Source organism: Vibrio sp. TRT 21S02, assembly GCF_050113675.1.
In the GTDB taxonomy this organism is placed as follows: Bacteria; Pseudomonadota; Gammaproteobacteria; order Enterobacterales; family Vibrionaceae; genus Vibrio.
Genome location: NZ_JBNJOI010000011.1, coordinates 1 through 115,343, shown reverse-complemented (window position 1 = coordinate 115,343; position 115,343 = coordinate 1). Strand labels below are relative to the sequence as shown.

Genomic DNA, 115,343 nt, shown 5'->3' with positions numbered 1-115,343 from the left:
TAGTGCGTTGTGGTGCGTGATGAATGGACGTGCACTCGCACCGCCAGGGATAACGTGCATCATTGGCGTTTCAACTTCCATGAACTGTTTAGTGATCATGAAGTTACGGATTGCAGACATTACTTTAGAACGTACTACGAACGCTTGACGAGAATTTTCGTTAACGATTAGGTCAACGTAACGTTGACGGTAACGCATCTCTTGGTCAGTTAGACCGTGGAACTTCTCTGGTAGTGGACGAAGTGCTTTGGTTAGCAATTCGAACTCTTCCATGTTCACGTATAGGTCGCCTTTACCAGACTTGTGCAGCGCACCTTTCACACCGATGATGTCACCGATATCTAGACCTTGGTATTTTTCTTTAAGTACTTTTTGCACCGCTTTGTCAGCGTAAGCTTGGATACGGCCAGAAGTCTCTTGAATTACTAGGAATGGACCACGCTTAGCCATGATGCGACCAGCGATTGCAACAACGTGGTTAAGCTCTTCTAGCTCTTCCTTACTCTTTTCACCGAACTCTTTTTGAAGGTCGCCCGCGAGTGCGTCACGACGGAAGTCGTTTGGGTGGCCGTTTGCTTTGCAGCTCTTTCGGATTTCATCCAGTTTAGCGCGGCGCTCAGCAATCAGCTTATTCTCTTCTGGTGTAGAGACTTCTTGTACAGTTTCGTTTTGAACAGCATCAGTCATTTTCGATGTATCCTGTCGTTGGTCGGTGAAAAGCTTATAAACCTGATTTCAGGCTAGCTTCAATGAATTTATCCAGATCGCCATCAAGTACCGCTTGGGTATTGCGGTTTTCAACGCCGGTCCGTAGATCTTTAATGCGAGAGTCATCCAATACATAAGAACGGATCTGGCTACCCCAGCCGATGTCAGACTTAGCATCCTCATTGGCTTGCTTTTCTGCATTCTGCTTTTGTAGCTCAAGCTCAAATAGCTTCGCGCGAAGCTGTTTCATTGCTTGATCTTTGTTTTTATGTTGTGAACGATCATTTTGACACTGAACTACAGTGTTGGTTGGAAGGTGGGTAATACGTACCGCAGATTCCGTAGTATTAACGTGCTGACCACCCGCGCCTGATGCACGGTATACGTCGATGCGTAGATCAGCAGGGTTAATGTCGATATCAATGTTTTCATCAACCTCAGGGTAGATAAACGCAGAAGCAAATGAAGTATGACGACGACCACCGGAATCAAATGGCGATTTACGCACCAAGCGGTGAACACCTGTTTCGGTACGTAACCAACCATAAGCGTATTCGCCAGAGATGCGGACTGTTGCTGACTTAAGGCCAGCCACTTCACCTTCAGAAACTTCGATCACCTCAGCTTTAAAGCCTTTCGCTTCAGCCCAGCGTAAATACATACGCAGCAACATTGAAGTCCAATCTTGTGCTTCAGTACCGCCGGAGCCTGCTTGCAAATCGATATAACAATCCGATGCATCATGATCACCAGAGAACATACGGCGGAACTCCAGCTTCTCGAGCTTTTCTTCAAGTTCAACCAATTCTGGTTCGATTTCATCAAATGTTTCTTGATCTTCTTCTTCAACAGCAAGCTCTAAAAGACCGTCAACGTCTTCAACGCCTTGCTCAAGTTGATCAATAGTTTCAACAACCGCTTCCAAAGATGCACGCTCTTTACCAAGCGCTTGGGCACGCTCAGGTTCATTCCACACATCAGGTTGTTCGAGTTCTGCGTTGACTTCTTCTAGACGCTCTTTCTTGGCGTCATAGTCAAAGGTACCCCCTCAGGACATTTGTGCGCTCAGACACGTCCTGAAGACGGTTTTTAATAGGATTGATTTCAAACATGTTTGCTCAACATTTTAGAATAGAATTTAACCGAGAAATTCTACTCAAAAATGTGACGAAGATACAGGAAAAATTGGATTGAAAAATGGAAACAAAAAAGCCAGTGATGACCACTGGCTTTTCTATCTTGCGGAAGGTTCGTCTTTTACAACTATGCTGTTTCTTCGACAACAGGTTGCTCTATAGATTTTCCGACAAAAAACATACAGATAATTGCAGCCGTAGTTGGCAACAACCACCCCATTCCCACCTCAAACAAAGGCAGCATGTTGAATGCCGAAACATCAATACCAGCAACTTTCGCTGCATCGATCAATGCGAACAATAGCGATACTAAAATGACAACACGGTAAGCAACACGAGGGTTTGGCAATTTCTTACGTACAAAAGTCAGTGCAACTAACGCAATCGCAACCGGATACAACGCGAATAGCACAGGAACAGATAGAGAAATAAGCTGAGACAAGCCCACATTTGCAACAAATGCACACGCCACACCATTGATGATCACCCAAGTTTTGTATGACAACGGTGTTAATGAACTAAAGTAATCTGAACACGCCGATACCAAACCAATTGCTGTGGTCAAGCACGCCAGTAATACGATAATAGAAAGAACAATTTGACCATAAGAGCCAAATAGCGCCTGTACGTAATGGCTTAGAATAACACCACCATTATCGGCCCCAGCGGCAACCGTCGAACTCGTTGCGCCTAGATAGAATAATGAAATGTACACAAACGCTAGACCTGCCGCTGCAATGCATGCAGCACTAATAAGGTATTTGGTGGTTGCAGCACGCTCGGTAATGCCCTTACTGCGCAGCGCATCAACCATCAGCACACCAAACATCAGAGATGCGAACGTATCCATGGTGTTGTAGCCTTCTAGGAAGCCTTTTTGCAACGGATGCGTTAAATATTCACCCTGAGCAGCTGCAATATCACCTTGCGGATTCAGAAATACTGCCAGAGCAAGAACAATCAAACCAACGAACAAAAGAGGCGTCAGCACTTTGCCAATCACATCAATAAGTTTGCCTTGGAACCAAGCAAACATCATTGCAACGACAAAGAATAAAATCGAGAACATCGTCAGATGAATTTGTTCCGCATGAGCGAAAAATGGCTTCACTGCCATTTCGTACGCAACTAACCCAGTACGAGGAGCCGCGAATGCTGGACCAATAATAATGAAGATAAGCACGGCCATGGTCACTGCCGCACGTTTAGGTAGATCTTTGGTCATGTGTTCCCAACTGCCACCAGCCAGTGCAATGGCAATAATGGTGATAAGTGGAAGACCGACAGCGGTCAATAGAAAACCTGACATCGCCGGAAGCAAGCTTTCACCCGCAAGTTGTCCTGCTGATGGTGGGAAAATGATGTTACCGGCTCCCAAGAAAAACGCAAAAAGCATAAAGCCTACTGCGATGATATCTGTTAGTTTTAGCGTCTGTTTCACAGCTAACCCTTTTCTTATACTGATTGATGTTGTGTATGCTTGGATAGACGTAAAACGCCTTCCAATCTATAAAATTTAGGGGCGAATAATGACGAAATACTTATCCATGCGCAACTACCCCTTCAAAAACACTATATTAATTTACAAATACAACGAAATTGCAGTTCATTATGCTACCTCACAAACAAACACCAGCTAATTGAACCATTCATTTAATAAAACAATTTAATCACAAGTAGAGCATTTAACTATACAAAACACTAACATTAGTTAAAGAACCTACAAAACTATCACCAAACAAAATAAACATGAAAAGTAGCACGCAAAAAACCAAAAGCTTTAGTTTCAAACAATTTAAAATTGATGGCGGTTGTTCAGGTATGCCAGTCAGTACCGATGGCGTGTTACTAGGCGCTTGGGTTGATATAAAACAGAGCCAGAATTTATTGGATATTGGGACAGGGACAGGGTTGTTGGCTTTAATGTGCGCGCAACGAAACCCAGAATTGCAGATTGAAGCGATTGATATTGAAGAAAATGCTTACCATGCCGCTGCAAATAACTTCAGAGCCAGTCCTTGGCATGAGCGTTTAACACTACATTTTGGGGACATACTTGATACTCATTTCCCCCACCAGTTTGATCGCATCGTCTGCAATCCACCTTACTTTAACTCCGGAGAACAAGCACAGTCTGTACAACGAGCGATAGCTAGACACACTGACCAGCTCCCCCACCATGATTTACTCACTCGTTGCCAAAGCCTACTGACGCCAACCGGAACCGCCAGCTTTGTGCTTCCTGTGACAGAAGGAGAGCTCTTTTACCGGCACGCATTTAGCTCTGGGTGGTCTCTTAAGCGTTTGTTATCTATCAAACCAACCGAAAAAAAGCCCATTAACCGACTGTTGATCGAGCTGAGCCTAGCGCCATGTCAGCCAAGCCAACGTCAATTACTCATCAGAGAAAACGGCCAATACAGCGCAGAGTTTATTCATCTGACGCAAGCCTTTTACCTTAAGATGTAAAATAAGGTGTGATCCGAATCACCGAACCCTCTATACTATGGCCCCTTATTTTTTGTCGTCTACTTACCCAGACTTGCCTTTCGGCTTGTGGAGATATCACAGTGATCAAAAATTTTGCTGAATTAGAATTAGATCCAAACTTGCTTCTCGCCATTGAAGAGATGGACTTCTCGCGTCCAACTCAAATCCAAGCGGAAGCCATTCCACAAGCACTGGATGGACGCGACATTTTAGCATCAGCACCAACAGGCACAGGGAAAACCGCCGCATTCGTACTGCCAGCATTGCAGTTTCTGCAAGACTTTCCTCGTCGCAAACCGGGGCCTGCACGCGTTCTGATCTTAACACCGACTCGTGAGTTGGCGATGCAGGTTGCCGACCAAGCTCGTGCCCTCGCAAAGCATACCAAGCTCAACATTTTCACCATTACGGGTGGTGTACAGTATCAAGAGCACGCTGACATTCTCGCAACCACTCAAGACATTGTGGTCGCTACACCAGGGCGATTAATGGAATACATTGAAGCCGAACGTTTTGATTGTCGTGCAATTGAGTGGCTGATCTTAGATGAGGCAGATCGTATGTTAGACATGGGCTTTGGCCCAACGGTCGATCGTCTTTCATCAGAATGTCGTTGGCGCAAACAAACCCTACTCTTCTCGGCCACGCTCGAAGGAAAAGGGGTTGAAGGTTTCACAGCAGATCTCCTTAAAGAGCCTGCTGAAATCGATGCTGAGCCTTCTCGCCGTGAACGTAAGAAAATCACCCAGTGGTACCACCGTGCAGACAGCATGGAGCACAAGCTGGCACTACTTAAAACAATCCTTACCGAACAAGCGGAACGCTCTATTATTTTCCTAAAAACTCGCGAGCGTTTAGCAGAACTGCGAGTCGAATTAGAGAGAGCACAAATCCCATGTTCGTGGATCCAAGGAGAAATGCCTCAGGATCGTCGTAATAATGCGATTAGCCGCTTCCGTGATGGTACCGTGAATGTCTTATTAGCGACCGATGTCGCTGCTCGTGGTATCGATTTACCTGATGTGAGCCACGTGATTAACTACGACATGCCACGCAGTGCGGATGTGTATCTTCACCGTATTGGCCGAACCGCTCGCGCCGGTAAAAAAGGCAATGCCGTATCAATCGTTGAAGCACATGATCAGCCGATGATGGATCGCGTCGCTCGCTACGTCAAAGAAGAGATCAAAGAGCGATTCATCAAAGAGCTGCGCCCTCAGCATAAAAAACCAGTGTTTAAGAAGAAAAAGAAAAAAGACGACAAGAAAAAAACAACGGTAAAAGCGAAAGGCAAAAAAAAAGTAGCTAAGAAAAAATAACGTTTAAATAAACAAAAAAATGCCGCTTCAATCGAAGCGGCATTTTTTATATCCGTTCTTTCTCGTTATCAGCATCTACTGATAACGAGAAAGCATTTTACTTTATATGGCTTGGTGTGAATTCGCCTTATACAAAGTCTTCTTCACACCAAAGGCTGAGACGCAATCAGTGCTCGCGAGTAGCACGGAACTCAACATCAGGGAAACGCTCTTGTGCCAAGTTCAGGTTCACCATGGTTGGCGCGATGTAAGTTAAGTTATCACCACCATCCAATGCTAAATTAGTCTGGTTCTTACGTTGGAACTCATCCAATTTCTTCGCATCACCACACTCAACCCAACGGGCAGTAGCAACATTGACGCTTTCGTAGATCGCTTCTACGTTGTATTCCGCTTTAAGACGAGCCACAACCACATCAAACTGCAGCACACCAACAGCACCAACGATCAAATCATTGTTCTGCACCGGACGGAAAACCTGTACCGCCCCTTCTTCAGAAAGCTGAACTAAGCCTTTCAACAATTGTTTTTGCTTCAATGGATCTTTCAGACGGATACGACGGAACAATTCAGGCGCAAAGTTCGGGATACCCGCAAACTTAAGCGATTCACCTTGAGTAAAAGTATCGCCAATTTGAATGGTACCGTGGTTATGCAGACCAATAATGTCACCCGCATACGCATTTTCAGCACGAGAACGGTCACCAGCCATAAAGGTTACAGCATCAGAAATGCTCACCTGTTTACCCAAACGAACATGATTCATTTTCATACCTTGGGTATAAGTGCCCGACACAATACGCATAAAGGCGATACGGTCACGGTGTTTAGGATCCATATTCGCTTGGATTTTGAAAACGAAGCCAGAGAATTTCTCTTCATTCGCTTCCACTTCACGTTCGTTCGCTTGACGAGCCATTGGCGCCGGCGCCCACTCAGTCAAACCATCCAACATATGATCAACACCAAAGTTACCCAGTGCAGTACCAAAGTAAACTGGCGTCAATTCACCAGCGAGGAACAACTCTTGCTCAAACTCAGGGCATGCACCAATCACCAACTCAAGCTCTTCACGTAGCTGCTCAGCCAGTTCTGTACCCACCGCTTCATCCAATTCTGGATTGTCTAAACCTTTAACAATACGCTGATCTTGAATCGTATGGCCTTGGCCTGTGGTGTAGAGAATGGTTTCATCACGGTGAATGTGATACACACCTTTAAACTCTTTACCACAACCAATTGGCCAAGTAATCGGAGCACAAGAGATATTTAGCTCACTTTCGACTTCATCCAATAATTCCATTGGGTCACGAATATCTCGGTCCAATTTGTTCATGAATGTTACGATTGGTGTGTCACGTAGACGAGTCACTTCCATCAGCTTACGTGTACGATCCTCAACACCTTTAGCGGCATCGATCACCATCAGACATGAGTCAACAGCCGTCAGCGTACGGTAAGTATCTTCTGAGAAATCTTCGTGTCCTGGGGTATCTAATAAGTTGACAAGGCACTCATTATAAGGAAACTGCATCACAGAAGTCGTTACCGAAATACCACGCTCTTTTTCCATTTCCATCCAGTCAGATTTGGCATGTTGGCTTGAGCCACGGCCCTTTACTGTACCGGCAGTCTGGATTGCGCGTCCGAATAACAGAACCTTTTCAGTAATGGTGGTTTTACCCGCATCCGGGTGAGAAATGATAGCGAAAGTACGACGTTTGCCGACTTCACCTAAAAACGCTGTATTTGACATGAAACTCGTCTTCTTTAGTCAGATAGGCAGGTTATTCTGCTCATGCAGCTGAGCACCCCGTGCCATTCGATTCAAATTTGCGCGGTATTCTCGCTTATATTCCTCATGGGAGCAACTTTAGACCTGGCATTACAATGTTTTTTGCCGCTAACTGGCTAGAAATTAAAATCTCAATAAATATGAGCTATAACTAAAGGAGTAGATGGAAGCGAACCTAGCTATGCCAGAGACCAAGCAAATAAATTCACTCGCATTTAGACAAGCAAAAACCGTATTCCTAGTATCGGTGATACTCGGGCTGTGCTTTAGTTTGTATCACATTCTGGTCGACTTGCATCAAGAACAGCGCCGGATTGAAGAGCATTACCAGTTCAAACTATTACAAAATTACTCCAATGCCAGCCAAGCTGCCTATCACCTTAATCAATTGCTTGCCGAACAAGTTGCGTCAACTTTGATGATGGATCAGGCCATCTATAACGTACGTATCATCGATGATTTTGGCGATATTTTAACTGAGCGAGAGCGCAGTATCTCGTTACAAAGTGGATTCACCCACATACTTTCAGGTTACCTCACCCCATCCGCTCCAACCTATACAACCGAGCTGCATCAACCCAACTCGAATGTCGTGGTTGGTACACTGAGTTTTTCGGTGAATGGAGCCAATATTGCGAAAGCGTTTATTTCCAAAACCAGTCAAATTCTCTTGTTTGACTTATTGAGAAATATATTACTGACCACTATTTTGCTGATTTTTTTCTATTACAAACTATCAAAGCCACTCGTTACTCTGATTGATTGGGTTCGTTCATTACAAAACCGTAAAGAAAACCTTCCACCACCGACACAAAATCAAGACGATGAAATCGGCCACCTAGCGACCACGTTTCATACATTATGGAAAGACAGAGAAGCGGCTGAGGCGAAACTCAACCAGCTTGCTTATTACGACTCTTTAACTGGCCTAGCAAACCGAAGCTTGCTACTGCAATCACTAGGAAAATCCATTGATTGCGCTAACAAAGACAACACCGTCGGCGCACTGTTTTATCTTGATCTAGACCGCTTTAAAACCATTAATGATTCATTAGGCCATACCATTGGTGACCATCTCATTAGAGCCATCGCGATGCGAATTGAAGCATGGTTAAAAGATGAATATATCGCAGCGCGCATTGGGGGGGACGAGTTTGCCATTCTGCTTCCTAACCTGCCACATGATAGCGTTAAAGAGGTTGCTCAGCAGTTACTTGCCCTTATCTCTAATCCTTATTCAATTGATGATCACCAACTCTATTGCACCGTCAGTGTCGGAATTTCTACCTTTCCATTTGTGGGTTGCAACAACATCGATGTGCTGCGACAAGCCGATACAGCGCTTTACCGCGCTAAAGTCGCAGGCCGCAATAAATACATGTTTTATGAACCGGAAATGCAGGCACAAGTTGATTCTTTCCTAGAAATAGAAAAAGGTCTGCATGAAGCCATCAGTAGAGATCAATTAGAGCTTTATTACCAACCGCAAGTTAATGAGAAACATCAGATCATTGGGGTCGAAGCCTTGATCCGCTGGAATCATCCTGAGAAAGGTTTATTACCACCGGGAGTATTTATGCCCATCGCCGAAGAAACGGGACAAATCCTGCAGATTGGCGACTGGATCATTGAACAAGCCTTTTACCAATACGCACAATGGAAAAATAAAGGAGTACTCCCTGATAGCTTCCGCCGTTTAGCCGTCAATATCAGCCCACTACAGTTTTCACAAAACGCTTTTGTCGACCAAATCCGTCAAGCACTCACCCAGTCAGGGATAGACGGAGAACATATTGAATTAGAGATCACCGAGAACCTTCTTTTAGAAAATGTGGAAGGGGCGATACAGAAGATGAAGCAGCTGAAAAATCACCAGCTCACAATCTCTATTGATGATTTTGGTACAGGCTACTCATCGCTGCGCTACCTGAAACACATGGATGCCGATGTTCTTAAAATTGATCGCTCTTTCGTTACCCAACTCCATATGGATGAAAGCGATCAAGCTATTGTCGACACCATCATCATGACTGCACGTCGTCTCAATATGGAAGTCATCGCAGAAGGGGTAGAAGATGAATACGAGCTACAAGCTCTAAAAAATCTGGGGTGTGACCAGTTCCAAGGTTATTTGTTTGATAAACCTCTACCTGCAGAGGAGATTGAAAAACGCTTCAAGAATAACTATTACGTTATTACCCCAGTCGATGCACTACAAATTGGTCAGAAATAACAAGTCGACATGAAACCACTAGAAAAATAGATAACTCATGATGATCGCATCTTCTTTGCCTGATGCTGTTGGGTAGTAGTTGATGCGGCGGTCGACTTCATTAAAACCGTGCGATTCATAAAGATGATATGCGCCAACATTACTTTCTCGAACCTCTAACCATGCACTCTCAGCCTTCACGTTTTCACACAGGGTTAAAAACGCATCCATAAGATATTTACCATGCCCTTTACCTTGCTCACTTGGTGCAACGGCAATATTCAGTAAAGTTACCTCACCGACAATATTCTGCGCATAGAAATAACCGACCAAAACACCTTGATACAGCAAGACATGATGACAGGCGCCTCGGCTATTGATGTCATTGATCATCGTTTGTGACCAAGGGTGGCTATGTGCTTGGGTTTCTATATGAAAAACGGCTTCAGTATGTTCCGCCGCTAAAGGAAGTAATTGATAAGTCATAATGGATTATTGATACGCACAAATTTGCTGCCACAATGCCCGGCGCTGTTGATTATCGCCGTCAATTTTAGCCAGCTCAGGAGAAACTAATTTATTCGCTTGGATCTGGTCTGAGGCATCACAACCTGCATACCAAACCCACTGCAAGTGATGCTCACCTAACTGTTCAATCTGTTCAGGAAAAATATGCAGTGCGTCGCTTAGGGTCAGTCGAATGCTTTTTAAAACCCGTTCAAACAACAATGCTGTCTCATTTTCAGGATAAAAAGGAGACACCAATAAAAGTTTACAGGAGGCTTGCAAAGCAAACTTTTCGGCTTGGTAGCCTAGCAACCTTTCTGGGTGAGCGAGCTGATAACTCTGAATCCCCATTTCTTGCAAATATTGTAGCTCGTGCTGTGACATAGACGTGTCTTGACCAAAAAAAACCCAGCCATGCTACCAAATAAATGATTTAAAGTCAGAGGCATTATGAAACATTTGAAAAACCTATTACTGGGCATGGTTTTGGCCACACTCAGCAGCGCAAGCGTGGCAGCGAAACAAGATGGTGACTGGACGTTAATCGCAGAAAAATTGGTAAATTACAAATCAGAAACCGATGTGGTTCGCCCTATTCCATTTTTAAAAGCGCGTAACTTTGGCCAAATTAAGCTCACTTGTACTCAAGGTACCGTGAGTTTACACAAGATTGTTGTGACCATGAGCGATGGTTCAACCAAGGAGCTCTCTTCAATGGGGACATTGAGTAAAGGGATGTCAACTCGCACATGGATTTTGCCTGGCAATGAAGACGCAAAGCTAAGAAAGCTGGAAATGACATACGATAGCTGGGGAAGCCAAACACTGAATGCCTTCGGTGTAGGTAAGAAAGCAAAAATCGAAGTCTGGGGCAAAAAACGCGAAAACGAATGATAAAAAGGGGTGTTTCACCCCTTTTTTTAATCTTGTTACAGCTCGCTAAATTCTGGGCTGAACTCAATCAGGCCTTGGCGGCCGTCCAACTCACCATCACCTAAAGCGACGATCTGAAAAGCACCTTGAGGCACTTCCCACTGACAACGGATTTGATGTTGCTGTGCGTCTTCAAAACCGAACCGACCATAATAAGCAGGATCGCCTAAAACAACACAGGCCGGATAACCAAACTCTTTTAGCGTTATCAAACCTTCTTTAATCAAATCAGCACCAATCCCTTGATTTCGCGCAGATGCCTTAACAGCTAAAGGGGCAAGCCCCTGCCAATTTAAATCTTCACTTTCAAGTATCACAGGGCTAAACATGACATGCCCAATGACTTCACCTTCATCACTGCATGCGACCAATGACAGCGTACGGTGGCCATTTTCGCGCAACTTCATCACTAGCTGAGCTTCCGCTTCTGTTGGGAAGGCATCTTTTAGCAAGCGATCGACGGCCAGAATATCAGCTGGCGCTTCAGTTCGTATAAGCATTTACAACCTCGTTTTGTGTTACTGGTGATTGTAACCCTTTATGAACGAAGTCTGCTAATTCATTTAAAAGAACCTGTAAAGGTTTCGGCAATAGATCAAGATCGACACTGTCCATCAAGTTTTTGACTTCAAGACCAAGCTCTGTATCTCCCTCAATAGACAAGCGTCGTTGGAAGAACAAGGTGTCAGGGTCTTCTTTGCGGCCAGCGATCAACACTAAATCATTCAAATTCCCAGCAAAGCATACGTCTTCTTGCATTGGAGTATCTGCAACAACTAACTTTTCACCTTCGTAGCTGATATACCAACATAACTGCATATCTTTAACTTCAACCTTAAGCCATTTTCCTTCAAGGAATTCAAAATCCCCATCCTCTAAAGCTTCTTTGAAAATGCTTTTAAGTCCTTCTAATAAGGCTTTTTTTTGTACAGATTGCGGTAATAAGTGGACTGGAGATCGCAAAATTGATGCCGCATTTTGAACTAATTGAGTGCGAATCTTGTTAATCACGCGTGTTATCCGTTACTTTGTAAAAAGAATGGCCCATCATAAAGGATGTATGTGCTGCAATTCCTGTTATGCATCAATAAAACCGTCTGATGCCCGATATCCTTTTCTAACTTGGCAATCACAGTTATAGTAGTTCTCTACTATCAGCCCTATGAATGTATGAGCTCTTTGGAGACCCGGTAAAATATTAATGCCTTCGCAACAGTTACAGCATTGGTTTGCAAAATTAACGGCTAACAGCCCGTTTTTTTTCGCTGTTTTAGATAACCAGCACAACTATGCAATGGTGAACGAACGCTATTGTGATATCGCGGGACTTTCCTCTAAAGAACTTATCGGGATGAATGACGTCCAGATATTCGGCCAGCATTTTTATACTCATCTGAAACCGTATTATGAGCGTGCCTTTAAAGGTGAACAGCTCGAAGCAGAAATCACATTAAGTGAGCTCGATCTTGAAACCAGTTTGCACTTCTGTCTCGCGCCAATCGAAAGCGAACACGGTATTAAACAAGTCATTTTTCACGCCATCGATACATCAGAAAAACAACTTTTAGTTCGTTCTCTTGATGAAGCGGAAAGCAAGTTTTCTACCCTTACCTCTCTATTACCAGACGGCTTATTACTAGTCGAAGACGACTGCATTATTTCTGCAAACCAATCTGCATCACGTTTGCTTGGGTTGGAAAGTGTTTCAGACCTTTTAAGTGAAGAACTCAGTACGCTTTTTATTGACGAAAAATCCAAAACGAGTTTTAACGCGAAGTTAAGTTTATTGCTGGCAGAGGCACCGTTAGTCTGTTTAACCGGGCCACGATGCGGCTTTGAGCGCAGAGTTCAGCTGAGTGCTGATGCAACCATTATTCTGGGTAATACTTCTCAGATCGTGCTGATCCAAGACGCGGAAGATACACCAAAGCAGTTATCAGGATACAAACAGGATGACAGCCATTTAGACTCACTAACAGGGTTATACAACCGTTTTGGTTTCACCAAACGACTGGAGCAATTGATCCACAACGAAACGCCGTTGATCATGCTTTACCTAGACATTGATAACTTCAAAAACATCAATGACTCACTCGGTCACCACATTGGCGACAAAGTCATTAAAGAAGTTTCATCTCGCTTAAAGCGCCTTCTGCCACAGCAAGCCGTACTTGGTCATTTAGGAGGAGATGAATTCGGCCTCATTTTGCCAGAGCCAGACAATAACCGCATGGCAGAAATGATGGCAGATCGAATCATTTCTCTTATCAATCAACCTTTTGATCTTCACCACTTTAGTAAACGCTTGGCTTGTTCCATTGGTAGTGTGGCTTATCCGGGAGATGGTAACGATGCACGTATTTTGCTACAAAATGCAGATACTGCCATGTATGAGGCCAAAGATCGTGGGCGTAACCGCCTGATCAAATTTAACGACCAAATGAATAAAGAAGCGCGCATGCGTTTATGGTTGGAGATCGAACTACAAAAAGCGTTGCAGCAAAATGGATTGGAAGTCTGGTACCAACCTAAGGTCAACGCTCGTGATTTCAGTATTAACGGAGCGGAAGCTCTGATCCGCTGGAAACATCCAGTGGAAGGTTACATCAGTCCGGGCGCATTTATCCCGGTTGCTGAACGTGCAGGTTTAATTGAGCATTTAGGTCGCGTTGTCATGCGCGAAGTATTTTCTACCGTCAAACGCTGGAAGCTACAAGGGATCTTACCTGGTCGCGTCGCCATCAATTTATCTCCGGAACAATTTGGTAATCCTAAGCTTATTGATTACATGGAGAAGTTACTGCGCAGTACCGAACTTGACCCTGCCTGCATTACATTTGAACTGACTGAAAGCGCCGTAATGAGTGACAGTGAGCATACGCTACAAATGCTTAACGCGATTAAGAAACTTGGCTTCTCTCTTTCCATCGATGACTTTGGTACCGGTTATTCCTCGTTGTCTTATCTAGCTCGTTTCCCTATCGATGAGCTCAAAATAGATCGCGCCTTCATTACCGATATCGATACACTGCCTAAACAGGTGACCGTCATCGAAAACATCATCAACTTAGGTAAATCTTTAAACCTAACCGTGGTTGCTGAAGGGGTTGAAACACCTCAACAGGCCACGCTGCTTTCAAACCTTCAATGTCATTCTATTCAAGGTTTTCATTTCTATCGCCCTCAACCAAAACAAGAAGTGGAAGAATTATTCATTCAAAACCGACGCCACAAAAACTAACCCCTTAAGGGTAATTTCGAGTTAACTCACACAAACCTGCCTTACATCAATTCTGCCATTCATATTTCTTCATAAAATACGGAACAATTTTCTAAGCAAACACCTGCAATTCAAATAAGCAGTGCCAGCTTGTACGTACTGTCCTTACTTGAACTAACAGCAATAATAATTGGTAATGAGCGATGGAACTCCTATGCCCAGCAGGTAACCTACCTGCGCTAAAGACTGCAATCGACTGTGGTGCCGATGCGGTTTATATCGGCTTTAAAGATGACACCAATGCACGTCATTTTGCTGGTCTAAACTTCACTGGCAAGAAGCTAGATAAGGCAGTGCAATATGTTCATGATAAACATAAAAAAATTCATGTAGCCCTCAACACTTTTGCCCATCCAAACGGGTTCAATCGCTGGACTGAAGCGGTTGATCGCGCTGCCGACATTGGTGTGGATGCCCTGATTATCGCGGACATTGCAGTATTAGATTATGCTGCCAATAAATACCCTGATCTTGAGCTGCACCTTTCCGTACAAGCTTCCGCGACCAATGTGGCTGCCATCGACTTCTACCAACAGAACTTCAATGTAAAGCGCGTTGTATTGCCTCGGGTTTTATCAATCCATCAAGTCAAACAGCTGTCGCGTAACATCACCAGTGCTGTTGAGCTGGAGGTGTTTGCTTTTGGTAGTTTGTGTATTATGTCGGAAGGTCGTTGCTATCTTTCATCATATATGACTGGCGAGTCACCCAATACTGTTGGCGCTTGTTCCCCTGCAAAATATGTACGCTGGCAAGAAACGGCTGATGGCTTAGAATCACGTTTGAATAACATTTTAATTGACCGTTACAGTGCTGGTGAAAACGCGGGCTACCCAACGTTATGCAAAGGCCGTTTCGAAGCCGAAATTGAAGGTGAGAAAAAACGCTACCATGCGCTGGAGGAACCAACCAGCTTAAACACCCTTTCGATGTTACCAGAACTGTTTGCAGCAAACGTCGCTTCAGTAAAAATCGAAGGTCGCCAGCGCAGTCCGGCATACGTAGAGCAAGTCACGCGTACATGGCGCGCAGCGATAGATCGCTATCAAGCAAATCCAGAAGCTTACCAAGTGGAAGCAGCTTGGGACGCCGCATTAGCAAACGTATCTGAAGGCACGCAAACCACACTTGGTGCTTACCATCGTAAATGGCAGTAGAGGTTAAGATGGATAATTCAATGAAATACGCACTTGGCCCACTACTTTACTTTTGGCCAAAACAAGATGTAGAGGCATTTTACGAACAAGCAAAATCGAGCTCAGCAGACATCATCTATCTCGGTGAGACTGTGTGTTCAAAGCGTCGTGAGATGAAGCCTGCGCACTGGTTTGAAATTGCAAAAGAACTGTCCGCGTCTGGCAAACAGGTCGTGCTATCGACCATGGCTTTATTAGAAGCCCCCAGCGAAGTGAACGTCATGAAGAAATACATCGACAACGGTGACTTTGCCATCGAAGCAAACGATGTATCAGCCGTTCAATTAGCTTCTGAACATAAAGTCCCATTCGTTGTTGGTCCTGCGGTAAATACCTATAACGCACACACCTTGAACTTATTTCTTAAACAAGGGATGGTTCGCTGGTGCATGCCTGTAGAACTGTCACGTGAATGGTTAAACAACGTTTTAACTCAATGCGATGAACTGGGGATCCGCAATAAGTTTGAAGTTGAAGTATTCAGCCATGGTTATCTACCACTCGCCTATTCTGCCCGATGTTTTACTGCTCGCGCTGAAAACCGAGCGAAAGACGATTGCGAAACCTGTTGTATTAAATACCAAACCGGTATTCAGGTCAGCAGTCAAGAAGGTCAGGAAGTCTTTAACCTCAATGGCATTCAGACCCAGTCGGGTTACTGCTATAACCTCATTAATGATCTTCCAAGCATGGAAGGATTGGTTGATGTGGTTCGTTTAAGCCCATTGGGCATCAGCACCTTCTCTGAGCTGGATCATTTCCGTTCAAATGAGAAAGGGACTAACCCAGGAAAGATCCAAGATCGCCAATGTAACGGCTATTGGCACCAACTTGCCGGTCTAGAAGTGAAAAACATCTAAGCACTTCTCACTGATTTCAAAGTAAAAAAGCGAGGCATTAGCCTCGCTTTTTGTTTCTATTTATCAATTAAGACGCTTGAATGCTTGGCTCAGCAGAGCTTTCATCGTGTAACTTCTTAATATCACGCCACAGCATACTCATTACGACTAAGCTCAACGCAATATTTGATAGCGGGAACGCAATCCAAATCCCCGTAATACCCCATAGCTTCGGCAGAATAAATAAGAATGGTAGCTGAATGACCATATTCCCAATCGTCACAAACATTGCTTTACTGCCCTTGTTTATCGATTGGTAATACGCCGCCGCAACAACTAGAAATCCATCGAGGAATAAAGCAAACATGTGCAGGCGAATCCCCACGACTGTACTTTCAATCAGCTGCTGATCTGAATGGTTGAATACTGATACAAACTGATACGGAAAAGCGTTCATCAAAAGTACAAACGCAACCCCACCTAATACCGCGGTCCCCATTGCAATATTCAGTAGTTTACGAATATTTTCTCGGTTACGAGCACCATGGTTATAGCTCACCAAAGGCTGCATGCCATTCGCAATGCCTTCTGCGATAAGGTAATAAACTGTAACGATGTAGCCCAAAATGGCATAGGCACCAATTAGCAATACACTGCCATATTGCGCAAATAAGCTGTTGTGTAGTGCGACCATCATTGAGCCATAGGCATACATAAAGAAGCTCGATGTACCAATCATCATAATTTTAGGCACAACATTGAACTGCATCTTTAAATCATATCTTGATAAGCGCATCTTGGCTTTAGCGCTAAAGAAATAGCCCACACCAAGGACAGTCACCACCATCTGTGCTAATGCCGTTGCGATCGCCGCTCCAGTAAGTTCCCAATCAAGCCAAGCGATAAAGAGGTAATCCAGCACGATGTTAATCACCGCACCAACGACCATCAGCAAGGTTGCCAAGTTTGGGCTGTCATCATTACGCAACAAAAAAGGGACAGCAATCGAACCTAATGAGAATACACATGCCACAATAAGAATATGCAGATACTGCAAACCTAACTCATACACACGACCTTCTGCGCCCTGCCAACGGATAAAGTCATCCGCAAAGAAAAACAAGGTCGTCGCGACTAATGGCATCAAGGCGACTAACAAAAGTAGTCCCGTCGAGAGGATACGTTTTGCCCCTTCGGTATCTTGTTCACCCTGTTTTATCGACGCCAAGGCACCAGTACCGACACCCACCATCATACCGATGCCGAGAATTGAGCCGATGATCGGCCACGCCACGTTGATCCCCGCTAATCCATCAGCACCAACATAACGACCAATAAAAATGCCATCTACGACTTGGTATAAGCCGTTCACCAGCATGGCTGCAACGGTCGGAATTGTGTATTTCCAAAACTGTTTGTAAATAGAGTTTTGCATGACTGTCACCAATAGTTAGCAAGGCTAACTAAATAGATAAATGAATAAGTAATATATTTAGTTTCCGAGCGCTTTATCCAGTAGCGCTTTCAACTGTTGGGCTTCTTGTTGATCAAGCTTACGCATTAGCTGCTGAGAAATGTCTTTGTAGACCACTTGTTCCAGCGACATTTCTTCTATGACTTCTTTAGTCAGTAGTACACGCTTTGAACGAGCATCTTCACTACAAGCAATGCGCTTCACCAAGCCTTTTTTCTCTAAACGAACCACCATATTTGAAGCCGAAGGTTTCGTCACTTGAAGCTCCTCAGCCAAATCGGTAATTCGAACGCCTTCAGGGAATTGCTGGATCACTCGTAAGTAGTCAAACTCATTAAAGCTCAAGCTTGAAAGCGGGTCTTCCTTTGCATAAACACGCCATGCCTTGGCACAGAAGCGTTCCAAATCAATCAGGCTTTTTTCCAATGCCATTGTGTTTTGCTCATTTAGTTAGCAAGGCTAACTATTTTAATATTCCCTGATAAAAAGGCAATAAAAAAACCGCTTATTCAAAGCGGTTTTTTATCATTAACTTATTTGGGCTGTTCTTCTTTTCGCTTAGCTTTTGCTAATCGCTCAGCCTTAACTTGATTGTAAATGCGGCTCAATTCTAAAAACGAATAACGATGTTCTACATAATCAAAAACGTTAAACGAAATAGCTAATTTGTATAACGAAACAGCACCTGCATAGTCGCCCTGTTTTTGATAACGTTTAGCCAAATAAAAGTAAGCTTCTGTCAGACGTTGCGCTAACAAGGTATTGTCTCGAGTACCTTGCAAAATGGCTTTAAAAGCTTTGTCTTCGCTCACTTCACCTAACGTTAAAGCCACAAGAACCCAACCCCATTGTTCGTCACGTGCTTGATAACTGGTCAAGAGCTCATGGCGTGCAACTTCTACATCTTGTTCCGATTTGATGATGTACATCCAAAGTGCCCGAAACGGATCACTTGGGTCTTCATCATAATGACGTTGGATATCTTCCAGCGCCAATTCAATACGGTCACCATAATACAGTGCAATGGCTCGATTTCGTGCTGCGTAAGAGTTACTAGGATCCAATTCTAATGTCGAATCAAACGCCTCATAAGCAGCATCAAACTCCCCGACTTGAGTGAAGTAAACACCAAGCAAGTTAAACAGATCAGGTTGTGCTGGGTTGAGCGACAGTGACTGATTGTAATCCAGTCTCGCTAAATCACGTAAACCAACGCTGTCGTAATAATTACCACGCTCATAAAGCATCTTCGCACGAATATCATTCGGAAGATCAGCACGACGCAATAGCTGACTTAAACGCGCAATCTGCACTTCTTGTTGCACACTTGCCTGTAAAGGCACTGCCATTGGAGGATACAGCCATTGTTCTTCTTTATCGAAAGTGGATGCACAGCCTGCAGTGATGAGTAGAGAAAGTGTCAACGTAGCGGTTTGAAACCATTTCACAAATAAAAACTCCTGTTAGCCACAATGATGACTATTAATCCGCATTAAAAAAGGGAGCGTATTGCTCCCTTTATAGCATGCTTTTAGCTTAATAGGCGAATAAAGCCTAAAAGCTATAGCTTGTGCGATTATTCTGCGGCAGGTGCTGCATCATCTTGAGCTGGTTCAGCAGGTTTTTCTACTGCTTCTTTCATGCTCAGACGTACACGACCTTGACGGTCGATCTCAAGAACTTTAACTTGAACTTCTTGGCCTTCAGTTAGGTAATCTGACACTTTCTCAACCCGCTTGTCAGCAATTTGAGAGATATGTACTAGACCATCCTTGCCAGGAAGAACCGTTACGAATGCACCAAAGTCCGCTAGACGTGCAACTTTACCAGTGTAGATACGGCCCACTTCAACTTCAGCAGTGATCTCTTCGATGCGGCGGATAGCTTCTTTCGCTGCAGCGCCTTCAGTTGCTGCAATCTTGATAGTACCGTCGTCTTCGATTTCGATAGTTGTACCCGTCTCTTCCGTTAGAGCACGGATAACTGCGCCACCTTTACCGATAACGTCTTTGATCTTCTCCGCGCTGATCTTCATTGTGTGAATGCGAGGAGCGAATTCAGAGATGTCTTCACGAGCACCAGAGATAGCTTCATCCATTACAGATAGGATGTGCTTACGTGCACCTTGAGCTTGGTTAAGCGCAATTTGCATGATCTCTTTAGTGATACCTTCGATCTTGATGTCCATTTGAAGTGCAGTGATACCCGTGTTAGTACCCGCTACTTTAAAGTCCATATCACCTAGGTGGTCTTCATCACCAAGGATGTCAGAAAGAACAACGAAATCGTCGCCTTCTTTAACAAGACCCATTGCGATACCCGCAACAGAAGACTTGATTGGCACGCCTGCATCCATAAGAGCAAGAGAAGTACCACATACAGAAGCCATTGAAGATGAACCGTTAGATTCAGTGATTTCCGATACAACACGTACTGTGTATGGGAACTCATCAACAGAAGGCATTACTGCTGCGATACCACGTTTAGCCAGTTTACCGTGACCGATTTCGCGACGCTTAGGAGAACCTACAAAACCCGTTTCACCTACACAGTATGGAGGGAAGTTGTAGTGTAGTAGGAAGTGATCTTTACGCTCACCCGTTAGTTCGTCGATGATTTGAGCGTCACGCTGCGTACCTAGAGTCGCAGTTACTAGCGCCTGAGTTTCACCACGAGTAAACAGTGAAGAACCGTGAGTACGTGGAAGAACGCCAGTACGTACATCAAGCGCACGAACCATGTCTTTTTCACGACCATCGATACGTGGGTTACCCGCGATGATGCTGCGACGTACAACTGTCTTCTCTAGATCGTGGAAGATAGTGTGGATTTCTTTTGTGTTTGCTTCTGGATCTTCAGCAAGCAGCACTTCGTTAACTTCCGCAGCGATCTCATGAATACGGTCGTAACGAGCCATCTTCTCAGTGATTTGGTAAGCTTCTACAAGCTTAGCTTCTGCAAGTTCAGCGATCTTAGTGTTAAGTGCTGTGTTCTCTTCAGGAGCTACCCAATCCCAAGCTGGAGTAGCAACTTCAGCTTTGAATTCGTTGATTGCTTTGATAACAACTTGTTGTTGGTCGTGACCGTAAACAACTGCTGATAGCATCTCTTCTTCAGTTAGGTTGTCAGCTTCTGACTCAACCATTAGTACTGCAGATTCAGTACCAGCAACCACTAGGTCTAGTTTAGACGTTTCCAGTTCAGTGTTGCTTGGGTTAAGAACAAGTTGACCGTCGATGTGACCAACACGCGCAGCACCGATAGGACCGTTGAACGGAATACCAGAGATAGCTAGCGCTGCTGAAGTACCGATCATAGTTACGATATCAGGTTGAACGTCTGGGTTCACAGATACTACCGTTGCGATAACTTGTACTTCATTTTTGAATGCATCTGGGAATAGCGGACGGATTGGACGGTCGATTAGACGAGCAGTCAGTGTTTCACCTTCAGAAGGGCGACCTTCACGCTTGAAGAAGCCACCAGGAATTTTACCTGCAGCGTAAGTACGCTCTTGGTAGTTAACCGTTAGAGGGAAGAAGTCTTGACCTTCAACCGCTTCTTTTTTACCAACTACAGAAACGAATACTGCTGTATCGTCCATAGTAACCATAACTGCAGCCGTAGCTTGACGTGCGATAACGCCAGTTTCTAGAGTAACTGTGTGGTTACCGTACTGGAACGTTTTAACAACTGGTTTTTCGAACATTGTTATTCCTTGTTTCCGAGCGCATCAAAAGATTTGCTCAGAGAGTATTAATTGATACTCAAGGCATTACAAATCGCGACTAGTAAAAATGAACTGGGATTATATGGAGTTCATTTTGAATAGTCGCGACCTTTTGGTCGACGTGGTTGACTGTAATGCACTGAGTCATTATGTAGAAAATCCCTAGTAGGGATTTTTTCCGTGCGTAGTATAACGGTATAAAAGTGATTTGGCTAAGCTATAGCAATCAAAATAAGTAACAGGCAACAAAAAAGGGGCATAAAGCCCCTTTTCTGACAAACTGCTATGCAGTCGCTAATTAGCGACGTAGACCTAGACGTTTGATTAGGTCTTGGTAACGAGAAAGGTTTTTACCTTTCAAGTAGTCAAGAAGCTTACGACGGCGAGAAACCATACGTAGCAGACCACGACGGCTGTGGTGATCGCCTTTGTGTGCTTTAAAGTGACCTTGTAGGTGGTTGATAGAAGCTGTAAGTAGAGCTACTTGAACTTCTGGTGAACCAGTATCGCCTTCACCTTGAGCGTATTCTGCAACGATTGCTGCTTTAGTTTCTGCATTCAGAGACATAATTCTCTCCTAATAAGAGTAGGTTTAACATTGTGCCAGCCAATCTCTGATTCAGCCGACACGAGGAGCGCGAATTATAGGGGATGTATAAAGGTTAGGCAATAGCTATTTTGGCAAGCAACCATTCCGTTGTTGCCCTTTTCTGATACACTTAGCCACATCAAACCTACCTATTTGAATAAACAGGATTCTCTATGAAAATCGGCATCATTGGTGCAATGGAGCAAGAAGTTTCCATTCTTAAACAAGCAATTGAAAACCGTAAAGAAGTTAGCAAAGCGGGTTGTACTTACTTCTCAGGTCAGATCAACGGTGTTGAGATTGTGTTACTTCAATCAGGTATTGGTAAAGTCGCAGCCGCAGTAGGTACAACCATTTTGTTGGATGAGTACCAACCTGACGTCGTGATCAACACCGGTTCAGCAGGCGGCTTTGATGCTAGCCTAAACGTGGGTGATGTTGTCATCTCAACCGAAGTTCGCCACCACGATGCTGATGTCACTGCATTTGGCTATGAAATTGGTCAAATGGCGCAGCAACCAGCCGCATTCGTCGCAGATGAAAAGCTGATGGATGTTGCAGAAAAAGCACTGGCACAAATGGAAGATACGCACGCAGTACGTGGCCTAATTTGTACGGGTGATGCGTTCATTGCGAGTGCAGAACGCCAAGCGTTCATTCGTAAAAACTTCCCTTCTGTCGTTGCAGTCGAGATGGAAGCATCAGCGATTGCTCAGACTTGTCACCAATTCAAAGTCCCATTTGTTGTGGTACGTGCTATCTCTGACGTAGCTGATAAAGAAGCCGGTATGAGCTTCGATGAATTCTTACCATTAGCCGCGAAGAGTTCATCTGAGATGGTCATTAAAATGGTTGAACTGCTTAAGTAATCAAAAACACGCAGAATCATGGAAGAACTATTAAATCAACTCTACGCCAATGGCGCGCTCCTCGTCTTATGGGGCGCGTTGTTCATTCATTTAATTCTCCCTTTCCCACGGGAAGCGCACCCAGCCATCCTATGGCATAAGTTTGCAGAGCAGTTAGCAAACAAAGTTAATACCAATCATCATTACTCACAGAGTATGATTTCCGGCACTTTAGCTTGGTTATTAATGATCATCCCGATGTGGATAGTACTCATTGCTCTCAAGCCCTTAGTTTGGGAACCACATTTATTTGAATTAGCGTTATTGCTTTTGGCTATCGATTGGCGCAATACCGACAAATTCACCAACCAGTTTATTCAAGCGCTTGCAAAAGAAGATAAGCAACATGCGAAGCAGCTTATCACGCCACTGATAAACCGCTCGACACAGCCACTGTCTCTGCTTGGTTTGGGCAAAGCTGGTGCTGAAACACTGATTATGTCTTATGGCCGCAATGTAATATGCGTATTGTTTTGGTATGGCATTGCCGGTGGAATTGGGGCGTTTCTCTACCGCATGAATGTTGAGTTGGCTCGCGCTTGGTCTCCATCACGAAAAGCGTTCCTTCCATTCGGCCTTCCTGTCGTAAGAGCTGTTGCCATACTGGATTTTATTCCACTTCGATTATTTGCTCTGATGATCGCAATTGGCCAACGTACCAAAGAAGTATTTCAGCTCTTAAAACAGCAAGCCGCTACGTGGCCTCTGCCAGGCCCTTCATGGTTATTGATTTCCGTGGGAGCCAAGCTCGAATTGTCCCTTGGCGGTCCGGCAATGTACGATGGGTATAAAGCCGTACGAGCCAAACTTGGGGGGAGGATTGCGCCTGCTGCGTTGCATATTGCGCAGGTTCAAAAGCTATTAGCGTGGCGCATGTTTGCATGGATAGTTCTTCAAAGCTTAATCATGGGCTTTATTTATCAAGGAATTTAGATGTTTCGCATTATCCCTCTGTGTTGCCTATTATTGGCGACTTCCGCTTTTGCCAAACCCGCCCAACGAGTAATAAGCCTTGCACCCCACGCGACTGAGCTCGCATATGCGGCAGGATTAGGTGATAAATTAATCGCCGTCAGTGAGCACAGTGATTACCCCGAGCAAGCAAAACACCTTGAAAAAGTGGCTAACTATCAAGGTATAAAAATTGAGCGAATTATTGCGCTGCAACCAGATCTAGTCATAGCTTGGCCTGCGGGGAATCCAGAAAAAGAACTCTCAAAACTAAAACAATTCGGACTCAACATCTATTACTCGCAGACAGGCTCGCTAGAAGGCATAGCTCGCAGCATTGAGCAACTTGGCCAATACGCTGAGCAGCCAGAAGTTGCTAAACAAAAAGCCTTTGAGTTTCGCCAGCAACTTAATCAGATGTCCCAACAATACAGGACCACAGAGCCAGTTCGCTATTTCTATCAATTGAGTGAAAGTCCCATAATTACGCTAGCTCAAGGCAAATGGCCGAGTGAGGTGTTTTCATTTTGTGGCGGTGTGAACGTCTTTGAATCTAGCGCAATTCCCTACCCACAAGTTGGACAAGAGCAAGTCTTATTAGCAAACCCCGAGGTCATTTTCACTTCTGAGCACGCAATCAGAAATGGCAATATGTGGCAAAAATGGGATAAACAACTCGACGCAATAAAAAATCAGCATATTTGGAGTCTCAATTCTGACTGGCTAAACCGCCCAACGCCCCGAACATTAAAGGCCATCAAAGAGGTTTGTGAGCATTTTGAAAGCATTCGCCAAAAACGGTAACGTTTTCGTTTGAGATACCGTACAATCCGGCATCAGTGGTTAGTTAACAAGTCAATCAAGAGAAATCAGTAACATGGATTCCATGCTGCTTTATATTATCGATTTATTCGGTACGGCCGTTTTTGCTGTCTCCGGCGTTTTACTCGCAGGTCGTTTAAAAATGGACCCATTCGGTGTCGCAGTATTGGGGAGCGTTACCGCAATAGGAGGCGGAACCATTCGTGATATGTCACTTGGTGCCACTCCTGTATTCTGGATTAAAGATACAAACTATCTCTGGGTCATTTTGATCACCTGCTTACTCACTATGTTAATTGTTCGACGCCCAAAACGACTTGCTTGGTGGATATTGCCCGTTTGCGATGCCATTGGATTAGCCGTATTCGTCGGTATTGGGGTCGAGAAAGCAATGCGTTACCAAGATTCAGCTTTGGTTGCCATCATCATGGGTGTTATCACTGGATGTGGTGGCGGGATCATTCGTGATGTGCTCGCTCGCGAAGTGCCGATGGTATTGAGAAGTGAAGTCTACGCAACAGCATGTATTATTGGCGGTATTTTTCATACAACAGCGCTTGCAATGGGCTACCACAGTCAAAATGCATTCTTAGCTGGCGTTCTTTCGACATTGCTGATCCGTTTAGGGGCAATTCGCTGGCACTTATCATTACCGACGTTTGCATTGAATAAATAGTCCCCAAAAAACAAAAAGGTCACCTAGGTGACCTTTTTTAATCTTCAATCTTTATAGATTATTTCTGTACTCGACGAAGCACTTCTTTTAGTGAGTCGAAATCATTAGCGAGGTCTTCAGACAGCAGTTCCATCGCTGCATGTTTCGCTAACGGCGCAGGAAGCTCGATGTCTGATTCCAAGATTTCATCCACCACTTCTTTGAACTTCGCAGGGTGCGCAGTACATAGGAACAGACCAGTTTCGCCTTCTTGAAGCTGCTCTTCCAGTACACGGTAAGCAATGGCACCATGCGGCTCGCATAAGTAACCGAGTGAGTATAGGTCTTTCACTGATTGTGCACTTTGCTCATCAGAAACCGCACCTTTACCTAGCGTCTCTAAGCCCCACTCTTTGACACGGCATAGCTCTTCAATACGAGGCCAGTTATTTGGCTGGCTCACATCCATTGCATTCGATGTTGTTGCAACCGTTGGTTTTGGCTCCCACTTACCTGTTTCGAGGTAGCGTGGCACAGTATCATTAGCGTTAGTCGCAGCAATGAAGCGCTTGATAGGTAGACCGAGCGATTTTGCCAACAGACCTGCAGTTAGGTTACCAAAGTTACCGCTTGGTACTGACACCACTAGGTTTTCACGCTCTTGCTTGCTCATTTGCGCAGCAGCTTCAAAGTAGTAACAGATTTGTGCCATCAAACGGCTAATGTTAATTGAGTTTGCAGAATTAAGACCGATCTCTTCGCGCAGTGCAGCATCATCAAAGGCTTGCTTAACAAGTGCCTGACAAGCATCGAAGTCGCCATCGATCGCTACTGTGTGAATGTTCTTACCAAGCGTACAGAATAGCTTCTCTTGCAGTGGGCTGATCTTACCTTTCGGATAAAGGATCACCACATTAATGTCTTCCATACCGTAGAAAGCGTGCGCAACGGCTGCGCCAGTATCGCCAGAAGTCGCAGTCAGAATAGTGATCTTGCCACCGTTAGAAACAGCAGCAAGAGATTGCGCCATGAAGCGGCCGCCAAAGTCTTTAAACGCAAGGGTTGGACCATGGAAAAGCTCTAGTGCGTAAACGCCATCTTTGACTTGGTTGATTGGTGCTGGGAATTGGAATGCAGCATCAACCATTGCGTTGACTTGCTCTTCCGCCAGTTCATCACCAATCAGTGCTGATAGGATCTTGGTGCTACGAGAGACAAAATCTTCTGCCAGTAGCGCATCAACGTCTTCAAATTTTGGTAATTCCGATGGGAAAAATAGACCTTGATTACGGCCTAGCCCTTGGCGTACAGCTTGGCCAAAGGAAACTTGTTCATCATTTTCTTTTATATTGTAAAGCTTCATAGCTCACTTCCTGTCATTTTCGAACCTTGTTTATCTAAACGACAAACATGGACGAATCCTTCTTCATTTTGTACATAATTTTGTTCTAACCAGCGCGCGACACGCTCGGCGACATCTTTCTCTTTGCAAATACTGAACAGTGTCGGACCACTGCCAGAAATACCGGTTGCTAATGCTCCAGCAGATGCTGCGTATTGACGTGCATTGGCAAAACCAGGAAGCAGTTTCTCACGATATGGTTCTGCGATCACGTCTTTGATCATTTTGGCCGCCAACTCTGGCTGACCAGAATGGCACGCATGAATAAAGCCAGCCAAATGACGACCATGAGCAATCACATCTTGGCGTCGATATTGAGAGGGTAGTATCGAACGGGCTTCTGCCGTTGACACTTTAATTCCCGGATACGCCATAACCCAATACCATTCATCGAAACAAGGTACTTCTTGGCTGATGATCCCCAGCTCTTCCAGCATTAACTGCAAACCGCCAAGGTAACAAGGGGCAACATTATCATAGTGAATCCCCCCTGAAATTTGCCCTTCCATTTCCCCCATAAGCGCCAACAACTCCATTTCAGAGAGTGGTTCATTATGGAAACGGTTAAGTGCATCTAAGGCAGCAACAATGGAGCACGCACTAGAACCAAGGCCTGAGCCAATCGGCATATTCTTCTCAAGTGTTAATTCAACAGGCTTGAGCTCAACGCCTTTTTTATCTAGCTCGCGAGCAAACACTCGCCAGCAATCGTACACAATATTCTCTTTAGGGTTTTGTGGCAGTTTATCGACAAAGCTACCTGCCGTTTTAAGAGAAAATGGTTCCGCCCCAGAGCGGACCATAACGCGATCACCCAATAAGGTGCCGTCAATTGGGGACACCGCCGCCCCCAACACATCAAAACCTACGCTAACATTACCAATTGAAGCTGGAGCGTAAACGACAACATTCATCCCACTGTCCATCAAATTAAACTCCCAACTTCCAACCGAGTGTACGCATGACATCCGCAAATACACCTGCAGCCGTTACTTCTGTACCAGCACCGTAACCACGTAATACCAAAGGAATAGGCTGATAGTAACGACTGTAGAATGCCAGCGCATTTTCACCATCTTTGATCTTGTACATTGGGTCATTTTCATCAACTGCAGCGATGCGTACTTTGCACTTACCATCTAAAATTTCACCAACGTAGCGTAGAACTTTGCCTTGTTTCGCCGCTTCTTCAACTTGCTGTTTAAAGTAAGCATCCGCTTCTGGTAGGCGAGTCATAAATTCTTCAATGCTACCTGAGTCATCAAAACCTGGCGGCAATGCCTGATCCACTTCAACGTCTTCAAGCTCTAAGTTCATGCCAGCTTCACGGGCAAGGATCAGCAGCTTACGCGCAACATCCATACCGGACAGATCATCACGTGGATCAGGTTCGGTAAAGCCATTTTCTTTGGCGATATTCGTCGCTTCACTCAAAGTCATACCTTCATCTAACTTGCCAAAGATATAAGAAAGCGAGCCAGACAAAATACCGTTGAATTTCTCTAACTCATCTCCAGCAGAGATAAGGTTTTGCAGGTTTTCAATCACGGGAAGGCCAGCACCAACCGTAGTTTCATACATCAATTTACGACGTGAGCTACGCGCAACATCGCGAAGCTGATGGTAATAAGACATGCTTGCTGTATTGGCTTTCTTGTTAGGCGTAACAACATGGAAACCAGCCGCTAAGAAATCTGCATATTGGTTGGCAATCCCTTCACTAGAAGTACAGTCCACCAGCACAGGGTTAATAATGTGATTACGCTGAACCAGAGAGATGAGACGAGATAAGCTGAACTCTTCTGTCGCATCATTCATACGATCACGCCAGTGCTCAAGCGGAAGCCCTGCACTATCCAATAGCAAGCCTTTACTGTTTGCTAAACCGCATACGCGTAAGATGATGCCTTTCTCAGCCAATTTCGTTTGTTGACGTTGAATTTGATCCACCAACTCACCACCAACACCACCAACACCGACAACAAATACGTCAAGGAAATGCTTCGAGTTAAACAGGTTTTCATGACACGCTTTGATCGCTTCAGAAATTTTATCTTCTGGAATAACCGCAGAGATAGCACGCTCAGATGACCCTTGAGCAATAGCAACAATATTGACATTCACTTCTGCTAGAGAAGAGAAAAATTGTGACGCGACGCCGCGAGAAGTTCGCATACCATCACCAACCAGCGTCACGATAGCCACATCATCCGTGAAATCCACAGGTTCAAGTAAGCCATCTTTCAGTTCCAGCTCAAATGCATCCGATAACGCTTGCTCAGCGAGAGCTTTATCTTGCGATTCAATACAGAAGCTGATGCTGTACTCAGAAGAAGATTGCGTGATCAGTACAATTGACACCCCAGCAGATGACATCGCACCAAACACTCGGCTCGCCATCCCAACCATGCCTTTCATACCTGGGCCTGAAACGTTGACCATAGTCAGGTCGCTGAGTGTCGTAATGCCTTTGATCGCAAGGTTATCTTCACCAGTATCTTGACCGATTAATGTACCGGCACCTTGAGGATTAAAGCTGTTTTTGATCAGACATGGAATATGGAACTGGGCGATTGGAGCAATGGTTTTAGGGTGAAGCACTGAAGCTCCGAAGTAAGACAACTCCATCGCTTCTTGATAACTGAGAGACTTCAACAGACGCGCATCATCAACTAAACGAGGATCACAGTTGTATACACCATCAACATCCGTCCAAATTTCACAGCAATCTGCTCTTAAACAAGCAGCCAAGACTGCTGCCGAGTAATCAGAGCCGTTACGGCCAAGCGTTACTAACTGACCATTTTCATCACCAGCAGTAAAACCAGGCATAATATTCACGTGGCCTTGTGGGAGTGGTTTGTGACGGAAATTCTGTGTAGAAACTTCGACATCAACCATGGCTTCAAGAGGCTCGCCACGGGCAAATAGGTACTCAACTGGGTCGATCAAGCTTGCTGGCTGGCCTTTCGCCTCTAGCACCGCTTTCATTAATTGAATCGATACGCGCTCACCTTTACTGATGATGCGCGCATTGACGTTGTCTGGACACATCCCCAATAGGTTAATGCCATGAACAAACTGGCGCAGTTGAGAAAGAGAGGTTTTGACTTGATTGTCATAGGCTGCACCATCAATGGTAGGTACTGCCGCTTTAATATCTTGGAATAAGTCGCGAAATGAGTCTTCCAACTCTGCAATTTGTAATTCTGCTTCACCATTTTTTAGTGCTGATTCAATGACAGCAACCAATTTATTGGTCGTTTTCCCTGGTGCCGACAATACAACAGCGACTTCTTCTTGTTGTGCATTGTTGGCGATAATGTCCGCTGCTCTTAACAAGCGATCTGCATCCGCTAACGAGGAGCCTCCAAATTTTAAAACTCGCATCCCTTCCTCCAGATAGTATTAATTTGGCATAAAAAAAGGCCTGTATCTTGTTGGATACAGGCCTTTTTTTGAATTTCTTTCGCTTAGCAGCCTGCCCCAACGCATGTCATGTCGGTAATAATAATGGTTGTGGTCGTTACTGTTAGGCTGCTTGAAAACATCAATTTATGCGTACATTTGTGTGTTTGCTTACCAATACGTGTACCTTATTTCCGGACACAGAGTCAATGAAAACTTTGCTTTTTTTACCCTCGCTCAGTGCATTTCTCATTCGTATGCAAAATTCCGCCCTTCAATATTGCAGTCACAAATGAAACCATTAGCACATATCATAATAACGAATTACTATATAAAACTTACTTCTAGTCTGTAAGTTTTATGCTTTAATTAGTCTTGCAGTGGAGAGAATCAAAATAACAAGGAGTGCATATGAAAATAATACTTGGCTTCGTAGCAGCACTCTTAGCTAATTCTGTTTTGGCGACAGAATTACCCACCTTACCGGCTCACAAGCTGAAATCACCACATCAACTGTTTCTATCCAGCGAGCAAGATCATCACGGCTTCGACAGTTGGTCGATTGATGGCGGTTACTCATACAATATTTTTAATAAAATTGATTTGTATGTCGGGGCCCGCGTTAACAATACTGAAAGTATGAATAACGGGTTGATCAGTGGCGTGAGCTATCAAGTCTCACCCAAAATTTCCGTGAAAAGCACTTTGCATACCTACGCAGACACAAGCCTTGAAGAACAAAAAGAGACATCCATTTCTGCGGAGCTCTCTAGTAGGATGCAACTGACTGACAATTTAGATTTGCATGCCACGCTTGATTATCAAACGTGGCAGCAAGGGGTTGAGGTTGGTTTAGGCTTTCGCTTTTAGCTCCAATCCAATAACTCTTTGGACATAAGCACACCATTCCAATCCGCGTAGATGTAGTCACCAGGTTGGATCATTTCATTGTGAATGGTCAAAGTAACATTGATATCACCGGCACCACGCTTTTCAGTTTTAAACGGACTTGTTCCTAATGCTTTTATGCCTAAATCCATCTGTGACATTGCGGCAACATCTCTCACAACACCGTATACGATGATTCCTTCCCAATGATTATCAATCGCTAGAATAGCTAACTGATCACCGAGCAGTGCTTTTTGGCAGGAGCCATGCCCGTCGATAACCAGCACTTTTCCTTTGCCTTCTTGGCTAAGCACTTCTCGCACTTTCGAGTTGTCGTGATAACAACGAACGGTAACGATTTCTCCCCAAAAAGCACTTCGCTGACCAAAACTTTGTAACGGCAGATCAACGAGTGTCACTTCATCTTCAAACTTATCGCAAATATCTGGTGTTATATCGTTCATTTTTCCTCCGTGATAACTCAAGTTCCTTATCTCAAACGCTGCTTCCAGCTTCCAAGCTCTAATTCAGTGCGGTCCGATAAACAAGACAGCAACCATAGCGCTTCTCTTTGAACATAATAAATTGCATTTTGCTGGTATCGTCTTGCTAAACAAATGGCCTCAGAACGGCTCATTTCCACAGCAAAACTGGCTTCAGACCAAGAGAACTGTTCATCTCCAACCACTACCTCGATATATTGATTATGGTTGATATCTTGAAGTAACAGCCGATTATTTAAACAATTTTCTTTTTCTGACCGCCATTTACTGTTTGGGTTCCAAGCGGTGATAATCGCAAATTCGGCAAACTTAACCGACCTCTCAAACCGGAAGTAAGGGTCACAGTATGCCTGCCATAATTGTGCGTCTATCATCCTATAATCCGTTGTTTTATATTTACCCAATACTATTATTATTTGTTACATATGAACTCTTGATATAAATCAACAAAGTGCATGGAATTAACATTTCAGCGTTGTTAGCATGCTGTTAACATTATAGAATCCGCTTCAAAGCCTAGTAGAGTAAGTTAGGGAAAGGAGTTCAACCTAAATAGAAGGCGCATACCACGGAAGGCGGGCGATCAAAGACAGTGTATTTTTATAGGCTTTGGTTTATTATCAACATCACATTACCTGTATGTTATGTTTTTGCCTAGAATTTATTCTATTAGCACAATTTTTTCACAAGTTTAGGTACCGCCAATGCAAACCCCGCACATTCTTATCGTAGAAGATGAGCAAGTAACTCGTAACACTCTTAAGAGTATTTTTGAAGCAGAGGGATACGCTGTTTTTGAGGCCAGTGACGGTGAAGAGATGCACCACGTGCTGTCTGAAAACCAAGTTAATTTGGTGATTATGGACATCAACCTACCGGGTAAAAATGGTCTACTGCTTGCTCGCGAACTACGTGAACAAGCGAATGTTGCTTTAATGTTCTTAACTGGTCGCGACAACGAAGTCGATAAAATTCTGGGCCTAGAAATCGGCGCAGATGACTACATTACTAAGCCATTTAACCCACGTGAATTGACGATTCGTGCACGTAACCTGCTAAGTCGTTCAATGAACGCGAACGCAACTCAAGAAGAGAAGCGCTCGGTAGAAAAATACGAATTCAACGGTTGGGTATTAGATATCAACAGCCGTTCATTGGTTAGCCCTGCTGGCGACAGCTACAAGCTACCACGCTCTGAGTTTCGTGCATTGCTGCACTTCTGTGAAAACCCAGGCAAAATTCAAACTCGCGCCGATCTTCTAAAGAAAATGACTGGCCGTGAACTTAAACCACATGACCGTACGGTAGACGTAACAATTCGTCGCATCCGTAAACACTTTGAATCGGTTTCTGGCACTCCAGAAATCATTGCAACGATTCATGGTGAAGGTTACCGTTTCTGTGGTGATCTAGAAGAGTAATTTACTCTATCTAAAAAAATGGAGCCAAATGGCTCCATTTTTTATATCTAACATTTGTGTTAAACAAAAATGCTCGTCATCTGACGAGCATTTCAATTTGAGCTTAAATAAAGTTAGCCTCGGCCACCTTTAATTGCGTCAATGATTTCTGTCGTAGAACAGCCATCTTCAAAGTTAAGAACTTTTACTTCGCCGCCATTAGCGATGACTTCTTGACCACCAGCAATCTCTTCAGGTTTATAATCACCGCCTTTCACAAGCATGTCAGGCAGGACTTCAGAAATGAGGCGTTGTGGCGTATCTTCTCCAAATGGCACAACCCAATCCACGGCACCCAATCCTGCTAATACCGCCATACGACGATCCGTAGGATTAACCGGACGACCAGGACCTTTCAGGCGCTTCACAGATTCATCAGTGTTAACTGCAACGATCAGTCGATCACCTAGCTCTGCAGCATGGTTTAGGTACGAAACATGACCAGCATGCAAAATGTCAAAGCAGCCATTGGTCATGACTACTTTCTCACCACGTGCTTGTGCTTTTCTAACCGCTTCAATTAGTGCAGTTTCAGTGATAACACCAAAATCGGTATCTTGGCTACCATGAACCGCTTCAGCCAATTCGATAGTCGATACCGTTGACGTACCGAGTTTACCAACAACCACGCCCGCAGCCGCATTAGCCAGAGCACAAGCTTCGTCTAACGGTTTACCGGCAGCTACAGAAGCGGCTAACACAGAGATCACGGTGTCACCGGCGCCCGTCACATCGTAAACTTCTTTTGCTAATGTCGGTAAATGGAAAGGCTCTTCACCGCGGCGAAGCAAAGTCATACCATGTTCACTGCGGGTCACAAGTAGCGCTTCGAAATCAAACTCTTCAATCAGCGCTAAACCCTTTTCTACCAATTCTTGCTCATTTTTGACTTTACCAACGACGAGTTCGAACTCTGCCATATTTGGTGTCAACAATGTTGCACCGCGATAACGCTCAAAATCAGCCCCTTTCGGATCGATAAACACAGGTACGTTGGCTGCACGTGCTTTCTGGATATACTGCTGAACGTGCTCAAGAGCGCCCTTAGCATAATCAGACAGAACAACAGACCTCACAGTTGGCAGTGCTTGCGTCATGCGGTTAAGAATGAGTTCAGCATCAGTATTTTCAAATTTGTCTTCAAAGTCCAAACGGATCAATTGCTGCCCACGGCTCAATACTCGCAATTTGGTAATAGTTGGGTAATTGGGTAGCGATACAAAGTCACATTTAATTTTCAAAGCAGAAAGTGTTTCATTAAGCACTTTCGCAGGTTCATCAATCCCTGTTAAACCAACAATGTGAGCATGTCCACCTAATGAAGCGATATTCATGGCCACGTTTGCAGCTCCACCTGGACGCTCTTCATTGTTCTCTACTTTCACTACAGGGACTGGAGCTTCTGGTGATATACGGCCAGTCGGGCCATACCAGTAACGATCCAGCATTACGTCACCAATAATTAATACGCCTGAATCACTGTAGTCAGGTAGGATTGGTTTCATTGTATGTCTCCAATTTCTATTTCTGGCGAGAGTTTAACACAGCCCTTTTCGTCTCTGTACTCTTGTCTGTGACTAATCCAGCCATTGCTTCCAAACCTTGATGACGAGATCTCGTTCGGTCTGAAGCTTATCTTCCGCCACATCAGCTTCTAAATTGAGTAGATTACGGTGATGTATTTGATCTCGCATGGTTGTATAGGCATGCGTGATCGCCATTGCTTGGTCTTCCTCCATCACATCTTGAGCGATTAAGGACTCAAATATGCGTACGTTGTCTGACCAACGTGTTAGCTTGGGCTTTGTGTGACTGTAATTCAGAACCAAATACTGGGCGAGGAATTCAATGTCGGTGATCCCACCAGGATCTTGTTTCAACATAAAACGCCCTGCTTTTTTTCCACCAAGATGATCGCGCATTTTCTCGCGCATATCGACCACACTCTTTTTCAACTCTTGATGATCACGCTCAAGCGTTAAAATGTTATGACGAGTTTGATGGAAAGCCTCGAACAATGGGGCATCACCGTAGATCATTCTTGCTCTAACTAAAGCTTGATGCTCCCATGTCCATGCATCTTGGCGTTGATACTCATCAAACGCGTCCGTTGGGCTAACCAATAATCCAGATGCACCAGATGGCCTTAACCGCGTGTCGACCTCATACAGAATTCCCGAAGCTGTTCGCGTAGAGAAAATATGGATGATCCGTTGAGCAAGACGTAAATAAAACTGACGGCCGTCAATTTCCTTCTTGCCATTGGTATAAACATTGACGGGGCAATCGTGCATAAACACGATGTCGAGATCGGAGTTATAGCCTAACTCCCAGCCTCCAACTTTTCCGTAGCCAATGACAGCAAACCCATTGCCTTCGCGATCCATTACGTGGGTTGGCTCTCCATATTTTTCTGTCATCTGTTGCCATGCTTGGCCAACAACAGCTTCAACAATAGCTTCCGCAAGATAAGTTAAGTGATCACTCACTTTCATCACAGGTAGAACGCCGGCAATATCAGCGGCAGCAATACGCAAAATGCAGATTTGCTTAAACTGACGCAGCGCTTCCATTTGCTGCTCCATATCATCTTCCGGAATTCGAGCAAGATAATCACGTAACTCGACTCGATACGAATCTAATGGTACAGGGTTATACAGCTGCTGCGGATCAATCAGCTCATCAAGAAGAATAGGATAGCGCCCTAGCTGCTCTGAAATCATCGGGCTTGCAGTACATAGACGTACTAACTGCGTCAGTGCAGCATTGTGCTCATCAAGCAGCTCCAAGTAAGTGGTCCGTGTGACGATACGATGCAATAGATGCAGAACACGTGATAACCCAAACTGCGCATCCTTATGAGCAAAAATGGCCGAGAACACTTTTGGCATCAAACGATTTAATACCTCTCGCCCGCGCGGACCTAAGGTTTTCTTCGCTAAGTCTTGTTTGAACTGAATGATGGTGTCGGCTTTTTGTGTCACAGCTTCTACGCTAAGATCATGCTGTAAAATATGTTCAATCACATCGCGCTTATGTGCCATATCCCATAATTCGTGGAAGTGCTTGGCAACCTCGGTGACTTCCTCTTCATCATCGCCAATCAAATGAGTGAATACCCGATGAACATTGCCCATGTGCGCCTGCACATGCTCAATCAGTTGTGCCCATTCGCTATAACCCATGGCCGTGGCCAGCTGTAATTGCTCCAATTCACTCTCGGGTAAGGTTTGGGTTTGTTTGTCAGCCATCGCTTGCAATAAGTTTTCTAGTCGACGTAAAAACACATAGGCAGCATGCAACTGATCAACTTCTTGGGGGGTTAACTGTTCTAGCTCTTTTATGGCCGATAGTGTTACTAATAAACCACGTTGCCTCAGGCTAGGTTCTCGTCCTCCTCGGATCAATTGGAATACTTGCGCAATAAACTCAACTTCCCGAATGCCACCAGCCCCAAGTTTGATGTTATTACTCAAACCACGACGACGTACTTCACTGCTGATCATTGACTTCATACGGCGCAATGATTCGATGGCGCTGAAATCGATATAACGACGAAATACAAAAGGACGCAGCATCTGACGTAACTCTTGATACTGGCTATACATCTCACGCCCCATAACGCGCGCTTTAATCATGGCGTAACGTTCCCAGTCTCGCCCTTGTTCCTGATAGTAATCCTCTAGAGCGGCATAACTCATGACCAACGGGCCACTTTCTCCAAATGGGCGCAAACGCATGTCAACTCGATAACAGAAACCATCAAAGGTTTGCAGATCCAACGCTTTAATAATACGTTGACCAAGACGAGTAAAAAACTGGGCATTGGCAATGCTACGACGAGCCCCTTGGGTTTCTCCGTTTTCTGGATACGTGAAGATCAGATCAATATCCGAAGAAAAATTGAGCTCTCCACCGCCAAGCTTACCCATACCAATGATCAACATCGGCTGCGCCTCACCTTCCTCGTTACAAGGTGTTCCCCATAACTCACAACATTCTTGATACTGCCATTGGTAGGTTTCGAAGATCATTGCTTCAGCCAGCTCAGACAAATGCTCCAAGCTCTCTTCTAAAGACCAGCTTGCCGTGAAATCTCGCCAAGCAATGTACGTCATTTCTCGATTGCGGAACTGGCGTAAAATGCGGTGTCCTTGCATTTCATCATGACACTCAGCCAGCAGTGCCGATAGTCGACTTCGATACTGCTCACAACGCCTGTTTTCATCCAACATATCTGGCAAATGTTGTTGTAGATGTTCATCTTTAAGCAAGTTTTCAGAGACAAACTTACTTATGCCAACAACGTAATTGAGCTCTGCCAAACGAACGGGTGACCAGCGTTCGACATGCGGTGATTGTGAGAAAGAATCGAGTACAGATTGAGAAATACTAACGAGGCTGGCAGGCAGTTGCATGTATCTTCCTTGTATCAATAAGCCTTTGAAAGGGAATCCCTTAGTTATACCAGAGTTAAGCCAATAAAAAACGCCCACAGTTGAGCTGTGGGCGTTTATTCATACTTAATGGCAGACTAGATTTTGAAAGAGGTGATCTTTTTATCCAACTCTTCGGCGTTCTGCTGCATGATTTCAGAGGTTTCCAATAACTCACTGACTACCGTTACCGAAGCCTCAACTAACTCACGGACATTTGTCAGGTTTTGATTCATCTCACCAGCAACACTACTTTGCTGCCCTGCTGCAGTGGCAATCTGGAAGTTCATGTCATTGATTTGATTCACTTGCCCAACAATGCCATCAAGCTCGTTACCGGCATTGGTCACCAATTCAACGCCTTCCGCCGCTTCCACGACACTTTTTTCCATCAGCTCAACAGCCGTATTCGCGTTCGACTGTAACTGAGTGATCATCTCTTGAATTTCAACGGTTGCTTCTTGAGTGCGCTGAGCTAAGTTACGAACTTCATCCGCTACCACGGCAAAACCGCGGCCCGCTTCACCTGCACGTGCAGCTTCGATTGCAGCGTTCAGCGCAAGTAGATTGGTTTGTTCAGAGATCCCTTGAATAGTACCAATAACGCTGCCTATGGATTCAACGCTATCCTCCACTTGATTCACCGCTTGAGCTGAAGCAGAAATGTCTTGTGATAGCTCAGTAATTTTCGCAACGGTGCCATTGACAAAACTTTGCCCTGTTTGCGCTTGATTCGAGGCACTTTCGGTAAGTGACGAGGCACTTTGCGCGTGATCGGCAACGGTTTGCACGGTTGAGCTCATCTCACTCATCGCTGTAGCTAACTGATCAATTTCATGAAACTCTTCTTGAGCTGATTCCTTTGTTTCCGACATGCTCAATGTCATCACTTCGGTTAAGGTCGCCAGCTCTTGAGAAGAATCCACTTGAAGTTTGATCATCTCTTGTAGCTGAAGGCGTGTTTTCTCAAGCTCGCGCGCGACATCACCATATTCATCTTTGCAGTCCATTCCGATCGGATTAGAAAGATCACGACTGGCCATTTGTTTGATCGAATCATTCAGATATTGGGTTTGGCGCAACATGATGCGCGCAGCAAAAAGAAGGAGCACAACGAAAGCAATGATCAACAGTGCCGTTTGCCAAACAACATTGACCAAGTAAGCCTCATAATGTTGCTGCGCTACCACCTCATCCTGTGTTGCTACCAGCAATGCATTATAAAAAGTACTCGCATCCCAAAGCTGTTTGGCAATGATCAGCACGGTACTGAACACCATCAATATCACCATTTTTGGAACCAGCCGAATATCCGTAATCAACCGCTCCCATGGCTTAAATGCCATCGTTGTCATTGTCAGTTCTCCATTAAGTCTTATATAGTGGACTGTAGCTACCTACTAACCCTCAATTTCTTGGGTTATGATTTATTTCGAGCCTCGTATGAATAAAAATACTACCAAAGTTGAGACCAAGCCGATGAGCTTGCTGTCACTAATCTTGTCTTTTGTGGCACTATTTGTGGTATCTACGTTACTTTTCGCACCATTACAGCCGCAAACGCGACAAGTTCTTATCGGCTTAGACTTTATTATCTGTAGTATTTTTCTCCTACAATTGAGCGTAGATTTGATCCGCTCAACAGATCGCGTGCAATTCCTTAGACGCCATTGGATTGATTTTCTCGCCAGCCTGCCAATGATCGAGCCGCTTCGCTTTGCTCGCCTATTTCATATCCTGCGGGTGATCTTAGTACTCCGCTCCGGTCACTATGTGATTCACCAGCTACTTGATAACCGCCGAGAAACCACACTCGCTTCGATTTTATTGCTTTTAGTTGTACTTCTGACTGTGGGCTCTAGCATGATGTTGATGATCGAGGGCAAAGCGGCAAACGCCAATATTCAAAGTGGTGGTGATGCGTTGTGGTGGGCATTAGTCACGATTTCAACCGTCGGTTATGGTGACCATTATCCGGTGACGAATGGGGGGAAAATCTTAGCTTCCGCTTTGATCATTTGTGGCGTCGGGATCTTCGGTATGATTTCGGGTCTTATCACGTCTTTTATTACCTCTCCAACGCGTCGTCAGGCTCGTCGCTCAGAAAATAAAGAACGTCTGCTGCATGAACTGGTTCAACAGCAACAAGAGATATTACAGAGATTAGAGCGTATTGAGCATAACCAAGAGAGCAATAAAAAAAGCGGGAGCTAAACTCCCGCTTTTATTTCTATTCTTGCCAATATGGCTGAGCTTCGATGCTAATTATGCGCGTTTGCTCCATGGCATGTAAGATTGAAACTTCTTGGCGCGAAATCCAGCGTTCTAATTGCTCACGCTCTTCTCCATTGAGTTTTTCAACCAACCGTTGCAACGGTCTCAACATCAGCAAATCATCAATCCCTTGCATCAAGTCAGCCCAAGGCAGGCGAAAACTCTGCCTTTCTTCTGCATCATACAGGCTAGCAAACCCTACTCCTGTGTACAGATTACGCATCAAACGGTATTGCTGATCGATGTATTCCTGACTGGATAAGATTTTCTCTGGTGGGAAAGCCTCGATCAGTTCTGCCCATGTTCGATCCAGCTGTCTTACTGAAAAATGCTCAATATTTAATGCCATTTTCTGACGTGCCTTGTCGTCTAAAAATGGCTGCCAACCTCTGGTTAAAATCCAGCGACTGAGATCGAGTAGAAGCCCGGTATAACGTGCAGAGTTTAATAAGATAAGTATCTCTTCACGTGTAGGCAACTGCTGTTGAATTTCTGTCAGCTCAGCAACGAGGAACTTACGCGCATCCAGCTTACGCAGTGCATGGCCTTTATCTTCGAGCAAGTCTTCAAGGTAGTCGTACTCTTTTAGCCATTCCAGCTCCTGCTCCAACCATTTCAACTCTTGGCGTAAGATCGCACTCGCACGACGAGGGACGATGCCGCCATAAATAGTTAGCGTTTGGCGAATAAAACTGATGGCATTTTTGATTTCATGCAGCGCTTCAATTGAATCACGCTCTGAGTAAATTTGTTCATGGTAGTGCCAATGAGACAACGCATGCTCAAGTGAGTTAATCAAACAATACTCAACCGTGTCATGCTTGCCCGTATCCACTAAGGGTAACTCTCTGACTTCATCACCCTCGTAACCCAGAGCAAGGCGATAACCTTTCGCCGCTTTACTTTGGTTACCAAGCCTCATTCCTCCGTCTTCACAAAGGAGGCGAGCCAAGGTAAATAACGCATCCGTTTGGCCCGATTTCAGCTCAAGTTCAACTTCACATATAGGGTCACGAAGCTCACCGGCTTCTACTGCACCTTGGTCGAAAGCCACTTCAACCTGACTACCATCGGGCATACCAATGAGCCATTGTTCTCTGGTAAAGTTCGTAGAAAAAAGCGGAACCAACTGAGACTGAAGTGAATTGATATCTCGACCAGATGGCCAGATGTCACCTGGGTGTAATGACAAATCCGGCTCATTGCTGGAATGTTCCGCATTATATTCAGGGCGTTGATGCAATCCCGCAACCACACGTCCAGCAGTTTTTACTGTTTGGACATAAACGTCATCATAACGGCGAATACGTAAGCCAGTATCGTGTTGACGTAACCAATTATCCGGCGTATCGAAGTATGTGTTACCTAACTCGCGACAACTGTGCTGAAGCACTTTCGTTTCCGCGATTTTTTTCAGCAAAGTCTCTGAAAAATCAGGAGAAACAAAAAACTTCAGTTCTATCTCGGTTTCCATAGTTTTACCTTTCAAAGCAGATAGAAACAGGATATTGCCTAATTTCTCACTCGGCAAGAGAGAAATATCGCGCCAATGATGATCTAAAACAGTTTTAATGAGCGATTTAATGCGTTACCATGCGCGCCTTTATAGCCATCGTTCAACATTTCACCACGAATAGTGTATGTTATTTTTAGGTTATATTAATTAGGTTGAATGACCATGCCAGTAAATACAATCATGGGGTTATTTGCAAAGTCCCCTATTAAGCCTTTGCAGCGTCACGTTGTATGTGTGAATGAATGTTGCTCACACCTCATCAACTTCTTTGAAGTCAGTTCAAAGGGTGATTGGGAAAAAGCATCTGAAATTCGTGCTCAAATTTCTCACCTAGAGAAAGAAGCAGACGTACTCAAACGTGAAATCCGCCTTAAGCTTCCTCGCGGTTTGTTTATGCCAGTTGATCGCAGCGACATGCTGGAACTTCTGACACAACAAGACAAACTAGCCAACCTAGCAAAAGACATTGCTGGCCGCGTCTACGGCCGTCAATTAGTCATCCCTGAGCCACTTCAAGAAAACTTTATTGCGTATGTGAAGCGTTGTCTTGACGCAGCCAATCAAGCGCAAAAAGTCATCAATGAGCTCGACGAGTTATTGGAAACTGGATTTAAAGGTCGTGAGGTAACACTCGTGGCTGAAATGATCCATCAACTGGATGTAATCGAAGATGACACCGATGCGATGCAGATCGAACTTCGCCAACAATTAATGGCGATCGAAAACGATATGAATCCTATCGATGTAATGTTCCTTTATAAAATTTTAGAATGGGTAGGTGGCATTGCTGATCAAGCGCAACGTGTAGGCGCGCGTCTTGAGCTAATGTTGTCTCGCTCATAAATAATAAGTTAACCAAATAACGAAGAGCATTTTTTAGCACTCCCCCGAATAGGCGATAAATACTGACGCGCCGAAGGGGTTTTGTCGTGCCTAATTTGCTCCGCTTGTTATCAACAACTAGGTATTACGATGGATATCCTTGCGAACTACGGCACTGTCCTGATCATTGTTGCAGCATTTTTTGGCTTCCTAATGGCTATCGGTATTGGCGCGAATGACGTTGCCAATGCGATGGGCACATCAGTAGGTTCTAAAGCGCTAACCGTAAAACAAGCCATCATCATTGCGATGATTTTTGAATTTGCGGGTGCATACTTGGCAGGTGGTGAAGTAACCGACACTATCCGTAAAGGTGTAATCGAAACATCTCTGTTTGCTAGCCAACCAGACATTCTTGTCTACGGTATGATGTCAGCATTGCTGGCGGCTGGTACTTGGCTACTGCTTGCTTCATACATGGGCTGGCCAGTATCTACAACTCACTCAATCATCGGTGCAATCATCGGTTTTGCGTGTGTGTCTGTAGGTACAGAAGCGGTCGATTGGGGCTCAGTACAAGGTATTGTAGGGAGTTGGATTGTTACACCGGTTATCTCTGGTTTCTTTGCATACGTTATCTTTGTTAGTGCACAGCGCCTGATCTTTGATACAGAAAAACCACTTATCAACGCAAAACGCTTTGTGCCTGTGTACATGTTCATCACTACCATGGTGATTGCACTGGTTACAATTAAGAAAGGCTTGAAACACGTTGGGCTTCACTTGAGTGGCTCCGAAGCGTGGATGTGGGCGGCGATTGTATCGGGTATTGTGATGGTTGGTGGTTACTTATACATCCAGAAGAAATTCGCTAGCCGTGAAGAAGACCATGGTTTTGCTGGCGTAGAAAGCATCTTCAGCGTATTGATGGTTATCACTGCATGTGCAATGGCATTTGCGCACGGTTCAAACGATGTAGCAAACGCGATTGGTCCTCTTTCGGCAGTTGTATCGACTGTAGAACATATGGGTGAGATCACAGCGAAAAGCACCATTGCATGGTGGATTCTACCACTCGGTGGTTTTGGTATCGTGGTTGGTCTTGCAACCCTAGGTCATAAAGTTATGGCGACGGTAGGTACAGGTATCACTGAACTGACTCCTAGTCGTGGTTTTGCAGCGCAGCTAGCAACAGCATCAACAGTGGTATTGGCTTCAGGCACTGGCCTGCCAATCTCAACCACACAAACTCTCGTTGGTGCGGTTCTTGGTGTAGGTTTTGCGCGTGGTATTGCCGCACTTAACCTAGGTGTTGTACGTAACATCGTTGCTTCTTGGATTGTCACACTGCCAGCGGGTGCGCTGCTAGCCGTCGTATTCTTTTACGCAATTCAAGCTTCTTTCGCTTAAGTTATTCAGTCAATAATCTGTAAGCGAACTGTCATTATTGACTCAAATGCACAGAAAGGGAGGCTTTGCCTCCCTTCTTTGTTGCACAGACGTCTGAAACTTCTTACTATTTGCTTCACGCATTAGCATTCAAATTACTCAAAGATTGTTAAAGGATTTATCGTGAAAAAACTGTTATGCATGGTTTTAGTTTCAATGTTGGCTGCCCCTGCCGCATTGGCGCAAAATCGCTATATTGCAGATCAACTCTTTACCTACATGCACACTGGCCCAAGTAACCAATATCGTATTGTTGGCAGCATCAATGCTGGTGAAAAGGTTCAGCTTGTCTCTTCAAATAAAGAAACAGGTTACAGCCAAGTTATTGATGGAAAAGGTCGTAAAGGTTGGGTTGAAAGCCGCTTTATTACACGCCAAGAAAGTATGGCACTTCGCCTGCCGCGCCTAGAAAAAGAATTGGCAGAAGTGAAAGGAAAACTGGCGAATGCACAATCCAATGCTGATAACGAAAAAGCAGGATTGGTTGACTCTCTAGATATTCGTAATAAGCAAATCTCTGAGCTTGAACAGAATTACAGTGATATCAGCAAACAGTTAACGGCATCACAAGAAGAAGTTCGTAACTTACGCGCGAAGCTTGATACGCAAAAAGATGATCTACTACTGAAATACTTTATGTATGGCGGCGGCGTTGCTGGTGGCGGCTTGCTATTTGGCTTACTTTTGCCACATATCATTCCACGTAGAAAACGCTCTCCATCAGGCTGGGCTTAAAAAGAAAAAGGTCACGTTCATCGTGACCTTTTTCTTTTTTATCCTTTCCAATCATATAGGGCTGGCACACGAAGTCGCTGCTCTCCAAGCTGAATAACACATGATTGCTGCTCGATCGCCACTAACTGAATGTCTCCGATCCAATCACCCTGACTGTACTCAGTACCATTAATTTTAACCCAACGTTTTTTCTCATTGCTTGAGTAAACATGGGTCTGAAAATTTAACGCTGGCAGCTTTCCATGCCATTTATCCGCCTGCTGAGCTAATTCAATAATGGAATCTTGACGTCGTGTCGCCGACGAGGAGCGTGACGTGTTAGTGTCTCCCAGCGCATTTTCAACTCGCAATGCAAGCTCTGGAGGCAGTGCACTTAAATCTAACCCAGCTAAAGCATTGTCTCCCTTCACTTCGATTGGCGCAGCTGCTTCTTCGACATGAGCAGGTGTAACTTGAGTCAATACCTCTTCCGCTCGTTGCGGGCTTAGCTCAACACGTGGCATCGGTTGATAATGATTCAATGCTAAACGACCAAACTCTGGGTAATCTTGAACGCTATATGACGCTTCCACTTCAACCGTAACTGGCTTTGGTTGGCTATGCTCTTGCCATTGCGCCAATTTACTTTGATAGATTTGATAAACACTAACTCCAGTCGCTATAGCCACTGGTACTAGCAGACAAGCAAGATAAATTACTGGCGACGTTTTTGTCGCCGCAGTTTCACTTTGCGCCAAGGGAGTACGTGATACAAAAGAGGTTCGGCTATGCTGCTGTTCTGAAGACTCTAACGCTTGTAATACTCGACTCATGAGCGTGACTCCTCTTCAAGGCTTAATGATGGTGCATTTTGTTGTGTCATCAGCTCAAGCTTCTCCAAAGTGCGTTTTCCAGCGATACCATCGGTTTCTAAGCCTTGCCATTTCTGAAATAACTCAACTTTACGCTTCAACCCAATACCAAATTCATCCGTCTCCGTTTCCGACTCACCTAGCAATTGCGATAAACGCTGATCGAGTAACCGAACTGACTCACCTTTCATGCCACTTTTTAACATCTGATCCCAGCTTCTTTGCCAAATGAAATGGTATTCACCATTCCATATCTTTCTGAGCCAGCGACTCTCCAACTCAACCCGTTGTCCATCTGCAAGAAGCTGCATTTTATCACCATCAAACTTGTATAAAACGGCATAACTTCGGTTGTTATCAACACTCAATGTTAATACAACGGGCAAGCCTAAATTCTGAATATCTTGGATGGCACCATGACGAGCCTCACAGCGAAATAAGCTACTTTCACTCTCACTACAGGTACTGTCAAATGGAGAGGCTTGATATCCCCACACCTTATAAAGTTCACGAATTTCCGCATCTAACACACCTGAACGCGCTAAAAGGACATTAACAACATCAGGAAACACTTCTTTGCGATGCTCTACCGATTCCACTTGTGGGTACTTACTGGCTAACTGGGCATCAATGTACGGCTCTGCAATCGCAGGTGCCATAACATAGGCTCCCCAAGCAAGTCCCAAACCAATTAATAACGATACAGGTAATGCTAGATTGACTGTTGGAAAACGAACGTTTTGTCTAGTAGCAGGTTGGTATACCGCCCCTTGAAATGACATCACCTCTGAACAAGCATATTGAACCGTTGCGTAGGAAGGTTTCTTCTCCCCATTTTGGTATGCGCCACGTAATGCCGCATCGCATGCTAAATTGATTAAACGTGGAATACCGTGTGTATGCGCAGCAATACATTTTAAACTTTTAGCATCAAACAGATGAACATCGCCACCCGCCGTATCAAGACGAAATTGAATATACTTCGCCGATTCTTCTAGTGTTAGCGGTAACAAGTGATATCGGCCTGTAATACGCTGTGCGAGCTGACGTAGCTGCGGCATCTGCAATTTTTGTTGCAGCTCAGGCTGACCAATCAACAACACCTTTAATAGTTTGCGGCTGTCAGTTTCTAAATTGGTCAGTAAACGAAGTTGCTCTAGAACGTCAGCCGCAAGGTGCTGAGCTTCATCAATGACTAAGAGTGTCTGCATTCCGTTGGCATGGTTAGCCAACAGAAATTGATAGATGGCTTGGCTCAGCTGTTTTAAGGTCGCTGATTCAACGTATTCGATCTCAAATTCATCACAGATCGCTTGCAGCAATTCTAGCGAGGAAAACGTTGGATTAAGAATGAAGCCCGCTTGTGTCTGAGCATCCAGTGACTTCAACATCGCCCGGGCAACCGTCGTTTTGCCAGTGCCTACTTCACCAGACAGCATGGCAAAACCACCACCTTCACCTAAGCCGCTATTTAAATGGTTAATAGCTTCTTGGTGTCTTTGGCTTAAATACAAATAGCGAGAGCTAGGAACAATCGAAAAAGGTTGTTCCACAAAGCCAAAAAATTCCTTATACATACTCTCGTCTCTATAATTTTATTATCAGGAAAAGTACCATTGGCTTAAGACAACGCCAATGGCGAATAATTCGTTTCGAGGTAGAAAGGTGCAAGTATACCTAGTTGGTGGCGCAGTGCGCGACCTGTTACTTAATATTGCTGTCTATGACAAAGATTGGGTGGTGGTTGGCAGCTCACCAAAGCAGATGTTGGAAGCTGGCTTTACACCTGTGGGTAAAGATTTTCCAGTATTCCTCCACCCAACAACCAAAGAAGAGCACGCGCTAGCTCGAACAGAACGCAAGACCGGCTCGGGCTATACGGGGTTTGAGTGCCACTTTGCTGCCGATGTCACCCTAGAAGAAGACTTGCTGCGACGGGATTTAACCATCAATGCCATAGCTCAAGATAAAAATGGTGACTTAATTGACCCATATGGTGGTAAAGCCGATCTCCAGAATCGTATCTTACGCCATGTTTCTGATGCTTTCACTGAAGACCCACTCCGAGTACTACGCGTAGCTCGCTTCGCAGCAAAGCTCTCTCATTTGGGCTTTACTATCGCTCCAGAAACAATAGCGCTAATGAAGCAAATCGCACAAAGTGGTGAACTCCAATTTCTTACCCCTGAGCGTGTGTGGCAAGAGTGGTATAAATCGCTTTCGACTCAGGATCCGCAAGTGTTTTTGTCTGTACTGAGAGAATGCGGGGCGCTAAAAATTGTATTGCCTGAGCTCGATCGTTTATTTAGTGTGCCTCAACCAGAGCAATGGCACCCTGAGATTGATACTGGAGTCCACACATTAATGGTGGCAAAGCAAGCGGCACAACTCTCAACCTCGCTTCCTGTCCGATTTGCTTCGCAAGTACACGATTTAGGCAAAGGGGTCACACCGGAAAATGAATGGCCAAGCCATAAGCGCCATTGCTACACGGGCATCAAACTTATTCAAGAATTATGTCAGCGAGTCAAAGTTCCTAACGAGTTTCGCGATCTCGCTTTAATGGTTTGTGAACAGCACTCAAACATACATCGTGCAGCGGAACTAAAGCCAGCCACAAAGTTGAAAGTTCTCAACTCATTCGATGTCTGGCGCAAACCAGACCGGCTCGAAAATATCTTACTCTGCTGTCAGGCTGATCACGCCGGAAGACTTGGTTGTGAATCCAATCCATATCCGCAAAAAGAAATTTTTAAACAATCTTACCAAGCGGCATTGAGCGTTGAAGTCAAAGATATCATCAAAGATGGATTTAAAGGTGCAGCAATTCGTGAAGAGATGGAAAAACGTAGGATTCAAGCGATAAAGAACCTAACTCAATAACGTCCCTCCTCTTAAGCCGTTGCTCTTGTTTCTTTAGGCATAAAAAAACGCCCCACCAAAGTGGGGCGTTTTCAGAAAGCTATATAGCTAAACTCATTCAGTTAAGAATTAAGCTTGACCTTTAACTTCTTTAAGACCGTTGAAAGGAGCGCGCTCACCTAGAGCTTCCTCGATACGGATAAGTTGGTTGTACTTAGCAACACGGTCAGAACGGCTCATAGAACCAGTCTTGATTTGACCTGCAGCTGTACCTACCGCTAGATCAGCGATAGTTGCATCTTCAGTTTCGCCAGAACGGTGAGAGATTACAGCTGTGTAACCTGCGTCTTTAGCCATCTTGATTGCAGCTAGAGTCTCAGTTAGAGAACCGATTTGGTTGAACTTGATAAGGATAGAGTTAGCTACGCCTTTCTCGATACCTTCAGCAAGGATCTTAGTGTTAGTAACGAATAGATCGTCACCTACTAGTTGAAGCTTGTCACCTAGTAGTTCAGTTTGGTGCTTGAAGCCATCCCAATCAGACTCGTCTAGACCGTCTTCGATAGAAACGATTGGGAATTGGTTAGCTAGCTCAGCTAGGTAGTGGTTGAACTCTTCAGAAGAGAAAGTTTTACCTTCGCCTTTCATGTTGTAGATGCCAGCTTCTTTGTCGAAGAACTCAGATGCTGCACAGTCCATAGCTAGAGTAACGTCTTTACCTAGTTCGTAACCAGCAGCTGCAACAGCTTCTGCGATAACTTCTAGAGCTTCAGCGTTAGATTTAAGGTTAGGAGCGAAACCACCTTCGTCACCAACTGCAGTGCTGTAGCCTTTAGACTTAAGAACTTTAGCTAGGTTGTGGAATACTTCTGCACCGATACGTAGACCTTCTTTAAGAGTCTTAGCACCAACTGGTTGGATCATGAACTCTTGGATGTCAACGTTGTTGTCTGCGTGCTCACCACCGTTGATGATGTTCATCATTGGTAGAGGCATAGAGAACTGACCAGCTGTACCGTTTAGCTCAGCAATGTGCTCGTATAGAGGCATGCCTTTAGCTGCTGCTGCAGCTTTAGCGTTTGCTAGAGAAACAGCTAGGATAGCGTTCGCACCAAAGTTAGATTTGTTTTCAGTACCGTCTAGGTCAATCATTACTGCGTCGATTGCAGCTTGGTCTTTAGCGTCTTTACCAACTAGAGCTTCAGCGATTGCGCCGTTTACAGCTTCAACAGCTTTAAGAACACCTTTACCTAGGAAACGTGCTTTGTCACCGTCACGTAGCTCAAGAGCTTCGCGAGAACCAGTAGATGCGCCAGATGGAGCTGCCGCCATACCTACGAAACCGCCTTCTAGGTGTACTTCAGCTTCTACAGTTGGGTTACCACGTGAGTCGATGATTTCACGACCTAGAACTTTAACGATCTTAGACATTAATGTTTCCTCTCGTTCAAATATAAATGTCAATTTTAAAGGGCAGCAGCACAACCTTCGCCGCTGCCCGTATCCTTTTACTTCTCGAATTCGCCGCGAGCATTTTGACCCGCTGCTTTAACGAAACCTGCGAATAGTGGGTGACCATCGCGAGGCGTCGAGGTGAATTCTGGGTGGAACTGAGCCGCTACAAACCATGGGTGAGCTGGGTTCTCAATCATTTCCACTAGTTTCTTATCTGCAGATAAACCTGATACTTTCAGACCTGCTTTTTCAATTTTCGGACGAAGTACATTGTTTACTTCGTAACGGTGACGGTGACGTTCATGAACTGTCGCGCTACCGTATAGTTCACGAGCTTTAGTACCTTTCTCTAGGTGACATAGCTGTGAACCAAGACGCATCGTACCACCTAGGTCAGACGTTTCAGTACGTTCTTCAACTTTACCTTCGCCGTCTACCCATTCCGTGATCAAACCTACCACAGGGTACTTAGTCTCTTTGTTAAATTCTGTTGAATGTGCACCTTCCATACCCGCTACGTTACGCGCGTATTCGATCAGTGCTACTTGCATGCCTAGACAGATACCTAGATAAGGTACTTTGTTTTCACGAGCGTATTGTGCAGCGCGAATCTTACCTTCGATACCACGGTCACCGAAGCCGCCAGGTACTAGGATTGCGTCCAGACCTTCAAGTACTTCTACGCCTTTCGTCTCAACATCTTGAGAGTCTACGTATTTAATTGTGACGTTTAGACGGTTTTTCAAGCCTGCATGTTTAAGTGCTTCGTTTACTGACTTGTAAGCATCTGGTAGTTCGATGTATTTACCGACCATACCGATAGTTACTTCGCCAGTTGGGTTCGCTTCTTCGTAGATAACCTGTTCCCATTCAGACAGATCAGCTTCTGGTGCATTGATACCAAAGCGAGCACAAACTAGGTCATCTAGACCTTGAGACTTAACAAGTTGAGGGATCTTGTAGATTGAATCTACATCCTTCATTGAGATTACCGCTTTCTCAGGAACGTTACAGAATAGCGCAATTTTCTTACGCTCGTTCGCTGGGATCATACGATCAGAGCGGCAAACAAGAATATCTGGTTGGATACCGATAGATAGCAGCTCTTTAACAGAGTGCTGAGTTGGCTTAGTTTTCACTTCACCTGCTGCGGCTAGGTAAGGAACTAGCGTTAGGTGCATGAACATTGCGCGTTCACGACCTAGTTCTACTGCAAGCTGACGAATCGCTTCCATAAATGGTAGAGATTCGATATCACCTACCGTACCACCGACTTCAACGATAGCGACATCATGGCCTTCAGAACCTGCAATTACGCGATCTTTGATAGCGTTGGTGATGTGAGGGATAACCTGAATGGTTGCGCCTAGGTAATCGCCACGACGCTCTTTACGTAGAACGTCTGCATAAACACGACCTGCAGTGAAGTTGTTACGCTTAGTCATCTTGGTGCGAATGAAACGCTCGTAGTGACCAAGGTCAAGGTCAGTCTCTGCGCCATCTTCCGTAACGAACACTTCACCGTGTTGAGTTGGGCTCATTGTGCCTGGATCAACGTTGATGTAAGGGTCAAGCTTCATCATGGTCACTTTAAGACCACGAGCTTCTAGAATAGCTGCAAGAGATGCTGCTGCAATACCTTTACCTAGAGAGGATACAACCCCGCCAGTAACAAAAATGTAATTTGTCGTCATGTTTAACCTGAAATTGGTTGAATGAGGGAAATAGATTTCTTCTGGACGGGATGTGAATATACCAGAAGCACCTAACCGCCACAACGTGAAATCTATCACACTGCAATTTTTTATTTTTTGCTTCAAATCAAACTGCGTTAAAGCATTGTTCCATTCGAAAAAACGGTTTGAGTCAATACTGTCTCAAACTCATTCACACCAGTTATCCTTTACCACTTACCGCTTTTCTTGCCTCTTTACTTCATCCCACATCGCGTCCAGTTCTGATAAGTTATAATCTGTCAGCTGCTTTTGTTGCTCAGCAACGATAGACTCAACTTGCTTAAACCGACGTGAGAATTTTAGGTTTGCCTTACTCAACGCAACTTCCGGATCTTTCCCTAAGTGACGAGACAAATTAACCGTCGCAAACAATAAATCCCCGACTTCCGATTCCACTCGTTCTTCATCAAGTTCAACTTGTAGAGCTTCATCCATTACTTCTTCTATCTCTTCCTGAACCTTCGCAACAACGGGTCCGATAGAATCCCAATCAAAACCAAATTTGGCGCATTGTTTCTGAATTTTTGTAGCACGTGAAAGCGCCGGAAGAGAATTTGGTATTGAGTCTAGAATACTTTGCTGTTCTTTTCCTGCTTGAGCTTTCTCTTTTTCCTTTTCTTTTTCCCAATTCGCCGTTATTTGCTCTTCATTCTCAAACTTGGTATCTGAAAATACATGGGGATGGCGTCGAGTCAGCTTTTCATTAACTGTTTCAACAACTTCAGAAAAATCAAACAGCCCTTGTTCTTTCGCCAGCTGACTATAGAAGATCACCTGAAATAGCAAATCACCAAGCTCTTCTTTTAAGTTTGGCCAGTCCCTGTTTTGGATGGCATCCACCACTTCATAGGTTTCCTCAATAGTATGCGGAACAATGGTGTCAAACGTCTGCTTTTGGTCCCAAGGGCAGCCGCTTTCTGGATCTCGCAGCTTCGCCATGATTTGTTCTAACTGTTCAATTGGATGACTCATAATCTTATGTTCCTTTAAACCTTCTATTTAAAGAAAAAAGGTGAGCAGCATAACCACTCACCTTTAATTTATTCTCTGACCGTTTTTAACAAAGTAGTTGGTTCTTCTAACAAGACAACAAACTTACGAGGCTCCTGAGCATAGCTTGCCTATGTGATGGAGCGAGTATAGTGCAGTTAACGCAGTTAGAGAGCCAAATACGACGTAAAAATTAGCCGAGGCGCTTAACGCTCATCACATCCTTGATCTGCTCAACACGCTTTGACACACGAGAGAACACTTCGAGGTTGGTCACTTCCAAATCAAAATCCATGATCGACATTTGACTACGGTAGTCAACGCGACTCTTCATACTGGTGACTTTGATTTTTTCATTGGCAAATAGCGTCGTAATGTCTTTCACTAAGCCCCCTCGCTCCATCGCCTCGATACGTACAGTCAAAATGTACGAGCCGACGAAACCACTGCCCCAAACCGTATCAATGATCCGCTCTGGTGCATGAAGGCGTAGCTCTTCAAGCTGTTCGCAATCGCTACGGTGAACAGAAATTCCTCGTCCTTGAGTGATGTAACCACTGATTTCATCACCCGGGATCGGTTGGCAGCAACGCGCTAGGTGCGTCATGAGGTTATCGACCCCTTCTACCACGACCGCATCTTTCTTCGGACGACTTTGCGCTGGCGCTCTGTTTTCTGCTTCTTGCAGTTTTTCTAGCGCTTGCTGATCTTCTTCTTCCGCCGTCGGTTTATTTACCAAGGCATTGATGTGGTTGATGATCTGGTTGATGCGCAAGTCACCACTACCAATACCAACATACAATTCATCGGCGCTATTAACGTTAAAGCGTTTCAGTGCGTACTGTTCCGCATCTTTTAACGTCGCCCCGATTTTCACCAGCTCTTGTTCTAGGATCTCACGGCCTGCTTCAAGGTTCTTCTCACGGCTTTGCTTACGGAACCATGCATTGATTTTTGCTCGTGCACGTCCTGAATGAACAAAACCCAGTGATGGATTCAGCCAGTCACGAGATGGATTCGGCTCTTTCTGAGTGATGATTTCAACCTGATCACCCATTTGCAGCTTGTGCGTAAACGGGACGATACGTCCTGCAACCTTGGCCCCAATACAACGATGACCGACTTCTGAGTGGATATGATAAGCGAAATCAAGAGGGGTCGCCCCCATTGGCAAATCAACGACGTCGCCACGAGGGGTAAAGGCATACACGCGATCATCGAATACTTGACTACGCAGCTCATCCAACATCTCTCCAGAGTCGGACATCTCTTCTTGCCAATCGAGTAGTTTACGTAGCCACGTGATCTTCTCATCGTAACCGCTGCGACTGCTTGCACCTTCTTTATATTTCCAGTGTGCAGCAACGCCCAGCTCCGAGTCTTCATGCATATCTTTGGTGCGAATCTGGATCTCGATGGTTTTGCCTTCAGGCCCAAGAATCACTGTATGGATAGATTGGTAGCCGTTTGGTTTTGGATTGGCGACGTAATCGTCAAACTCGCTTGGCAGGTGTTTGTATTTGGTATGAACTACACCAAGTGCGGCGTAGCAATCTTGAAGTTTGTCGGCGATGATACGCACAGCTCGTACGTCAAATAATTCATCAAAAGCCAGACTCTTCTTTTGCATTTTGCGCCAGATACTGTAGATGTGCTTTGGACGGCCACTGACTTCTGCATTAATGCCACACACCGTCATCTCTTGAGTTAGATCATCAACAAAATCTTTGATGTACTGTTCACGGACGATACGGCGTTCAGATAGCTGCTTTGCGATCTGTTTGTAAGTTTCGGGTTGTTGATAACGGAACGCGTAATCTTCAATTTCCCATTTAAGCTGACCAATACCAAGGCGGTTTGCTAGTGGCGCATAAATATTGGCACACTCTTTTGCCGCCGCCCGGCGAATTTCATCCGGCGCTTTTTTCACTTCAATCAGGTTACTGATTCGCTCTGCAAGCTTAATAACAACGCAGCGAAAATCATCCACCATCGCAAGCAACATGCGGCGAACGTTATCAACCTGAGAAGAGGCAGCACCACCTTCAAGAGTGACATTCAGCTGACCAATTGCGGCCATCTCGTCAACGCCATCGATCAACTTAATGATTTCTTTACTGTAAGCTTCTTCAAGCGCTTCACGCTCAAATGCCCCGGCAGACACTAATGGGAAAAGCTGCGCTGCCACTAAAGTGGCTTTATCCATTGACAGAGTGATCAGGATTTCAATCATTTCCCGACCACGCCATAACAGTAATTGCGCTTGTTCGTGATCTTTAAGAATGGTTTCGCACTGACGATAAACCTCAGTTAGCCGATTTGCTGTCTTAGGTTCTTGGTTCAAACTGGCAATCCACTTTTCCAGTTCAAACTGTTCGTCTTGATTTAAGTGTGCGCTTCTTACCGCAACCATTATATTTCGTCCTAGTTTTTATTCTGTTTATTATGACTAACCAACGTCTCTGTTAGTTCGTGAGTTTTTCAAATAATGCCATCGATTCTAAATGGCTGGTATGCGGAAACATGTCTAACATACCCAGTTTAGTCAGTTTAAAACCCTGTGCCAGCAAGCTCTGACTATCTCTGGCTAAAGTAGCAGGATTACAAGAAACATAAACGACTTTTGTCGTACCCAATTCGGATAACTGCGCTACTATACCATCAGCACCAGCTCTAGCTGGATCGAGCAGTACTTTATCAAATTTTTCTTTCGCCCATGACTGAGCAGACATATCTTGTTCCAAATTTGCTTGGTAAAACGTGGCATTGGTTAGATTATTGAAAACCGCATTCGCTTTAGCTTTTTCAACCATTGCATCCACCCCTTCAATACCGATAACTTGCTGCACTTGTTTTGCCATCGGTAAACTGAAGTTGCCTAAACCACAGAACAAATCTAACACGCGATCATGCTCATCTAACGCAAGCCAAGTCAGAGCTTGCTGGACCATTTTTTCATTAACGCTCTGATTCACTTGGATGAAGTTATTTGGCTCAAATGGAATCGTAACTCCAGATTCACAATAATGTGGTGGCTCACCGCACTCACGGTTGAGCTCATCGTTGCTTGGCATCAAATATAACGAAGCCTGTTCTGACTGAGCTAAAGCAAGCAACGCATCATGATCTTTTTGTTGAAGAGGTCGAGAGTGACGTAACACAATCACACGAGAATTGTCGGCTTTAACCAGTTCAACATGACCAAGGTGCTCCTGATGAGAAAATGTCTTCAAAACGTCATAAATTGGCAGCATCAGTTGGTTCAATTCAGGTTCGAGCACCGGACAACTGGTTACATCGACAATATCTTTGCTTTGCTTTTTACGAAAACCAAATTTCAGCGTTTTGCTTTTCTTATCTAGCATCACACTGATTCGAGCTCGGCGGCGATAGCCCTTATCACAAGTAAAAATGGGATTTTCCAACTGAGCCGATTGCCCAGCAAATTTTCGCATCAACTGGCCTAGCGTTTGTTGCTTGTGCTCTCTTTGTTGTTCGATCGCTAAATGCTGTAAGTCACAACCACCACACTCATGATAATGTGGACAAAATGGCTCCACCCGCTCAGCACTACTCTGTTGAATTTTGATCAATTTCGCTCGAGAAAACTTACTTTTACTTTCGGTCAGCTGCACCAAAACCTGCTCTCCAGGTAAAGCCCCCTCGATAAAGACTGGCTTTTTATTTTGATAAGCGATACCAGCACCATGATGGTCGAGTTTTTCTACCTGCATCGATTGGTGTTTGGTATTGAGTTGAGTTTTCTTCTTCGGTTGGAAAAAACGCGCCATGCTAAATGCCTATAATAATTGCGATCAATTGCTGCCTAAGCGTCACCTTTTGACGCTTGAATCATTGTATGAGCCGAGTGAGTTGATTATGCTTATCGTTTCGACGGCTTCTTTTTGAAGTTATTTTCCCATATCCATACCGTGATGTTTAGACAATAATGACCAGATATGGCTTACGCGCCCGCGTTATTACTCTTACCCTAGCTCCAACTCTGATTATCGGCTTGTTATTGAGTGCTTTTTTCTCATTTAACCGCTATCACGATTTGGAAAAGCAAGTCATTAATTCTGGGTTGAGTATCATTGAGCCTCTTGCCATTGCCAGTGAAGATGGTTTGAAAAATAACAGTCGCGAGTCGGTTCGACGCATTATCAGCTATGCTCATCGTAAGAATTCTCAATTTATACGCAGTATTGCGGTATTCGATAACAATCACGAACTGTTTGTTACCTCCAACTTTCACCCCAATTTTGAGTCACTCACTTTTCCAAGTGATCAGCCAATCCCGCTACATATTGACTCCCAGTTGCGAGACAATACCCTAATATTAAAAGCCCCTGTTTTGGCAGAGTCTGGAATTATTACCAATCAACAAGGGCAAAATAATAACGCTGCATTGGGTTACATCTCCGTCGAAGTGGATTTGTCTTCGCTACGACTACAACAATACCAAGAGGTATTCTCCGCCTTTCTTGTTCTGCTTAGCGGCTTAGGGTTATCAGCCTTCTTCGCTTTTCGCCTGATGCATGACGTTACTCGACCGATTTCACATATGAAAAATATGGTGGACCGCATACGTCGTGGTCACCTCGATGTTCGAATCGAAGGCAAGATGCATGGTGAACTCGATGCGCTCAAAAACGGCATCAATGCCATGGCAGTATCGCTATCGGAATACCACGTAGAAATGCAGCACAGTATCGATCAAGCAACGTCTGACCTGCGTGAAACGTTAGAGCAGCTTGAGATACAGAACGTGGAACTCGACATTGCTAAGAAACGTGCGCAAGAAGCAGCACGAGTGAAATCTGAATTCTTAGCCAATATGTCTCACGAGCTGCGCACGCCATTAAACGGGGTAATTGGCTTTACGCGTCAAATGCTCAAAACCAAATTAACCAACAACCAGACTGATTACTTACAAACCATTGAAAAATCAGCTAATAACCTGCTTAGCATCATCAATGACATTCTCGACTTCTCGAAACTCGAAGCTGGTAAATTGGCCTTAGAAAATATTCCGTTTGAGTTCCAAGAATCGTTAGAAGAAGTCGTGAGCCTACAAGCCACCAGCGCTCATGAGAAAGGATTGGAACTGACTCTGAAAGTTGACTCCAAAATCCCAACGGGCTTGGTGGGCGATCCGCTTCGCATTCAACAAGTACTGACCAATTTAGTCGGTAACTCCATTAAATTTACCGAAAAAGGCAATATCGACATCAGTGTCGAGCTTCGCTCACAAAAAGAAGACATCGTGGAACTGCAATTTATGGTTCGCGATACGGGCATTGGTATATCAGAGCGTCAACAAGCCCAATTATTCCAAGCATTTAGTCAAGCTGATGCCAGTATTTCTCGCCGTTATGGTGGTACGGGACTAGGTTTGGTTATTACCCAAAAACTCGTTGGACAAATGGGCGGTGAAATCAGCCTAACCAGCCGTCTGCACCAAGGTTCCACTTTCTGGTTCACCCTTCGCCTACATTCGACAATCATGCCAGTCAGCGATCCAATCGAAGCACAAATTCTCAACCAGCGAACACTGCTTCTGATAGAGCCGAACATGCAAGCTGCATCGGTAACCCAGCAATTGTTACTGCAAGAAGGATTGAACGTCACCTACCGCTCTTCAATGCCAGAAGAGTTGGAAAGCTATGACTATGTTCTGCTCAACCTTGCACCAAATAAATCGAATGAATTTGAGTTGGTCGAACAATGGGTTGAAAAAGCGCTTGAAAGCGCCGCACAAGTGGTTGTTGGTACACCAAGTACTGCGCTGGCATTATCCGATCACCTGATCCAGAAATATCAAATTCATTGCATCACTAAGCCTCTTTCTCGACGCAAACTGTTGCAAACTCTGGTGGCTAACCATGAGATTTTACCGGAGATCGAAGACGCTGAATGCACAGTAGAAAAACGAGATACGCTCCCACTGACCGTCATGGCCGTCGACGATAACCCAGCAAACTTAAAACTGATCAGTGCATTGCTCCAAGAGCGTGTTGAGCGTGTGATTACCTGCACCAACGGCCTCGATGCCGTAGAACAAGCTAAAGTGCAGCGTTTCGATATTATTCTCATGGACATTCAGATGCCACACATGGACGGAGTAACCGCTTGTGGCAAAATCAAACAGACTGAGCTTAATGCGCAAACTCCAGTTATCGCAGTCACAGCCCACGCAATGACTGGTGAACGAGACAGACTGCTTCAAGCTGGAATGGACGACTACCTCACCAAGCCGATAGAAGAGCACGTACTACAACAAGTGTTGATGCACTGGAACCCTTATACCGCATCAAATGAGTTCGAAAAAATCGATCTGGTCTCACAACCCGATCCTATCGTTCAGGCTCATATTGCCAGCGTTGAGCACAGCAATATCATCATTGATTGGCAAGCAGCATTGAAGCAGTCGGCAAATAAAGAAGACTTAGCACGCGATATGCTACAGATGCTGATTGACTATATCCCCGAAGTAAGTCAGGTCGTCGAAGTGGCCTTAGAACATGATGAGCCTGATATGGAACAGCTGACCCACCATATCCATAAACTGCATGGCAGTTGCTCTTATTGCGGAGTGCCAAGACTTAAGAAAGTTTGTGAAACATTAGAAAAAGCGCTTCGCTCCAACGCATCGATCGAAGAGATTGAGCCAGAACTGTTTGAGCTTCAAGATGAGATGGAAAAGGTAACAGCGAGTGCTAAGCCTTATTTAAGCTAAGTAGAATGTTTTATTAAGGGGAGCATTCACTTCCCTTATTACTCATTCTTTCGCTGAAAAAACGAAAGTTGTTTTTATTTGCTTGTTTCACTGAATACATGGCTAAGTCTGCCTGATGGATCAGCTTTTCTAATTCCATCAGGCCACGCTCATGAATGGTAATCCCTAAGCTGCACCCGACCTTTATCTTATGTTCTTGATAACGACAAGGTAAGTTCGCTGCCTTAACTAACTCCGTTGCAACCGACTCCAATAGTGGTCGTTCTACCTTAGATAAAATCAGATACACCACAAATTCATCACCACCCATTCGTCCGATGACACCAGGCACACTCACCCCATCAATGATACAAGAAAATCGCTTGGCAATATCTGCTAATACCGCATCTCCCGCCGCATGACCAAACTGATCATTGACGGCTTTGAAGCCATCTAAATCAATCAGAAACAAAGCGATACTCTGCTCGGAAGAGTATGCGTGCTCTAAGAATTTCTCGCACCCTAAACGGTTTTTTAATCCGGTCAGCGTGTCTTGTTCTGCAAGGTTTCGATAGTGCTGCTCCCAACGTTCAATTTGAGTTCGTAACTCCCTTTCTCTCTCTATCGCTTGACGAGAGCTTTGAATAAACGTGTTAATGCTGTGCACTACCACTCCAAGCTCTGTATTTTCATTGTCTCGGTCTATTGGGATCATTTCCGCTTGCTCTGGTGTCGTTTCATAGACGGACTTGGACAACTTCGTCAATGGTCGCCCCACGACCTTATTGAATACGAACACTAAACCGATCAAGGTAATTAAAAACATCACAATAACAGCAATGAGCCGTTCAAATACCCCTGCCAGTGCTTTTTGTCTTAAGACACGATGGTCATTGTGTATCTTCAAATGACCAATCACCTCTCCATTAATAGGCGAGTACAAATTGTATTGGTTAGCATGCGACCAAAAATTTGGTTCTTCATCAACAGGAAAGCCTGCAAAAAACAGAACTTCACTTTCTCCTTCAATACGAACTGCATCAATTTCTTCATGCATTAACAGCGCTTCCATCACCTCGGCCGCTATTTGTTCATTTTGGACATAAACAGCAATGGCGGCAGAATTGGACAAAGAGAGGGCTAATTTACGTTCTAACTCTTTATGATTTTTATCAGCTTGTACAAAACCGCTTGGCACCATAATCATCAAAATGATCGCCAAGTACATACAAGCCAGAACGGTCACGGCTTTTAGCAATTTGTGAGAAAGAGAACTTGTCCAAGGTCTATTCATCGATTTTTAGCACTACCTTTACACCTGAATCTAAAGAAGGCGGTTCCAACATGTAACCGATGGCTTGGGGGTTTTCCTGCAACTTAATCAGCAACTCTTCATTTGAATGGATATTCTCCGGCGCACGCATCCGCCCAGAAAATTTTAGTTTTGCCCAATAAGCATTAACTTGGCTTTCTTCCATCTTTGCCACTCGGTAGAAAAAACGCTGTCGCCCTTCGCCATGTCGATCGAGCACTTGATTGACATATAAAGTCCCCAGCACTTTTTTCCTCCCTAAATAGAGGTCTGTTACGTCTTCCAATTCCAATTTCCCTACGGCACTATTTGCATTCACTACAACGTAGATGTCTGCTGCAACAAAGCTGGGCACTAACAACAGGAGCAGATAAAAATACTTCATACCTCCCCCTTAAAAAATGAAGTTCATGTTCAACGTTAGCACCAGAGCATCTCGCTCTCCCCCTTGTCTAGATGATGGCGTCGCCCACAACCCATAGCCAAATGGTTCTATCTCGACATAATCAAGCTGCGCTTTCACAGCAACCTGTGATGCAACATCCCAACGTAAACCAAGACTGTATGTTGATTGTTCGATACGTACAGAGTTAATGCCTGCAATCGCCCCTTCTTGTAAAGGTACTAGCGCAGGATTAAACAAGGACCAATCAAGTGCTTTTTGATACGGCGCTTGATCAACGTGAAATACCCCGTACATCATATAAGGGGTTAGTCGTTCAAAAGCCTTACCCAACAGAACGTATCCACCATAGCCTTGCGGTATCGAGTTTTTATCAGTCGTAATTCGAAACAGCTCGGATTGTGCAGTCCATTCACTATCAAAATAAGTGACAGCGGCTTGTAAATACGTCACCTCTTCATCATCAAGAACTAAAGCATCGTAAAGAGAAGCGGCATCTTCACTTAATAACGGGATGTTGCTATTGGCAACTTGAGCAAGTTGATTTTGTAGTGATTGTAAGGAAGGACCATTGTTGACAGAAAGAGAGCCTACGTGGGCATAGGATAATTGCCAGCGCCACTTATCTTGCTCAACTTCAAATGAAAGAGAGAGGACATCTTTGAGCTTAGCTCGATACTTTTCCTGCAGCTCTGGAACCTCACCCATCTGGGTAATGCGTCCATATTCAGCACTTGCCGACCAATTCAGATTGGCATTATTGGAATAGTAGGTAAAACCAACCCCATCAAGCGAGTTAAATACAATGCCACCATACAATTCTTGAGGCGGTCTAACCCATAAATGGGCATAGTCGATATGACGGCTATCTGCGGCAGCATAAGCACTGACTCCCACTCTACCAACTCGAAAATCCCAGTTTTCATTAGGCTCGTAACGAACAAACGCGAGCTCAGTCATTTCATCTAAGTCGTAATCGATACTGTTATCCAGTAGCCATTGCGAAGTGATGGACCAATGATGGTCGAAGGTAAGATCCAGTTGAACGCCGACATTGGAGTCATTGTTGAATATGCCATTGTCCTCGATATCTGCACTTCGAGTGATATCGCGTCGATATCCTAAATCTGCTTCATTCTCATAGGTATAACCCAAAGTACCAAAACCGGAGACAGACCAATCCACAGCATGAGCTGACGAACCAAATAGCATAAGTCCCACTGCAAAAGTCAGTGCCCACAATTTCTTAGGCATGTATTGCTATCCTTATTGATTGTTAGTCAGAACGCTTATTGTTGCGTTACATATCAAGAATAGCAGTTCTTACCTAGAGCACGTTGTAATCACAAAGTTCATGCCATAGATAGAAGAGTTAAATGTGTGTGTGTGGGGGGGGGGGGGGGGGCTTTGCGATTAGGAAGTGATTACATGAGATAATGCAACTGATCAAAAAAATGCCGCTCCTGTAAGTGAGCGGCATTTTTATCAACAAGCAATTACTGCCAATAAAAGACAACAAGCAGAATGAATGCAATCAGAAGTAAACCAAACCAAGGAACTTTACGTCGACCACCTTGCTTGGAAGCACAACCTTTGTCATTGTCACAGCATCCCATATCAATAATTCTCCATTGATAACGCTCAATTTTAAAGCCATTATACGGCTATATCTTTGTTCAGTTGGAAAAAAACGTGTCAGACAAAGTCAAAATCACATCCAGTCACTGGGTTATTGTTGTTGCGCTTTTAGCCGCAGCTCTCGCTTGTTACCTGCTCGTTGAGCCGTACGTCAACTCCATTATTATGGCGTTTATTATTTCACTGCTCATGTTCCCGATACATGAATGGCTAGAGCGTAAACTGCCTAATCATCCCAATATCGTCGCATTTCTATCTTGTGTGGTACTGACCTTTATTATTGTCATCCCGCTACTGTTTGTCTTTGCGGCCATCGTTCAACAAGGGTCACTGTTCTCACAAAATATGTACCAATGGGTCACTCATGGTGGTATCCAAACCGTCTTTGAACACCCTTGGGTGGTGAAAGGGTTATCTTTGGTGAATACCTATCTGCCTTTTGATGAAATTGACCCTCAAGAGATTGCACAGAAAGTGGCGCAACTGGCCACCTCATTTGGCTCGAATATTGTTGGCATCAGTGCAAAGATCCTTGGCGATGCCACCAGCTTCCTGATGAATTTTTTCTTGATGTTGTTTGTTTTGTTCTTCTTATTGAGAGATCACGACAAGATCATCAGCGCGATCCGACATATCTTACCGCTCTCACGCAGCCAAGAAGACAAGCTCTTATCTGAAATTGAACAAGTCTCCAAGTCAGCCGTTATGGGCTCGTTTCTTACTGCCATCGCACAAGGCCTTGCGGGTGGTATCGGCATGTGGCTAGCAGGCTTCCCAGGTCTGTTCTGGGGAACTATGATGGGATTTGCGTCCTTCATTCCTGTGGTTGGAACCGCTTTAATCTGGATTCCCGCGACCATCTATCTATTACTCACCGGCGATACAACGTGGGCAATCTTCTTAGCTGTGTGGAGTATCGCAGTTGTAGGCTCGATCGATAACCTATTGCGTCCACTCTTGATGCAAGGCAGTGCGGGAATGAATACGCTGATGATTTTCTTCTCACTGCTCGGTGGTATTCAATTGTTCGGATTAATCGGCTTAATATACGGCCCGTTGATCTTTGCCATTACTATGGTTTTATTCAATATTTACGAAGAAGAGTTCAAAGGTTTTCTCGATCAACAAGATCGCAGTTGATGACACCATAGACTAAGCACTTCAAGCAAAGGGAGGATTGTGAGAGAATCCTCCCTCTTTTGTATTTACTGAGCATGCTATGTCTGCCTATATCGCCCCCAGTCAAATTACTGAACGCCAACTTGCTTATTTTGAAGGCAAACATGTGTTGGTCGCTGGTGAAGCGGAAGATCTCTTCCCGCTTGAGCTAACGAAACACTGTGAGTCTGTCAGCATTTTCACCACCAATTACGGTTACTACCGTCAAGTTAGTGCTTACTCTCAGTTGAATTGCCATTTCGGTGCAGCGTTTGATGGCGACTCTCAAGCAGATATGGTTTTGCTTTATTGGCCGAAAGCAAAAGCAGAAGCAGAATATCTATTGGCCATGCTAATGGCAAAATTAGGCCAGAATACGGAAATCGTCGTCGTGGGTGAAAACCGTTCTGGCGTAAAAAGCGTCGAGAAAATGTTTGCTCAGTACGGCCCTATCAATAAATACGACTCAGCCAGACGCTGTTCATTTTATTGGGGGCAGTGCACCAATGAGCCAGCACCCTTTCATTTAGAAGAGTGGTTTAAACACTACCAAGTTCAATACCAAGACAACACCCTGCACATTCATAGCTTACCAGGCGTCTTTAGCCATGGTGAATTTGATGTGGGCAGTAAACTCCTATTAGATACCTTGCCAAAACTCAATGGAAAAGTGCTTGATTTTGGTTGTGGTGCAGGCGTTATCGGAGCAGTGATAGCAACGTTAAATCCATCAATAGAGCTTGAGATGTGTGATATCAGCGCCCTTGCCGTGGCTTCAAGCCAAGCAACCTTAGCTGCTAATGGTCTGTCAGGCCGAGTCTTTGCATCAGACGTTTATTCAGACTGTGCAGATGATTACCAATTTATCATCAGTAATCCTCCTTTTCATTCAGGGCTTGATACCAGCTACAGCGCCACCGAGTCACTACTCGCCAATGCACCCAAACATCAAAGTGCCGCTGGACAGTTATTTATTGTGGCAAACAGCTTCCTCAAATACCTACCTATCATCAATCAAGCATTTGGTAATTGTGCGACGTTAAATAAGACCAACAAGTTCGCTATCTACCACGCTCAAAAATAGACCTCTTGCCCGATAATGCTTCGATTATTGGGCAAATTTACCAAATCACACAAAAAGTTTGCGCTACTTCACACGCTTTACCGTCTACTTACTTGTCAAAGTAAAAAAACTCGTTAATTTTGTCACTTTAGGATTACTCTATTTTATTTTGACGCGTTTTAACGTCGTTTCTCACGGAAAGTTAGACTGAATCATGTTCAAGTTGTATAGAAAACAAAGATTTAAACGTTTGCAGAACACTCTAATGCTGGCGTTTTTAGTTTTGAGCATAACCCCACTGACTGTCATTGCTCTGTTCTTTTTGCAGTCACACAGTAAAGATCTGCAAGAACAAAGTACCTCCCACCTTGTTTCGGTTCGCGATAGCAAAAAACAACAAGTCGTTGACTATCTATTTTCAAAAGAGTCAGAGGTGATGGGATTTGTGCGCTCTGAGCTTGCAACCGCAAGTGGTGGGCATTTTTATGGCTTAGTCAATGCATTCAGAAACTTAGGACTTACCATTGAAGAAGCTCGTCAATACGCACAAAAACGTTATATTCCCGGCTCTGGCGATAAAATTAAAACGTCAATTTTGCCCCAATCAACAGAGTACAATGCCTCAGAGCGGTACCGTCTGCTGCACAAACGTTATCATTGGGCCTATTTAGAGCTATTAAAGCGCTCTGATTTTGACGACATCTTGCTAGTTGACCGTGACGGCAACGTGACCTACTCCATTTATAAATACGATAACTACGGTACTAACCTGCTTAATGGTAAATATAAAGATGCCAACTTAGGTAAAACTTTCCAAAAGCTCAAAGATCAAGTTGCAGAGAAACGCAGAAGTAATGAAGACTACACGCCAGTGGTGATTTCAGACTTCTCTCCAGAACAAGGCAAAATGGTTGCTTGGCTTGGTGCCCCAATCATTCAACAAGGCTACCTACATAGTTACGCAATGTTCCGTTTGCCAAATAACGCCATCACTAAGCTGATCGCAGACAGTAGTCAAACATCGCAAATGCGCACCTTGTTGGTCGGAAGTGATCATCGCTCCAGAACATTAGCCCATGAGCAAACGGATATCGACAAAAGTGCAGAGGTGATCAATCTGGCTCTCCAAGGCTCCACCGCCTTTGGCACTTATACCAATACCGTTGGTGAAGATACGATTGCAGCGTACAGTCCAATTTCCTTTAAGGGTGAGAATTGGGCTTTGGTTGTTGAGGTGCCAGAAAAAGAAGCATTTGCCCGCGTGCATCAGCTTGAAACCCTCTTCATCTTCGCAATGTTGGTCGCCATTGTTATCGTTGTGATCGCCTCACATTATCTCTCGAATTTCATTACCTCCCCACTCCTCAAACTCACTTGGGCGGCGGAAAAGGTCTCCGCGGGTGATCTTGAAGCGGATATGATCAACACAGATCGCAAAGATGAAATTGGCCGCCTAGCGGTCAGTTTTGAGCGTATGCAACGCTCTATTCGCGAGAAAATGCAGTTAATTAAAGAGCAAAATGGGGAGCTTGAAAGCAACCTCAAGCTGATCCAGAAACAAAATGAAGAGCTGCAATTAGCAAACAAACTCAAAGACGAATTTCTTGCAACCACATCTCATGAGCTAAGAACGCCCCTACACGGCATGGTTGGGATCGCTGAAGCTTTAGTCTCTGGAGCAAATGGCCCAATCACGGCAGATCATAAGTATCAACTCGACATTATTATCAGTAGTGGCCAACGTCTCGCAACGCTCGTTGATGATCTGTTGGATTACCATAAAATGCGATATGGTAACTTGGATATTCAAACAAGTGCCGTTAACCTTGCAAGTGCAACACGCTTGGTATTGGAACTTTCTTCTCACCTTCTTGGCAGCAAGCCTATACGTATTATCAACCAAGTTGCTAGCGAGACCGTTTGGGTTTCTGCCGATCCGCAACGCTTAGAGCAGGTGCTGTATAACCTAGTTGGTAACGCGATTAAATACACCAGCGAAGGAAAAATTGTTATTTCAGCAAACGTTGTTGATGACAAGATCCGCGTACAAGTGGTTGATACTGGCCAAGGTATACCAGCAGAGCAACTCGAACATATTTTTGAACCATTAATCCAAGCGGGTCATGATACCAGCCGTTACCGTCAAGGCGCAGGGCTTGGACTTTCAATTAGCCGACAACTGATTGAACTGATGGACGGCTCTCTTTATGTCAGCAGCCAACCCATGGTTGGAACCACCTTTAGCTTTACCCTTCCTCTGGCGAGCGAAGAACAAATCATTCAAGCAAGCCACAGTGAAGCCTCGCACTTCCGAGCTCCCGATGTTGGTGATATCGAAATCCAAGAAACGAATTGCCTACCTGAAAATCCTGATGGCCCATTACTGCTGGTAGCAGATGATGAACCAGTCAATTTAAGAGTTTTGGACAGTTTCTTGCGTCTTGAAGGATACCGCGTTCGTACTGCGAAAGATGGTCATGAGGCGCTCGATATCATTGAACAAGAGAAACCTGAGCTGCTTCTGTTAGACATCATGATGCCCGGACTCAGCGGCTATCAGGTCTGTACGACCTTACGTGAAAAATACGATCACTCTCAATTGCCAGTTATCATGCTCACGGCTCTAAACCAGCCAGATGATCGCATTCGTGGTTTTGAAGCAGGGGCGAATGATTACCTCACCAAACCGTTTAATAAGCGTGAACTCGCCGCTCGTATCACCGCTCACCTGACAGCCAGTAAGGCAGAGTTACGACGTATCGAAAATCAACAACTGCAAAACGAGTTGAAACAACGCGCTATCGTAGAAGCCAGCTTGCTTGAAACGCAAGGCAGACTGTTAGAGCAACTCGAGTCCGCCCCTGAAGCGATTGTTTGTATCCGAGACGACAATAAGATTCGATTTGTTAACGAGGCTGCATCGCGCCTATTCCGTCGTAGTCCTGAGCAGCTTAAACGGTCACGAGCGGATGAAATCATTGCACCTAAGTTCCTCAATGTCGAGCAAGAGCACTACTGCGGCAACATCGATATATACGTTGAAGATGTGCGCCAACATGTCTCTGCCGATATACTCAGACTACCTGAAGGCGCAGACCTGAAATTAATGTACATCTTTAATGTTGGTGGTGGGGTTAATGTTGCGCGCATCCATAATTTGGAAACCGCTATTGAAGCACTGTCTAGTTTTGCTTTTGAAGGAGACAAAGCGAAATTACAACAACTGAAAGAGCTAGGGGGAGAATTTACCCGCCTTGCCGATAAAGTTTCCGGAGAAAGCCAGTCTAAACACGACATCATGCGTGAAGTCTTGGTTGATGCAATGACCAGCGCTCTCAATTACTGGGAAGGCGTAACTGGGCAAAGTAAATTTGCTTTTGCTGAACAAAGCGGATTATGGCGCGTGTATCTTGATCGAAGTACGCTTCAAACTCGAACGTTAGATAAATACTTACGGGTCGAGACACTTCCTAAAACGCCACGCTGGCGAACCGTTTTAAGTTCATTGGACTACATCCTTGAACACTGTAAAGAGCAAGGTCCTGAGCGCACACATATCGAGTCTTTAAGGGATAAACTTCAGCATCTTCTCACTAGCTAAAAAGGTTCACTTCACACAAAAAAGCCCGCTATATTTAAGCGGGCTTTCTATTATCGATTATGTATATGAAGTGGTTAGGAAGAAAATTAATATTGCTCCAGAAACTCAAGAAACCACTTTAAGACTCTGCGATAACTTTGGCTTTCTCATCCTCTGCTTCGAGTTGATGCTGACGTCCTAACATCAACAAACATGGGGTCAGCACTAAGGTCAACAATGTCGCAAATGCAAGTCCACCCGCTACTGCAGTTGCTAGCTGGGACCACCATTGTGTACTTGGGGCGCCAAACTCAATCTTCTGATTGATCAGATCAATGTTCATTTCAAGCACCATCGGCAGCAGGCCAAGGATCGTGGTTACCGTCGTGAGTAAAACAGGCCTTAAACGCTGCACGCCAGTACGCAGGATCGCCTCACGCTTATCTAATCCTCTTTTGCACAGCTGGTTATAGGTGTCAATCAAGACAATATTGTTATTCACCACAATACCCGCCAGAGAAATCACCCCGATACCAGACATGATGACGCCAAATGGTTTCTGGAAAATCAATAAACCCGCAAACACGCCGACCGTAGAAAACAATACCGCACTTAAGATCAAAAACGACTGATAAAAGCTATTAAATTGAGTGATCAAAATCAGCGCCATCACCACCAGTGCTACCACAAATGCATTCATCAAAAAGGCCTGTGAGTTCTCCTGCTCTTCATTTTGACCACGAATTTTAAACTCAACACCCGCAGGTAAATCGAGCTCAGATAGCGCCTGCTCAATACGCGGTAATTCCAACGCTAAGTTATACCCTTCTTGTATGTCTGCCATGATATTGATGACTCGATGGCCATCGACACGCTGAATCATGTCTTGTTTTTGTTCAGGTACAATGCGGGCAAAGTTCGTGATGGGGACCATCCCTGCTGCAGTTTTCACTCGTAGCTCATCAAAGCGACCAATATCACGCTTATCCTCTGGATAACGGACCAAAATATCCACTTCTTCGGTTGCATCATCCGGTAAATAATCACCGATTTTCAACCCATTAGTCACGAACTGGACCGTATTGCCAACCGTTGTTGCATCAGCGGCAAATCGAGATGCATCATCGCGGCGAATATCAATTTGCCAGTCGATCCCTTCTTTACTACTGCTATCACTGATGTTTTCAAACGCAGGGTTATTGTCTGCCCAATGTCGCACTACCTTCGCAGCCATATCGAGTTGCTCGTGCAATTGCCTAGTTGACATCTCAATCACCAGATCGTGTTCAACAGGAGGCCCAGCATCCGGGAATTTGTACTCAATTTCGACACCAGCGAATTGATCCGTGCTCTGCTTTAACTCCTCAATGATCGCTTTCACCTTACGACGATATTGCCAGTCCACTGGGGTGATTTGGATTTGACCAATTTCATCATTGCCGCCCGTACGGGTATAAACACTTTCAAATTCATCTTGACCAAGCATCACTTGTTCAATCTCTCGCATGATCACATCTTTTTCATTGATAGAGAGATCACCATAAGAGCGCACTTTCACAGTAAAAAATGGCGGATCCACTTCAGGGAAAAACTCAGCCCCCAAGCCTGCTTTGTAATAAGTGCCTCCGACCCCAGCGGCTAACAAAATCGCACTGAGCAAAATTTTCCAAGGATGGCGAAGGGCGATATCTAACGTATGGTAATAAAGCTTTGTGATCCCAGTTGCTTGGGAGAAATCACCATTATGCAGTGCGACCATCATAGTCCGGTTGGTCACACTCACATTTTGCGGCCGCCCAATGAGCCCACCCAATACCGGAACAAATAGCAAAGCCATTAACAGTGAAGCGGATAAAGTTGCGATTAAAGTCAGTGGCAAGTATTTCATAAACTCGCCCGTGATATCGGGCCAGAATAGCAACGGGGCAAATGCCGCTAACGTAGTGGCGGTAGAAGCGGTAATAGGCCAAGCCATGCGTTTCGCAGCATCACGATAAGCGTCGCGCCGAGGCGTGCCCTCTTGCATTCGCCGGTCCGCAAATTCGGTGACAACAATGGCACCGTCCACCAGCATTCCTACCGCCATGATTAACGAAAACAGCACCACTATATTGACCGTTAACCCAAAGACCGAAAGAACCAATAGTCCCGTAAGAAAAGAACCAGGGATCGAGATACCCACCAACGCCGCAGTTCTCAAGCCAAGAATCGCAATAATAACGATCACCACTAAAATAATGGCCGACAGAATATTGTTCTGCAGATCATTAAGCATCATCTTGACGTCTTTGGATTGATCCCAAGTGTATTTGATCAACAAGTTATTTGGCCATTCTGGACGCTGTTGCGCTTCCTCCAACACCGCCTTAATCAGTTCAACCGTCTCAATACTGTTTTCACCAGCACGCTTTTTCACATCAAGCACAACGGCTGATTTTCCATCTAAGCGTGCAAAGCTCTCAGGATCTCGAAATGCTCGTCTTACCGTGGCGACATCTCCAAATGTAATCACTTGCTTGCCATCAACCTTTACCGGCAATTCAAGCACGTCTTTCAAAGAGTCAAACACCGACGGCACTTTTACCGAGAAACGTCCATACCCCGTATCTACAAACCCAGCAGCCACAACTCGGTTATTCAACGCAATTAAATTGTAGATGTCACCTTGATCCAGCCCGTAGCTTTCCATCAATAATGGATCAACGATGATTTCGACGATGTCTTCCCGATCCCCGGCAATATCAACTTCCAGGATTTGACGATAGCTTTCCAACTTATCGCGTAACTGACGTGCGATCTGCACGATGGTACGTTCCGGCACGGTACCATACAGTACCACCGACAGTGCAGGCTCTTCAGAAGCTAAAGTCACCTCATTCACTGTTGGTTCATCGCTATCAGCAGGCAGCCTTGGCTTGGCAAGATCAACCGCTTCCCGCACATCCGCCATCGCCTTGTCCAGATCCACGCCAACCGAAAACTCCAGCATTACAGAAGCGTGCCCCTCTGCTGCCGTAGCCTTCATCTCTTTCACACCTTCAATTGAGCGAAGTTCTTGTTCAATAGGTCGAACAAGCAGCCGCTCTGCATCAATTGGAGAGATCCCTTGGTGCCCTACAGAAACATAAATAATGGGGATCGTAATATCAGGACTCGATTCTTTAGGTATGGTGATGTAAGTACCAATACCAGCAATCAAAATAAAGATAAGTAGCGTGACCATTGTACGAGTGCGCGATAACGCCGCATCAATGACTGAATACATACGCCCTCCTAGTTGGCTTGCTTAATCGCAATGACACTATCACCATCACGTACAAAGCCTTGTCCGGTGGTAATGATATCCACTTGCTCACCAAGCCCAGTCAACCACACTCCATCTTGCTCAGCTTTCACCAGTTGAATAGGCACAAAATGCACTTGGTCGCTTTGAAGTGTTTTAACGCCAAGGTTACCCGACTCGTCCAGCGCGAGCATCGCAGGGGTAACTTTGACTGCAAGTTTGCTTTGCAAGTTGAGTTCAACTTCTGCACTGATCCCAGCAGGAATGCGTTGCTCTGGGTTATCGATTTCAATTTCGATAGGAAACGTATTGGTTGATACTGATGAAATTCGCGAAATATAACGAAGGGTCCCTTGCACCGTTTTTCCATCAATAAACCTGACTTGAGCGGCTTGTGCCGGTACTAGGTTCTGGATATGTCGCTCACTCACATCCGCCTCAATCACCACTTTGTTCAAATCAATTAACCGCGCCACAGGATCGCCAACGCCAACAAAATCTCCCGTTTCGATGAACAGGTGATCCACAATGCCATTAAACGGTGCTTTAGTTTGGGTATTACGCAATGCCAGCTTCGCATTGCTAACCATCGCTTTAGCTTCAACCAACGCCGCCTGCGCCGTTGAAAAAGCAACCTCTCCTTGCAAACCTTTATTTTTCAGCGACTGAGCGGCTTTAAACTCTTTCTCACGAACTTTTAGCATCGCCTGAGCCCGTTCAAGCTGCATCGGTAGATCACCTTTATCGATCACGGCAATAACTTGGCCTTGCTTAACGCTCTGGCCTTTATCCACCATTAGCTGCTGAATTTTTCCAGCAAACTCAGCCCCTAAACGGGCCAGCTTATCCGGTGCCGTCCGACCATAGAGATCAATTTTCTTAAATGTAGGCTCAGCGACAAAAGTTTGATAAGCCACTTTAGCTAAGGGAATTTCTTGTTCCGCTTCTTTAACTGGCGTTTCTTCCGCCTGTAAGGAGCCAAACCCTAACCAGAGTGATAGGAACGTAATGAGGATGATAGAGATGAGGTATGGCCGCAGCGCCAACTGCTGAAAAATAGACAATCTAGACATAACATTCCTTTGTACACACAAACGAAGACCGTGAGAAATACTGCGTCTATGCTTCCTAATTATTATTTATGCAATCAGTGTATAAACTACGCTTATGCTTGCCATCTAGCAATTCACCTATGTCTCAATTTTAAGGTTTCGTGATATAAAAAAGCCGCGTTCATCACGCGGCTTATCAATCATCAAAAGTGCTTAAACGCTAAAGGATGCACCACAACCACAAGTGGTTGTCGCATTTGGGTTGTTCACAAAAAAGCGGGAGCCCTCTAGGCCTTCGGTATAATCCACTTCTCCACCAATCAAGTATTGTAAACTCATTGGGTCAACCACTAAGGTTACGCCGCAATTTTCAATCGTCATGTCACCTTCATTGACGTTTTCATCAAAGGTAAAACCGTATTGAAAACCACTACAACCGCCACCGGTGATATATACACGTAGCTTTAGCTCAGGATTCTCTTCCTCTGCAATCAGCATTTTCACACGACTTGCTGCAGCGTCTGAAAAAGTTAATGGGATATTTACTTCGCTCACTACGACCTCTCTCACTGGTGTCTACCTGTCTGTTGGAGGATGATTTCATCCACCGCAGGGGATCTCTTTTTAAATATACCGACTGATTATCTAATACCTGACCGAAGCGTTCAAGTATTCACCATCTTCTTAAGCAAAATAGACCAACTTTTCTGTTAATTTGCCAATAATCGCGAGGAAAGTGACCAGAATGTGGTGCAAAACGTTTCTCGCAACGGCTGTGACAGGTACAATGCCCGCCAACTTGGTCCGAGCAATCAAAAGAGGATATTTCAATGACCAAATCAGCAGAACTCTATCAAAAAGCGCAGCAGACCATTCCGGGTGGTGTTAATTCTCCAGTGCGTGCTTTCAATGGTGTGGGTGGTTCGCCAATTTTTATTGAACGAGCTGACGGCCCATTGGTTTTCGATGCTGATGGTAAAGCGTACATTGATTATGTTGGCTCTTGGGGTCCGATGATCCTTGGTCACAACCACGCGGTTATTCGTGAAGCGGTGATTGATGCTGCTCAACGTGGGTTAAGTTTTGGTGCGCCGACCGAAATGGAAATTGTAATGGCGGAACTGGTTTCTGAATTAGTCCCTTCTATGGAACAAGTTCGTATGGTGAGCTCGGGCACAGAAGCAACAATGAGCGCAATCCGATTGGCTCGTGGTTATACAGGCCGCGACAAAATCATCAAGTTTGAGGGCTGTTACCACGGACACGCCGACAGTCTTTTAGTAAAAGCAGGCTCCGGTGCACTCACACTGGGTCAACCAAGCTCTCCTGGCGTACCAGCCGACTTTGCCAAGTACACGTTAACTGCAACATTTAACGATCTTGACTCAGTGCGTGAATTGTTTGCCGCTAATAAAGGGGAAATTGCTTGTATCATCGTTGAGCCTGTTGCGGGCAACATGAACTGTATCCCACCAGTAGAAGGCTTCCACGAAGGTCTGCGTGAAATCTGTGATCAAGAAGGCGCACTTTTGATTTTTGATGAAGTCATGACTGGATTCCGCGTAGCATTAGGCTGCGCTCAAGGTCACTACAACATCAAGCCTGATCTCACTACGCTTGGTAAAGTGATCGGTGGCGGCATGCCTGTAGGCGCATTTGGCGGCCGTAAAGAAGTGATGCAGTACATTGCTCCAACAGGTCCGGTATACCAAGCTGGGACGCTCTCAGGCAACCCTGTTGCAATGGCTGCAGGTTACGCGTGTTTGAATCTGTTGAAAGAAGAAGGTAACGAAAAACGCCTCGCCGCTAAAACCAAACAACTTGCCGATGGCTTCAAAGAACTCGCAGATAAGCACGGCATCCCATTACTAGTAAATCAAGTGGGTGGTATGTTCGGTTTCTTCTTTACTGATCAAGAACGTATTACGTGCTACGAAGACGTGACGAAGTGCGATGTTGAGCGCTTTAAGCGCTTCTTCCACCTGATGCTTGATCACGGTGTATACCTTGCGCCTTCAGCCTTTGAGGCAAGCTTTACCTCTTTAGCTCACGGCAGTAAAGAAATCGACGCGACCTTGGAAGCCGCTGATCGTAGTTTTGCCATCATGGCACAAGAAATCTAAAAAATAAGCAGCTCATGGCCGCTTATTTTTCAAAGATGACCGTCGCTACTGCATAGCGACGTTCATCTGAGATGGATAGGTGAATACTGGATATTTGCATTTGCTGTGATAACTCAAGCGCTTTACCTGAAAGCGTCAGAAGTGGCTTACCATGTTCATCATTGGAAATAATGAAGTCATGAAAGCTCACACCATGAGCAATCCCCGTCCCTAAAGCTTTAGATGCTGCCTCTTTGGCTGCAAAGCGCTTAGCCAGATAACGAGACTGTTGTTTGAGCGCTCGAAAGCTCTCCAATTCAGGTTGAGCAAGAATGCGTTCTGCAAACGCCTCTCCAGAGCGGTTAAGCGCTTTCTCTACACGTTCAATTTCAGCAATATCCGTCCCTAAACCTACAATCGCCATACTTATTTACGTGCCGCTTCCATGATCGCTTTCATGTCCGTCACGGCTTTTGCTAGGCCATCGAATACAGCACGACCGATAATAGAGTGACCAATGTTCAGTTCAAAGATCTCTGGAATAGCCGCAATCGCTGCTACATTGTGGTAAGTCAAGCCATGACCTGCGTTTACCGTGATCCCTTGATCCGCCGCATAACTTGCACCAGCAGCGATTTTTTTGAGTTCGTCTTGCTGATCTTCTTCTGTTTCTGCATCTGCGTAATGACCTGTGTGAAGCTCAATAAATGGTGCACCACAAGCTTTAGCTGCATCGATTTGCTCACGATCCGCATCGATAAATAGAGAAACTTTAATCCCCGCATCAGTCAGCTTTTGTGTTGCCGCTTTCACTTTCTCAAGCTGACCAACAACATCAAGGCCACCTTCTGTTGTTAGTTCCTCACGCTTCTCAGGAACTAAACACACATATTCAGGCTTAGTATTGAGTGCAATCTCAACCATTTCATCCGTCACGGCCATTTCCAAATTCATTCGCGTTTGAAGCGTTTCTCGTAAAATGCGCACATCACGGTCCAGAATATGACGACGATCTTCACGTAAATGAATCGTGATCCCATCAGCACCTGCACGTTCAGCAATTTCAGCCGCATGTACAGGATCAGGATATTTAGTACCACGCGCATTACGCAGCGTCGCAATATGATCGATGTTCACACCTAGATAAATTGAGCTCATTTTCCAATACTCCTTGCGTTGGGAATGCTTGTCTGGGATAGAAAGAGTTCCCGGCTTTTTAGTGGTTTGCCGCCAAGATACGGCTTTAATGCCATACGTGTAAAGCGTTTTGCCGCTTTTAACTGCTCTTTTGTTGTAAAACGGCGCTCACTGATGGCAATGAGCTCATTACCATAAAAAGTTAAGTTATCTCGACGTACCGAAGCAATAAACCCCTTTTGCTCACGATAACGGTAAGTCATATCAGGTTCGACAGGTTCACCACTACCAGCACAGTGCAGAAAATCTACGCCATACCCCATGGCTGAAAGTAATGCCAATTCGAAACGCCGTAGTGCTGGCTCTGGGTTATCACACTGAGCAAGTTCAGTTAATGCGTGGAGATAATCATGAAATAGCGCAGGCATGGGAACTTCCGCTACCAAGACACGCCCAATTAGCTCATTGACATACATAGCAGAGTACAAGTTGATGCCAAATAAGGGTAAACCAAGGCTTATCGGCTCAGCTTGGCGTAATGTCTTCATTGAACCTTGCCCTGACCACTTAAGTAATAAGGGCGTAAAAGGTTGTAATGCTCCTTTCAGATTCGAACGCTTACTTCGTGCCCCTTTCGACATTAAGGTGAGACGACCATATTCTTCACTAAAAACATCAAGGATCAGGCTCGACTCGCTGTAAGGGCGACGATGCAAGACAAAACAGCGCTGTAATCCTTCTGAAGACATAAACTAAACTCAAAAATCCTGTCAAAGGTGATCAAAAAAAGGAGCCTACTGGCTCCTCTTTCTCATATTGCTCGGAGCGAAACGGGATCGCTTTCGCTAACTTATAGATCGTCAATGTAACCCAGAGAGCGCAATGCACGTTCGTCATCTGCCCAACCCGATTTCACTTTGACCCAAGTCTCTAAGTAAACCTTACGACCGAATAATTCTTCCATATCTAAACGCGCTTCTCGACCAATGGTCTTGATCTTTTCACCGCCTTTACCAATCACCATTTTCTTCTGGCCACTGCGTTCAACCAAAATTAGGGCATTGATATGGAAACCATCCGTTTCCGGGTTGTAGTCGAAGCGTTCAATTTCAACCGTAACTGAATAAGGCAGCTCTTCACCAGTAAAACGCATCAGTTTTTCACGTACGATCTCAGAAGCCATGAACCGCTGAGAACGATCGGTCACATACTCTTCAGGGAAGTGGTGAGTCGCCTTAGGAAGATGGTCACGAACATGCTTGCGTAAAACGTCGATATTTTTGCCATGTTTCGCTGAAATAGGAACGACATCAACAAAGTCCATCTTCTTCGACATCTCCATCATGTGCAGCATCACTTCGTTGCGATCTTGCACGTTGTCCACTTTGTTTACACACAAAACAACAGGGAAGTTCGCTTTTTGAAGCTTAGTCAGCACCATCTCGTCATCGTTAGTCCAATGGGTACCATCGACTAAGAAGAAAACAAGGTTTACATCACTCAATGATGAGTTCGCTGCGCGGTTCATCAAGCGGTTGATCGCACGTTTTTCTTCAATATGAAGTCCCGGTGTATCAACGTAAATTGCTTGGTAATCCCCGTCAGTATCCACCCCCATAATACGGTGGCGTGTAGTTTGTGGCTTACGTGAAGTGATCGAGATCTTCTGACCTAAAATCTTGTTCAGTAGTGTTGATTTACCCACATTTGGGCGCCCAACAATAGCGATAAAGCCACAGTGCTGGTTTTCAGGTGAGCTTACCTCACCGGTTGATGCAAAAAATGCATCGATATCAAATTCGTTATCAGCCATTTGTTAACTGCTCTAGTGCCGTTTCAGCAGCCGCTTGCTCTGCCTTGCGGCGGCTGGTGCCTTTACCTATAACAGGCTGTCCAATACCTGCAACCTCACACGATACAGTAAATTCCTGATTGTGTGCTTCACCTTTAATATTAGTCACAGTATAGACCGGTAATGGCTTACGACGTCCTTGCAAGAATTCTTGCAAACGAGTCTTTGGATCTTTTTGTGACACGCCTGGCTTGATAGCCTCTAGGCGAGTTTTGTACCAGTTAAGGATAATGCCGCGAACCACTTCAATGTCGCTATCAAGATAGATAGCACCAATGATCGCTTCCACAGCATCAGCCAGAATGGAATCACGGCGGAAACCGCCACTTTTCAACTCACCTGGACCTAATTTTAAGTGATCTCCTAGCTCAAACTCTCGTCCAAGCTCTGCCAATGTATTGCCGCGAACCAAAGTCGCGCGCATACGGCTCATGTCACCCTCATTGACTTTCGGGAAACGATGATAAAGATCGTCAGCAATGACAAAACTTAAAATTGAATCGCCCAGAAACTCAAGACGTTCATTATGTTTTCCATTCGCACTGCGGTGAGTCAGTGCCAAATTGATAAGCTCAGCATCAACAAATTGGTAGCCAAGCTTTTTTTCTAGTTTCGATATTGGAGAATTCATACTCTCTCGTTAATTTTTAATTCTCTAAAAAGTTGGAGCTGCAACCTGCAACTCCAAGCATGCAAGAGAAGTTAGTTAATACCACCAATGCGGTTAAAACGCACACCAGTAGGAATCCAAGACGGTAACGCACTGTCTGAATCACGCTCAAATTCAAAGCTGATCCAAATCGCAACGGCTTTACCGACTAGGTTAGCTTCTGGAACAAAACCCCAGTAGCGACTGTCAGCACTGTTATCACGGTTATCACCCATCACAAAATACTGACCTTGTGGTACAACCCATTCGCTATTACCACCACGTGGATAATATTGTTCCACCGGATTACGTACGAGCGGATTGACTAAAATATTGTGCTCTACCGGACCGAGTTTTTCTTCCAGTTGCACCAACGGGATCCCGCGATCATTAAACGCACTTTCTTGAACGTTAGATAGCTTCACAGGCTCACAAACCGACATCCCAGCTTGTTGAATACACAGCTCTTTATTGCTGTTATAACGGATAAGGTCTCCCGGTAAACCAACCACACGCTTGATGTAGTCGATATTAGGTTGTGGTGGGTATTTGAATACCACAATATCACCACGCTCTGGCTTACCGGTTTCTACCAGTTGTTTGCGCCACACCGGATCTTTCAGGCCGTAAGCATACTTTTCAACCAGAATAAAATCCCCAACCAGAAGGGTTGGCATCATAGAGCCTGAAGGGATTTGAAATGGTTCATAAATAAACGAACGCAACACTAGGACAAAAGCAATAACAGGGAAAATAGAAACACTATTTTCAACCCACCATGGCTGAGCTTTGACTTTTTCAGCCATTGCCGCGTCTAGGCCATTTGTTTGCGCCTCAACATCAGCAACTTTCGCTGCTCTTTTCTTTGCCCATACCAGCTTCTCTAATGTCCAGACTATCCCCGTTACCAACGTAACGATGACTAGAATAAGTGAGAATGTATTCGCCATTGACTTCCCTTATCTTAAAAACACGAAAGTGAAAGAGCCGAAACCCTTTCACTTACTTTAATATCTACCGTCTTATGACAGACAAGAGTGACAGATAGTTCAACTCTAGTCTTTACCAACATGAAGAATCGCTAGGAACGCTTCTTGAGGCAGTTCGACGTTACCGATCTGCTTCATACGTTTCTTACCTTCTTTCTGTTTCTTCAGAAGTTTCTTCTTACGGCTCACGTCACCACCGTAACATTTCGCAATTACGTTCTTACGTAGCTGCTTAACGGTTGAACGGGCGATGATGTGGTTACCAATTGCCGCTTGAATCGCAATATCAAACATCTGGCGAGGAATGAACTCTTTCATCTTCTCAACCAGCTGACGACCACGAGTCTGAGATTGATCCTTGTGAGTGATCATTGCCAGCGCATCAACAGTGTCACCGTTTAGAAGCACATCAACACGAACCATGTTAGATGCTTCAAAGCGTTGGAAGTTGTAATCAAGCGATGCGTAGCCACGAGATGTCGACTTCAAGCGGTCAAAGAAATCCAATACCACTTCTGCCATTGGAATATCGTACGTCACAGCAACTTGGTTGCCGTGGTAAACCATATCTACCTGAACGCCACGCTTCTCAACACACAGAGTAATTACGTTACCTAAGTACTCTGAAGGGACAAGGATATTACAGCGAGCGATAGGCTCACGGATTTCTTCGATATCGTTAACAGCAGGTAGCTTAGCCGGGCTATCGACATATAGAAGATTACCGTTGGTCTCTTCAACTTCGTACACTACGGTTGGCGCTGTTGTGATCAGATCGAGATCATATTCACGCTCTAGACGCTCTTGGATAATTTCCATGTGCAGCATACCAAGGAAGCCACAACGGAAGCCAAAACCAAGTGCTGCTGAGTTTTCTGGCTCATAGAATAGAGACGCATCATTCAGGCTAAGCTTGCCTAGCGCGTCACGGAAGTTTTCATAGTCATCAGAGGATACTGGGAATAGGCCCGCGTATACCTGAGGTTTTACTTTCTTAAAGCCTGGTAATGGAGAGTCACAACCGTGTTTAGCTAGCGTTAGCGTATCGCCCACTGGCGCGCCTAAGATATCTTTGATACCACAGACAACCCAGCCTACTTCACCTGTGCGCAAGATATCTGTATCGACCTGTTTAGGTGTGAAGATACCAAGACGGTCCACACCCCATACTTGGCCAGTGCTCATCACTTTGATCTTGTCGTTCTTCTTCAGTTCGCCGTTCTTAATACGAACCAGAGAAACGACACCGAGGTAGTTATCAAACCACGAGTCAATAATCAGTGCTTGTAGTGGTGCTTCAGGATCACCTTCTGGTGCCGGAATAGCAGAAACGATGTTCTCAAGTACATCATCAACACCGATACCTGTTTTCGCACTACAACGAGTCGCTTCCATCGCATCAATACCAACGATTTCTTCGATCTCTTCCGCGACACGCTCAGGGTCTGCAGCAGGAAGGTCAATCTTGTTGAGGATTGGCACAACCTCTAGATCCATTTCGATCGCAGTGTAACAGTTAGCAAGAGTTTGAGCCTCTACACCCTGACCTGCATCAACAACCAATAGAGCACCTTCACATGCGGCTAGAGAACGTGATACTTCATATGCGAAGTCAACGTGTCCCGGAGTATCGATGAAGTTCAACTGATAAGTTTCACCATCTTTAGCGGTGTAGTTTAGCGTCACACTCTGTGATTTGATGGTGATACCACGCTCGCGCTCTAGATCCATGGAGTCCAGAACCTGTGCGGCCATTTCACGGTCGCTTAATCCACCACATACTTGGATTAAACGGTCTGATAGGGTCGACTTACCATGGTCGATGTGGGCGATAATCGAAAAATTACGAATGTGCTTCATGATTTGGTGTGACTAAACTCTTATAAATGGGGACAAGAAAAGCCGTCTTGTGACGGCATTTCAATCAAGTTGGCAGATTCTACCCAATTTCTAGCCGCTTCGCACTAGCTAATTGGTTCGCCCAGAACTCTAAGTAACACGACATTTTGTGAGGACTCATGTTCCTGTTTCCTTGCCAGTCGCTTAGCAAGCACGATTCCACCAGCGGTAAACAGGAGAGCATTTAAAATAACGACGCCTTCACCAGCACTTAATAATGGTGCTAGCCACCATTGTCCAATCAAAGTTCCGATAATTAACGCAAATAACGGTACTAAATACACCAGCGCGGCTGAAAACAGTAAGCTCTTCTCAGGTAAGCCAATCTCAACAACCTGCCCTTCTCGTACCGCTTTGCGAGTTTTTAGCTGCCAGTGTAACTGCTTACTTCCAACCGCTTTTGAAACAATTCCTGTTCCACAGCTTTTCTGAGAAGCGCAACTAGAGCAGCTGGTTTGCTGCTCACAGTTGAGCTCTACTTGATAACCATCAGGGTGAGAGCTCACTGCAGCGACAGTTGCAAGTGCGGTCATCATTGAGCTGGTACCGGCTTAAATGTGACAGATTGTGCAATACGTTTTGCCGTTGCAGGAGGAATATCTCCAATCACAGAGATTTCTGCATTCCCCTTCACGTAACTATGAAGTGTTCTGCGGCCTTGGCGAACCAATTGACCTTTCAGTGAATGATTATCGCTGTTGGAAACATAGACGGAAAAGTTAAACAAACCATCACTGTACATCTGGCTTTCAACCATTCGCTCTGTGACGGACATGCGATAACGATTGAGCTCTTTGGGTTCAAATCCATCCGGGATCCACCCTACACTCCAAAACGTTTCACGCAGATTGCCTTTTGGCAAAGAGAGAACCTCAGGTAATTTGGCGTCATTTAAGCCACTTAAGATATCCGCAATACGATCATTCACGCTGTAAGAAATCGTACGATATTGCTCTAATATCTCACCATCACGGTCAACGAGATCTGCGCGTAGCGGTAGTTTGCTCTTTTCATCGACCCACAAGACGTAGGAATATCGCAAGCCATCTTTTGGAACCACGCGTAATACTTGACATGCTGTTCCCGCTTCGCGAGCACGTCCTACCTGAACAAAGTCATAGTAACGGCTGAGCTGTTCAACATCCGAGTTCAATAAAGGAATGGTTGGCGCAACCATGTTGCCAGATTCGATGGTGAAAGGTTCTGCACCGGTTTCAATATAGCTGATCTCCTTGCCTCGACGGATCACTTCTCTCATCGGGCCACTGAGATAAACAAGGTGCGCAAGCTGCTGGTCGCTCTCCTTAGGACGGGCGTGGCGATACAGCAACGGTTCGATACTGTTCTTCTTGATTAAGATATAAGACAGTTCGAAATTTAAGTGCTGACTGGCTTCGTTCATTTGATGTAACAAAGCCTCCGCAGGTTTGTCATCTGCAAAGGCTGTGTTTACATTCAAACTGAGCAGTGTCAGCACACTGATCAGAATTTTTCTCATTCAATTACCGCTTCAGGCTGATCAATATGATCATTACTCTCGCTGTTAAGTCTAAGCTGAAGTTCATAATCTTGCAGCATTGCGTTAATACGACGTCGCTGCTCTTGAACATTCACTTCATTAACTTGCTTTTCCACAGAGTCACGCGTCAAGCTCACAGGCTCTGCGCTGCCAGAAAATGGAATAGTCTGCAAAACAGGCAGTTGGTCAGCTTCAGGCTGGGAAGGATCGCTACCGCCATATTGCTGCACACCTAAAATAACAGCCAATGATACACACGCAGCCACAGCAACCTGACCAAATTGAGTTAACCAAGCAGGAAGTTGACGACGAGCTTGCGCAGGTGTCGGTTGAGCTTCTTGAGCAAGCTCCGTAACCTGAGCACTACGGCGTGTTTCTAGAGCACTATGAGCGGGCTCAGCTTCTAATGCTAAAGCAACACTTTCAGCTATATTCCACTCCGGTTTTTCAGGAGCTTCACCTCGCATGACATCACCAATTAAATGGTAATTTTTCCAAGCTTGCAGGCTTTCTTGGTCACGCTCTAAATCACTAATTAGAGCTTTATCAACCAACTCCCCATCCATGAGTGCTGAAAGTTTTTCTTTGTCAGCCATTATCTCTCACCATTTTAGTTACTGGTTCATCGTTGCAATAGAGGTTGAATCTTTTTCTCAACCGCTTCACGAGCTCGGAAGATACGCGAACGTACCGTTCCTACAGGGCAATCCATGACCGCTGCAATTTCCTCATAGCTTAAGCCATCTAACTCGCGCAACGTCATTGCGGTTTTTAAATCATCTGGTAGTGCCTCAATGGCACTGAAAACTACTTGTTTCAATTCTTTTGACAACGTTAAGTTCTCAGGGTTCGAAATTTCTTTTAACGCACTGCCAGTTTCGTAATATTCAGCTTCTTCAGTATCCACATCTTGTGCTGGAGGTCGTCGACCTTGGGCAACAATGTGGTTTTTCGCAGTATTTACAGCAATTCGATATAACCAAGTATAGAACGCACTCTCACCTCGAAAGCTTGGTATCGCTCTATACGCTTTAATAAAAGCTTCCTGTGCTACATCAGGTACATCACCAGGATTATTGATGTAGCGTGAAATTAGATTGCATACCTTGTTTTGGTAACGCAAAACTAACAGGTTAAACGCTTGCTTATCTCCACTCTGAACTCGCTCAATTAACACCTGATCGGTCAGCTGCTCGTTCATTCGAGCGTATACTCCTATCGTTATTAACCCCTATCCTCTCAGATATGAGCATTAATTATGCAAAATGTAGTATTGACACCACCGCTTACTTGAGCACTATTGTGACCCAAGAATAAAAAGAAAGTTCAAAGTTTCTTTAAACTTTGTCAATTATGTCGGCCAAGCGATGTGTCCGTTACTTTCGATGCTCAAATTCTGGGGATCAAAGTGACGAAAAGCAATGGTATTTACAAAGAAATGCTTGTGATGCAGTGGTATCATTAAGCAATGATTGTTCGCAAAAGAGTTGGATAACTCTACACTAACTCAGGATTTTAAAAGTTTTATGAACGCAAACCGAGAACATCTTTGTGATGTGTTAGTGATAGGTAGTGGTGCCGCAGGCCTGTCTCTAGCATTGCGTGTAGCCAAACATAGCAAAGTCATCGTACTTAGTAAGGGCCCTCGTAGTGAAGGCGCGACATACTACGCTCAAGGCGGTATTGCCGCCGTATTCGACGAGTCAGACAGCATTGAATCTCATGTTGAAGATACCTTGATTGCCGGTGCTGGCATCTGCGAACAAGAGACCGTCGAGTTTATAGCAGAAAATGCAAAAGAGTGTGTTCAGTGGCTGATCGATGGTGGGGTGCCATTTGATCGTGAAGATGACGACAGCGACGAAGCGCCTCGTTATCACCTAACTCGCGAAGGGGGTCATAGCCACCGCCGTATACTCCATGCTGCAGATGCAACGGGCATGGCAATGCAAACCTCGCTGCAAGATAACGTACACAACCACCCAAATATTACGATTTTAGAACGACACAACGCTTTAGATCTGATCACTGAAGATAAAGTTGGCGGCGACAAAAATAAGCTCATTGGTGCGTATATTTGGAATCGCAATGAAGAACATGTCGAGACAGTTCGTGCTAAGTTCGTGGTCCTAGCCACTGGCGGTGCCTCTAAGGTTTATCAGTACACATCAAACCCTGATGTTTCCTCCGGTGATGGTATAGCAATGGCTTGGCGTGCAGGATGCCGCGTTGCCAACTTAGAGTTTAACCAGTTTCATCCTACCTGCCTGTACCACCCAGAAGCACGAAACTTCCTACTGACTGAAGCGTTACGTGGTGAAGGCGCATACTTGCGACGTCCTGATGGCTCTCGTTTTATGCCTGACTTTGATGAGCGAGCAGAACTCGCGCCACGCGATGTGGTAGCACGCGCAATAGACTTTGAAATGAAACGTCTGGGTGCAGATTGCATGTACCTCGACATCAGCCATAAACCTGCGGATTTCATTGAGAAACACTTCCCAACCATCTACATGCGCTTGCAAGATCTCGGTATCGATATGACCAAAGAGCCGATCCCAGTCGTACCAGCAGCACACTACACCTGCGGTGGTGTCATGGTCGATCAACACGGGCAAACGGATGTCAAACAATTGTACGCGATTGGTGAAGTCAGTTATACGGGCTTACATGGCGCGAACCGTATGGCATCAAACTCCTTACTTGAATGTGTGGTTTATGCTTGGTCTGCGGCCAATGACATTATTAAGCACCTTAATGATGTGGAAATGCCACCTTCATTGCCAGCCTGGGATGAAAGCCAAGTACTATGTAGCGATGAAGAGGTGGTGATCCAACACAACTGGCATGAACTACGTCTGTTTATGTGGGATTACATGGGGATAGTGCGTACGGATAAACGCCTAGAGCGTGCACTACGTCGTATTCAATTGCTTCAGCAAGAAACACATGAGTACTACAGCAACTTCCGTGTTTCAAACAACCTTCTGGAACTGCGTAACTTATTGCAAGTCGCCGAGCTCATGGTTCGCTGTGCTATGCAGCGTAAAGAAAGCCGCGGCTTACATTATACGTTGGACTATCCAGAGCTGGCGGAAGACAGCGGGCCGACCATTTTAGAGCCAAATAAATAACAAAAGGGGCTATTGCCCCTTTTTTAATATCACAATTAATTGTCGATACTTAGCTTCACTCACACTATCTCGCCACAACAATCCTCGACTGCCATCATCAAACGTCAATCGGATAAACCAATTCACATAAGTAAAATTTACTTTGATGACTCGCTTTGTGTTCTCTGATATTGAAAACTCTTCGTCTTTTACGTCAATAGGGCCAGTCAAAGGTAACACTAGCCAAGCCAAATGACTAAAAGCGTACCTTAGGATGAATAGCAATACGAAACAGGAAGCGGATAAAGGAAGATTTGATACAACAATAAAATGAATGGCCAACATCAGTATAATGAAATTGACCATAAGATTTTGAAAAGAATAGGATGCAAAAAGCTTAACGCACCTTGCTGAGATTATGGGCGACAATTTTATCTACCATTGCAGCGTGACTGAGGTTTTCGCTTCGTCCATGCCCCATAATCCAAGTAAACAAATCCGGGTCATCGCACTCTAATAAATAAACAAAATCACGTTGCTCGGCTTCAGTGAGCTGTTCAAAACACTCTTCAAAAAAAGGCATAATGACAACGTCAAGTTCCAACATACCACGGCGGCATGCCCACTTAACACGTGCTTTTTCTTCAGCGGTATACATTATAATTCCTCACCTTATCGGTTATTTGCGCCGAGTGTAACAGCCAATTCTAGTGACAACTAGTATCTCAATCACACTCCGGAGCAAGCTAACACTTTTCCCGTAACAAGTTGTGGTTGTTTATCCTTGGCTTTAACCAGTAACATAAGGGGATTAGAAAGCGATAAGGTAACCAAAAATGGATTGGCAAACCCTTTTTTCACCATTAACTATTTCAGAAAAAGATGACATCCCGGCGTTAACCCTAACCCACTTAAAATCGTGGGGAGCGGTAGTGATGACGGGGGATGACAAAAAATCTTACTTACAGGGCCAAGTAACCTGTGATGTAGTACAGCTGAAGGAAGAAGCCTCGACCTTTGGCGCTCATTGCGATGCTAAGGGCAAAGTTTGGAGTGTTTTCCGCCTATTTCATCACAATCATGGTTATGCCATGTTTCAGCCAAAATCAGCAATAGCAACAGAACTCACAGAACTTAAAAAGTACGCTATTTTTTCTAAAGTAGAGATCAATGAAAGCAGCGATATTGCTTTTGGTCTTATCGGCGATAATGCTACCCAATGGGTTGACGCTCATAGTGACCAACGTGGTGATGTTCGGCCGATCCATGGAGGAACGGCTGTTAAAGTTGATCCTCAACGTTGGTTGCTCTTAATTGAGAGCGCACAAGTCGCCTCTTTATTGGAAGATGATACGCTGGTAAAACATGATGAATCCCTGTGGCGACGCTTTGATATCCAATCTGCACTTCCGATATTAGAAGCCGAACAACAAAATGAACACATTCCTCAAGCTATCAACCTGCAAGCACTCAATGGAATCAGCTTTAACAAAGGTTGCTACACTGGGCAAGAGACCGTAGCGCGTGCGAAATATCGCGGAATGAATAAACGCGCGATGTTCATCGTAAAAGGTGCCTTAGAGCAAGAGTCAGAAAGCCCTATCGAGCTGGAACGAGCAGTCGGCGACAACTGGCGTAGTGCAGGTACATTGTTAAGCCATTATCAGTTCTCCGATAACCACGCCGTTGGTCTTATCGTGCTACCCAATAACCTTGAGGCCGATACACAATTGCGGATAAAAAACCAACCACAGCTTATGTGGTCTATCGAAACGCTGCCCTACTCACTTGAAGATGAATAAAATGTTGACGACCAAGTTAACACAATATCTTGATGAGAAGCAGGTGGACTACCACCTGCTGCCCCACCGCTCGCCCGCTATCAATATTGAAGATGCAGCACAACAACGAGGGGTTCGCCCCGCACAGATGGTCAAATCTATTCTGTTGCGAGACATGGGAAATAACTACGCACTTGCCTGTGCACCGGGCGATCAATCGGTTGACCCTAAAAAAGTCCGAGCCTTCTTAGAATGTCGACGCATGACTTGTGTCGATTTATCCCAAGTTTCCGACATTACCGGCTATCAAATTGGAACGGTAACGCCTTTACTGCTCTCAACACCAATGCCTATTATCTTCGACAGTCAAATCCTACTAGAAGAGATTGTTACTATAAGTAGCGGCTCTCCAATGGCAGGTATTGCACTTCATCGGGATGCGCTCATCAAATTATGCAGCCCTCACTTTGCAGCTATATGTCGGTAAGCACAATGTAATCGTTTACTTTATTACAGAGATTGGAGATCTACTTCGCAGTATGCGATGTTATAAGATAAATTATTATTCAATTTATCAGCATAAGTAGTCATGGATGTTTTTTTAGACTATGCTCATATCGTTGGTTAAAGTTCAAACAATTTGAAGTTGTTTTAGTAAACACAGCCACTATGAACGGTAATGCCATAGTCTAGGCGTGTTGAACCTTCTCCAACGAAAAAGTGAATCCACTGATTGTTTCAGGACATCCACTTTTTGTGTAATGCATCTGTGACTATTCGCCCGCCAATGTCTGCGGGCTTTTTTTTGTTTTCAATATATTTACAGCAAATTAGCACGTTGTTAAGAAAATAAACTATTCTTTATATTGTCATAATCTTAAGGCTTAATAGCTGATAGATAAAAAAGAACGCAGTTCCAGCTCGAAAAAAGAAATGAGGTAAAAATCACACTGAACCGGATATTTATACAAAAATATGCTTACGACAGCACAGATATCCTAGAAAGTCAGTTAAAAATGCACAATCCCCTAACACAATCACACAAATTAATGAGGGGCTTTCGTATAATTCGCGGTGCTTGCCAACAATAAGGAAAAATATATGAGACTGTTTAAGCGCTATACTCCAAGTATGATTGCTAAACACGTAAGTAGGCTATTTAAGGGAAGAATTTATATATATGGCGTTGGTCGATTTGAGTTTGATAACGGTAAGCTCATTTTGCCAGAAAGAGCAGAGCAACGGCATTTTCAAGCGGTAAAAGAAATCAATCAGGAAATAATGAAACTACGCTGTGCATATGCTTAAGCAAGAATTAAAAAAGGTTGGCGTTTGCCAACCTTTTTGCTTTCTACACTTCGACAGTAGTCACTGGGTATTTTGCCAGATCAGGTAAACGTCCTTTTAATCCCAATGCGCGCTTCATGATCTCATCTTTAGCACCTGGTAATTGACCTGCCAGTGTCATTCCAAGCCCTCGGATGAGTTTTTTCGCAGGATTCCCGCCTTCAAATAGGTCTCGGAAACCTTGCATTGCCGCAATCATTTTGGCCGCTTCGGCTTTGCGCCAACGCTCGTAAGCACGCAAGTTGCGTTTCGCACCAATGTCTTCTCCTTGCTGCCACAATGCCAATACTTCTTGAGCTAAGCTTGCAGCATCCAGCAGACCTAAATTCACCCCCTGCCCTGCAAGTGGATGAATGGTATGTGCAGCATCACCCACGAGAGCAACTCGTTCTGTAACAAAATCGCGTGCATAACGCATTTTTAATGGAAAAGCATAACGATCACCAACGACTTCGCACAGTCCCAGACGAGCATCAAACTCAGCCGTTAGAACTTTATTGAACTCAGCTTCGGACATCGCCACTAAACGCTCAGCTCGTCCTGGCTCCGTCGACCATACAATCGAACTCATGTTGTCTTGTGACATAGGTAAGAAAGCCAATGGTCCCTGAGGCGTAAACACCTGACGAGCAACCTTAGCGTGATGATCATGGGTGCGTATGTTCGCCACCAAAGCACTATGGCCATAGTCCCAGTGAGTTAAAGGAATACCTTGCTGCTGACGAAGCCATGAGTTTGCTCCATCCGCACCAACCACCAGCTTTGCAGTTAACGCCTGACCACTATCAAGAGTTAACCAAGCTTCACTTTCTCCAACAGCGATCGTGCAGCACTTTGCTGGCATGAATAAGGAAACATTGTCCAAACGTTTAACTTGCTCAAGCAGAGCAAGTTGAATCACCCGGTTCTCAACGATATGACCTAGATCAGGCTGAGCGAATTCATTTGCATTAAACTCGATTCGAGCAAAACTGTCTTGTTCCCAAACCTCCATTGCAGAGTATGGCGCAGCACGACGAGAAACAATCCCTTCCCACGCATTGAGGTTACGTAAAATATTCTCACTTGAGCGGCTCAATGCTGACACTCTGACATCTGGTAACTCATTCAGTTGCGAATCGGGAGTACTTGCTTCAATGACGGCAATCCTAAGTTCTGAGTCTTTAAATGCGGCCGCTAACGCTAAACCTACCATTCCCCCACCAACAATGGCGATATCAACACTTTGCATCATTCTTTACATCCTACTCTTCTGTTTAGCGAGCAACTAAACCCAATGTTCTTTGTAACAGCGGGGCTTTAAGCACGCCACAGTTATCCATCATTGCTAAACCAAGGTTGCGACCAATCCTCATACTCAAATAGTCATTTGAGAACAGGTGAACCAAGGTTGAGGTCATGGTAATGGTTTTTTCTCTGTCATCTTCACGTCGCTGCTGAAAACGACTTAACACTTGATACGCACCAGGATCGCAACTTGATGCCGTAATTTCCTCAGCCAGTGAGGCGACATCTCGAATCCCTAAGTTGAACCCTTGACCCGCAATCGGATGGAGTGTTTGTGCAGCATTGCCAACCGCGGCAAAACGGTGAGAGATGATCTGCTGACGATAACGAAGCACCAAAGAATAGCTCGCGCGCTGCCCAACCTTGGTCATTCGCCCTAAACGCCAGCCAAATGCCTGTTGAAGTGCCTCAAGGAAAGCGGTGTCCTCTAATGCCATCACCCTCTTTGCCTCAGCAGGAGGAAGGCACCAAACCAATGACATGCGTTCATCACTCATTGGCAGTAAAGCAACAGGACCGTGTTCAGTAAAGCGTTCAAAGGCACGCCCTGAATGAGCTTCAGCAGTACAAATATTGGCGATGACCGCTACTTGCCCAAAATCATGTTCACTCAAGGTTAAGCCGATTTGTTCACAGCATGGGGATACCGCACCGTCAGCTGCAACAAGTAACTTACCCTGTATCACCTCGCCGCTTTCCAGCGTCACCTTTGTGCTCTGTGGCGTACGCTCAACTTCAGCAACTGCCTCTGGGCACAACAATGTGATCTTATTGTGTTGTGATAAGCGCTGAGCATAGATCCGCCCAATATCTGCAAGCTCAACCACGTAACCAAGGGCAGACACATTTAATTCTTGGTTTGATACTTCGGTCATGCCCGCATGACCACGATCTGAGACATGAATATGTTCAATAGGTGTTGCAGCCGAAGCAATCGCGTTCCAAAGATCAAATTTTTTGAGTAATTCAACCGTACCGTATGACAACGCAATCGAACGAGAATCAAACCCCGGATGTACTTGGTGATCAGTCTCAAATTGCTCGACAACCGCCACCGACAGCTTTCCTTTACTATAATGATCCAATGCAAACGCGAGGGTCATACCCGCCATCGCGCCACCGGCAATAATGACATCAAATTGCTTCATAGCAGACTCTTAGTGAATAGTTGGAGCAGCTTCTTTCGCTTCTGGCTTTTGACCAAACTCCGCATGAATAGTCAGTACACAAACCTTAACATGCTCTATCACCTGCTCCATGAGTTGAGCTTGTTCTTGCAGATCGTCATCTTCATCAATCCCTAACTTAGCGATTTCTTCGAGATCAGTAAGCGCCTCTTTCACATCTTTAGACGCCTTTTTTAGCTCAACACCAATAAGGCCAAGGCCAGAAATAAAGTGGTTTACCCAATCCGCAACGCCATCAGCGATATCAAAGAGACTAGCGCTTGCTTCTTCATCCGGCAGTAATAGAGATAGCTCCATTGCCGTACCGGTCAGCTCTTCTTTGGTCAATGCCAACGCTTGTTTTGCTTGTTGCAGCGCCTTATCCGGCCATCCCATACCATCATTGGTATAATCAAAAATAATCGGCTGCCAACTTTCATCATTTAGGCTAAGCCCACCACTTAGCATCCCCGTTAACAAGCCATGCATTTCCGAGGGATTCACTGCCAGTCCAGCAGATTGAAGTTCAGTTGCTGCAGTTAAATAATCAGGGAGAGAGTTTTTGCTCATAGGAAGGCCTAAATTTGGGTAAATAAAGTCAATCGTACCACTTCGTCAGGTCATGGAAAACGCCGTACAATGCAATTGTGGATAGCTTTTACACAATTTGTCCAATTACTGTGTCATTCTGCGCTGAATTGACAATGCTGACAGGGAAAAGCTTGAATCTTATTATCGCTTTTCCTATAGTTTCCTCCTCGATGGTGCCATGAGTCATCATCTGAATTAAGCGTGTAGAGTCAATATGAGCAATCAAGCGGTAGAAGTTGAAATCTTAGGTAAACTTACTCGAGTGAACTGTCCTCCTGGGCAGGAAGAGTCGTTGCTATTAGCGGCGCAAGATCTCGACAACCGTCTGAAAGACATGACATCAAAAACGAAAGTGACCAACGAAGTTCACCTACTCACGATCGCTGCGCTAAACTTTTGTTATGAGCTAAGAGCAAAAAACTCAAATGCTGAACAAGAGCAAAATCAAATAACTGAGCGTATGGAACAGCTCACTGCATCACTTGAAGATGTACTTAGTAAAGTTAAGACCGGACAGCCATAACCTTTACTGCAACAAGCATTTTACCCTGGAGTGTTCGTGAGGGGATTACGTCCCTGAGCCGATAAGCAATACCTAAGGGTTAGTACTTGGTAGCTATTGAGCAAGCTCGGCAAGTACCGAGAAGCCTACGGTTATCATTGCTGATCCGCCTTGAACCAGCTGGTTCAAGGGTCAACATTCTCCAACGGCACTCTGGGGTATCTCTACACTAAGGTACCTTCACAAATGGGTATCATTATGCATCTATCCAGACAAGATTTTCGAAAACAGATCCGAGAAAAACGCAATCAGCTACCAAGCGATGTGCAATTTCAGGCGGGATTAGATTTAGTTCGGCAATTTAACAAGCTTACCGAATACCAAACACTCCATCATGTCGCGTTATACCTTTCCTCCGATGGCGAAGTCGATACCAAACCATTAATTGAAAAAATGTGGTTAGATGGCATCCAAACCTACCTCCCTGTATTGCATCCTTTTTCTAAAGGTCACTTACTCTTTCTTCATTACACTCCTGAGACGCCTCTCACCTTCAATAAATACGGCATTCTAGAACCCATTTTAAATCAAACCTTAACCAAGCCTGTCGCTGAACTCGATATGATCTGCACGCCTCTGGTGGGGTTTGACTCGCAAGGACATCGCCTTGGTATGGGTGGTGGCTACTATGACCGAACGTTAGAAACTTGGTTTAAAAGTGGCGTCGGGCCTAAACCTGTTGGGCTGGCTCATAATTGCCAACATGTTGAGCGCCTTCCTATTGAGAAATGGGATGTACCTCTACCCAAAATAGTGACACCAAGCCAGATCTGGCAATGGGAATCTTAAGCTCGACTCGCTATAATCTCGCCGATATTTGTTACTTCACCTTCATCAAATCAGGAGATGAGCATGACTCAAGATGAAATGAAAAAAGCAGCTGGTTGGGCGGCGCTGAAATACGTTGAGAAAGGTAGCATTGTGGGTGTCGGCACCGGTTCAACAGTCAATCACTTCATCGATGCACTTGGTTCAATCAAAGAAGATATTAAGGGTGCAGTATCAAGCTCTGAAGCATCGACAGAAAAACTAAAAGCACTGGGCATTGAAGTGTTTGATTGTAACGACGTAATCAAACTTGATGTGTACGTCGATGGCGCAGACGAAATCAATGCGACTCGCGATATGATCAAAGGTGGCGGTGCCGCATTAACGCGTGAAAAGATTGTTGCAGCACTGTCTGACAAATTTATTTGCATTGTAGATGATACCAAAGCCGTCGATATCCTAGGTGAGTTCCCATTACCAGTAGAAGTGATTCCAATGGCTCGTTCTTACGTGGCTCGTGAGTTGGTGAAGCTTGGTGGCGATCCGGCTTACCGTGAGGGTGTGATCACTGACAACGGCAATGTGATTCTGGATGTCCATCACCTTAAAATTACCAACCCGAAAGAGCTGGAAGATAAGATCAACGGTATCGCAGGCGTTGTTACTGTTGGCTTATTCGCTCACAGAGGTGCAGATGTGGTGATCACAGGAACTCCAGAAGGCGCTAAAATCGAAGAATAAATAATTAGAAGTTAGTAAATTTCTGTTATTTCATTACAAGCGGCACCTATATGTGCCGTTTTTTCTGCTCTTTATATTAAAAAGTATGCCTTATTCCGTAATTTTCTTACCCAAACTGTATTTTTTTTGTTAAGTTAGTTGGAAGAAGACGCACAGGGAAAACGTTTGCGTCCCTATAAAACAATGGCAAAAGTCACTTTTGATTCACCATATTTATGATGTGCGCCAATTTAGCCCCACCTTCCCATTTTAAGGACGAGAATAATGGCCAAAGTTTCACTGGAAAAAGATAAGATCAAGATTCTACTTCTAGAAGGTCTTCACCCATCTTCTGTGGAAGTGCTTCAATCGGCAGGTTATACCAACATCGAATACCACAAAGGCTCCCTTCCGGAAGAAGAATTGCTTGAAGCGGTAAAAGATGTCCACTTCATTGGTATTCGCTCCCGAACTAATCTTTCACAAGAAGTAATCGATGCAGCAGAAAAGCTGGTTGCTATTGGTTGCTTCTGTATTGGTACCAACCAAGTCGATCTTAATGCCGCTGCAAAACGTGGTATTCCAGTGTTTAACGCCCCATTCTCCAACACACGTAGTGTTGCTGAGCTTGTGCTAGGCCAAATCCTATTGTTGCTTCGTGGCATTCCAGAAAAGAACGCACTAGCTCATCGTGGTATTTGGAAGAAAAGTGCCGACAACTCCTATGAAGCACGTGGTAAACGCCTTGGTATCATTGGGTATGGCCACATTGGCACCCAGCTTGGCATCATTGCCGAAAACTTAGGGATGCGCGTTTATTTCTACGATATTGAAAATAAACTCTCTCTCGGTAACGCCACTCAAATCCCAACCATGAGTGAGCTACTCAATAAATGTGATGTTATTTCTCTGCACGTGCCGGAAACGCCAGAGACAAAAAATATGATGGGTGCAGAAGAGTTTGCTCGTATGAAGCCGGGCGCAATTTTCATTAATGCCGCCCGCGGCACTGTGGTTGATATCGAAGCGTTATGCCACACCATGGAGTCAGGGCATCTATCTGGCGCTGCAATTGACGTATTCCCTGTTGAGCCGAAAACAAATGTTGACCCATTTGAATCGCCACTACAGCAATTCGATAATGTAATCCTAACGCCTCACGTTGGTGGCTCAACACAAGAAGCCCAAGAAAATATCGGTGTAGAGGTCGCAGGAAAGTTAGCGAAATACTCAGATAATGGTTCAACGCTTTCAAGTGTTAACTTCCCTGAAGTATCACTACCAGAGCATCGCGACTGCTCACGTTTGCTCCACATTCACCAAAACCGTCCCGGTATTTTGACGCAAATTAACACTATCTTTGCTGAAGAAGGGATCAACATTGCTGGCCAGTATCTACAAACAGCATCAGACATTGGTTATGTGGTCATTGACGTCGAGTCTGAACGCTCAGAAGAAGCTCTGACAAAACTGAAAAGCATTGAAGGAACACTTCGCGCACGTATCCTGCACTAAGTAAATACATAACGAATCAAAAAAGCCACCGTCATTGCGGTGGCTTTTTTATTCAGTGATTAAGCAACGTTAAGGCTTCAATGCTCGTTCACCACGAGCAATACCGACAACGCCACTTCTTGCCACTTCAATAACATCCGTCACTTCTGAAATTGCCTGAATAAATGCATCTAATTTTTCACTGGTTCCTGCTAACTGTACGGTGTATTGCGAGGCCGTCACATCAACGATCTGGCCACGGAAAATATCAGCAGTGCGCTTTACCTCAGCTCGAGCAAAACCACTGGCTTTCACCTTCACCATCATCAGTTCACGCTCAATATGATCAAACTCCGTCACTTCTTGTACTTTCAGTACATCAATGAGCTTATGAAGTTGCTTTTGGATCTGCTCAAGTTCCATTTCATCAGACACTGTGGTCACATTGATCCGTGATAAGGTTTCATCATCGGTCGGAGAAACTGTCAGAGATTCAATGTTGTAGCCACGCTGAGAAAACAGGCCAACAACACGAGACAGTGCACCAGGCTGGTTTTCTAGTAGTAGTGAAATAATGTGTCTCATATTACGTGCGCTCCGTTTTGCTCAACCACATTTTATCCATACCCTCACCTTTGATCTGCATTGGGTACACATGTTCAGTTTCATCAACATTGATATCTACAAACACCAGACGATCTTTCATATCCAGTGCTTTTTGCAGCCCCTGTTCGAGCTGATCAACGCTTTCAATACGGATACCAACATGACCATACGCCTCAGCGATCGCAGCAAAGTCAGGTACAGAGCTCATATAAGAATTTGAATGGCGGCCTTGGTAAACAATGTCTTGCCACTGCTTAACCATGCCTAAGAATCGATTGTTTAGGTTAATAATCTTAACCGGAATGTCATATTGCATCGCAGTGGACAGCTCTTGAATATTCATCTGAATACTGCCATCCCCTGTTACAACGACTACCTCTTCATCGGGAAGTGCGTATTTCACTCCCATTCCCGCAGGTAAACCAAAGCCCATCGTGCCAAGGCCACCAGAGTTAATCCAGCGACGAGGCTTATTAAATGGGTAGTAGAGAGCCGCAAACATCTGGTGCTGCCCCACATCCGAAGCCACATAAGCATTACCCTTGGTGATCTTGTGCAGTGCTTCAATCACTTGTTGTGGCTTAATACGCTCAGACGATTTGTCATAAGCGAGGCAATTTCTATCTTGCCAAACTTTGATGTCATCCCACCAGCAATTGACGGCTTGCTGATCATTCGTGCCACCTTGTTCTTCAAGCAGAGTCAGCATGGTTGCTAACACTTTTTCCGCCGAACCCACAATTGGCAGATCCACTTTCACGTTCTTTGAAATTGAGGAAGGATCAATATCAATATGCATAACCTTGGCATTCGGGCAGTACTTCTCTAGGTTGTTGGTCGTGCGATCGTCAAAACGCACACCAATACCAAAGATCAAATCCGCTTCATGCATGGCCATGTTGGCTTCGTATTTACCATGCATACCAAGCATGCCTAATGAATTTTTGTGCGTTCCGGGAAAGGCACCTAAGCCCATCAAAGTGCTCACTACAGGTAAGTTTAAGCTTTCTGATAGCTGCAAGACTTGCTCATGAGCTTCAGAGATCACAGCACCACCACCTACATACAGTACTGGTTTTTTCGCCGCCAACAGCGCTTTAAGTGCTTTTTTGATCTGCCCTTTGTGGCCATTCGTCGTTGGCTTGTACGAGCGCATATTAATGCTTTCAGGGTATTGATAAGGGAGCTTGATCTGCGGGTTCATAACATCTTTAGGCAGATCAATAACAACTGGTCCTGGGCGACCCGTTGTCGAGATATAAAAGGCTTTTTTAACGATTTCAGGGATGTCTTCAGCTTTCTTGACTAAAAAACTGTGTTTTACGATAGGGCGAGAGACCCCAACGATATCACATTCTTGGAATGCATCATTACCAATCAGGTTTGTTGGCACGTTACCTGAAATCACAATCATCGGGATTGAATCCATATACGCAGTCGCAATCCCCGTTACAGTATTGGTTGCGCCTGGTCCAGAACACACAAGAACCACACCCGGTTTACCCGTAGCACGAGCGTAACCATCAGCCATGTGTGTCGCCGCTTGCTCATGGCGAACAAGCACGTGCTTAATTTGTTCGGTTTTTTCATGTAAAGCGTCGTAGATATCTAAAACAGAACCACCTGGATAACCAAAGATCTGTTCAACGCCTTCTTCGATCAGAGATTGCACCACCATCTCTGCGCCGGATAACATTGCTGCCATATTTTCTCCTTACCGGTTTCTTCATTACGTAAGGTCAACGCAATGGGCCGGTTTTACATAGTCGAGGTCTTATTTGTAGCCTAATTCGAAATACTTCCAGTTTTCGGCTATGTCTTGCCTTTGTCATAACAAAGTACAAGTGAACAAAACAAATGTAACGTGTTATTAGCATTGGGTCTATTGAGTGGTGTGTCACTTTTTAAACAAAATGCTATTTTTTAGAACAAAACCAGATGTAATGAGCAACACAGAACATTAAAGTGGAGTAAATACGCAGAAGTTGGAGGAAAAAAAGCCAATAATTTTACTTAACTTATTTATAACCAAGCCAAACTTTTGCGTGTCCTAAAGAAACGCCGGATACAAAAAAGCCCTCAGGAGTCAAAAACTCAGCTGAGGGCTTTTTAATCAATATGAAATTTAGTGATTGTTAAAGTGCTACTTCGTACTTTTATCTTTGTACATTTCTTCAATTTCATCCTGATAACGGTCGTTAATCACCTTACGACGCAGTTTTTGCGTCGGTGTTAACTCACCATCATCCATTGAAAAAGCTTTCGGTAGTAATTTAAACGTCTTCACTTGTTCAAATTTTGCGAGTTCTTTTTGTAGCTCATTCACACGCTGCTCGAACATTTCCACAACCTGATGATGTTTAATCAGCTCTAATCGATCGTGATACTTAATGTTCAGCTCTTTCGCGTACTCTTCTAGGCTATCGAAACAAGGCACAATTAGCGCAGAAACAAATTTTCGTGTGTCCGCAATAATTGCAATCTGCTCAATGAAATGGTCTTTACCAATCGTCCCTTCGATCATTTGTGGAGCAATGTACTTACCACCTGAGGTTTTCATCAGCTCCTTGATACGATCGGTAATGAATAGGTTGCCATTTTCATCAATATGACCCGCGTCCCCTGTTTTTAAGAAGCCGTGCTCATCAAAGGTCTTGGCCGTTTCTTGCGGCATTTTGTAATAACCACGCATCACCATCGGGCCACGGACTAAAATCTCGTTATTTTCACCAATTTTAACTTGTGCACCGGGCATAGCCATGCCGATTGAGTCAGGGTCAAAACATTGATCATCCCAACACGAGATTGTCGCTGTGGTTTCCGTCATCCCATAGCCCAGTTTCACGTTAATTCCGATAGCATGGAAAAAACGGCCAATGGTTTCATCTAGCTTCGCTCCACCGCATGGCATGAATTTGATATTGCCACCAAGCAGCGCACGTAGTTTAGACAACACCAGTTTATCGGCAAGGTTATAGGCTTTGGTCAGCATAAGTGACGGCTTACGGCCTTCTTGATGGCAAACCGACATCTTCGCGCCCATGTTTACTGCCCAAGTGAATAACACCTTACGAATAAACGGAGCTTTAGAGACCTTTTCATGAATGGCAGAGAAGATCTTCTCATAGAAACGAGGAACGGCACACATTACCGTTGGACGGATCTCACTGAGGGCTTCTCTGACTTGCATGGTGTCTTTCAGGTAACAGTTGGTGCCACCTTTGTAGAGAACATAGAAAGTCCACGCACGCTCAAACACATGTGATAGTGGTAAGAAACACAAAGAAACATCTTCAGGAGTCAGGCTCAAACGCTGATCATGACCTTTAAGCTGAGCGTCGATGTTCGCGTAATCAAGCATCACACCCTTAGGCTGCCCTGTTGTACCTGAGGTATAAATGAGGGTAAACAGATCATCAATATTGGCTTGCTCAAGGCGAGTTTCCAATTCAGCGCGATCAGCGGCTTTTCCTTGTTCAATGAAACATTGCCAGTTCATCGCATGAGGGTGCGCTTTAAGATCAATCTCATCACCCATTGCCACGATCAGCTCAAGCTGTTCACATTCATCAAAAATACTTACCGCAGCGTCAAATTGCGGCTGTTCACCAACAAACAGGACTTTCGCATCTGCATTTTGCAAAATATAAGAGGATTGTGCAGCCGTATTGGTGGGATAAATAGGAACTGTCACGCCACGCAGTTGCATTGTGGCTAAGTCAGCAATGCTCCATTCAGGCATGTTATTTGAGAAGATTGCTATCTTATCTTGGACCTTAAGGCCCTGTGCAAGTAACGCTAATGAAATAGCATCAACCTGCTCACCAAACTGCTTCCAACTGATCCCTTGCCATACTGCACCGACTTTATGTTTCAGTGCGATGCGGTCTCCGCCTTTTGCAATTTGTTCACGAATTCGTTTTACGATATGGAAATCTAAGCTTGCCATCTATATGTCTTACCTTTGGCTTACACCTGTAAGCTTTTTTGAGCGCACAAGTGTACATTTCAGCCACCAAAAGGCAACTGACAAGCATCAAACTTGTGGATATAAATAGTAAAAAACCTTGAATAGCACAGGACTATCCAAGGTCTTTAATTTCCGTAGCAGATGAAAGTTATTTCATTGCAACAACTTCACCGCAGATCATCATTAGCTGGTCGCGAAGCCAGATGTGACCTTTATCTTTCTCACTCGATTCATGCCAGCTTAGGTAGCCATTGATTTTGGCATTTTCGAACGGGAATTCTAGCATTTGCAGTTGGTCTTTGTTCGCTGCGTTTTCAACCATCCAACGTGGAGCCATCGTCACCAATTCAGATTGGCCAACGACATACAATACGTTGCTCAAGCTTGTACCTTCATAATATGCCGCAACATCTAGCTCACGGTATGCTTGCTCAGAGAAGCTACGCTGACCATGAACTTTAGACAGTTTCGCATGACGCTCTGATTTAAGCTGTTCGCCAGTCACAGAACCTTGAATGCGAGGGTGTGATTTTGAAACCACAACAACTAGATCGTCTTGGAAGATTTCAGTGCTAGAGAAGCCCTGCTCATCAAAACGAGAATAGTCGATTACGAAGTCGATCTCTTGGTAGCGCATGCGCTCAGCTAAAAGGCGATCGAATTCAGCATCTAGATGAAGTTTTACGTTTGGCGCCTGATCATGCACACTCGACATGATTTTAGGAGCAAAGCGCATGTCGCACGGACTGCAAATTGCCAATTTAAACAGACGAGTTGACGTCTCAGGAGAAAAGATAGAACTTGGCAGTTCATTGCGAATTAATTGCAGAGCCTGACGGATCGGGCCGAACAATTGACGTGCGCGCTGAGTTGGTTGAATACCACGGCCTTGACGCATGAACAATTCATCATTGAACATCACTTTAAGACGAGCCACAGCATTACTAACTGCTGGCTGAGACATACCAAGGTTGTGGGCAGCACGAGTAATATTTTGCTCTTGCATTACGGCATCAAATACCGTTAACAGGTTTAGATCTACTCCTCGTAATGTGCTCTCCATTCGGTAACTCGATATAGCACTCATAGACTCTTTCTTATCAATCATTAATCAAGCCTCTTGTATTCGTAAATAATAGATATTTATTCAGGATAAAGTTGGGAATAGATAACCAAATATTTTTGTATTTATGGTTTAGATGATTTCTTGGCGATCCCTACTATCCACGAATCAATTAGCGATTAGCAATAAGATTCACAATTAATCAGTATTTTTTACCTAATAATTAAGATTAATCTTACAAATCAATGAAATAATCGACTTATAAAAAAATATAAATTGGATTTTTTGATGCTCAACATACCTTTATTGATATTAGTAATGGATCTTCATTGATAGAAACCTAATATTCATCATTCAAATTAATGACCAGCGTTATGAAAAAGCCTCACTTATGGTACACGGTGTATTTTTGACTATGAGAATGCATGTAGTTGACTAAATATTCGCTGTATATTTCAGCCAATCTACTTGAGACCACAAATCATTTGAGAGTTTTTTGTTACAATCCCAGTTTCCTTCTAACAACCATTCAACAATTGCTTTGGCGACATTCGGATAACGAATGGTCTCTCCGCGGCTATCATCGAGCCATTCTCGGACTTTTGCTGCATCCAAATGCTCCATCCCAACTGCGAGACCAAGCTCTTCCAGTGTGGCGACATTGCTTAATTGTTCAAACTGACCGGCCAGTGGCTTTAGCAATAGTTTTTTACCATGCATCAGCGCTTCTGAAGGCAGTTCAAATCCACCATTTGCCATCACCCCACGACATCGTTTTAAATAATATTGAAAAGACTGCTGGCACAATGGGTGAAACTCAATGTTTTCCACTTTGCAGTGCGTTTTCACATGTGGGTGAAAACAGATGAAGTGTTGGCTTGAAAAACGCCATAACAATTCACTGATATCACTCATCGCTTCAAAGGGGAGATAAACTAAAACGAAGGGTTCTTCCTCAACAAGCTCCACTTCGCTGTGAACAATCGGTGGTAGAATCGGTTGTTCAAAATGATACCAATGCAGGGCGAGATGATAATCAGCTGGAGCGAAGTGGTTTAAAAGCTGTTTATCGAGCCAGCTTGCCCCTCTAAGTGGCACCGGATAACGAAATGCATTTTGGTGGCTAATGCTGATGCAAGGTACAGACTGTAACTTTGCGGCCCAAGCGGATACCGGTTCAAAATCGTTCAATACCAAATCATAGTCAGACAGTTCTAACCGTGCTACATCTTGATAAAAGCGCCAAATATTATTACGCATGGCCGTTTGAAAGTAGTTCACTTTGCCTTTATAAGAACAAAAGGTCAGGCCTTTTCGCATTTGGTAGTCACCAAATGCCTGCATAGAAAAGTATTGGCTTTCTTCTCGACCAGAAAACAGAAAATCAACCTCAACGCTTTGCTCTGCAAGTGCTCTAGCCATTGCTCTTGCTCGCGCCGTGTGACCATTTCCTGTGCCTTGTACACCATAGAGTATTTTCATCGTATTACACTCCTAGGCCTATCAATGCTAAATAGGCACACGTCATCCCCAATACCGCACCTAAAGCAACATCGGTAACAAAATGAACGCCGAGCAAAACGCGCGAGCTTGCAATCAACAGAGCCCAAAAGTAAGCATAGCCAGTGCAAGCAGGATAGAAGTGGCTCAGTAACACGGCCATTAAAAATGCGGCAGCGGTATGACCCGAAGGCAGGCTATATTGATCGGAAGGAGTGATGTAAGTGAACAAATTGAGGGAGAGCTCTTGAGGACGCCGCCGTTTGAAACCATTTTTCAGAGCCCAATAAATAGGGAGTTCCATTGCAAATGCAGTAAGCCCAGCTAAAGCAAATGTCGTCCCGTGTGTTGTATCGTATCCCCAAGCAATAAGAGCAATCACAACATATAAATGCCCGTCTCCCGTATGTGAAATGGCTTTGCTCACTCTTGCCATCGAAGGACTGAATCTGTTTTGCAAACAAAACAATGAGATCGTGACGTCTAACTTGATTATCGAATCTATCGAACGCATAACCGACTCCTTTTCTAGCGGTCTCACGTCCAAACTAAAGTCCTACAGTGACAAGGTAGTGACGGTTTGTTTGTAAAATAATGACATCCATTGAGATAAAAAAAGGCCACCGAAGTGGCCTTTAATGACTTTACGCATCAAGCGCTTCGTGCTTTTTCACTAAACCAAAGTCAGCTAAAATGGCGTAGGCAGCCGGAATCATAAATAACACCAGTAAGGTGGAAGCAAAAATACCAAACACAATGGAGATCACTAGCGGCTGAATCACTTGAGCTTGCAAACTGGTTTCTGTCAAAAGCGGTAGTAAACCTGCAGCTGTCGTCATCGAGGTCAAAAATACCGCACGAAACCGCTCTCGACTGGCTTTCACCACGGAGTCATGAACACTATCCCCTTCATCAACATGGTGCCGTATGTACTGCACTAACAAAATGGAATCATTGACCACAATCCCCGCCAAAGAGACAAATCCCATCATGCTTGGCATACTCAAAGAGTGACCAAGCAATACGTGGCCCCAAACGACACCAATAAAAGCCAGAGGGATCGCCAGCATAACAACAAAGGGTTCGAGATAACTGCGGAACTGATAGCTAAGAATGGCAAATACACCAAACAAACCGAGTAAAAACCCTTTCCCCATCGATGCCCCTGTTTCTGCAGCATCTTTTGCTTCACCTTCAAAATCAAATCGCAAACCCGGGTATTTCTTCATTAGCTCGGGCGCTTCCTGTTTTTGAAACTGGGCGATCACCGCTGAGGAACTCACCTTAGTGTTGTCGGTATCGCCAAATACACTGATGGTCCGCAGACCATTTATCCGTTGAATTCGAACATAGTTTCGCTGGAATTCTAATGTAGCTAAGGTGGCTAATGGGATTTGTGTTCCGTCAGGTAAAATAACTGGGAAATTCGCGAGCTGTTGCAAATCACCGGCCTGCGTTTTATCCAATCGTACTTCGATAGAGATGTTCTCCACCCCAATTTGGATTTCATCCGCCGTTTGCCCGAAATAAGCAGCTCGTAACTGGTTCGCGATAAGTTGCCCATTAATGCCGTAAGTTTCTGCACCAGGGCGAAGCTTGACCAAAATTTCTTCTTTGCCCATGCGCATGTCATCTAAAACGCCGTGCACACCATCGAACTCGTTGAGGTAATTTTGAATATCAATTGAAGCCGCTTTCAACTGACTGAGATCGTCATGTGAGGCGCGTATTTCTATAGAACGCCCCCCTGGCCCCATTGTTGGTTGTTTAAAGACTAAAGAGATAGGTTGAGCCAGCTCTCCCACATCATTTCGCCATGCCTCAATAAAATCATCAATGACTGTATTTCGCTGCTCAGCACCGAGTAAATCTAAGCGAACCGTGGCGATATGAGGACCTGATTCGTTGGCATCCGCATTAGCATTAAACTGTGTGGTAATGTGCTCGACCAACGTGTGCCCCTGTTCAATATTGTCACTCCATTGTTGATTGAGTTTTTTCGCTGAAGCGACCACTTTATCAACCACTAACTCAGTTTGAGCAAGCGATGAGCCGGGCGGTAAAATGATCCGCGCTTCTGCAATATCACCATCCAAATCTGGAAATGGTTGGAATTTAAGTAGACCACCAGCAATCGCCGCGACCGAAATCAATAACGCAGCAAACACTGCCCCTAAAAAGGCGTAGCGATAGCTCACCACTTTTTCGACTAACGACACCAATGTGGTATTGCGAAAGTTTTCAAAACGCGCCAACAAAATCCGCTTAAACTTCAGATCATCACGCTCACGTTTTTGCTGGTGCAATGAGTGCGCAAGGTGATTAGGTAAAATCAAAAATGCTTCAACGAGGCTCAAAGTCAGCACCAGAATCAGTACCTGTGGCACGGCTTTGAGTACAGCCCCCATTTCACCTTGTAAGAAAAGTAGACTGCCAAAAATACAAATAGTGGTCAGGAAAGAAGAAAATACCCCCGGTAACACCTTCTTCACCCCATTGATCACGGCTTCATCTACTTTTTGGCCGCGTTCAAGGTGAGCCGCTATCGATTCTGCAATCACAATCGCATCATCCATCATGATGCCAATAGCCATCAATAATCCGACCAGAGACATAATGTTGATAGACAAGCCCAATTGGGCCATCAAGAACAAACCACCTAAAAATGCAACAGGTAGGCCAGCCGCCACCCAAAATGAATAACGAAAACTAAAGAAAAGCCACATTGTTGCAAACACCAACACGATCCCTTGCCAGCCATTACGAACCATCATTGTTAGGCGATCCCATAATACCGACGAAAGATCATTGGTCATTTCCAATGTCACACCATCGGGGGCGATTTGCTGCTGATCTGCAACAAACTGGCTGACTCGCTCTTTAATTCTTAATGCATCGTCCTCTTTATTCTTGCTGATCTTCAATAATGCAGATGGCTTGCCATCAAATAACACTTTCTGTTCATCCAGTTCGAAACGATCAGTAATTGTAGCAATATCACGAAGCCGGATTAAGGCCCCGTTTGGTGAAGAACCTACCACCATATTAGCCAGTGTATCTGGTGCAATTTTTCGCTCATCAAAACGGATAAGAAAGTTCTTGTCAGGCGTTTCAATATTACCGCTTGGCAGCTTAATATTTTGTTGCCCGATCTGTACTGCAATGTCATTTACACTTAAGCCAAGTTGGCGCATAGCGGTGTTATCTAATTCGACCAAGTATTGGTGATCAGAAAAACCACTGACATCCACTAATGACACGTCATAATCAAGCTTGAGGGTTCGTTTAAGTTGCTCGGCGTAAGCCTTTAACTCCGGCCAAGTTGTATCGGCAGTGATTGCGACATCGACGACGGGTTCATTCCAATCAAGCTCTTGCACCACGGGTGATTCGATCTCTTTTGGGAAATCATTAATCGCGTTGATCTGGGTTTGAACATCAACTAGCATCCGGCCAATATCTGCTTTTTCGTTGAGCTTTAAGATCAAACGAGCAGAACCCTCTATCGCTTCACAGCGGGTTTCAACGATGTTTGCCAGCCCATCGACAGCATCTTCCATCCGCACACACAGGCTCTCTTCCACTTCTTGCGGCGCAGCGCCAGGATAAACAATGCCAGCCATAATGTAAGGCGGATCGTACTCAGGAAAAGTTTCTCGCTTAATGGTCGATAACGAGCTGAATCCGAGGATCAACAACGCCAGCATTAACAGATTGGCTGCGGTAGGATGACGTGTAAAAAATCGGATCATAATTTACGCTCCTCAAACTGAGGGGTGCTATCTCGTAATTTCATACCCTCAATTGCCGGTAGTAAATCGTTTACAATCAGTCTTTCTCCTTGCTCTAGATCCCCTTCAATCACAACTTGATGATCCCGGCGATACAGCACCGTAACCGACACGATTTTTAGTTGCTGATTGTCATCCATCAAATAAATACGGTCACCATGTAAAGCACGTTCAGGGATCACCCAACTTGGATTTTGTTGACCTTCAATCTCTGCTTTGACGAACATGCCATTGACCAATGGCGGGACGGTATCTGGATTCAGATCCCGATAATCTTGCTCGATCTCTAAGATCACTCCGGCAGTTGCCCGATTAGGATCCACCGTTTCACTGATCCGAGCGACCTTCGCTGGCCAGTTTGCTTTTAAGTTTCCACTGCTCAATTCTATTTGAGCCCGAATAAATGTCATATCCGGCTGAGGGATCCCCGCCTCATCACGCTGAAACTCCCCTAAACTGGAAGCCAACGTCTGCATATCATGAATTGAGAGTTGCGCTTCCACTTCCATTGTCTTCATTCCATGTGCTACAACCATGGTTTGCTGTTGATTAACGACCTGATCCAATTCGGTATCAATTTCAGAGATACGCAGATCCATAGGTAAAACAATACTGGTCTTTGCTAACAAGCGCTGGGCTTCTTGCACCTTGGAGGCATTCACTTTTATCTTTGCTTCAGCCACCCGCTTTTCGTCCGGTATTAATGCCAATTGATTCTCTATGTCTTGCACTAGCTTTTGTTGAGATAAGGTACTTTGCTGCTGTTGATCGACTTCAGATTGGGAGGCAAGGCCGCGTTTACGTAAGTTCTGTTTGCGCTCGAGCTCTTTCTTAGCAATTTTCTGGCGATTTTTCTCAATACCCAATGTTTGTCGCAGGTTGCGCTCTTCTTGTTGTAGCTTCGCCAATGACGTCTCACTCGATTTTAAATCCGCTTGTGTCTGTGCCAGCTTGAGTTCGTAATCAAGCGGGTCAATACGAAGAACTTCCGTTCCCTTACTCAATACTTGCCCTTTTTCTAACCTTGGGTGGCGATAAACCACCTTACCTGATACTTCAGCAATGGCTTTCCATTCCACTTTGGGCTTTATTTTTCCAAATCCAATCGCCAACGGCGCCATGGCTTTGAGTTCAAGTGGTATCGTTTCAACCAATCGAGCACGTTCACTAGCTGGCTTGGTCGGAATATCCGGGCGAAGGTTAATGGCTAAGATCAAAACCAAAACCCCAATAGCTAAAACAGGAAAAAAAAGTAGCTTGCGGTTAACCTTCATCACTCACTCCTTGTACTGGCATAGGAAACATAAATCCACTCGTCATCAATTTAATGTTGTGTTCAAACAAGCGGTTGAGGAATTCTTCATTGAGTTCAATTCCGTGAATCGCAAGCAATGCTGGCGGAGCCATAAAAGGAAACACCATCAAGCTAATGTATGAAATCCGACAAAGTTTTGGGTCCATATCTGGCTTTAAAACACCACTATCCACCAGCTTATCGAAGATGATGTCTTGCATTGGCTTGCTAATATCCATAAAAACCTTCTCCATCAGCTTACGCTGCGTGTCGGAAGGTGGCATGTGCATCACCTGAGCAATCAGCCGAGGAAATTGAGGCACCTTGACCATTTCTCGGTAGTAAGTTCGCATTAAATCAATAAAATTCTGATGCGAGCTCTCTTGAACCAATGCTTGCATGGTGATCTGCATCGGCGACAGCGTCTCCCTCAACATGGTTTCAAACAGCCCTTCTTTGTTACCAAAGTAGTAGCGGATCAAGGCACTGTTTACGCCTGCTTTTTGTGCGACAAGCCGGGTAGAGACTTTGTCATACGCCATTACGGTAAACAGCTCTCGTGCATAAAAAATCAACTTACCTCGAGCATCCGTTTTTTCACTTGGCCTGCCCGCTTTACGCCCAGAGTCAACCATGCCTTCTCCTTCAAAAATTCATCAGATGATTAATTATAGATTGTTGTTTTTATATACGATATGACATTAATTCATCACTAATTCATCAATTGATGAATTAACCTCAACCAACCAGAACTCATCCGATATGAATAAAAAAACAACTTTAGGGTTGACGTGCTTACGTGAGTACGGTACTAATCTATTAACTTAATTTTGTGGTTTATGTAACGCTCTTAGGAAGTAGTTAACAATGACAACTCATTTTTCTATCCTGCTTAGCCTCCTCCTTATCGTGACCAGTTCGCGCGGGTAGGTTGTGGAAGAAAAAAGAACCACACAGAATGACAAGAACCCGCACTCAGATGCGGGTTTTTTTATATCTGAATACTAAGAATGTACCGGAAGTAAACGATTAACTTGTGCAAGAATGCACAACATGGAAACAAAGGAAGCAAACATGAACGATCAAGTCATTATATTCGACACCACATTGCGTGATGGCGAACAGGCGTTGTCAGCAAGCTTGACGGTTAAGGAAAAACTGCAAATTGCCTATGCGCTTGAAAGGCTGGGCGTTGATGTTATCGAGGCGGGTTTCCCTGTCTCTTCTCCGGGTGATTTCGAATCCGTACAAACCATCGCAAAACACATTAAAAACAGCCGCGTTTGTGCCCTTTCTCGTGCTGTGGCAAAAGACATTGATGCTGCAGCAGAAGCATTAAAAGTAGCCGATGCCTTCCGAATCCATACCTTCATTTCTACTTCTACCGTTCATGTGCAAGACAAGCTGCGTCGTAGCTATGATGATGTCGTTGAAATGGGTGTAAAAGCTGTTAAACACGCACTTAACTACACTGACGATGTTGAATTTTCTTGTGAAGATGCTGGTCGCACACCAATTGATAATCTATGTCGTATGGTTGAATCAGCAATCAATGCTGGCGCAAGTACCATCAACATTCCAGATACGGTTGGTTATACCGTACCAAGCGAATTCGGCGGCATTATTGAGACCCTATTTAACCGTGTACCAAATATCGACAAAGCGATCATCTCGGTTCACTGTCACGATGATTTAGGTATGTCTGTAGCCAACTCTATCGCTGCAGTTCAAGCCGGTGCGCGACAAGTTGAAGGGACCATCAACGGTATCGGTGAGCGTGCGGGTAACTGTTCTTTAGAAGAGATCGCAATGATCTTGAAAACACGCCAAGAATTCATGGGTGTTCATACGGGCCTAAAACACGATGAAATCCATCGCACCAGTAAGTTGGTCAGCCAACTGTGTAACATGCCGATCCAGAGCAACAAGGCGATCGTTGGTGCAAACGCATTCAGCCATTCTTCAGGCATCCACCAAGATGGCATGCTAAAGAATAAAAACACTTACGAGATCATGACGCCAGAGTCGATTGGTCTTAAGAACCAAGCGCTAAACCTAACCAGCCGCAGTGGCCGCGCAGCAGTGAAGAGCCACATGGATTCTATGGGCTACAAAGAAGAAGAGTACAACTTAGATGCATTGTACGAGGATTTCTTGAAACTGGCGGATCGAAAAGGCCAAGTATTTGATTACGATCTAGAAGCATTGATGCACTTTTCTAACTTGCGCGAAGAAGATGATTTCTACAAGTTGAACTACTTAAGTGTGCAATCTGGTAGTGTCATGGCAACAACCAGCATTAAGCTACAGTGTGGCGATGAAGAAAAATGCGAAGCGGCCGTCGGTAACGGTCCGGTTGATGCCCTTTACCAGTGTATCTATCGCGTAACTGGTTATGATATTGTTTTAGACAAGTTTGATTTAACCGCTAAAGGTGAAGGTGAGGATGGATTAGGGCAAGCTGATATCATTGCCAATTACAAAGGGCGCAAATATCATGGTACTGGCGTTTCGACCGACATCGTTGAAGCATCGGGCCAAGCTCTATTGCACGTCATCAACAGCATTCATCGTGCCGATAAAATTGCAGAAATAAAGCAGAAGCAAATCGCAACCGTATAAGACAGACGCCAGGGACGAGAGTCGTCCCTGGCGTTCTAAGTAATTAGAAAATAAAGGATTAACATGACAGATAAATCATACAAGATTGCCGTTCTACCAGGTGACGGCATTGGCCCAGAAGTAATGTCACAAGCTCATAAGGTACTGGATGCCATAGAAAAAAAACACGGTATTGCATTTGAACGAGAAGAGCATGATGTTGGTGGTATCGCAATTGATAACCACGGTTGTCCACTTCCAGAGAGTACGGTGAAAGCTTGTGAAGAGTCTGATGCTGTCCTATTCGGTTCGGTTGGTGGTCCTAAATGGGAACATTTGCCACCAAATGACCAACCTGAACGTGGTGCCCTACTGCCACTACGCAAGCACTTCCAACTGTTCTGTAATCTACGCCCAGCACAAATTCACTCAGGTCTTGAAGCTTTCTCACCACTACGCGCAGACATCTCAGGTCGCGGCTTTGACATCGTGGTTGTCCGTGAACTAACAGGCGGTATCTACTTCGGCCAACCAAAAGGTCGTGAAGGTGAAGGTCCAACAGAGAAAGCGTTCGACACTGAGGTGTACCACCGCTACGAGATTGAACGTATTGCAAAAATTGCCTTTGAGTCTGCTCGTCTACGTCGCAAGAAAGTGTGCTCAATCGACAAAGCGAACGTTCTACAAAGCTCTATCCTATGGCGTGAAGTAGTCGAAGAAATCGCAAAAGACTACCCAGATGTCGAGCTATCACACATGTACATTGATAACGCAACCATGCAGCTTATCAAAGACCCTGCACAGTTCGACGTAATGCTATGTTCAAACATCTTCGGCGACATCATTTCTGATGAGTGCGCGATGATCACGGGCTCTATGGGTATGCTGCCTTCAGCGAGCCTAAACGAAAGCAAATTCGGCTTGTACGAGCCAGCAGGCGGCAGTGCACCAGATATCGCAGGTAAGAACATCGCTAACCCAGTGGCGCAAATCCTATCTGCGGCACTGATGCTGCGTTACAGCCTAGGTGAAGAAACGGCGGCACAAGACATCGAAACGGCCGTTTCAAAAGCACTATCAGCGGGTGAGCTAACGGGTGACCTTGCCGGTGACAACCCAGCACTGTCGACGTCTGAGATGGGCGATAAGATCGCTGAGTACATCTTAAACTCTTAATACAAAACAGATTCATAATAAATACTAAATCCTCGGTCAACCAATGGCTTTCCTCTAAGTCATTGGTGCAATAGCAAGGCAGCAAGGCCATTTATATTAAGGCGTTTAGTTCGCTAAATAACTGGATAAATGGGTGTCGCTAACGCAGTTATTGCGGCAAAGGCGACGAGGAAAGGAAGCAAACAATGGGCAAAACACTATACGAAAAAGTCTACGACGCACACGTTGCCGTCGCAGCAGAAGGGGAAAACCCAATCTTGTACATCGACCGTCACTTGGTACATGAAGTGACGTCTCCGCAGGCTTTCGACGGTTTGCGTGAAAAAGGTCGTAAAGTGCGTCAGGTCAGCAAAACTTTTGCCACCATGGACCACAACGTTTCTACAACAACCAAAGACATCAACGCATCCGGTGAGATGGCACGTATCCAGATGGAAACGCTATCGAAAAACTGTGAAGAGTTTGGTGTTACGCTTTACGACATCAACCACAAATACCAAGGTATTGTCCACGTTATGGGCCCAGAGCTTGGTATTACCCTACCGGGTATGACGATTGTTTGTGGTGACTCGCACACGGCTACACACGGTGCATTCGGCTCTCTCGCTTTTGGTATTGGTACATCTGAAGTTGAGCACGTATTAGCAACTCAAACGCTAAAACAAGCGCGCGCTAAAACGATGAAGATCGAAGTGAAAGGCAAAGTAGCGCCGGGCATCACCGCTAAAGACATCGTGCTAGCCATCATCGGTGAAACCACAGCTGCTGGTGGTACAGGCTACGTGGTTGAATTCTGCGGGGAAGCGATCACCGACCTTTCGATGGAAGGCCGCATGACCGTATGTAACATGGCGATTGAGCTCGGTGCAAAAGCCGGTTTGATTGCGCCAGATGAAACCACATTCGAATACATCAAAGGTCGTAAATTCTCACCTCAAGATGCGGACTTTGATGCAGCAGTAGAATACTGGAAGACGTTAAAAACGGACGATGACGCTCAGTTTGATGCGGTCGTTACCCTAAACGCAGCAGACATAAAACCACAAGTCACTTGGGGTACTAACCCAGGCCAAGTGATCGCGGTAGACCAACCGATCCCAGCACCAGAAAGCTTTGCCGATCCAGTAGAAAAAGCCTCTGCAGAAAAAGCGTTGGCTTACATGGGTCTAGAAGCAGGCAAGTCATTGTCTGATTACAACGTCGATAAAGTCTTCGTTGGTTCTTGTACTAACTCACGTATCGAAGACATGCGCGCAGCCGCTAAAGTAGCAAAAGGTCGCAAAGTCGCGTCTCACGTTCAGGCGCTAATCGTTCCTGGCTCTGAGCAAGTAAAAGCGCAGGCGGAAGCGGAAGGCTTGGACGTTATCTTTAAAGAAGCGGGCTTTGAGTGGCGCCTACCAGGTTGTTCAATGTGTCTAGCAATGAACAACGACCGCTTGGGTCCACATGAACGTTGTGCGTCTACTTCAAACCGTAACTTTGAAGGCCGCCAAGGTCGTGATGGCCGTACCCACCTAGTGAGCCCTGCGATGGCAGCAGCGGCAGCAATTGCTGGTCACTTTGTAGATATTCGTGAACTAGACTAAGGAGCAAACAAATGTCAGGCTTTAAACAACACACAGGCTTAGTTGTTCCTCTAGATGCAGCGAACGTTGATACTGATGCCATCATTCCAAAACAGTTCCTACAAAAGGTCTCCCGCCTAGGCTTTGGTAAACACCTGTTCCACGATTGGCGTTTCCTTGATGATGCTGGCGAACAACCGAACCCAGAGTTCGTGATGAACGCTCCTCGCTACAAAGGCGCTTCTATCTTGCTAGCGCGTGAAAACTTCGGTTGTGGTTCTTCTCGTGAGCACGCACCGTGGGCACTAGCGGATTACGGCATCAAAGCAATGATCGCACCAAGCTTTGCCGATATTTTTTACGGTAACTCGATCAACAACCAAATGGTGCCAGTTCGTTTGACTGAGCAAGAAGTGGATGAAATCTTCCAGTTTGTTGAGGCGAATGAGGGCGCAGAAATCGAGGTCGACCTAGAAGCCAATGTCGTTCGTGCTAACAGCAAAGAGTACAGCTTTGAAATCGACTCATTCCGTCGTCACTGCCTACTAAACGGTTTGGACAATATCGGTCTTACCCTTCAACACGAAGACAAGATTGCCGAATACGAGGCGAATATCCCAAGCTTCTTGAGCTAATTCAAATCGTAATTGAAATAAATACAAGGTTGGCATTGGCCAACCTTTTTTCTTTATATTCATTGTGTCAGGAAAGAAATCCCATCGTAGACAGGTCTACACTTATCAACAAGGTTTAACCCAAAGGTATCTCTATGAAGCGTCTGTTATTGCTATTGTGTGCTCTGGTTTCTTTCTCAACATTTGCCGCTCCTAAATCGGATTTATGGCCGTATTGGAAACAATCGAATCAGGCTAACCAAAGCCAAATTTCTCATCAAGAATGGCAACAACTGCTAGACAATTACTTGGTTGTACAAGGTGAAAATACTTTGTTTCGCTACAGTAAAGTCACAACTTCCGACAAGGCGAAGCTAAAGCAGTACATCCAACGATTGGCAAAACTTGACCCTCTACAATACAACCAAGCAGAGCAATACGCCTATTGGGTGAACCTTTACAACGCCATCACAGTTGATCTAATTTTGGATAACTATCCCGTCAAATCGATAACCAAACTGGGTGGCTTGTTTAGCTTTGGACCTTGGGGAGATGATGTGGTCGCGGTCAACGGGAAGGACCTGACTTTAAACGATATTGAGCATCGAATTTTGCGCCCAATATGGGATGATCCAAGAACGCATTACGCGGTGAACTGTGCCAGCTTAGGTTGCCCAAATTTACAGACTCAAGCATTCACTGCCGACAACACTCAAGCCTTACTCGAAAGTGCTGCAAAAATATTTATCAACAGCAATAAAGGCGTATCCATCCAAGGAAACATGGCACAGCTTTCTTCCATTTATGATTGGTTTGCCGAAGATTTTGGTAGTAAACAGAAGCTAATCGAACACCTAAGCCAATATCGTCCAGAATTAAACAAGTTAACTGGTAATTTTAACTATGAATATGACTGGTCTCTTAATGAAGTAAAATAAGCCAACTAGATATGAACAATAATATTAGCTTTGCAAAAGAGTAAATATGTTGAAATAGCAAAACCTAACCTTTCAACGTAAAAACACCTGTACTTCAATAAAACTGCCCTATGAAAGAAAAATTGTTGTGCTCAACAAAAAATGGTTGTTTCTTACTAGGAGGCAAAGCGACGGAGGATACCCAATTCAGACCTTTATTCAATTAGACTCGCACAAGCCGACTTATTATGTGAGGTTCAAAGTGGATACAAACAAAAAGACCTCAGCATTTCTGCTGAGGTCTGGAATAAGAACCTGGCGATGACCTACTCTCACATGGGGAAGCCCCACACTACCATCGGCGCTAATTCGTTTCACTTCTGAGTTCGGAATGGAAGTCAGGTGGGTCCAAATCGCTATGGTCGCCAAGTAAAATTCTTTACGTTGTGCTTTGTGCTCTATGCTAAAACACAAAACAAACCGTAATGGTGCTGATACCCAGACTCGAACTGGGGACCTCATCCTTACCAAGGATGCGCTCTACCACCTGAGCTATATCAGCATCAAGATGTCCCTTCAGGACTAAAAAAGCCCGTTTTTTCAAACGGGCTCTTTTAACTATTGTTTTCACCTTTTTGAAAGGTAAAAACTAAAATTAAAGCCTGGCGATGTCCTACTCTCACATGGGGAAGCCCCACACTACCATCGGCGCTAATTCGTTTCACTTCTGAG

95 protein-coding genes, 1 tRNA gene, 1 rRNA gene, 1 other RNA gene and 1 other annotated feature (1 of these 99 running past the window's edge) are annotated in these 115,343 nt (G+C 44.8%); of the genes, 37 read left to right on the top strand and 61 right to left on the bottom strand.

The features are described 5' to 3' along the window. The 3 genes from lysS to brnQ all read right to left on the bottom strand — a co-directional run. Positions 1 to 687, bottom strand: the start of a protein-coding gene (gene lysS, locus ACQEXU_RS15130) for a lysine--tRNA ligase (protein ID WP_427011454.1). The gene continues 846 nt to the left of window position 1, outside the view; only the first 687 of its 1,533 coding nucleotides appear in the window; its start codon is at positions 685 to 687; its stop codon lies beyond the left edge, outside the window. 34 nt (positions 688 to 721) lie between these two features. Next, positions 722 to 1,820 (bottom strand): peptide chain release factor 2 gene (gene prfB, locus ACQEXU_RS15125; protein WP_367988237.1). Its coding sequence is split into 2 segments (ribosomal slippage): positions 722 to 1,744 and positions 1,746 to 1,820, totalling 1,098 coding nucleotides; the frame shifts between segments, so codons are not numbered across the junction. A 151-nt stretch (positions 1,821 to 1,971) separates the two neighbouring features. Then, positions 1,972 to 3,285, bottom strand: coding sequence for a branched-chain amino acid transport system II carrier protein (gene brnQ, locus ACQEXU_RS15120; protein ID WP_427011453.1), 1,314 nt, complete (start codon positions 3,283 to 3,285; stop codon positions 1,972 to 1,974). Between the two features lie 308 nt (positions 3,286 to 3,593). On the opposite strand from brnQ, the gene ACQEXU_RS15115 reads away from it, so the two are divergent. Then, a complete protein-coding gene (locus tag ACQEXU_RS15115; protein ID WP_427011452.1) occupies positions 3,594 to 4,313 on the top strand; it encodes a tRNA1(Val) (adenine(37)-N6)-methyltransferase in 720 nt (239 codons plus the stop codon). A gap of 101 nt (positions 4,314 to 4,414) precedes the next feature. Then, positions 4,415 to 5,653 (top strand): ATP-dependent RNA helicase SrmB, encoded by a 1,239-nt coding sequence (gene srmB / locus ACQEXU_RS15110; protein WP_367988234.1) that lies wholly within the window; start codon positions 4,415 to 4,417, stop codon positions 5,651 to 5,653. A 166-nt stretch (positions 5,654 to 5,819) separates the two neighbouring features. On the opposite strand, the gene prfC is transcribed toward srmB, so the two are convergent. Further along, positions 5,820 to 7,409, bottom strand: coding sequence for a peptide chain release factor 3 (prfC, locus tag ACQEXU_RS15105; RefSeq protein WP_427011451.1), 1,590 nt, complete (start codon positions 7,407 to 7,409; stop codon positions 5,820 to 5,822). A 220-nt stretch (positions 7,410 to 7,629) separates the two neighbouring features. Here prfC and ACQEXU_RS15100 point away from each other — a divergent pair, with 220 nt between their 5' ends. Next, complete coding sequence (locus tag ACQEXU_RS15100) at positions 7,630 to 9,681, top strand: putative bifunctional diguanylate cyclase/phosphodiesterase (RefSeq protein WP_427011487.1); 2,052 nt, start codon at positions 7,630 to 7,632, stop codon at positions 9,679 to 9,681. A gap of 18 nt (positions 9,682 to 9,699) precedes the next feature. Here ACQEXU_RS15100 and rimI read toward each other — a convergent pair whose 3' ends face one another. Together rimI and ACQEXU_RS15090 are read right to left on the bottom strand one after the other, a co-directional pair. After that, on the bottom strand, positions 9,700 to 10,146 hold the full coding sequence (rimI, locus tag ACQEXU_RS15095) for a ribosomal protein S18-alanine N-acetyltransferase (RefSeq protein WP_427011450.1): 447 nt from the start codon (positions 10,144 to 10,146) through the stop codon (positions 9,700 to 9,702). A 6-nt stretch (positions 10,147 to 10,152) separates the two neighbouring features. After that, positions 10,153 to 10,551 (bottom strand): DNA polymerase III subunit psi, encoded by a 399-nt coding sequence (locus ACQEXU_RS15090; protein WP_427011449.1) that lies wholly within the window; start codon positions 10,549 to 10,551, stop codon positions 10,153 to 10,155. Between the two features lie 66 nt (positions 10,552 to 10,617). On the opposite strand from ACQEXU_RS15090, the gene ACQEXU_RS15085 reads away from it, so the two are divergent. Beyond that, positions 10,618 to 11,061, top strand: a complete 444-nt coding sequence (locus tag ACQEXU_RS15085; protein WP_427011448.1) for a hypothetical protein — start codon at positions 10,618 to 10,620, stop codon at positions 11,059 to 11,061. A gap of 35 nt (positions 11,062 to 11,096) precedes the next feature. On the opposite strand, the gene ACQEXU_RS15080 is transcribed toward ACQEXU_RS15085, so the two are convergent. Both ACQEXU_RS15080 and ubiT read right to left on the bottom strand, forming a co-directional pair. Continuing rightward, on the bottom strand, positions 11,097 to 11,600 hold the full coding sequence (locus ACQEXU_RS15080; RefSeq protein WP_427011447.1) for a GNAT family N-acetyltransferase: 504 nt from the start codon (positions 11,598 to 11,600) through the stop codon (positions 11,097 to 11,099). Further along, positions 11,584 to 12,111 carry a ubiquinone anaerobic biosynthesis accessory factor UbiT gene (gene ubiT / locus ACQEXU_RS15075; protein ID WP_367988228.1) on the bottom strand — a complete coding sequence of 176 codons (528 nt, stop codon included), beginning with the start codon at positions 12,109 to 12,111 and terminating at the stop codon, positions 11,584 to 11,586. The genes ACQEXU_RS15080 and ubiT overlap by 17 nt, the downstream gene beginning before the upstream one ends. A 190-nt stretch (positions 12,112 to 12,301) precedes the next feature. Here ubiT and ACQEXU_RS15070 point away from each other — a divergent pair, with 190 nt between their 5' ends. The 3 genes from ACQEXU_RS15070 (at position 12,302) to ACQEXU_RS15060 (ending at position 16,436) form a co-directional block, all read left to right on the top strand. Then, entirely contained in the window at positions 12,302 to 14,341 is a 2,040-nt protein-coding gene (locus tag ACQEXU_RS15070; protein ID WP_427011446.1) for an EAL domain-containing protein, read from the top strand. 182 nt (positions 14,342 to 14,523) lie between these two features. Continuing rightward, positions 14,524 to 15,537 (top strand): ubiquinone anaerobic biosynthesis protein UbiU, encoded by a 1,014-nt coding sequence (gene ubiU / locus ACQEXU_RS15065; RefSeq protein ID WP_427011445.1) that lies wholly within the window; start codon positions 14,524 to 14,526, stop codon positions 15,535 to 15,537. A 20-nt stretch (positions 15,538 to 15,557) separates the two neighbouring features. Next, positions 15,558 to 16,436 (top strand): U32 family peptidase, encoded by an 879-nt coding sequence (locus tag ACQEXU_RS15060; protein ID WP_427011486.1) that lies wholly within the window; start codon positions 15,558 to 15,560, stop codon positions 16,434 to 16,436. A gap of 67 nt (positions 16,437 to 16,503) precedes the next feature. Here the strand turns inward: ACQEXU_RS15060 and ACQEXU_RS15055 are convergent, their stop codons facing one another. From ACQEXU_RS15055 to rpsO, 5 genes are all read right to left on the bottom strand, one after another. After that, a complete protein-coding gene (locus ACQEXU_RS15055) occupies positions 16,504 to 17,850 on the bottom strand; it encodes an MATE family efflux transporter (protein WP_427011444.1) in 1,347 nt (448 codons plus the stop codon). A 57-nt stretch (positions 17,851 to 17,907) separates the two neighbouring features. After that, complete coding sequence (locus ACQEXU_RS15050) at positions 17,908 to 18,321, bottom strand: MarR family winged helix-turn-helix transcriptional regulator (RefSeq protein WP_427011443.1); 414 nt, start codon at positions 18,319 to 18,321, stop codon at positions 17,908 to 17,910. A gap of 101 nt (positions 18,322 to 18,422) precedes the next feature. Then, entirely contained in the window at positions 18,423 to 19,337 is a 915-nt protein-coding gene (gene nlpI / locus ACQEXU_RS15045; RefSeq protein ID WP_427011442.1) for a lipoprotein NlpI, read from the bottom strand. A gap of 128 nt (positions 19,338 to 19,465) precedes the next feature. Next, entirely contained in the window at positions 19,466 to 21,598 is a 2,133-nt protein-coding gene (pnp, locus tag ACQEXU_RS15040) for a polyribonucleotide nucleotidyltransferase (RefSeq protein ID WP_427011441.1), read from the bottom strand. Between the two features lie 319 nt (positions 21,599 to 21,917). Next, positions 21,918 to 22,187, bottom strand: coding sequence for a 30S ribosomal protein S15 (gene rpsO, locus ACQEXU_RS15035; RefSeq protein WP_010450057.1), 270 nt, complete (start codon positions 22,185 to 22,187; stop codon positions 21,918 to 21,920). 194 nt (positions 22,188 to 22,381) lie between these two features. On the opposite strand from rpsO, the gene mtnN reads away from it, so the two are divergent. The 4 genes from mtnN to ACQEXU_RS15015 all read left to right on the top strand — a co-directional run bounded on the left by mtnN (position 22,382) and on the right by ACQEXU_RS15015 (position 25,565). After that, entirely contained in the window at positions 22,382 to 23,077 is a 696-nt protein-coding gene (mtnN, locus tag ACQEXU_RS15030; RefSeq protein ID WP_427011440.1) for a 5'-methylthioadenosine/S-adenosylhomocysteine nucleosidase, read from the top strand. Positions 23,078 to 23,095: 18 nt separating this feature from the next. Further along, positions 23,096 to 24,049, top strand: coding sequence for a cobalamin biosynthesis family protein (locus tag ACQEXU_RS15025; protein ID WP_427011439.1), 954 nt, complete (start codon positions 23,096 to 23,098; stop codon positions 24,047 to 24,049). Then, positions 24,050 to 24,871, top strand: a complete 822-nt coding sequence (gene btuF / locus ACQEXU_RS15020) for a vitamin B12 ABC transporter substrate-binding protein BtuF (RefSeq protein WP_427011438.1) — start codon at positions 24,050 to 24,052, stop codon at positions 24,869 to 24,871. 73 nt (positions 24,872 to 24,944) lie between these two features. Continuing rightward, positions 24,945 to 25,565 carry a TRIC cation channel family protein gene (locus tag ACQEXU_RS15015; RefSeq protein WP_427011437.1) on the top strand — a complete coding sequence of 207 codons (621 nt, stop codon included), beginning with the start codon at positions 24,945 to 24,947 and terminating at the stop codon, positions 25,563 to 25,565. Between the two features lie 58 nt (positions 25,566 to 25,623). Here ACQEXU_RS15015 and thrC read toward each other — a convergent pair whose 3' ends face one another. The 3 genes from thrC to thrA are packed head-to-tail and all read right to left on the bottom strand — an operon-like array spanning position 25,624 to position 30,336. Next, positions 25,624 to 26,907, bottom strand: coding sequence for a threonine synthase (gene thrC / locus ACQEXU_RS15010; protein ID WP_427011436.1), 1,284 nt, complete (start codon positions 26,905 to 26,907; stop codon positions 25,624 to 25,626). Beyond that, entirely contained in the window at positions 26,904 to 27,860 is a 957-nt protein-coding gene (thrB, locus tag ACQEXU_RS15005; protein WP_427011485.1) for a homoserine kinase, read from the bottom strand. The genes thrC and thrB overlap by 4 nt, the downstream gene beginning before the upstream one ends. A gap of 16 nt (positions 27,861 to 27,876) precedes the next feature. After that, on the bottom strand, positions 27,877 to 30,336 hold the full coding sequence (gene thrA, locus ACQEXU_RS15000) for a bifunctional aspartate kinase/homoserine dehydrogenase I (RefSeq protein WP_367988215.1): 2,460 nt from the start codon (positions 30,334 to 30,336) through the stop codon (positions 27,877 to 27,879). Positions 30,337 to 30,365: 29 nt separating this feature from the next. Next, positions 30,366 to 30,482 (bottom strand) — a sequence feature (Thr leader region). Positions 30,483 to 30,765: 283 nt separating this feature from the next. Between thrA and ACQEXU_RS14995 the strand changes: the two genes are divergently transcribed. Continuing rightward, on the top strand, positions 30,766 to 31,224 hold the full coding sequence (locus ACQEXU_RS14995) for a hypothetical protein (RefSeq protein ID WP_427011435.1): 459 nt from the start codon (positions 30,766 to 30,768) through the stop codon (positions 31,222 to 31,224). Here ACQEXU_RS14995 and ACQEXU_RS14990 read toward each other — a convergent pair. Continuing rightward, positions 31,221 to 31,706 (bottom strand): putative 4-hydroxy-4-methyl-2-oxoglutarate aldolase, encoded by a 486-nt coding sequence (locus ACQEXU_RS14990; RefSeq protein WP_367988213.1) that lies wholly within the window; start codon positions 31,704 to 31,706, stop codon positions 31,221 to 31,223. The genes ACQEXU_RS14995 and ACQEXU_RS14990 overlap by 4 nt on opposite strands. A gap of 26 nt (positions 31,707 to 31,732) precedes the next feature. Next, entirely contained in the window at positions 31,733 to 32,119 is a 387-nt protein-coding gene (locus tag ACQEXU_RS14985; protein ID WP_427011434.1) for a DUF3293 domain-containing protein, read from the bottom strand. 330 nt (positions 32,120 to 32,449) lie between these two features. Between ACQEXU_RS14985 and arcA the strand changes: the two genes are divergently transcribed. Continuing rightward, entirely contained in the window at positions 32,450 to 33,166 is a 717-nt protein-coding gene (arcA, locus tag ACQEXU_RS14980) for a two-component system response regulator ArcA (RefSeq protein ID WP_367988211.1), read from the top strand. A 113-nt stretch (positions 33,167 to 33,279) separates the two neighbouring features. Here the strand turns inward: arcA and hldE are convergent, their stop codons facing one another. From hldE to ACQEXU_RS14965, 3 genes are all read right to left on the bottom strand, one after another. Further along, positions 33,280 to 34,710 carry a bifunctional D-glycero-beta-D-manno-heptose-7-phosphate kinase/D-glycero-beta-D-manno-heptose 1-phosphate adenylyltransferase HldE gene (hldE, locus tag ACQEXU_RS14975; protein ID WP_427011433.1) on the bottom strand — a complete coding sequence of 477 codons (1,431 nt, stop codon included), beginning with the start codon at positions 34,708 to 34,710 and terminating at the stop codon, positions 33,280 to 33,282. A gap of 72 nt (positions 34,711 to 34,782) precedes the next feature. Then, the gene (gene glnE / locus ACQEXU_RS14970; RefSeq protein ID WP_427011432.1) at positions 34,783 to 37,623 is read right to left on the bottom strand and encodes a bifunctional [glutamate--ammonia ligase]-adenylyl-L-tyrosine phosphorylase/[glutamate--ammonia-ligase] adenylyltransferase; all 2,841 of its coding nucleotides are present in this window, start codon (positions 37,621 to 37,623) and stop codon (positions 34,783 to 34,785) included. Positions 37,624 to 37,739: 116 nt separating this feature from the next. Beyond that, positions 37,740 to 38,996: a methyl-accepting chemotaxis protein gene (locus ACQEXU_RS14965; protein ID WP_427011431.1), complete on the bottom strand. Its 1,257-nt coding sequence runs from the start codon at positions 38,994 to 38,996 to the stop codon at positions 37,740 to 37,742. 88 nt (positions 38,997 to 39,084) lie between these two features. Between ACQEXU_RS14965 and ACQEXU_RS14960 the strand changes: the two genes are divergently transcribed. Next, a complete protein-coding gene (locus ACQEXU_RS14960) occupies positions 39,085 to 39,855 on the top strand; it encodes a potassium channel family protein (protein ID WP_427011430.1) in 771 nt (256 codons plus the stop codon). A 16-nt stretch (positions 39,856 to 39,871) separates the two neighbouring features. Here the strand turns inward: ACQEXU_RS14960 and ACQEXU_RS14955 are convergent, their stop codons facing one another. After that, complete coding sequence (locus ACQEXU_RS14955; protein WP_427011429.1) at positions 39,872 to 41,389, bottom strand: CYTH domain-containing protein; 1,518 nt, start codon at positions 41,387 to 41,389, stop codon at positions 39,872 to 39,874. Between the two features lie 204 nt (positions 41,390 to 41,593). Here ACQEXU_RS14955 and ACQEXU_RS14950 point away from each other — a divergent pair, with 204 nt between their 5' ends. The 3 genes from ACQEXU_RS14950 to ACQEXU_RS14940 all read left to right on the top strand — a co-directional run bounded on the left by ACQEXU_RS14950 (position 41,594) and on the right by ACQEXU_RS14940 (position 44,437). Continuing rightward, complete coding sequence (locus ACQEXU_RS14950) at positions 41,594 to 42,274, top strand: TIGR00153 family protein (protein ID WP_367988205.1); 681 nt, start codon at positions 41,594 to 41,596, stop codon at positions 42,272 to 42,274. A 129-nt stretch (positions 42,275 to 42,403) separates the two neighbouring features. Next, entirely contained in the window at positions 42,404 to 43,663 is a 1,260-nt protein-coding gene (locus ACQEXU_RS14945; protein ID WP_427011428.1) for an inorganic phosphate transporter, read from the top strand. Between the two features lie 162 nt (positions 43,664 to 43,825). After that, on the top strand, positions 43,826 to 44,437 hold the full coding sequence (locus ACQEXU_RS14940; RefSeq protein ID WP_367988203.1) for a TIGR04211 family SH3 domain-containing protein: 612 nt from the start codon (positions 43,826 to 43,828) through the stop codon (positions 44,435 to 44,437). 38 nt (positions 44,438 to 44,475) lie between these two features. Here the strand turns inward: ACQEXU_RS14940 and ACQEXU_RS14935 are convergent, their stop codons facing one another. After that, entirely contained in the window at positions 44,476 to 45,249 is a 774-nt protein-coding gene (locus tag ACQEXU_RS14935) for a general secretion pathway protein GspB (protein WP_427011427.1), read from the bottom strand. Next, complete coding sequence (locus ACQEXU_RS14930; protein ID WP_427011426.1) at positions 45,246 to 46,865, bottom strand: ExeA family protein; 1,620 nt, start codon at positions 46,863 to 46,865, stop codon at positions 45,246 to 45,248. The genes ACQEXU_RS14935 and ACQEXU_RS14930 overlap by 4 nt, the downstream gene beginning before the upstream one ends. Positions 46,866 to 46,923: 58 nt before the next feature. Between ACQEXU_RS14930 and ACQEXU_RS14925 the strand changes: the two genes are divergently transcribed. Beyond that, a complete protein-coding gene (locus ACQEXU_RS14925) occupies positions 46,924 to 48,171 on the top strand; it encodes a multifunctional CCA addition/repair protein (protein WP_427011425.1) in 1,248 nt (415 codons plus the stop codon). A gap of 108 nt (positions 48,172 to 48,279) precedes the next feature. Here ACQEXU_RS14925 and eno read toward each other — a convergent pair whose 3' ends face one another. From eno to rlmD, 5 genes are all read right to left on the bottom strand, one after another. After that, positions 48,280 to 49,581: a phosphopyruvate hydratase gene (gene eno / locus ACQEXU_RS14920; RefSeq protein ID WP_367988199.1), complete on the bottom strand. Its 1,302-nt coding sequence runs from the start codon at positions 49,579 to 49,581 to the stop codon at positions 48,280 to 48,282. Between the two features lie 77 nt (positions 49,582 to 49,658). Beyond that, positions 49,659 to 51,299 carry a CTP synthase gene (locus ACQEXU_RS14915; protein ID WP_367988198.1) on the bottom strand — a complete coding sequence of 547 codons (1,641 nt, stop codon included), beginning with the start codon at positions 51,297 to 51,299 and terminating at the stop codon, positions 49,659 to 49,661. A gap of 216 nt (positions 51,300 to 51,515) precedes the next feature. Beyond that, on the bottom strand, positions 51,516 to 52,313 hold the full coding sequence (gene mazG / locus ACQEXU_RS14910; RefSeq protein ID WP_427011424.1) for a nucleoside triphosphate pyrophosphohydrolase: 798 nt from the start codon (positions 52,311 to 52,313) through the stop codon (positions 51,516 to 51,518). Positions 52,314 to 52,524: 211 nt separating this feature from the next. Beyond that, positions 52,525 to 54,744, bottom strand: a complete 2,220-nt coding sequence (relA, locus tag ACQEXU_RS14905; RefSeq protein WP_367988196.1) for a GTP diphosphokinase — start codon at positions 54,742 to 54,744, stop codon at positions 52,525 to 52,527. A gap of 52 nt (positions 54,745 to 54,796) precedes the next feature. Continuing rightward, positions 54,797 to 56,122 (bottom strand): 23S rRNA (uracil(1939)-C(5))-methyltransferase RlmD, encoded by a 1,326-nt coding sequence (gene rlmD / locus ACQEXU_RS14900; RefSeq protein ID WP_427011423.1) that lies wholly within the window; start codon positions 56,120 to 56,122, stop codon positions 54,797 to 54,799. Between the two features lie 158 nt (positions 56,123 to 56,280). On the opposite strand from rlmD, the gene barA reads away from it, so the two are divergent. Next, a complete protein-coding gene (gene barA, locus ACQEXU_RS14895) occupies positions 56,281 to 59,070 on the top strand; it encodes a two-component sensor histidine kinase BarA (protein WP_427011422.1) in 2,790 nt (929 codons plus the stop codon). 13 nt (positions 59,071 to 59,083) lie between these two features. On the opposite strand, the gene ACQEXU_RS14890 is transcribed toward barA, so the two are convergent. The 3 genes from ACQEXU_RS14890 to ACQEXU_RS14880 are packed head-to-tail and all read right to left on the bottom strand — an operon-like array spanning position 59,084 to position 62,018. Then, positions 59,084 to 60,343, bottom strand: coding sequence for a diguanylate cyclase domain-containing protein (locus tag ACQEXU_RS14890; protein ID WP_427011421.1), 1,260 nt, complete (start codon positions 60,341 to 60,343; stop codon positions 59,084 to 59,086). Continuing rightward, positions 60,336 to 60,746: a hypothetical protein gene (locus tag ACQEXU_RS14885; protein ID WP_367988189.1), complete on the bottom strand. Its 411-nt coding sequence runs from the start codon at positions 60,744 to 60,746 to the stop codon at positions 60,336 to 60,338. The genes ACQEXU_RS14890 and ACQEXU_RS14885 overlap by 8 nt, the downstream gene beginning before the upstream one ends. Positions 60,747 to 60,755: 9 nt before the next feature. Further along, positions 60,756 to 62,018, bottom strand: coding sequence for a hypothetical protein (locus ACQEXU_RS14880; protein ID WP_427011420.1), 1,263 nt, complete (start codon positions 62,016 to 62,018; stop codon positions 60,756 to 60,758). 438 nt (positions 62,019 to 62,456) lie between these two features. On the opposite strand from ACQEXU_RS14880, the gene ACQEXU_RS14875 reads away from it, so the two are divergent. From ACQEXU_RS14875 to ACQEXU_RS14865, 3 genes are all read left to right on the top strand, one after another. Continuing rightward, complete coding sequence (locus ACQEXU_RS14875) at positions 62,457 to 63,542, top strand: AI-2E family transporter (RefSeq protein WP_427011419.1); 1,086 nt, start codon at positions 62,457 to 62,459, stop codon at positions 63,540 to 63,542. A gap of 79 nt (positions 63,543 to 63,621) precedes the next feature. After that, positions 63,622 to 64,644 carry a 16S rRNA (guanine(1207)-N(2))-methyltransferase RsmC gene (gene rsmC, locus ACQEXU_RS14870; protein ID WP_427011418.1) on the top strand — a complete coding sequence of 341 codons (1,023 nt, stop codon included), beginning with the start codon at positions 63,622 to 63,624 and terminating at the stop codon, positions 64,642 to 64,644. Between the two features lie 193 nt (positions 64,645 to 64,837). Continuing rightward, entirely contained in the window at positions 64,838 to 68,224 is a 3,387-nt protein-coding gene (locus ACQEXU_RS14865) for a response regulator (RefSeq protein ID WP_427011417.1), read from the top strand. Positions 68,225 to 68,342: 118 nt separating this feature from the next. Here ACQEXU_RS14865 and ACQEXU_RS14860 read toward each other — a convergent pair whose 3' ends face one another. From ACQEXU_RS14860 to erpA, 3 genes are all read right to left on the bottom strand, one after another. After that, on the bottom strand, positions 68,343 to 71,468 hold the full coding sequence (locus ACQEXU_RS14860; RefSeq protein WP_427011416.1) for an efflux RND transporter permease subunit: 3,126 nt from the start codon (positions 71,466 to 71,468) through the stop codon (positions 68,343 to 68,345). Positions 71,469 to 71,476: 8 nt separating this feature from the next. After that, positions 71,477 to 72,559: an efflux RND transporter periplasmic adaptor subunit gene (locus ACQEXU_RS14855; RefSeq protein WP_427011415.1), complete on the bottom strand. Its 1,083-nt coding sequence runs from the start codon at positions 72,557 to 72,559 to the stop codon at positions 71,477 to 71,479. 192 nt (positions 72,560 to 72,751) lie between these two features. Then, on the bottom strand, positions 72,752 to 73,093 hold the full coding sequence (gene erpA / locus ACQEXU_RS14850) for an iron-sulfur cluster insertion protein ErpA (RefSeq protein ID WP_367988181.1): 342 nt from the start codon (positions 73,091 to 73,093) through the stop codon (positions 72,752 to 72,754). 275 nt (positions 73,094 to 73,368) lie between these two features. Here erpA and hemL point away from each other — a divergent pair, with 275 nt between their 5' ends. Further along, positions 73,369 to 74,661, top strand: coding sequence for a glutamate-1-semialdehyde 2,1-aminomutase (gene hemL, locus ACQEXU_RS14845; protein ID WP_367988180.1), 1,293 nt, complete (start codon positions 73,369 to 73,371; stop codon positions 74,659 to 74,661). Between the two features lie 22 nt (positions 74,662 to 74,683). Here hemL and acpS read toward each other — a convergent pair whose 3' ends face one another. The 11 genes from acpS to rpoE form a co-directional block, all read right to left on the bottom strand. Then, positions 74,684 to 75,064, bottom strand: coding sequence for a holo-ACP synthase (gene acpS / locus ACQEXU_RS14840; RefSeq protein ID WP_367988179.1), 381 nt, complete (start codon positions 75,062 to 75,064; stop codon positions 74,684 to 74,686). A gap of 2 nt (positions 75,065 to 75,066) precedes the next feature. After that, positions 75,067 to 75,798, bottom strand: a complete 732-nt coding sequence (gene pdxJ / locus ACQEXU_RS14835) for a pyridoxine 5'-phosphate synthase (RefSeq protein WP_367988178.1) — start codon at positions 75,796 to 75,798, stop codon at positions 75,067 to 75,069. After that, positions 75,795 to 76,526 carry a DNA repair protein RecO gene (gene recO / locus ACQEXU_RS14830; RefSeq protein WP_367988177.1) on the bottom strand — a complete coding sequence of 244 codons (732 nt, stop codon included), beginning with the start codon at positions 76,524 to 76,526 and terminating at the stop codon, positions 75,795 to 75,797. The genes pdxJ and recO overlap by 4 nt, the downstream gene beginning before the upstream one ends. Positions 76,527 to 76,627: 101 nt before the next feature. Then, complete coding sequence (gene era, locus ACQEXU_RS14825; protein ID WP_427011414.1) at positions 76,628 to 77,590, bottom strand: GTPase Era; 963 nt, start codon at positions 77,588 to 77,590, stop codon at positions 76,628 to 76,630. Next, the gene (gene rnc / locus ACQEXU_RS14820) at positions 77,583 to 78,260 is read right to left on the bottom strand and encodes a ribonuclease III (RefSeq protein WP_427011413.1); all 678 of its coding nucleotides are present in this window, start codon (positions 78,258 to 78,260) and stop codon (positions 77,583 to 77,585) included. The genes era and rnc overlap by 8 nt, the downstream gene beginning before the upstream one ends. Positions 78,261 to 78,331: 71 nt before the next feature. After that, positions 78,332 to 79,228 carry a signal peptidase I gene (gene lepB, locus ACQEXU_RS14815; protein ID WP_367988174.1) on the bottom strand — a complete coding sequence of 299 codons (897 nt, stop codon included), beginning with the start codon at positions 79,226 to 79,228 and terminating at the stop codon, positions 78,332 to 78,334. 105 nt (positions 79,229 to 79,333) lie between these two features. Continuing rightward, positions 79,334 to 81,127 carry a translation elongation factor 4 gene (gene lepA / locus ACQEXU_RS14810; protein WP_367988173.1) on the bottom strand — a complete coding sequence of 598 codons (1,794 nt, stop codon included), beginning with the start codon at positions 81,125 to 81,127 and terminating at the stop codon, positions 79,334 to 79,336. A 104-nt stretch (positions 81,128 to 81,231) separates the two neighbouring features. Then, on the bottom strand, positions 81,232 to 81,702 hold the full coding sequence (locus tag ACQEXU_RS14805; RefSeq protein WP_367988172.1) for a SoxR reducing system RseC family protein: 471 nt from the start codon (positions 81,700 to 81,702) through the stop codon (positions 81,232 to 81,234). Next, positions 81,699 to 82,664 (bottom strand): sigma-E factor regulatory protein RseB, encoded by a 966-nt coding sequence (gene rseB / locus ACQEXU_RS14800; RefSeq protein WP_427011412.1) that lies wholly within the window; start codon positions 82,662 to 82,664, stop codon positions 81,699 to 81,701. Before rseB ends, ACQEXU_RS14805 begins: the two co-directional genes overlap by 4 nt. After that, positions 82,661 to 83,281: an RseA family anti-sigma factor gene (locus ACQEXU_RS14795; protein WP_427011411.1), complete on the bottom strand. Its 621-nt coding sequence runs from the start codon at positions 83,279 to 83,281 to the stop codon at positions 82,661 to 82,663. The genes rseB and ACQEXU_RS14795 overlap by 4 nt, the downstream gene beginning before the upstream one ends. Before the next feature lie 26 nt (positions 83,282 to 83,307). Then, positions 83,308 to 83,886: an RNA polymerase sigma factor RpoE gene (rpoE, locus tag ACQEXU_RS14790; RefSeq protein WP_367988169.1), complete on the bottom strand. Its 579-nt coding sequence runs from the start codon at positions 83,884 to 83,886 to the stop codon at positions 83,308 to 83,310. 325 nt (positions 83,887 to 84,211) lie between these two features. Here rpoE and nadB point away from each other — a divergent pair, with 325 nt between their 5' ends. Next, the gene (nadB, locus tag ACQEXU_RS14785) at positions 84,212 to 85,819 is read left to right on the top strand and encodes an L-aspartate oxidase (protein ID WP_367988168.1); all 1,608 of its coding nucleotides are present in this window, start codon (positions 84,212 to 84,214) and stop codon (positions 85,817 to 85,819) included. A gap of 376 nt (positions 85,820 to 86,195) precedes the next feature. Here the strand turns inward: nadB and ACQEXU_RS14780 are convergent, their stop codons facing one another. Beyond that, complete coding sequence (locus ACQEXU_RS14780; RefSeq protein WP_427011410.1) at positions 86,196 to 86,456, bottom strand: succinate dehydrogenase assembly factor 2; 261 nt, start codon at positions 86,454 to 86,456, stop codon at positions 86,196 to 86,198. A 178-nt stretch (positions 86,457 to 86,634) separates the two neighbouring features. Between ACQEXU_RS14780 and ygfZ the strand changes: the two genes are divergently transcribed. The 3 genes from ygfZ to ACQEXU_RS14765 all read left to right on the top strand — a co-directional run bounded on the left by ygfZ (position 86,635) and on the right by ACQEXU_RS14765 (position 88,887). Beyond that, positions 86,635 to 87,600, top strand: a complete 966-nt coding sequence (gene ygfZ, locus ACQEXU_RS14775; RefSeq protein WP_427011409.1) for a tRNA-modifying protein YgfZ — start codon at positions 86,635 to 86,637, stop codon at positions 87,598 to 87,600. After that, the gene (locus ACQEXU_RS14770; protein WP_427011408.1) at positions 87,593 to 88,066 is read left to right on the top strand and encodes an aminoacyl-tRNA deacylase; all 474 of its coding nucleotides are present in this window, start codon (positions 87,593 to 87,595) and stop codon (positions 88,064 to 88,066) included. The genes ygfZ and ACQEXU_RS14770 overlap by 8 nt, the downstream gene beginning before the upstream one ends. Before the next feature lie 614 nt (positions 88,067 to 88,680). After that, on the top strand, positions 88,681 to 88,887 hold the full coding sequence (locus ACQEXU_RS14765; protein WP_367988164.1) for a DUF1107 domain-containing protein: 207 nt from the start codon (positions 88,681 to 88,683) through the stop codon (positions 88,885 to 88,887). A gap of 43 nt (positions 88,888 to 88,930) precedes the next feature. Here ACQEXU_RS14765 and ACQEXU_RS14760 read toward each other — a convergent pair whose 3' ends face one another. From ACQEXU_RS14760 to ACQEXU_RS14750, 3 genes are read right to left on the bottom strand one after another with little or no spacing between them, the layout of a single operon-like run. Continuing rightward, a complete protein-coding gene (locus ACQEXU_RS14760; RefSeq protein ID WP_427011407.1) occupies positions 88,931 to 90,160 on the bottom strand; it encodes an FAD-dependent 2-octaprenylphenol hydroxylase in 1,230 nt (409 codons plus the stop codon). A gap of 22 nt (positions 90,161 to 90,182) precedes the next feature. After that, on the bottom strand, positions 90,183 to 91,361 hold the full coding sequence (gene ubiH / locus ACQEXU_RS14755) for a 2-octaprenyl-6-methoxyphenyl hydroxylase (protein ID WP_427011406.1): 1,179 nt from the start codon (positions 91,359 to 91,361) through the stop codon (positions 90,183 to 90,185). A gap of 9 nt (positions 91,362 to 91,370) precedes the next feature. Continuing rightward, positions 91,371 to 91,949: a YecA family protein gene (locus tag ACQEXU_RS14750; RefSeq protein ID WP_367988160.1), complete on the bottom strand. Its 579-nt coding sequence runs from the start codon at positions 91,947 to 91,949 to the stop codon at positions 91,371 to 91,373. A gap of 235 nt (positions 91,950 to 92,184) precedes the next feature. Here ACQEXU_RS14750 and ACQEXU_RS14745 point away from each other — a divergent pair, with 235 nt between their 5' ends. The 5 genes from ACQEXU_RS14745 to serA all read left to right on the top strand — a co-directional run bounded on the left by ACQEXU_RS14745 (position 92,185) and on the right by serA (position 95,535). Further along, on the top strand, positions 92,185 to 92,493 hold the full coding sequence (locus ACQEXU_RS14745; RefSeq protein WP_427011405.1) for a cell division protein ZapA: 309 nt from the start codon (positions 92,185 to 92,187) through the stop codon (positions 92,491 to 92,493). A 19-nt stretch (positions 92,494 to 92,512) separates the two neighbouring features. Further along, positions 92,513 to 92,696: non-coding RNA, 6S RNA (gene ssrS, locus ACQEXU_RS14740), on the top strand. Positions 92,697 to 92,727: 31 nt separating this feature from the next. Then, positions 92,728 to 93,321, top strand: coding sequence for a 5-formyltetrahydrofolate cyclo-ligase (locus ACQEXU_RS14735; protein ID WP_427011484.1), 594 nt, complete (start codon positions 92,728 to 92,730; stop codon positions 93,319 to 93,321). Between the two features lie 63 nt (positions 93,322 to 93,384). Beyond that, complete coding sequence (gene rpiA / locus ACQEXU_RS14730; protein WP_367988157.1) at positions 93,385 to 94,041, top strand: ribose-5-phosphate isomerase RpiA; 657 nt, start codon at positions 93,385 to 93,387, stop codon at positions 94,039 to 94,041. 264 nt (positions 94,042 to 94,305) lie between these two features. Continuing rightward, positions 94,306 to 95,535 (top strand): phosphoglycerate dehydrogenase, encoded by a 1,230-nt coding sequence (gene serA / locus ACQEXU_RS14725; protein WP_427011404.1) that lies wholly within the window; start codon positions 94,306 to 94,308, stop codon positions 95,533 to 95,535. A gap of 69 nt (positions 95,536 to 95,604) precedes the next feature. On the opposite strand, the gene ilvN is transcribed toward serA, so the two are convergent. The 9 genes from ilvN to ACQEXU_RS14680 form a co-directional block, all read right to left on the bottom strand. Then, positions 95,605 to 96,099: an acetolactate synthase small subunit gene (gene ilvN / locus ACQEXU_RS14720; RefSeq protein ID WP_367988155.1), complete on the bottom strand. Its 495-nt coding sequence runs from the start codon at positions 96,097 to 96,099 to the stop codon at positions 95,605 to 95,607. Between the two features lies 1 nt (position 96,100). Beyond that, positions 96,101 to 97,825 (bottom strand): acetolactate synthase 3 large subunit, encoded by a 1,725-nt coding sequence (locus ACQEXU_RS14715; RefSeq protein WP_427011403.1) that lies wholly within the window; start codon positions 97,823 to 97,825, stop codon positions 96,101 to 96,103. A gap of 438 nt (positions 97,826 to 98,263) precedes the next feature. Further along, the gene (locus tag ACQEXU_RS14710; RefSeq protein WP_427011402.1) at positions 98,264 to 100,069 is read right to left on the bottom strand and encodes an AMP-dependent synthetase/ligase; all 1,806 of its coding nucleotides are present in this window, start codon (positions 100,067 to 100,069) and stop codon (positions 98,264 to 98,266) included. Positions 100,070 to 100,238: 169 nt separating this feature from the next. Next, the gene (gene leuO / locus ACQEXU_RS14705; protein WP_367988152.1) at positions 100,239 to 101,198 is read right to left on the bottom strand and encodes a transcriptional regulator LeuO; all 960 of its coding nucleotides are present in this window, start codon (positions 101,196 to 101,198) and stop codon (positions 100,239 to 100,241) included. A 390-nt stretch (positions 101,199 to 101,588) separates the two neighbouring features. Continuing rightward, on the bottom strand, positions 101,589 to 102,635 hold the full coding sequence (locus tag ACQEXU_RS14700; RefSeq protein ID WP_427011401.1) for an MJ1255/VC2487 family glycosyltransferase: 1,047 nt from the start codon (positions 102,633 to 102,635) through the stop codon (positions 101,589 to 101,591). A gap of 4 nt (positions 102,636 to 102,639) precedes the next feature. Next, positions 102,640 to 103,167 (bottom strand): phosphatase PAP2 family protein, encoded by a 528-nt coding sequence (locus ACQEXU_RS14695; protein ID WP_427011400.1) that lies wholly within the window; start codon positions 103,165 to 103,167, stop codon positions 102,640 to 102,642. A gap of 130 nt (positions 103,168 to 103,297) precedes the next feature. Then, positions 103,298 to 106,405: an efflux RND transporter permease subunit gene (locus ACQEXU_RS14690; RefSeq protein ID WP_427011399.1), complete on the bottom strand. Its 3,108-nt coding sequence runs from the start codon at positions 106,403 to 106,405 to the stop codon at positions 103,298 to 103,300. Continuing rightward, positions 106,402 to 107,718, bottom strand: a complete 1,317-nt coding sequence (locus ACQEXU_RS14685) for an efflux RND transporter periplasmic adaptor subunit (protein ID WP_427011398.1) — start codon at positions 107,716 to 107,718, stop codon at positions 106,402 to 106,404. The genes ACQEXU_RS14690 and ACQEXU_RS14685 overlap by 4 nt, the downstream gene beginning before the upstream one ends. After that, positions 107,708 to 108,373, bottom strand: coding sequence for a TetR/AcrR family transcriptional regulator (locus ACQEXU_RS14680; protein ID WP_427011397.1), 666 nt, complete (start codon positions 108,371 to 108,373; stop codon positions 107,708 to 107,710). The genes ACQEXU_RS14685 and ACQEXU_RS14680 overlap by 11 nt, the downstream gene beginning before the upstream one ends. 439 nt (positions 108,374 to 108,812) lie before the next feature. On the opposite strand from ACQEXU_RS14680, the gene leuA reads away from it, so the two are divergent. The 5 genes from leuA to ACQEXU_RS14655 all read left to right on the top strand — a co-directional run bounded on the left by leuA (position 108,813) and on the right by ACQEXU_RS14655 (position 114,632). Next, positions 108,813 to 110,360: a 2-isopropylmalate synthase gene (leuA, locus tag ACQEXU_RS14675; protein WP_427011396.1), complete on the top strand. Its 1,548-nt coding sequence runs from the start codon at positions 108,813 to 108,815 to the stop codon at positions 110,358 to 110,360. Between the two features lie 63 nt (positions 110,361 to 110,423). Then, positions 110,424 to 111,515 carry a 3-isopropylmalate dehydrogenase gene (leuB, locus tag ACQEXU_RS14670; protein WP_427011395.1) on the top strand — a complete coding sequence of 364 codons (1,092 nt, stop codon included), beginning with the start codon at positions 110,424 to 110,426 and terminating at the stop codon, positions 111,513 to 111,515. Positions 111,516 to 111,700: 185 nt separating this feature from the next. Beyond that, positions 111,701 to 113,101 (top strand): 3-isopropylmalate dehydratase large subunit, encoded by a 1,401-nt coding sequence (leuC, locus tag ACQEXU_RS14665; RefSeq protein ID WP_427011394.1) that lies wholly within the window; start codon positions 111,701 to 111,703, stop codon positions 113,099 to 113,101. A gap of 11 nt (positions 113,102 to 113,112) precedes the next feature. After that, complete coding sequence (leuD, locus tag ACQEXU_RS14660; protein WP_427011393.1) at positions 113,113 to 113,715, top strand: 3-isopropylmalate dehydratase small subunit; 603 nt, start codon at positions 113,113 to 113,115, stop codon at positions 113,713 to 113,715. Positions 113,716 to 113,849: 134 nt separating this feature from the next. Next, complete coding sequence (locus ACQEXU_RS14655; protein ID WP_427011392.1) at positions 113,850 to 114,632, top strand: DUF547 domain-containing protein; 783 nt, start codon at positions 113,850 to 113,852, stop codon at positions 114,630 to 114,632. 292 nt (positions 114,633 to 114,924) lie between these two features. On the opposite strand, the gene rrf is transcribed toward ACQEXU_RS14655, so the two are convergent. Both rrf and ACQEXU_RS14645 read right to left on the bottom strand, forming a co-directional pair. Next, positions 114,925 to 115,041, bottom strand: a 5S ribosomal RNA gene (gene rrf / locus ACQEXU_RS14650). A gap of 56 nt (positions 115,042 to 115,097) precedes the next feature. After that, a tRNA-Thr gene (locus ACQEXU_RS14645) sits at positions 115,098 to 115,173 on the bottom strand. Positions 115,174 to 115,343: the final 170 nt, after the last annotated feature.

Coding starts and splice junctions, on each gene's coding strand:
- ACQEXU_RS15115 (WP_427011452.1), top strand. CDS start 3,594: ATGAAAAGTAGCACGCAAAAAACCAAAAGCTTTAGTTTCAAACAATTT.
- prfC (WP_427011451.1), bottom strand. CDS start 7,409: ATGTCAAATACAGCGTTTTTAGGTGAAGTCGGCAAACGTCGTACTTTC.
- ACQEXU_RS15100 (WP_427011487.1), top strand. CDS start 7,630: ATGCCAGAGACCAAGCAAATAAATTCACTCGCATTTAGACAAGCAAAA.
- rimI (WP_427011450.1), bottom strand. CDS start 10,146: ATGACTTATCAATTACTTCCTTTAGCGGCGGAACATACTGAAGCCGTT.
- ACQEXU_RS15090 (WP_427011449.1), bottom strand. CDS start 10,551: ATGTCACAGCACGAGCTACAATATTTGCAAGAAATGGGGATTCAGAGT.
- ACQEXU_RS15085 (WP_427011448.1), top strand. CDS start 10,618: ATGAAACATTTGAAAAACCTATTACTGGGCATGGTTTTGGCCACACTC.
- ACQEXU_RS15080 (WP_427011447.1), bottom strand. CDS start 11,600: ATGCTTATACGAACTGAAGCGCCAGCTGATATTCTGGCCGTCGATCGC.
- ACQEXU_RS15070 (WP_427011446.1), top strand. CDS start 12,302: ATGCCTTCGCAACAGTTACAGCATTGGTTTGCAAAATTAACGGCTAAC.
- ubiU (WP_427011445.1), top strand. CDS start 14,524: ATGGAACTCCTATGCCCAGCAGGTAACCTACCTGCGCTAAAGACTGCA.
- ACQEXU_RS15060 (WP_427011486.1), top strand. CDS start 15,558: ATGAAATACGCACTTGGCCCACTACTTTACTTTTGGCCAAAACAAGAT.
- ACQEXU_RS15055 (WP_427011444.1), bottom strand. CDS start 17,850: ATGCAAAACTCTATTTACAAACAGTTTTGGAAATACACAATTCCGACC.
- ACQEXU_RS15050 (WP_427011443.1), bottom strand. CDS start 18,321: ATGGCATTGGAAAAAAGCCTGATTGATTTGGAACGCTTCTGTGCCAAG.
- pnp (WP_427011441.1), bottom strand. CDS start 21,598: ATGTTCGAAAAACCAGTTGTTAAAACGTTCCAGTACGGTAACCACACA.
- rpsO (WP_010450057.1), bottom strand. CDS start 22,187: ATGTCTCTGAATGCAGAAACTAAAGCAGCAATCGTTGCAGAATACGCT.
- mtnN (WP_427011440.1), top strand. CDS start 22,382: ATGAAAATCGGCATCATTGGTGCAATGGAGCAAGAAGTTTCCATTCTT.
- ACQEXU_RS15025 (WP_427011439.1), top strand. CDS start 23,096: ATGGAAGAACTATTAAATCAACTCTACGCCAATGGCGCGCTCCTCGTC.
- btuF (WP_427011438.1), top strand. CDS start 24,050: ATGTTTCGCATTATCCCTCTGTGTTGCCTATTATTGGCGACTTCCGCT.
- ACQEXU_RS15015 (WP_427011437.1), top strand. CDS start 24,945: ATGGATTCCATGCTGCTTTATATTATCGATTTATTCGGTACGGCCGTT.
- thrC (WP_427011436.1), bottom strand. CDS start 26,907: ATGAAGCTTTACAATATAAAAGAAAATGATGAACAAGTTTCCTTTGGC.
- thrB (WP_427011485.1), bottom strand. CDS start 27,860: ATGAATGTTGTCGTTTACGCTCCAGCTTCAATTGGTAATGTTAGCGTA.
- thrA (WP_367988215.1), bottom strand. CDS start 30,336: ATGCGAGTTTTAAAATTTGGAGGCTCCTCGTTAGCGGATGCAGATCGC.
- ACQEXU_RS14995 (WP_427011435.1), top strand. CDS start 30,766: ATGAAAATAATACTTGGCTTCGTAGCAGCACTCTTAGCTAATTCTGTT.
- ACQEXU_RS14990 (WP_367988213.1), bottom strand. CDS start 31,706: ATGAACGATATAACACCAGATATTTGCGATAAGTTTGAAGATGAAGTG.
- ACQEXU_RS14985 (WP_427011434.1), bottom strand. CDS start 32,119: ATGATAGACGCACAATTATGGCAGGCATACTGTGACCCTTACTTCCGG.
- arcA (WP_367988211.1), top strand. CDS start 32,450: ATGCAAACCCCGCACATTCTTATCGTAGAAGATGAGCAAGTAACTCGT.
- hldE (WP_427011433.1), bottom strand. CDS start 34,710: ATGAAACCAATCCTACCTGACTACAGTGATTCAGGCGTATTAATTATT.
- glnE (WP_427011432.1), bottom strand. CDS start 37,623: ATGCAACTGCCTGCCAGCCTCGTTAGTATTTCTCAATCTGTACTCGAT.
- ACQEXU_RS14965 (WP_427011431.1), bottom strand. CDS start 38,996: ATGACAACGATGGCATTTAAGCCATGGGAGCGGTTGATTACGGATATT.
- ACQEXU_RS14960 (WP_427011430.1), top strand. CDS start 39,085: ATGAATAAAAATACTACCAAAGTTGAGACCAAGCCGATGAGCTTGCTG.
- ACQEXU_RS14955 (WP_427011429.1), bottom strand. CDS start 41,389: ATGGAAACCGAGATAGAACTGAAGTTTTTTGTTTCTCCTGATTTTTCA.
- ACQEXU_RS14950 (WP_367988205.1), top strand. CDS start 41,594: ATGCCAGTAAATACAATCATGGGGTTATTTGCAAAGTCCCCTATTAAG.
- ACQEXU_RS14945 (WP_427011428.1), top strand. CDS start 42,404: ATGGATATCCTTGCGAACTACGGCACTGTCCTGATCATTGTTGCAGCA.
- ACQEXU_RS14935 (WP_427011427.1), bottom strand. CDS start 45,249: ATGAGTCGAGTATTACAAGCGTTAGAGTCTTCAGAACAGCAGCATAGC.
- ACQEXU_RS14930 (WP_427011426.1), bottom strand. CDS start 46,865: ATGTATAAGGAATTTTTTGGCTTTGTGGAACAACCTTTTTCGATTGTT.
- ACQEXU_RS14925 (WP_427011425.1), top strand. CDS start 46,924: ATGGCGAATAATTCGTTTCGAGGTAGAAAGGTGCAAGTATACCTAGTT.
- eno (WP_367988199.1), bottom strand. CDS start 49,581: ATGTCTAAGATCGTTAAAGTTCTAGGTCGTGAAATCATCGACTCACGT.
- ACQEXU_RS14915 (WP_367988198.1), bottom strand. CDS start 51,299: ATGACGACAAATTACATTTTTGTTACTGGCGGGGTTGTATCCTCTCTA.
- mazG (WP_427011424.1), bottom strand. CDS start 52,313: ATGAGTCATCCAATTGAACAGTTAGAACAAATCATGGCGAAGCTGCGA.
- relA (WP_367988196.1), bottom strand. CDS start 54,744: ATGGTTGCGGTAAGAAGCGCACACTTAAATCAAGACGAACAGTTTGAA.
- rlmD (WP_427011423.1), bottom strand. CDS start 56,122: ATGGCGCGTTTTTTCCAACCGAAGAAGAAAACTCAACTCAATACCAAA.
- barA (WP_427011422.1), top strand. CDS start 56,281: ATGACCAGATATGGCTTACGCGCCCGCGTTATTACTCTTACCCTAGCT.
- ACQEXU_RS14890 (WP_427011421.1), bottom strand. CDS start 60,343: ATGAATAGACCTTGGACAAGTTCTCTTTCTCACAAATTGCTAAAAGCC.
- ACQEXU_RS14885 (WP_367988189.1), bottom strand. CDS start 60,746: ATGAAGTATTTTTATCTGCTCCTGTTGTTAGTGCCCAGCTTTGTTGCA.
- ACQEXU_RS14880 (WP_427011420.1), bottom strand. CDS start 62,018: ATGCCTAAGAAATTGTGGGCACTGACTTTTGCAGTGGGACTTATGCTA.
- rsmC (WP_427011418.1), top strand. CDS start 63,622: ATGTCTGCCTATATCGCCCCCAGTCAAATTACTGAACGCCAACTTGCT.
- ACQEXU_RS14865 (WP_427011417.1), top strand. CDS start 64,838: ATGTTCAAGTTGTATAGAAAACAAAGATTTAAACGTTTGCAGAACACT.
- ACQEXU_RS14860 (WP_427011416.1), bottom strand. CDS start 71,468: ATGTATTCAGTCATTGATGCGGCGTTATCGCGCACTCGTACAATGGTC.
- ACQEXU_RS14855 (WP_427011415.1), bottom strand. CDS start 72,559: ATGTCTAGATTGTCTATTTTTCAGCAGTTGGCGCTGCGGCCATACCTC.
- hemL (WP_367988180.1), top strand. CDS start 73,369: ATGACCAAATCAGCAGAACTCTATCAAAAAGCGCAGCAGACCATTCCG.
- acpS (WP_367988179.1), bottom strand. CDS start 75,064: ATGGCGATTGTAGGTTTAGGGACGGATATTGCTGAAATTGAACGTGTA.
- pdxJ (WP_367988178.1), bottom strand. CDS start 75,798: ATGAGCTCAATTTATCTAGGTGTGAACATCGATCATATTGCGACGCTG.
- recO (WP_367988177.1), bottom strand. CDS start 76,526: ATGTCTTCAGAAGGATTACAGCGCTGTTTTGTCTTGCATCGTCGCCCT.
- era (WP_427011414.1), bottom strand. CDS start 77,590: ATGGCTGATAACGAATTTGATATCGATGCATTTTTTGCATCAACCGGT.
- rnc (WP_427011413.1), bottom strand. CDS start 78,260: ATGAATTCTCCAATATCGAAACTAGAAAAAAAGCTTGGCTACCAATTT.
- lepB (WP_367988174.1), bottom strand. CDS start 79,228: ATGGCGAATACATTCTCACTTATTCTAGTCATCGTTACGTTGGTAACG.
- lepA (WP_367988173.1), bottom strand. CDS start 81,127: ATGAAGCACATTCGTAATTTTTCGATTATCGCCCACATCGACCATGGT.
- ACQEXU_RS14805 (WP_367988172.1), bottom strand. CDS start 81,702: ATGATGACCGCACTTGCAACTGTCGCTGCAGTGAGCTCTCACCCTGAT.
- rseB (WP_427011412.1), bottom strand. CDS start 82,664: ATGAGAAAAATTCTGATCAGTGTGCTGACACTGCTCAGTTTGAATGTA.
- ACQEXU_RS14795 (WP_427011411.1), bottom strand. CDS start 83,281: ATGGCTGACAAAGAAAAACTTTCAGCACTCATGGATGGGGAGTTGGTT.
- rpoE (WP_367988169.1), bottom strand. CDS start 83,886: ATGAACGAGCAGCTGACCGATCAGGTGTTAATTGAGCGAGTTCAGAGT.
- nadB (WP_367988168.1), top strand. CDS start 84,212: ATGAACGCAAACCGAGAACATCTTTGTGATGTGTTAGTGATAGGTAGT.
- ACQEXU_RS14780 (WP_427011410.1), bottom strand. CDS start 86,456: ATGTATACCGCTGAAGAAAAAGCACGTGTTAAGTGGGCATGCCGCCGT.
- ygfZ (WP_427011409.1), top strand. CDS start 86,635: ATGGATTGGCAAACCCTTTTTTCACCATTAACTATTTCAGAAAAAGAT.
- ACQEXU_RS14770 (WP_427011408.1), top strand. CDS start 87,593: ATGAATAAAATGTTGACGACCAAGTTAACACAATATCTTGATGAGAAG.
- ACQEXU_RS14765 (WP_367988164.1), top strand. CDS start 88,681: ATGAGACTGTTTAAGCGCTATACTCCAAGTATGATTGCTAAACACGTA.
- ACQEXU_RS14760 (WP_427011407.1), bottom strand. CDS start 90,160: ATGATGCAAAGTGTTGATATCGCCATTGTTGGTGGGGGAATGGTAGGT.
- ubiH (WP_427011406.1), bottom strand. CDS start 91,361: ATGAAGCAATTTGATGTCATTATTGCCGGTGGCGCGATGGCGGGTATG.
- ACQEXU_RS14750 (WP_367988160.1), bottom strand. CDS start 91,949: ATGAGCAAAAACTCTCTCCCTGATTATTTAACTGCAGCAACTGAACTT.
- ACQEXU_RS14745 (WP_427011405.1), top strand. CDS start 92,185: ATGAGCAATCAAGCGGTAGAAGTTGAAATCTTAGGTAAACTTACTCGA.
- rpiA (WP_367988157.1), top strand. CDS start 93,385: ATGACTCAAGATGAAATGAAAAAAGCAGCTGGTTGGGCGGCGCTGAAA.
- serA (WP_427011404.1), top strand. CDS start 94,306: ATGGCCAAAGTTTCACTGGAAAAAGATAAGATCAAGATTCTACTTCTA.
- ilvN (WP_367988155.1), bottom strand. CDS start 96,099: ATGAGACACATTATTTCACTACTACTAGAAAACCAGCCTGGTGCACTG.
- ACQEXU_RS14715 (WP_427011403.1), bottom strand. CDS start 97,825: ATGGCAGCAATGTTATCCGGCGCAGAGATGGTGGTGCAATCTCTGATC.
- ACQEXU_RS14710 (WP_427011402.1), bottom strand. CDS start 100,069: ATGGCAAGCTTAGATTTCCATATCGTAAAACGAATTCGTGAACAAATT.
- leuO (WP_367988152.1), bottom strand. CDS start 101,198: ATGATTGATAAGAAAGAGTCTATGAGTGCTATATCGAGTTACCGAATG.
- ACQEXU_RS14700 (WP_427011401.1), bottom strand. CDS start 102,635: ATGAAAATACTCTATGGTGTACAAGGCACAGGAAATGGTCACACGGCG.
- ACQEXU_RS14695 (WP_427011400.1), bottom strand. CDS start 103,167: ATGCGTTCGATAGATTCGATAATCAAGTTAGACGTCACGATCTCATTG.
- ACQEXU_RS14690 (WP_427011399.1), bottom strand. CDS start 106,405: ATGATCCGATTTTTTACACGTCATCCTACCGCAGCCAATCTGTTAATG.
- ACQEXU_RS14685 (WP_427011398.1), bottom strand. CDS start 107,718: ATGAAGGTTAACCGCAAGCTACTTTTTTTTCCTGTTTTAGCTATTGGG.
- ACQEXU_RS14680 (WP_427011397.1), bottom strand. CDS start 108,373: ATGGTTGACTCTGGGCGTAAAGCGGGCAGGCCAAGTGAAAAAACGGAT.
- leuA (WP_427011396.1), top strand. CDS start 108,813: ATGAACGATCAAGTCATTATATTCGACACCACATTGCGTGATGGCGAA.
- leuB (WP_427011395.1), top strand. CDS start 110,424: ATGACAGATAAATCATACAAGATTGCCGTTCTACCAGGTGACGGCATT.
- leuC (WP_427011394.1), top strand. CDS start 111,701: ATGGGCAAAACACTATACGAAAAAGTCTACGACGCACACGTTGCCGTC.
- leuD (WP_427011393.1), top strand. CDS start 113,113: ATGTCAGGCTTTAAACAACACACAGGCTTAGTTGTTCCTCTAGATGCA.
- ACQEXU_RS14655 (WP_427011392.1), top strand. CDS start 113,850: ATGAAGCGTCTGTTATTGCTATTGTGTGCTCTGGTTTCTTTCTCAACA.